The 111,784-nt window shown below is 69.1% G+C and carries 112 protein-coding genes, 3 tRNA genes and 2 pseudogenes (1 of these 117 running past the window's edge); 58 read left to right on the forward strand and 59 right to left on the reverse strand.

Annotated elements, in window-relative coordinates; all coding sequences use genetic code 11:
- From ACIRRY_RS16540 to rpmH, 9 genes are all read right to left on the reverse strand, one after another.
- Positions 1-618, reverse strand: a complete 618-nt coding sequence (locus ACIRRY_RS16540; protein WP_329253695.1) for a GNAT family N-acetyltransferase — start codon at positions 616-618, stop codon at positions 1-3.
- Positions 619-945: 327 nt separating this feature from the next.
- Complete coding sequence (locus tag ACIRRY_RS16545; protein ID WP_403972825.1) at positions 946-2,037, reverse strand: ParB/RepB/Spo0J family partition protein; 1,092 nt, start codon at positions 2,035-2,037, stop codon at positions 946-948.
- Complete coding sequence (locus ACIRRY_RS16550; RefSeq protein ID WP_078532690.1) at positions 2,034-3,107, reverse strand: ParA family protein; 1,074 nt, start codon at positions 3,105-3,107, stop codon at positions 2,034-2,036. The genes ACIRRY_RS16545 and ACIRRY_RS16550 overlap by 4 nt, the downstream gene beginning before the upstream one ends.
- A 340-nt stretch (positions 3,108-3,447) precedes the next feature.
- Entirely contained in the window at positions 3,448-4,164 is a 717-nt protein-coding gene (rsmG, locus tag ACIRRY_RS16555) for a 16S rRNA (guanine(527)-N(7))-methyltransferase RsmG (protein ID WP_403972828.1), read from the reverse strand.
- 135 nt (positions 4,165-4,299) lie between these two features.
- Positions 4,300-4,809: a protein jag gene (locus ACIRRY_RS16560; protein ID WP_403972831.1), complete on the reverse strand. Its 510-nt coding sequence runs from the start codon at positions 4,807-4,809 to the stop codon at positions 4,300-4,302.
- 15 nt (positions 4,810-4,824) lie between these two features.
- Positions 4,825-6,120: a membrane protein insertase YidC gene (gene yidC, locus ACIRRY_RS16565; protein WP_403972833.1), complete on the reverse strand. Its 1,296-nt coding sequence runs from the start codon at positions 6,118-6,120 to the stop codon at positions 4,825-4,827.
- Between the two features lie 3 nt (positions 6,121-6,123).
- Positions 6,124-6,477: a membrane protein insertion efficiency factor YidD gene (gene yidD, locus ACIRRY_RS16570; protein ID WP_262060789.1), complete on the reverse strand. Its 354-nt coding sequence runs from the start codon at positions 6,475-6,477 to the stop codon at positions 6,124-6,126.
- On the reverse strand, positions 6,474-6,845 hold the full coding sequence (gene rnpA, locus ACIRRY_RS16575; protein WP_200676827.1) for a ribonuclease P protein component: 372 nt from the start codon (positions 6,843-6,845) through the stop codon (positions 6,474-6,476). Before rnpA ends, yidD begins: the two co-directional genes overlap by 4 nt.
- 21 nt (positions 6,846-6,866) lie before the next feature.
- Positions 6,867-7,004 carry a 50S ribosomal protein L34 gene (gene rpmH / locus ACIRRY_RS16580; protein WP_006381191.1) on the reverse strand — a complete coding sequence of 46 codons (138 nt, stop codon included), beginning with the start codon at positions 7,002-7,004 and terminating at the stop codon, positions 6,867-6,869.
- A gap of 399 nt (positions 7,005-7,403) precedes the next feature.
- Here rpmH and dnaA point away from each other — a divergent pair, with 399 nt between their 5' ends.
- The 9 genes from dnaA to ACIRRY_RS16625 all read left to right on the forward strand — a co-directional run bounded on the left by dnaA (position 7,404) and on the right by ACIRRY_RS16625 (position 20,760).
- Complete coding sequence (dnaA, locus tag ACIRRY_RS16585; RefSeq protein ID WP_403972836.1) at positions 7,404-9,338, forward strand: chromosomal replication initiator protein DnaA; 1,935 nt, start codon at positions 7,404-7,406, stop codon at positions 9,336-9,338.
- 1,415 nt (positions 9,339-10,753) lie between these two features.
- A complete protein-coding gene (dnaN, locus tag ACIRRY_RS16590) occupies positions 10,754-11,884 on the forward strand; it encodes a DNA polymerase III subunit beta (protein ID WP_200676830.1) in 1,131 nt (376 codons plus the stop codon).
- A 150-nt stretch (positions 11,885-12,034) separates the two neighbouring features.
- Entirely contained in the window at positions 12,035-12,910 is an 876-nt protein-coding gene (gnd, locus tag ACIRRY_RS16595) for a phosphogluconate dehydrogenase (NAD(+)-dependent, decarboxylating) (RefSeq protein ID WP_403972840.1), read from the forward strand.
- Between the two features lie 62 nt (positions 12,911-12,972).
- A complete protein-coding gene (recF, locus tag ACIRRY_RS16600) occupies positions 12,973-14,094 on the forward strand; it encodes a DNA replication/repair protein RecF (RefSeq protein ID WP_403972842.1) in 1,122 nt (373 codons plus the stop codon).
- Positions 14,091-14,660: a DUF721 domain-containing protein gene (locus ACIRRY_RS16605; protein ID WP_403972845.1), complete on the forward strand. Its 570-nt coding sequence runs from the start codon at positions 14,091-14,093 to the stop codon at positions 14,658-14,660. The genes recF and ACIRRY_RS16605 overlap by 4 nt, the downstream gene beginning before the upstream one ends.
- 352 nt (positions 14,661-15,012) lie before the next feature.
- A complete protein-coding gene (gene gyrB, locus ACIRRY_RS16610; RefSeq protein WP_403972847.1) occupies positions 15,013-17,073 on the forward strand; it encodes a DNA topoisomerase (ATP-hydrolyzing) subunit B in 2,061 nt (686 codons plus the stop codon).
- Positions 17,074-17,115: 42 nt separating this feature from the next.
- Positions 17,116-19,707: a DNA gyrase subunit A gene (gene gyrA, locus ACIRRY_RS16615; protein WP_403972849.1), complete on the forward strand. Its 2,592-nt coding sequence runs from the start codon at positions 17,116-17,118 to the stop codon at positions 19,705-19,707.
- Positions 19,708-19,725: 18 nt separating this feature from the next.
- Positions 19,726-20,547, forward strand: coding sequence for a DUF3566 domain-containing protein (locus ACIRRY_RS16620; RefSeq protein WP_403972851.1), 822 nt, complete (start codon positions 19,726-19,728; stop codon positions 20,545-20,547).
- A 136-nt stretch (positions 20,548-20,683) separates the two neighbouring features.
- Positions 20,684-20,760, forward strand: a tRNA-Ile gene (locus ACIRRY_RS16625).
- 68 nt (positions 20,761-20,828) lie between these two features.
- On the opposite strand, the gene ACIRRY_RS16630 is transcribed toward ACIRRY_RS16625, so the two are convergent.
- The 11 genes from ACIRRY_RS16630 to ACIRRY_RS16680 form a co-directional block, all read right to left on the reverse strand.
- Positions 20,829-21,926, reverse strand: a complete 1,098-nt coding sequence (locus ACIRRY_RS16630; RefSeq protein ID WP_403972853.1) for a tyrosine-type recombinase/integrase — start codon at positions 21,924-21,926, stop codon at positions 20,829-20,831.
- A 59-nt stretch (positions 21,927-21,985) separates the two neighbouring features.
- Positions 21,986-22,174, reverse strand: coding sequence for a helix-turn-helix domain-containing protein (locus ACIRRY_RS16635; protein ID WP_403972855.1), 189 nt, complete (start codon positions 22,172-22,174; stop codon positions 21,986-21,988).
- A complete protein-coding gene (gene repSA / locus ACIRRY_RS16640) occupies positions 22,171-23,565 on the reverse strand; it encodes a replication initiator protein RepSA (RefSeq protein WP_403972857.1) in 1,395 nt (464 codons plus the stop codon). The genes ACIRRY_RS16635 and repSA overlap by 4 nt, the downstream gene beginning before the upstream one ends.
- Complete coding sequence (locus ACIRRY_RS16645) at positions 23,562-23,807, reverse strand: hypothetical protein (protein WP_403972859.1); 246 nt, start codon at positions 23,805-23,807, stop codon at positions 23,562-23,564. Before ACIRRY_RS16645 ends, repSA begins: the two co-directional genes overlap by 4 nt.
- Before the next feature lie 5 nt (positions 23,808-23,812).
- Positions 23,813-23,998 (reverse strand): hypothetical protein, encoded by a 186-nt coding sequence (locus ACIRRY_RS16650; RefSeq protein WP_403972861.1) that lies wholly within the window; start codon positions 23,996-23,998, stop codon positions 23,813-23,815.
- A 93-nt stretch (positions 23,999-24,091) separates the two neighbouring features.
- Positions 24,092-24,373, reverse strand: coding sequence for a hypothetical protein (locus ACIRRY_RS16655; RefSeq protein ID WP_403972863.1), 282 nt, complete (start codon positions 24,371-24,373; stop codon positions 24,092-24,094).
- Positions 24,374-24,391: 18 nt separating this feature from the next.
- Positions 24,392-24,577 carry a mobile element transfer protein gene (locus ACIRRY_RS16660; protein ID WP_403972866.1) on the reverse strand — a complete coding sequence of 62 codons (186 nt, stop codon included), beginning with the start codon at positions 24,575-24,577 and terminating at the stop codon, positions 24,392-24,394.
- A gap of 19 nt (positions 24,578-24,596) precedes the next feature.
- Positions 24,597-25,232 carry a DUF2637 domain-containing protein gene (locus ACIRRY_RS16665; protein WP_403972868.1) on the reverse strand — a complete coding sequence of 212 codons (636 nt, stop codon included), beginning with the start codon at positions 25,230-25,232 and terminating at the stop codon, positions 24,597-24,599.
- 77 nt (positions 25,233-25,309) lie between these two features.
- Positions 25,310-25,480 carry a hypothetical protein gene (locus tag ACIRRY_RS16670; protein WP_403972871.1) on the reverse strand — a complete coding sequence of 57 codons (171 nt, stop codon included), beginning with the start codon at positions 25,478-25,480 and terminating at the stop codon, positions 25,310-25,312.
- Positions 25,481-25,552: 72 nt separating this feature from the next.
- Positions 25,553-26,890: an FtsK/SpoIIIE domain-containing protein gene (locus ACIRRY_RS16675; protein ID WP_403972873.1), complete on the reverse strand. Its 1,338-nt coding sequence runs from the start codon at positions 26,888-26,890 to the stop codon at positions 25,553-25,555.
- A 2-nt stretch (positions 26,891-26,892) separates the two neighbouring features.
- Positions 26,893-27,222 (reverse strand): hypothetical protein, encoded by a 330-nt coding sequence (locus ACIRRY_RS16680; protein ID WP_403972875.1) that lies wholly within the window; start codon positions 27,220-27,222, stop codon positions 26,893-26,895.
- A 131-nt stretch (positions 27,223-27,353) separates the two neighbouring features.
- Here ACIRRY_RS16680 and ACIRRY_RS16685 point away from each other — a divergent pair, with 131 nt between their 5' ends.
- The 3 genes from ACIRRY_RS16685 (at position 27,354) to ACIRRY_RS16695 (ending at position 29,486) form a co-directional block, all read left to right on the forward strand.
- Positions 27,354-28,130, forward strand: a complete 777-nt coding sequence (locus ACIRRY_RS16685) for a GntR family transcriptional regulator (protein ID WP_403972878.1) — start codon at positions 27,354-27,356, stop codon at positions 28,128-28,130.
- A 63-nt stretch (positions 28,131-28,193) separates the two neighbouring features.
- Positions 28,194-28,652: a GNAT family N-acetyltransferase gene (locus ACIRRY_RS16690; RefSeq protein WP_403972881.1), complete on the forward strand. Its 459-nt coding sequence runs from the start codon at positions 28,194-28,196 to the stop codon at positions 28,650-28,652.
- 534 nt (positions 28,653-29,186) lie between these two features.
- Positions 29,187-29,486, forward strand: coding sequence for a hypothetical protein (locus ACIRRY_RS16695; protein ID WP_403972883.1), 300 nt, complete (start codon positions 29,187-29,189; stop codon positions 29,484-29,486).
- Between the two features lie 603 nt (positions 29,487-30,089).
- Here ACIRRY_RS16695 and ACIRRY_RS16700 read toward each other — a convergent pair.
- Positions 30,090-30,440, reverse strand: coding sequence for a DUF6344 domain-containing protein (locus ACIRRY_RS16700; RefSeq protein ID WP_403972885.1), 351 nt, complete (start codon positions 30,438-30,440; stop codon positions 30,090-30,092).
- Between the two features lie 337 nt (positions 30,441-30,777).
- On the opposite strand from ACIRRY_RS16700, the gene ACIRRY_RS16705 reads away from it, so the two are divergent.
- Together ACIRRY_RS16705 and ACIRRY_RS16710 are read left to right on the forward strand one after the other, a co-directional pair.
- Positions 30,778-30,906 carry a DLW-39 family protein gene (locus ACIRRY_RS16705; RefSeq protein WP_003999697.1) on the forward strand — a complete coding sequence of 43 codons (129 nt, stop codon included), beginning with the start codon at positions 30,778-30,780 and terminating at the stop codon, positions 30,904-30,906.
- A 190-nt stretch (positions 30,907-31,096) separates the two neighbouring features.
- Positions 31,097-32,464 carry a hypothetical protein gene (locus tag ACIRRY_RS16710; protein ID WP_403972888.1) on the forward strand — a complete coding sequence of 456 codons (1,368 nt, stop codon included), beginning with the start codon at positions 31,097-31,099 and terminating at the stop codon, positions 32,462-32,464.
- Positions 32,465-32,526: 62 nt separating this feature from the next.
- Here ACIRRY_RS16710 and ACIRRY_RS16715 read toward each other — a convergent pair whose 3' ends face one another.
- Together ACIRRY_RS16715 and ACIRRY_RS16720 are read right to left on the reverse strand one after the other, a co-directional pair.
- Positions 32,527-34,020 (reverse strand): protein kinase, encoded by a 1,494-nt coding sequence (locus ACIRRY_RS16715; protein WP_403972890.1) that lies wholly within the window; start codon positions 34,018-34,020, stop codon positions 32,527-32,529.
- A gap of 190 nt (positions 34,021-34,210) precedes the next feature.
- Positions 34,211-34,759 (reverse strand): DNA-binding protein, encoded by a 549-nt coding sequence (locus ACIRRY_RS16720; RefSeq protein ID WP_019055167.1) that lies wholly within the window; start codon positions 34,757-34,759, stop codon positions 34,211-34,213.
- A gap of 179 nt (positions 34,760-34,938) precedes the next feature.
- Between ACIRRY_RS16720 and ACIRRY_RS16725 the strand changes: the two genes are divergently transcribed.
- A tRNA-Ala gene (locus tag ACIRRY_RS16725) sits at positions 34,939-35,011 on the forward strand.
- A gap of 435 nt (positions 35,012-35,446) precedes the next feature.
- On the opposite strand, the gene ACIRRY_RS16730 is transcribed toward ACIRRY_RS16725, so the two are convergent.
- Positions 35,447-36,148, reverse strand: coding sequence for a DUF5324 family protein (locus ACIRRY_RS16730; RefSeq protein ID WP_403972893.1), 702 nt, complete (start codon positions 36,146-36,148; stop codon positions 35,447-35,449).
- 317 nt (positions 36,149-36,465) lie between these two features.
- On the opposite strand from ACIRRY_RS16730, the gene ACIRRY_RS16735 reads away from it, so the two are divergent.
- Positions 36,466-36,999 (forward strand): peptidylprolyl isomerase, encoded by a 534-nt coding sequence (locus ACIRRY_RS16735; RefSeq protein WP_403972895.1) that lies wholly within the window; start codon positions 36,466-36,468, stop codon positions 36,997-36,999.
- Positions 37,000-37,097: 98 nt separating this feature from the next.
- Positions 37,098-38,009 carry a rhomboid family intramembrane serine protease gene (locus ACIRRY_RS16740; protein WP_403972897.1) on the forward strand — a complete coding sequence of 304 codons (912 nt, stop codon included), beginning with the start codon at positions 37,098-37,100 and terminating at the stop codon, positions 38,007-38,009.
- 295 nt (positions 38,010-38,304) lie between these two features.
- Here the strand turns inward: ACIRRY_RS16740 and crgA are convergent, their stop codons facing one another.
- Positions 38,305-38,559, reverse strand: coding sequence for a cell division protein CrgA (gene crgA / locus ACIRRY_RS16745; protein ID WP_019073554.1), 255 nt, complete (start codon positions 38,557-38,559; stop codon positions 38,305-38,307).
- Positions 38,560-38,713: 154 nt separating this feature from the next.
- Here crgA and ACIRRY_RS16750 point away from each other — a divergent pair, with 154 nt between their 5' ends.
- Genes ACIRRY_RS16750 through ACIRRY_RS16775 form a run of 6 tightly spaced genes read left to right on the forward strand, consistent with a single transcriptional unit; the run spans position 38,714 to position 42,900 of the window.
- Positions 38,714-39,493 carry a DUF881 domain-containing protein gene (locus ACIRRY_RS16750; RefSeq protein ID WP_403972900.1) on the forward strand — a complete coding sequence of 260 codons (780 nt, stop codon included), beginning with the start codon at positions 38,714-38,716 and terminating at the stop codon, positions 39,491-39,493.
- A gap of 21 nt (positions 39,494-39,514) precedes the next feature.
- Entirely contained in the window at positions 39,515-40,210 is a 696-nt protein-coding gene (locus ACIRRY_RS16755; protein ID WP_403972902.1) for a class E sortase, read from the forward strand.
- 4 nt (positions 40,211-40,214) lie between these two features.
- A complete protein-coding gene (locus ACIRRY_RS16760) occupies positions 40,215-40,424 on the forward strand; it encodes a hypothetical protein (RefSeq protein ID WP_329253767.1) in 210 nt (69 codons plus the stop codon).
- On the forward strand, positions 40,421-41,059 hold the full coding sequence (locus ACIRRY_RS16765; RefSeq protein WP_403972905.1) for an aminodeoxychorismate/anthranilate synthase component II: 639 nt from the start codon (positions 40,421-40,423) through the stop codon (positions 41,057-41,059). The genes ACIRRY_RS16760 and ACIRRY_RS16765 overlap by 4 nt, the downstream gene beginning before the upstream one ends.
- On the forward strand, positions 41,056-42,138 hold the full coding sequence (locus tag ACIRRY_RS16770) for a class E sortase (protein WP_403972907.1): 1,083 nt from the start codon (positions 41,056-41,058) through the stop codon (positions 42,136-42,138). The genes ACIRRY_RS16765 and ACIRRY_RS16770 overlap by 4 nt, the downstream gene beginning before the upstream one ends.
- 6 nt (positions 42,139-42,144) lie before the next feature.
- The gene (locus ACIRRY_RS16775) at positions 42,145-42,900 is read left to right on the forward strand and encodes a class E sortase (RefSeq protein ID WP_403972909.1); all 756 of its coding nucleotides are present in this window, start codon (positions 42,145-42,147) and stop codon (positions 42,898-42,900) included.
- A gap of 103 nt (positions 42,901-43,003) precedes the next feature.
- Here the strand turns inward: ACIRRY_RS16775 and pknB are convergent, their stop codons facing one another.
- The 6 genes from pknB to ACIRRY_RS16805 form a co-directional block, all read right to left on the reverse strand.
- Complete coding sequence (gene pknB / locus ACIRRY_RS16780; RefSeq protein ID WP_403972912.1) at positions 43,004-44,995, reverse strand: Stk1 family PASTA domain-containing Ser/Thr kinase; 1,992 nt, start codon at positions 44,993-44,995, stop codon at positions 43,004-43,006.
- A 170-nt stretch (positions 44,996-45,165) separates the two neighbouring features.
- Positions 45,166-46,653, reverse strand: coding sequence for a peptidoglycan D,D-transpeptidase FtsI family protein (locus ACIRRY_RS16785; protein ID WP_403972915.1), 1,488 nt, complete (start codon positions 46,651-46,653; stop codon positions 45,166-45,168).
- A complete protein-coding gene (locus ACIRRY_RS16790; protein ID WP_403972917.1) occupies positions 46,650-48,092 on the reverse strand; it encodes an FtsW/RodA/SpoVE family cell cycle protein in 1,443 nt (480 codons plus the stop codon). The genes ACIRRY_RS16785 and ACIRRY_RS16790 overlap by 4 nt, the downstream gene beginning before the upstream one ends.
- Before the next feature lie 30 nt (positions 48,093-48,122).
- Complete coding sequence (locus ACIRRY_RS16795; RefSeq protein ID WP_403973610.1) at positions 48,123-49,667, reverse strand: Stp1/IreP family PP2C-type Ser/Thr phosphatase; 1,545 nt, start codon at positions 49,665-49,667, stop codon at positions 48,123-48,125.
- Positions 49,668-49,757: 90 nt separating this feature from the next.
- The gene (locus ACIRRY_RS16800; protein ID WP_384158059.1) at positions 49,758-50,279 is read right to left on the reverse strand and encodes an FHA domain-containing protein; all 522 of its coding nucleotides are present in this window, start codon (positions 50,277-50,279) and stop codon (positions 49,758-49,760) included.
- Between the two features lie 10 nt (positions 50,280-50,289).
- Positions 50,290-51,135, reverse strand: a complete 846-nt coding sequence (locus tag ACIRRY_RS16805) for an FhaA domain-containing protein (RefSeq protein WP_403972919.1) — start codon at positions 51,133-51,135, stop codon at positions 50,290-50,292.
- Positions 51,136-51,765: 630 nt separating this feature from the next.
- On the opposite strand from ACIRRY_RS16805, the gene ACIRRY_RS16810 reads away from it, so the two are divergent.
- Positions 51,766-51,849, forward strand: a tRNA-Leu gene (locus ACIRRY_RS16810).
- 336 nt (positions 51,850-52,185) lie between these two features.
- Here the strand turns inward: ACIRRY_RS16810 and ACIRRY_RS16815 are convergent.
- The 3 genes and pseudogenes from ACIRRY_RS16815 to ACIRRY_RS16825 all read right to left on the reverse strand — a co-directional run.
- Positions 52,186-52,791: pseudogene (locus ACIRRY_RS16815) on the reverse strand (transposase); the annotation flags it as partial.
- A gap of 226 nt (positions 52,792-53,017) precedes the next feature.
- The gene (locus ACIRRY_RS16820) at positions 53,018-53,173 is read right to left on the reverse strand and encodes a hypothetical protein (protein WP_403972921.1); all 156 of its coding nucleotides are present in this window, start codon (positions 53,171-53,173) and stop codon (positions 53,018-53,020) included.
- A 340-nt stretch (positions 53,174-53,513) separates the two neighbouring features.
- Positions 53,514-54,776 (reverse strand): phosphatidylserine/phosphatidylglycerophosphate/cardiolipin synthase family protein, encoded by a 1,263-nt coding sequence (locus ACIRRY_RS16825; RefSeq protein ID WP_403972923.1) that lies wholly within the window; start codon positions 54,774-54,776, stop codon positions 53,514-53,516.
- 86 nt (positions 54,777-54,862) lie between these two features.
- Between ACIRRY_RS16825 and ACIRRY_RS16830 the strand changes: the two genes are divergently transcribed.
- The 3 genes from ACIRRY_RS16830 (at position 54,863) to ACIRRY_RS16840 (ending at position 56,948) form a co-directional block, all read left to right on the forward strand.
- Positions 54,863-55,702 carry a DUF1206 domain-containing protein gene (locus tag ACIRRY_RS16830; RefSeq protein WP_403972925.1) on the forward strand — a complete coding sequence of 280 codons (840 nt, stop codon included), beginning with the start codon at positions 54,863-54,865 and terminating at the stop codon, positions 55,700-55,702.
- Positions 55,703-55,926: 224 nt separating this feature from the next.
- The gene (locus ACIRRY_RS16835; protein ID WP_403972927.1) at positions 55,927-56,433 is read left to right on the forward strand and encodes an ATP-binding protein; all 507 of its coding nucleotides are present in this window, start codon (positions 55,927-55,929) and stop codon (positions 56,431-56,433) included.
- 161 nt (positions 56,434-56,594) lie between these two features.
- Entirely contained in the window at positions 56,595-56,948 is a 354-nt protein-coding gene (locus ACIRRY_RS16840; protein WP_403972929.1) for a PRC-barrel domain containing protein, read from the forward strand.
- Positions 56,949-57,072: 124 nt separating this feature from the next.
- Here the strand turns inward: ACIRRY_RS16840 and ACIRRY_RS16845 are convergent, their stop codons facing one another.
- The 4 genes from ACIRRY_RS16845 to ACIRRY_RS16860 are packed head-to-tail and all read right to left on the reverse strand — an operon-like array spanning position 57,073 to position 60,713.
- On the reverse strand, positions 57,073-57,564 hold the full coding sequence (locus ACIRRY_RS16845; protein WP_403972931.1) for a MarR family winged helix-turn-helix transcriptional regulator: 492 nt from the start codon (positions 57,562-57,564) through the stop codon (positions 57,073-57,075).
- A 55-nt stretch (positions 57,565-57,619) separates the two neighbouring features.
- Positions 57,620-58,051 carry an STAS domain-containing protein gene (locus tag ACIRRY_RS16850; protein ID WP_403972932.1) on the reverse strand — a complete coding sequence of 144 codons (432 nt, stop codon included), beginning with the start codon at positions 58,049-58,051 and terminating at the stop codon, positions 57,620-57,622.
- Entirely contained in the window at positions 58,048-59,142 is a 1,095-nt protein-coding gene (locus tag ACIRRY_RS16855; RefSeq protein ID WP_403972934.1) for a B12-binding domain-containing protein, read from the reverse strand. Before ACIRRY_RS16855 ends, ACIRRY_RS16850 begins: the two co-directional genes overlap by 4 nt.
- Positions 59,139-60,713 (reverse strand): PP2C family protein-serine/threonine phosphatase, encoded by a 1,575-nt coding sequence (locus tag ACIRRY_RS16860; RefSeq protein WP_403973612.1) that lies wholly within the window; start codon positions 60,711-60,713, stop codon positions 59,139-59,141. Before ACIRRY_RS16860 ends, ACIRRY_RS16855 begins: the two co-directional genes overlap by 4 nt.
- A gap of 342 nt (positions 60,714-61,055) precedes the next feature.
- Here ACIRRY_RS16860 and ACIRRY_RS16865 point away from each other — a divergent pair, with 342 nt between their 5' ends.
- Together ACIRRY_RS16865 and ACIRRY_RS16870 are read left to right on the forward strand one after the other, a co-directional pair.
- On the forward strand, positions 61,056-61,937 hold the full coding sequence (locus ACIRRY_RS16865; protein WP_403972935.1) for a SigB/SigF/SigG family RNA polymerase sigma factor: 882 nt from the start codon (positions 61,056-61,058) through the stop codon (positions 61,935-61,937).
- Positions 61,938-62,129: 192 nt separating this feature from the next.
- The gene (locus ACIRRY_RS16870) at positions 62,130-62,483 is read left to right on the forward strand and encodes a hypothetical protein (RefSeq protein ID WP_403972936.1); all 354 of its coding nucleotides are present in this window, start codon (positions 62,130-62,132) and stop codon (positions 62,481-62,483) included.
- 143 nt (positions 62,484-62,626) lie between these two features.
- Here ACIRRY_RS16870 and ACIRRY_RS16875 read toward each other — a convergent pair whose 3' ends face one another.
- Entirely contained in the window at positions 62,627-62,995 is a 369-nt protein-coding gene (locus ACIRRY_RS16875; protein WP_403972937.1) for an aldo/keto reductase, read from the reverse strand.
- Positions 62,996-63,662: 667 nt separating this feature from the next.
- On the opposite strand from ACIRRY_RS16875, the gene ACIRRY_RS16880 reads away from it, so the two are divergent.
- Positions 63,663-64,010: a MerR family transcriptional regulator gene (locus tag ACIRRY_RS16880; protein WP_403972938.1), complete on the forward strand. Its 348-nt coding sequence runs from the start codon at positions 63,663-63,665 to the stop codon at positions 64,008-64,010.
- 886 nt (positions 64,011-64,896) lie between these two features.
- A complete protein-coding gene (locus ACIRRY_RS16885; RefSeq protein WP_403972939.1) occupies positions 64,897-65,127 on the forward strand; it encodes a hypothetical protein in 231 nt (76 codons plus the stop codon).
- A 181-nt stretch (positions 65,128-65,308) separates the two neighbouring features.
- Here ACIRRY_RS16885 and ACIRRY_RS16890 read toward each other — a convergent pair whose 3' ends face one another.
- Positions 65,309-65,962 (reverse strand): FMN-dependent NADH-azoreductase, encoded by a 654-nt coding sequence (locus tag ACIRRY_RS16890; RefSeq protein WP_403972940.1) that lies wholly within the window; start codon positions 65,960-65,962, stop codon positions 65,309-65,311.
- 141 nt (positions 65,963-66,103) lie between these two features.
- Here ACIRRY_RS16890 and ACIRRY_RS16895 point away from each other — a divergent pair, with 141 nt between their 5' ends.
- The 4 genes from ACIRRY_RS16895 to ACIRRY_RS16910 all read left to right on the forward strand — a co-directional run bounded on the left by ACIRRY_RS16895 (position 66,104) and on the right by ACIRRY_RS16910 (position 69,994).
- On the forward strand, positions 66,104-66,466 hold the full coding sequence (locus tag ACIRRY_RS16895; RefSeq protein ID WP_403972941.1) for a winged helix-turn-helix transcriptional regulator: 363 nt from the start codon (positions 66,104-66,106) through the stop codon (positions 66,464-66,466).
- 314 nt (positions 66,467-66,780) lie between these two features.
- Positions 66,781-68,190: a DUF2252 domain-containing protein gene (locus ACIRRY_RS16900; RefSeq protein WP_403972942.1), complete on the forward strand. Its 1,410-nt coding sequence runs from the start codon at positions 66,781-66,783 to the stop codon at positions 68,188-68,190.
- Between the two features lie 410 nt (positions 68,191-68,600).
- Positions 68,601-69,650: a J domain-containing protein gene (locus ACIRRY_RS16905; protein ID WP_403972944.1), complete on the forward strand. Its 1,050-nt coding sequence runs from the start codon at positions 68,601-68,603 to the stop codon at positions 69,648-69,650.
- A gap of 14 nt (positions 69,651-69,664) precedes the next feature.
- On the forward strand, positions 69,665-69,994 hold the full coding sequence (locus ACIRRY_RS16910; RefSeq protein WP_403973614.1) for a rhodanese-like domain-containing protein: 330 nt from the start codon (positions 69,665-69,667) through the stop codon (positions 69,992-69,994).
- Positions 69,995-70,128: 134 nt separating this feature from the next.
- Here the strand turns inward: ACIRRY_RS16910 and ACIRRY_RS16915 are convergent, their stop codons facing one another.
- Positions 70,129-71,262: an acyl-CoA dehydrogenase family protein gene (locus ACIRRY_RS16915; RefSeq protein ID WP_403972946.1), complete on the reverse strand. Its 1,134-nt coding sequence runs from the start codon at positions 71,260-71,262 to the stop codon at positions 70,129-70,131.
- Positions 71,263-71,546: 284 nt separating this feature from the next.
- On the opposite strand from ACIRRY_RS16915, the gene ACIRRY_RS16920 reads away from it, so the two are divergent.
- From ACIRRY_RS16920 to ACIRRY_RS16930, 3 genes are read left to right on the forward strand one after another with little or no spacing between them, the layout of a single operon-like run.
- On the forward strand, positions 71,547-72,386 hold the full coding sequence (locus ACIRRY_RS16920) for a DUF5819 family protein (protein ID WP_403972948.1): 840 nt from the start codon (positions 71,547-71,549) through the stop codon (positions 72,384-72,386).
- Positions 72,383-73,606: an HTTM domain-containing protein gene (locus ACIRRY_RS16925; RefSeq protein ID WP_403972951.1), complete on the forward strand. Its 1,224-nt coding sequence runs from the start codon at positions 72,383-72,385 to the stop codon at positions 73,604-73,606. Before ACIRRY_RS16920 ends, ACIRRY_RS16925 begins: the two co-directional genes overlap by 4 nt.
- Complete coding sequence (locus ACIRRY_RS16930) at positions 73,603-74,349, forward strand: TrmH family RNA methyltransferase (RefSeq protein WP_403972954.1); 747 nt, start codon at positions 73,603-73,605, stop codon at positions 74,347-74,349. Before ACIRRY_RS16925 ends, ACIRRY_RS16930 begins: the two co-directional genes overlap by 4 nt.
- A gap of 68 nt (positions 74,350-74,417) precedes the next feature.
- Here the strand turns inward: ACIRRY_RS16930 and paaN are convergent, their stop codons facing one another.
- Positions 74,418-76,124 (reverse strand): phenylacetic acid degradation protein PaaN, encoded by a 1,707-nt coding sequence (paaN, locus tag ACIRRY_RS16935; protein ID WP_403972957.1) that lies wholly within the window; start codon positions 76,122-76,124, stop codon positions 74,418-74,420.
- Between the two features lie 172 nt (positions 76,125-76,296).
- Here paaN and ACIRRY_RS16940 point away from each other — a divergent pair, with 172 nt between their 5' ends.
- Together ACIRRY_RS16940 and ACIRRY_RS16945 are read left to right on the forward strand one after the other, a co-directional pair.
- Positions 76,297-77,811 (forward strand): 3-hydroxyacyl-CoA dehydrogenase, encoded by a 1,515-nt coding sequence (locus ACIRRY_RS16940; protein WP_403972959.1) that lies wholly within the window; start codon positions 76,297-76,299, stop codon positions 77,809-77,811.
- The gene (locus ACIRRY_RS16945) at positions 77,808-78,398 is read left to right on the forward strand and encodes a TetR/AcrR family transcriptional regulator (RefSeq protein ID WP_403972961.1); all 591 of its coding nucleotides are present in this window, start codon (positions 77,808-77,810) and stop codon (positions 78,396-78,398) included. The genes ACIRRY_RS16940 and ACIRRY_RS16945 overlap by 4 nt, the downstream gene beginning before the upstream one ends.
- 17 nt (positions 78,399-78,415) lie before the next feature.
- Here the strand turns inward: ACIRRY_RS16945 and ACIRRY_RS16950 are convergent, their stop codons facing one another.
- Positions 78,416-78,901: an Lrp/AsnC family transcriptional regulator gene (locus ACIRRY_RS16950; protein ID WP_403973616.1), complete on the reverse strand. Its 486-nt coding sequence runs from the start codon at positions 78,899-78,901 to the stop codon at positions 78,416-78,418.
- A 189-nt stretch (positions 78,902-79,090) separates the two neighbouring features.
- Between ACIRRY_RS16950 and pdhA (ACIRRY_RS16955) the strand changes: the two genes are divergently transcribed.
- The 7 genes and pseudogenes from pdhA (ACIRRY_RS16955) to ACIRRY_RS16985 all read left to right on the forward strand — a co-directional run bounded on the left by pdhA (ACIRRY_RS16955) (position 79,091) and on the right by ACIRRY_RS16985 (position 87,341).
- Positions 79,091-80,227, forward strand: a complete 1,137-nt coding sequence (pdhA, locus tag ACIRRY_RS16955) for a pyruvate dehydrogenase (acetyl-transferring) E1 component subunit alpha (RefSeq protein WP_403972963.1) — start codon at positions 79,091-79,093, stop codon at positions 80,225-80,227.
- Positions 80,224-81,228: an alpha-ketoacid dehydrogenase subunit beta gene (locus ACIRRY_RS16960; RefSeq protein WP_403972966.1), complete on the forward strand. Its 1,005-nt coding sequence runs from the start codon at positions 80,224-80,226 to the stop codon at positions 81,226-81,228. The genes pdhA (ACIRRY_RS16955) and ACIRRY_RS16960 overlap by 4 nt, the downstream gene beginning before the upstream one ends.
- On the forward strand, positions 81,228-82,553 hold the full coding sequence (locus tag ACIRRY_RS16965) for a dihydrolipoamide acetyltransferase family protein (RefSeq protein ID WP_403972968.1): 1,326 nt from the start codon (positions 81,228-81,230) through the stop codon (positions 82,551-82,553). The genes ACIRRY_RS16960 and ACIRRY_RS16965 overlap by 1 nt, the downstream gene beginning before the upstream one ends.
- A 54-nt stretch (positions 82,554-82,607) precedes the next feature.
- Positions 82,608-83,525 (forward strand): annotated as a pseudogene (locus tag ACIRRY_RS16970) (NTP transferase domain-containing protein); the annotation flags it as partial.
- Positions 83,526-83,782: 257 nt separating this feature from the next.
- Positions 83,783-85,165: a molybdopterin molybdotransferase MoeA gene (locus ACIRRY_RS16975; RefSeq protein WP_403972971.1), complete on the forward strand. Its 1,383-nt coding sequence runs from the start codon at positions 83,783-83,785 to the stop codon at positions 85,163-85,165.
- A complete protein-coding gene (locus tag ACIRRY_RS16980; protein WP_403972974.1) occupies positions 85,162-86,256 on the forward strand; it encodes a potassium channel family protein in 1,095 nt (364 codons plus the stop codon). Before ACIRRY_RS16975 ends, ACIRRY_RS16980 begins: the two co-directional genes overlap by 4 nt.
- 104 nt (positions 86,257-86,360) lie before the next feature.
- On the forward strand, positions 86,361-87,341 hold the full coding sequence (locus ACIRRY_RS16985; RefSeq protein ID WP_403972975.1) for an NAD(P)H-quinone oxidoreductase: 981 nt from the start codon (positions 86,361-86,363) through the stop codon (positions 87,339-87,341).
- 13 nt (positions 87,342-87,354) lie between these two features.
- On the opposite strand, the gene ACIRRY_RS16990 is transcribed toward ACIRRY_RS16985, so the two are convergent.
- The gene (locus ACIRRY_RS16990) at positions 87,355-88,038 is read right to left on the reverse strand and encodes a hypothetical protein (protein ID WP_403972978.1); all 684 of its coding nucleotides are present in this window, start codon (positions 88,036-88,038) and stop codon (positions 87,355-87,357) included.
- A gap of 162 nt (positions 88,039-88,200) precedes the next feature.
- Here ACIRRY_RS16990 and ACIRRY_RS16995 point away from each other — a divergent pair, with 162 nt between their 5' ends.
- Positions 88,201-88,740 (forward strand): bacterial proteasome activator family protein, encoded by a 540-nt coding sequence (locus ACIRRY_RS16995; RefSeq protein ID WP_403972980.1) that lies wholly within the window; start codon positions 88,201-88,203, stop codon positions 88,738-88,740.
- 81 nt (positions 88,741-88,821) lie between these two features.
- Here ACIRRY_RS16995 and ACIRRY_RS17000 read toward each other — a convergent pair whose 3' ends face one another.
- Positions 88,822-90,438, reverse strand: a complete 1,617-nt coding sequence (locus tag ACIRRY_RS17000) for a protein kinase (protein WP_403972982.1) — start codon at positions 90,436-90,438, stop codon at positions 88,822-88,824.
- A gap of 321 nt (positions 90,439-90,759) precedes the next feature.
- Between ACIRRY_RS17000 and ACIRRY_RS17005 the strand changes: the two genes are divergently transcribed.
- Entirely contained in the window at positions 90,760-92,349 is a 1,590-nt protein-coding gene (locus tag ACIRRY_RS17005; RefSeq protein ID WP_403972984.1) for a protein kinase, read from the forward strand.
- A 110-nt stretch (positions 92,350-92,459) separates the two neighbouring features.
- On the opposite strand, the gene ACIRRY_RS17010 is transcribed toward ACIRRY_RS17005, so the two are convergent.
- The 3 genes from ACIRRY_RS17010 to ACIRRY_RS17020 all read right to left on the reverse strand — a co-directional run bounded on the left by ACIRRY_RS17010 (position 92,460) and on the right by ACIRRY_RS17020 (position 94,774).
- Positions 92,460-93,485 (reverse strand): phosphotransferase, encoded by a 1,026-nt coding sequence (locus ACIRRY_RS17010; protein ID WP_403972986.1) that lies wholly within the window; start codon positions 93,483-93,485, stop codon positions 92,460-92,462.
- 113 nt (positions 93,486-93,598) lie between these two features.
- Entirely contained in the window at positions 93,599-94,021 is a 423-nt protein-coding gene (locus tag ACIRRY_RS17015; protein WP_403972988.1) for a pyridoxamine 5'-phosphate oxidase family protein, read from the reverse strand.
- Positions 94,022-94,069: 48 nt separating this feature from the next.
- Positions 94,070-94,774 carry a response regulator gene (locus ACIRRY_RS17020; protein ID WP_403972990.1) on the reverse strand — a complete coding sequence of 235 codons (705 nt, stop codon included), beginning with the start codon at positions 94,772-94,774 and terminating at the stop codon, positions 94,070-94,072.
- Positions 94,775-95,095: 321 nt separating this feature from the next.
- Between ACIRRY_RS17020 and pdhA (ACIRRY_RS17025) the strand changes: the two genes are divergently transcribed.
- The 3 genes from pdhA (ACIRRY_RS17025) to ACIRRY_RS17035 are packed head-to-tail and all read left to right on the forward strand — an operon-like array spanning position 95,096 to position 98,673.
- Positions 95,096-96,253 (forward strand): pyruvate dehydrogenase (acetyl-transferring) E1 component subunit alpha, encoded by a 1,158-nt coding sequence (gene pdhA / locus ACIRRY_RS17025; protein WP_403972992.1) that lies wholly within the window; start codon positions 95,096-95,098, stop codon positions 96,251-96,253.
- 1 nt (position 96,254) lies between these two features.
- Positions 96,255-97,247 (forward strand): alpha-ketoacid dehydrogenase subunit beta, encoded by a 993-nt coding sequence (locus ACIRRY_RS17030; RefSeq protein WP_403972994.1) that lies wholly within the window; start codon positions 96,255-96,257, stop codon positions 97,245-97,247.
- A gap of 10 nt (positions 97,248-97,257) precedes the next feature.
- Positions 97,258-98,673, forward strand: coding sequence for a dihydrolipoamide acetyltransferase family protein (locus ACIRRY_RS17035; RefSeq protein WP_403972996.1), 1,416 nt, complete (start codon positions 97,258-97,260; stop codon positions 98,671-98,673).
- Positions 98,674-98,716: 43 nt separating this feature from the next.
- Here ACIRRY_RS17035 and ACIRRY_RS17040 read toward each other — a convergent pair whose 3' ends face one another.
- The 8 genes from ACIRRY_RS17040 to ACIRRY_RS17075 all read right to left on the reverse strand — a co-directional run bounded on the left by ACIRRY_RS17040 (position 98,717) and on the right by ACIRRY_RS17075 (position 104,237).
- A complete protein-coding gene (locus ACIRRY_RS17040) occupies positions 98,717-99,412 on the reverse strand; it encodes a contact-dependent growth inhibition system immunity protein (RefSeq protein WP_403972998.1) in 696 nt (231 codons plus the stop codon).
- Between the two features lie 49 nt (positions 99,413-99,461).
- Positions 99,462-99,803, reverse strand: a complete 342-nt coding sequence (locus ACIRRY_RS17045) for an RNase A-like domain-containing protein (protein WP_403973000.1) — start codon at positions 99,801-99,803, stop codon at positions 99,462-99,464.
- Between the two features lie 10 nt (positions 99,804-99,813).
- Positions 99,814-100,416 (reverse strand): hypothetical protein, encoded by a 603-nt coding sequence (locus ACIRRY_RS17050; RefSeq protein ID WP_403973002.1) that lies wholly within the window; start codon positions 100,414-100,416, stop codon positions 99,814-99,816.
- Positions 100,417-100,446: 30 nt separating this feature from the next.
- Positions 100,447-101,166: a hypothetical protein gene (locus ACIRRY_RS17055; protein ID WP_403973005.1), complete on the reverse strand. Its 720-nt coding sequence runs from the start codon at positions 101,164-101,166 to the stop codon at positions 100,447-100,449.
- A 16-nt stretch (positions 101,167-101,182) separates the two neighbouring features.
- Complete coding sequence (locus tag ACIRRY_RS17060) at positions 101,183-102,919, reverse strand: RNase A-like domain-containing protein (RefSeq protein ID WP_403973007.1); 1,737 nt, start codon at positions 102,917-102,919, stop codon at positions 101,183-101,185.
- A complete protein-coding gene (locus ACIRRY_RS17065; RefSeq protein ID WP_403973009.1) occupies positions 102,919-103,236 on the reverse strand; it encodes a WXG100 family type VII secretion target in 318 nt (105 codons plus the stop codon). The genes ACIRRY_RS17060 and ACIRRY_RS17065 overlap by 1 nt, the downstream gene beginning before the upstream one ends.
- A 73-nt stretch (positions 103,237-103,309) precedes the next feature.
- Positions 103,310-103,741: a WXG100 family type VII secretion target gene (locus ACIRRY_RS17070; RefSeq protein WP_403973012.1), complete on the reverse strand. Its 432-nt coding sequence runs from the start codon at positions 103,739-103,741 to the stop codon at positions 103,310-103,312.
- A 28-nt stretch (positions 103,742-103,769) separates the two neighbouring features.
- Entirely contained in the window at positions 103,770-104,237 is a 468-nt protein-coding gene (locus ACIRRY_RS17075) for an ATP-binding protein (protein ID WP_403973014.1), read from the reverse strand.
- Between the two features lie 241 nt (positions 104,238-104,478).
- On the opposite strand from ACIRRY_RS17075, the gene ACIRRY_RS17080 reads away from it, so the two are divergent.
- Positions 104,479-105,357 (forward strand): helix-turn-helix domain-containing protein, encoded by an 879-nt coding sequence (locus ACIRRY_RS17080; RefSeq protein WP_403973017.1) that lies wholly within the window; start codon positions 104,479-104,481, stop codon positions 105,355-105,357.
- A 5-nt stretch (positions 105,358-105,362) separates the two neighbouring features.
- Complete coding sequence (locus ACIRRY_RS17085; RefSeq protein ID WP_403973019.1) at positions 105,363-105,536, forward strand: DUF397 domain-containing protein; 174 nt, start codon at positions 105,363-105,365, stop codon at positions 105,534-105,536.
- Between the two features lie 86 nt (positions 105,537-105,622).
- Here the strand turns inward: ACIRRY_RS17085 and ACIRRY_RS17090 are convergent, their stop codons facing one another.
- A complete protein-coding gene (locus tag ACIRRY_RS17090; RefSeq protein WP_403973021.1) occupies positions 105,623-106,531 on the reverse strand; it encodes a D-alanyl-D-alanine carboxypeptidase family protein in 909 nt (302 codons plus the stop codon).
- A gap of 323 nt (positions 106,532-106,854) precedes the next feature.
- Between ACIRRY_RS17090 and ACIRRY_RS17095 the strand changes: the two genes are divergently transcribed.
- Together ACIRRY_RS17095 and ACIRRY_RS17100 are read left to right on the forward strand one after the other, a co-directional pair.
- Complete coding sequence (locus ACIRRY_RS17095; RefSeq protein WP_403973023.1) at positions 106,855-107,550, forward strand: GntR family transcriptional regulator; 696 nt, start codon at positions 106,855-106,857, stop codon at positions 107,548-107,550.
- Entirely contained in the window at positions 107,547-108,869 is a 1,323-nt protein-coding gene (locus tag ACIRRY_RS17100) for a nitrate/nitrite transporter (protein ID WP_403973025.1), read from the forward strand. Before ACIRRY_RS17095 ends, ACIRRY_RS17100 begins: the two co-directional genes overlap by 4 nt.
- Before the next feature lie 68 nt (positions 108,870-108,937).
- Here ACIRRY_RS17100 and ACIRRY_RS17105 read toward each other — a convergent pair whose 3' ends face one another.
- Together ACIRRY_RS17105 and ACIRRY_RS17110 are read right to left on the reverse strand one after the other, a co-directional pair.
- Complete coding sequence (locus ACIRRY_RS17105) at positions 108,938-109,714, reverse strand: SAM-dependent methyltransferase (RefSeq protein ID WP_403973619.1); 777 nt, start codon at positions 109,712-109,714, stop codon at positions 108,938-108,940.
- Between the two features lie 80 nt (positions 109,715-109,794).
- The gene (locus ACIRRY_RS17110) at positions 109,795-110,619 is read right to left on the reverse strand and encodes a maleylpyruvate isomerase family mycothiol-dependent enzyme (protein ID WP_403973028.1); all 825 of its coding nucleotides are present in this window, start codon (positions 110,617-110,619) and stop codon (positions 109,795-109,797) included.
- A gap of 192 nt (positions 110,620-110,811) precedes the next feature.
- Between ACIRRY_RS17110 and ACIRRY_RS17115 the strand changes: the two genes are divergently transcribed.
- On the forward strand, positions 110,812-111,612 hold the full coding sequence (locus tag ACIRRY_RS17115) for a carbon-nitrogen family hydrolase (protein ID WP_403973030.1): 801 nt from the start codon (positions 110,812-110,814) through the stop codon (positions 111,610-111,612).
- A protein-coding gene (locus ACIRRY_RS17120; protein WP_403973033.1) for a hypothetical protein crosses the window boundary here: on the forward strand, positions 111,609-111,784 show its beginning. It continues 343 nt past the right edge of the window; the window shows 176 of its 519 coding nt (coding positions 1-176); the start codon lies at positions 111,609-111,611; its stop codon lies beyond the right edge, outside the window. Before ACIRRY_RS17115 ends, ACIRRY_RS17120 begins: the two co-directional genes overlap by 4 nt.

Below are 111,784 nucleotides of genomic sequence, written 5' to 3' on the forward strand. Positions count from 1 at the left end.
TTAGAGCGGTCGAAGCGCTGGTTCCTTCTGTACGGCTCCCAGAAGCCGGTCCAGTGCCATCTCCACGTCTTCCTTCCAGGAGAGCGTCGTGCGCAGCTCCAGCCGCAGCCGTGGATAGGCAGGATGCTGGCGGACCGTCTTGAAGCCCACGGCGAGCAGATGGTCGGCAGGCAGTACGCAGGCGGCCTCTTTCCCGTGGGCATCGCCGAAGGCCTCGATCGCCTTGAAGCCTCGCCGCAGTAGATCCTTGGCGACCGTCTGCACCATGACCCGGCCCAGTCCCTGCCCCTGATACCCCGGCATGATGAACGACGTCATCAACTGCACGGCGTCGGGTGACACAGGGCTCGTGGGAAACGCGGTCGAGCGGGGGACGTAGGCAGGGGGCGCGTAGAGGACGAAGCCCACTGGCACGTCATCGACGTAGACGACCCGCCCGCAGGAGCCCCAGTCCAGCAGGACGGCGGAGATCCAGGCTTCCTTCTCCGAGGCTGCTGTGCCCGCCTTCAGCGCGGCTTGGCCGCTGACGGGGTCCAACTCCCAGAAGACGCACGACCTACAGCGCTTGGGAATGTCCGGGAGGTTGTCCAGCGTGAGCGGTACGAGCCGACGCCCCATGAAGGCTGATCCTCGCTTCCTTCGCCCGCAGCGTCGCGGGCGGCTGTCAGAGCGCTGCGTTCCCTGAGCAGACTGCCGACGAACCCGCCGACCGCCCCCAGGCCCAGACCCGCGCTCACCAGTCCGGTGCGGCTCACCGTTCGCATGGCCCCTGCCTCCCCTAAGAGGTGCTGCCAGGTGGATGCGCCATACCCGAACGCATCGTATCCAGGATGAGATTCCATCGATACCGCCAGAAAGCAAAGAGCGGGCCGCGTTCCGGTACACACCGGACACGGCCCGCTTTGCTGGTCGGACGAACAGAGACCATGCCGAAGGCGGGACGGCTCAGGCCTCGTCCTCCGAGTCGTCGTCCAGCAGACTCCTCTGCAGGACCGGCCCCTCACCAGGAGCCAGTGAACCGAGGATCCGCTCAAGGTCCTCCATCGAGGCGAACTCGACAGTGATCTTGCCCTTCTTCTGGCCCAGGTCGACCTTCACCCGGGTCTCGAAGCGATCAGAGAGACGCGTGGCGAGATCGGACAGCGCCGGGGAGACCAGGGCGCCGGCCCGCGGTCCCTTGGAGCGCTGAGCCGTCTGGGGACGCGAACCCATCAGGGTCACGATCTCCTCGACGGCCCGCACCGAGAGCCCCTCGGCCACGATCCGGTGAGCCAGCCGGTCCTGCTCCTCCGAGTCGTCGACGGAGAGCAGCGCCCGGGCATGACCGGCGGAGAGGACCCCGGCGGCGACACGACGCTGGACCGACGGCGAGAGCTTCAGCAGACGCAGGGTGTTGGAGACCTGCGGACGCGAACGGCCGATGCGGTCCGCCAACTGGTCATGCGTGCAGTTGAAGTCCTTGAGCAACTGGTCGTAGGCAGCCGCCTCTTCGAGCGGGTTCAGCTGGGCGCGGTGCAGGTTCTCCAGGAGTGCGTCCAGGAGAAGCTTCTCGTCGTCCGTGGCCCGCACGATCGCCGGGATCGCTTCCAGACCCGCCTCACGGCAGGCCCGCCAGCGCCGCTCGCCCATGATGAGCTCGTAGCTCGTCGGAGCGATCTGCCGTACGACGACGGGCTGGAGAAGTCCGACCTCCTTGATGGAGGTGACGAGTTCCTGGAGCGCGTCCTCGTCGAACACCTCACGGGGCTGACGCGAGTTCGGTGTGATGTCGTCGAGCGGCAGCTCGGCGAAGTAGGCACCGACGGGTGGCGCCGGCGTCTGCGCGATGCCGTACGACAGGTCCTCTGTCTCGTAGGAGACCGGCGGTAGCGTGGTGACCTTCGCTGCGGCCACCCCTCGGTCGCCGGTGATGACCGGGACAGCCGTCGGGGACGCGGAACCACCCATCGCGGCCGGAGCCACCGTCTTCTCCCCGGTCGGGGCTGCGGGGATCAGTGCGCCGAGCCCACGGCCCAAACCCCTCCGTCGCTCGCTCACTGGATACCCTCCACCATACTCTGGTCGCTCTGAGCGCCGATGTGCGCATGCGGTGCGTCGTAGCTGACGCCCACACCCTTCAGCGCGATTTCCCTTGCCGCCTCGAAGTAGGAGAGGGCACCGCTCGATCCGGGATCGTAGGTCAGTACCGTCTGCCCATAGCTCGGCGCTTCGGAGATACGGACCGAGCGTGGAATGCTCGTCCGCAGCACCTCGTCGCCGAAGTGACTGCGCACCTCGTCCGCGACCTGGGACGCGAGACGCGTCCGGCCGTCGTACATGGTGAGCAGGATGGTCGACACATGCAGGTTGGGGTTGAGGTGCCCCCGCACCAGGTCGACGTTGCGAAGCAACTGTCCGAGGCCTTCCAGCGCGTAGTACTCGCACTGGATCGGGATGAGGACCTCCGCGCCGGCGACCAACGCGTTGACCGTCAGCAGGCCGAGCGAAGGCGGACAGTCGATGAGGATGTAGTCCAGCGGCTGCTCGTAGGCCTGAATCGCCCGCTGCAGTCTGCTCTCACGGGCCACCAGGGACACCAGCTCGATCTCCGCACCGGCGAGATCGATCGTGGCAGGGGCACAGAAGAGACCCTCGACATCGGGAACCGGCTGCACGACCTCGGAGAGAGGCCGGCTGTCGACCAACACGTCATAGATGGAAGGGACTTCCGCGTGGTGATCGATCCCCAGTGCCGTGGACGCGTTGCCCTGTGGGTCGAGGTCGACCACCAGGACACGGGCACCGTGCAGTGCCAGCGAAGCGGCAAGATTGACGGTCGTCGTCGTCTTGCCCACCCCGCCCTTCTGGTTGGCAACGACCATGATGCGGGTCTGCTCAGGACGTGGCAGGCCCTCGCCTGCACGACCTAGAGCTTCTACCGCCAGTTGGGCAGCACGACCGATGGGAGTGTCGTCCATAGGGGGCGGTGTTTCACGTGAAACATCCTCCCCCATCGACTCGGTACGGGGACCGGGGACCGGATCGGTCATCGGTCCCGCGATGTTGGCGTCGGACCGCAAGGATTCACTCTCCTCGACTTCAGGCTCGCAATGAACAGAGCCTCCCATGTCTTCAGGGTCGTGAACCAGTGAGGCCTGTTGTTCTGTGGAGAATTCCACCTCTGTGGACAACTCCGTGACCTCTCCGAGTGATCCGAGAGGCTTCCGATCGCGGGGTTCGGCCGCGCGGCTGCGGCTGATGATGCCGTGGAGCAGTGAGCGACGTTTCACGTGAAACACGATGCACAGCAGCCGAGGCCCGAACTGTCGCGACACTCCGGCATGGATAGGTTTGACAGCTTGTGTGGAGTAAGTTTCGTCGTCAGGACGGATCAGCGACGCACTTCACACGCCGAGACCGACCTGCCTCGCATCCTGAGGCCGACCCGCCTCAGACGCTGAAACATCGTCAACGACGCCGACGCGTACGCCCCGTACGAGCCGCCTTGGCCCGCTTCGCCGCGAAGCGAACCCCTCCGGGGCTCTCTCCGACCTCCACACGAACCACCGTGGACAGCGGATCGACGATGCCTTCGCCGACTTGCAGGATGGACGTCTCCACGGCTCCGAGCTTGCTCAGTACGGTCGCCGCACTCTTGAGCTCCTCCTCGGCCGTGTCCCCCTTGAGAGCGAGCATCTCGCCGTAGGGACGCAGCAACGGGATGCCCCAGGTGGCCAGTCGCTCCAGCGGAGCCACGGCACGGGCCGTCACCACGTGGACCGGGTGCAGGGTACCCATGACCTCCTCGGCGCGCCCCCGCACCACCGTGACGTGGTCGAGGCCCAGGAGTTCGACGACCTCGGTGAGGAAGTTCGTACGGCGGAGCAGTGGTTCGAGCAGAGTGATCTTGATGTCCTCGCGGACCAGGGCCAGGGGGATGCCCGGGAGGCCGGCGCCGGAGCCGACATCGCAGACCGTCACTCCGTCCGGCACGACCTCCGAGAGGACCGCGCAGTTCAGCAGGTGCCGCTCCCACAGGCGGGGCACCTCACGTGGGCCGATCAGACCGCGCTGCACACCCGCGTCGGCGAGCAGCTCGGCGTATCGGACCGCATCCTCGAAGCGATCGCCGAACACCTCGCGCGCCTGCTCGGGCGCGGGGGGAAGCTCCGCTGCCTCCGTCACGGGGGACCGTCCTTCCGTACCGCAAGAGCGCATTGGGCGCTGACTACCAGGACCACCAGAACTACAGGACTATCAGGCTGACAAAGTTCGGCCCCGTCTGCTCAACAGACGGGGCCGGTGGAACGTCGGGACCGATCAGGCGGGAAGTACGACGACGAAGCGCTGCGGCTCCTCGCCCTCCGACTCGCTGCGCAGTCCCGCGGCCTTGACCGCGTCGTGCACGACCTTGCGCTCGAACGGGGTCATCGGGTTCAGCTTCACCGGCTCGCCGGTGTTCTTCACATCGGCCGCGGTCTTGGCGCCCAGCTCGGAGAGCTCGGTGCGCTTCTTGGCTCGGTAGCCCGCGATGTCCAGCATCAGACGGCTGCGGTCCCCGGTCTCCCGGTGCACGGCCAGGCGGGTGAGCTCCTGGAGTGCTTCCAGCACCTCACCGTCACGGCCGACGAGCTTCTGGAGATCGCGGCCGCTGTCGCTGATGATCGAGACAGCGGCGCGGTCGGCCTCGACATCCATGTCGATGTCGCCGTCGAGATCGGCGATGTCCAGCAGACCCTCGAGGTAGTCCGCCGCGATCTCGCCCTCCTGCTCAAGGCGGGACAGGGTGTCTGCACCCTCGGCAGCGGCGGAGGTGGTGCCTTCCGTCACGGGATGGACTCCTTCTTACTTCTTGGACGGGGACTTGGGCCGCTGCGGACCCTTGCGCTGTCCGGACTGGGCCTTGCTGCGGGTGCCGCCGGCGGGCTTCGGGGCGAGCTTCTTCGCGGCGGTGGCGGGCTTGGCGTCCTCGGGCTCGTCCGACTTGCTCAGCGAGGTCTTCGGCTCGTCGGCGTCGTCGGCCGTGTCCTCGGCACTGTCGTCGGCCGCCTTGGCGGCGGACTGGCGCTGGGCCTTGGTCTGCCGCTTGGGCTGCTGACGCTTGGGGGCGGCCGTGGTCGGGGTACCGTCCTCGGACTCCACAGCCGTGCTCTCGCCCTTCACCACAGTGCCGTCGGCCTGGGCCACGAGGCTCACCTTGGTGAGGCTGTTGATGAACTTGCGCTCGAACTCGTTGCGGTCGCGGCCCTTGGAGACGATCGCCTTGACGATGGCGCGCTCACCCCGGCTGCGGGTCTTCTCGTGGTGCGTGACGTGCTTGGTGAGGCGCTCCAGGTAAGCGGCCTGGGCCTTGGAACCCGGGGTCGGGTTGTTGCGGATGACGTACATCTGCTGGCCCATGGTCCACACGTTGGTGGTCAGCCAGTAGACGAGGACACCGACGGGGAAGTTGATGCCGAAGATGGCGAACATGACCGGGAAGACGTACATCAGCATCTTCTGCTGCTGCATGAACGGCGTCTTCACCGTGGTGTCGACGTTCTTCGTCATCAGCTGGCGCTGCGTGTAGAACTGCGACGCCGACATCATCACGATCATGATCGCGGTGACGACGCGGACGTCGGTCAGCGTGGCACCGAGCGCCTCGACCTTGCTGCTGCCGTCCGTGAACTTGGCGGCGAGCGGGGCGCCGAAGATGTGCGCCTTACGCGCGCTGGCGAGCAGCGAGTCGTTGATGACGCCGATCGTCGAGCCCGTCGCGATGCCGTTGAGCACGTGGTACAGAGCGAAGAAGAACGGGGACTGCGCCAGGATGGGAAGGCACGAGGAGAGCGGGTTGGTACCCGACTCCTTGTACAGCTTCATCATCTCTTCGGACTGACGCTGCTTGTCGTTCTTGTAGCGTTCCTGGATCTTCTTCATCTCGGGCTGCAGGGTCTGCATGGCCCGGGTCGCCTTGATCTGCTTCACGAAGAGCGGGATCAGACAGATGCGGATCAGGATCACCAGGGACACGATGGACAGGCCCCAGGCCCAGCCCGTGTCGGGACCGAAAACCTTCCCGTACACCGAGTGGAACTGGACGATGACCCAAGAAACGGGTGTCGTGATGAAGCTGAAAAGACTGGCAATCGTGTCCACTAATCATGCTCCTTGGGCATGGGACGGTGTCTCTGCGGCCGGGCTCGAAGGACTCAGCCCTTCAGTGGCCGTTTCGGCGGCGGAGGTCCCGCCCTTGTCTGCGCGCCGTACGCCCCGCAGCATCTCGTGCCACCTAGGACGCTTGCGCGGCGGGACATGGTCCACACCGCCGAGCGACCACGGATTGCACCGCAGGATGCGCCAGGCCGTGAGCGCTGTGCCCTTGATCGCGCCGTGCCGGTCTATGGCCGTATAGCCGTAGTGGGAGCACGACGGGTAGTACTTGCAGACCGGCCCTAGCAAGGGACTGATCGTCCACTGGTACAGCTTGATCAGCGCCAGTAGCGGGTACTTCATCGCGCGCCCCCTCCCAGCAGCCGCTGAACGGCGGCATCCAGGTCTTGGGCCAGCTGTGCATGGTCGGCGTCGCCCGCTCCGGGCAGCGCTCGTACGACTACCAGGCTACCGGGGGGAAACAGGGCGACTCGCTCGCGCATCAGATGGCGAAGTCTGCGCTTCACCTTGTTGCGCACCACGGCGCCGCCGACAGCCTTGCTGACGACGAAACCCGCACGCGTCGGGGGAGCGCTCTCCCCTGGCGCGTGCGGGTCCGTGGCACCGCTACGAAAGTGGACGACGAGAAGCGGGCGGCCGGCCCGGCGACCCCGTCGTACCGCGGTCGCGAACTCTTCGCGCCGCCTCAGCCGATGCTCGGTAGGCAGCACGACGTCATGACCTGATCGGGATCAGGCGGACAGGCTGGCGCGACCCTTGCCACGACGGTTCGCGAGAATCGCGCGACCGGCACGGGTACGCATCCGCAGGCGGAAGCCGTGGGTCTTGGCCCGGCGACGGTTGTTCGGCTGGAAGGTGCGCTTGCTCACGAGGGGGCTCCAGAAATCAATCGGTGGTGGCGGGTGCCGTCCTGGCTGTCACCGTGCGCCCACGAGTAGCTCGCAGTTACGCCCGAGTGCACCGCTGACCGATCACCCACATGCGATCTGTGCCCATCGGAGGCAGGCGGCAGCAGCCATCGACAACTCGACCTGGTCACGGTACGCGGGGCTACGCCATCCGGTCAAACCAGGGGTCACGAGGAGACACTATCCACAGGCTGGGGACAACAACTTGAACCGCACCCGTCGCCCTGACTACCGTGGCTGGACTCCGATTCGTTCCTTTGTCCCCCGCCCCCACACCTTTTTCCCGAGCGCCCCACCCGATGTACATCCCGTCCCGTCCGCGAACCACACGTTCGTGGGACCCGTGAGAGAGCGTGCCCTGTGGCTGACGTACCTGCCGATCTTGCCGCAGTGTGGCCACGAGTGCTGGAGCAACTTCTCGGTGAGGGGCGTGGGCAGGGTGTCGAGACCAAGGACGAGCACTGGATCCGGCGCTGCCAGCCCCTGGCACTCGTCGCCGACACTGCCTTGCTCGCCGTACCGAACGAATTTGCGAAGGGCGTGCTCGAAGGCCGCCTCGCGCCGATCGTCAGCGAGACGCTGAGCCGCGAGTGCGGCCGGCCGATCCGTATCGCGATCACCGTCGACGACTCCGCCGGTGAGCCCCCCGGCCCGCCGGCACCCTCTGCCCAGCCCCAGCGGCGCTACGAAGAGCCCGAGCCGAGCCGCGACCCCTACGAGGGCGGCTACGGCCGGCACCGCGCCGAGCCGCTCCCCGGCGGCCCGGGCGACCAACTGCCCACCGCCCGCCCCGCCTACCCGTCGGAGTACCAGCGCCCCGAGCCGGGCGCCTGGCCTCGGCCGACGCAGGACGACTACGGGTGGCAGCAGCAGCGACTCGGCTTCCCGGAGCGCGACCCGTACGCCTCGCCGTCGCAGGACCAGTACGGACCGCCGTCCCCGGATCAGTACGGGGCACCGGCGAAGGACAAGTACGGCCCGCCCCAGGACTCGTACCAGTCGCAGCAGGACCAGTACGCGCCGACGCAGGACTACCGCCCGCAGTCGATGGAACGTCCGTCGTACGAACAGCAGCGCGCCGAGTACGAACAGTCGCGGGCCGAGTACGAGCAGTCCCGCGCGGAGTACAACCAGCGCGACGCGCGCCGCGACCTGTCCGACTCGCGCTCGTCCTCGAACTCCGGTCATCTGCACCGCGGCGGTCCGGGGTCGCCGGGGCCGCTGGGCTCGAAGCCCGCGCCCGCGGCCGGCCCGGGTGAACCGACCGCGCGCCTGAACCCGAAGTACCTCTTCGACACGTTCGTCATCGGCGCCTCCAACCGCTTCGCGCACGCGGCCGCGGTCGCTGTCGCCGAGGCGCCCGCGAAGGCGTACAACCCCCTTTTCATCTATGGGGAGTCGGGGCTCGGCAAGACGCACCTGCTGCACGCGATCGGGCACTACGCGCGGAGCCTGTACCCCGGCACGCGCGTGCGGTACGTCAGCTCGGAGGAGTTCACCAACGAGTTCATCAACTCCATCCGCGACGGCAAGGGCGACAGCTTCCGCAAGCGGTACCGGGAGATGGACATCCTTCTTGTCGACGACATCCAGTTCCTCGCGGACAAGGAGTCGACGCAGGAGGAGTTCTTCCACACCTTCAACACGCTCCACAACGCGAACAAGCAGATCGTGCTCTCCAGCGACCGGCCGCCCAAGCAGCTGGTCACCCTGGAGGACCGGCTGCGGAACCGTTTCGAGTGGGGACTGATCACCGACGTCCAGCCGCCCGAGCTGGAGACCCGTATCGCCATCCTTCGTAAGAAGGCGGTGCAGGAGCAGCTCAACGCCCCGCCGGAGGTCCTGGAGTTCATCGCCTCCCGTATCTCGCGCAACATCCGCGAGCTGGAGGGGGCGCTGATCCGGGTGACGGCGTTCGCGTCGCTCAACCGGCAGCCGGTGGACCTCGGTCTCACCGAGATCGTCCTCAAGGACCTCATCCCGGGCGGCGAGGACTCGACACCGGAGATCACCGCGACGGCGATCATGGGAGCGACCGCCGACTACTTCGGCATCACGGTCGAGGACCTGTGCGGCAGTTCACGCGGCCGCCAGTTGGTCACGGCCCGGCAGATCGCCATGTACGTGTGCCGCGAACTGACCGACCTCTCCCTGCCGAAGATCGGCGCGCAGTTCGGCGGTCGCGACCACACCACGGTCATGCACGCCGACCGCAAGATCCGCGCGCTGATGGCCGAGCGCCGCTCGATCTACAACCAGGTCACCGAACTGACCAACCGCATCAAGAACGGCTGACAGCCGCGGAGTTACGACGCCGAAGGGCGCCCCGGGATTTCTCCAGGGGCGCCCTTCGGCTTGGCGGGGCCGGCCGGGACGGCCTTCGGAGGGGACGGGAAGTTCTTCGGCGGGCGCCGGAGAGAGGGGCCCGGAGGGTGTCCGGGAGGAGTTCCAGAAGTCGGCCGGGGACGAGCCGCAGCGGACTCCCAGGTGGCGTCCCGTCGAGTGGCGCAGCCAGTCAGCCTTCGCGGTCTCGCAGGTCGCGGCGGGGTGCGGCCAGGCACCTCGAGGCCGGGCAGCAACCCGCGCCGCCGGTGACCGGCTCGCGCGGCAAGGCAGACGACGGCGGAGCTTCAGCCGGGTCGGCCGGTCACAGATCCTCCGGACCGGCGCGATCCGGGTGGCCACACCACAGGGCGGGACGCCACCGATTCCCGGCCGGTCCGGCGCCGCTCAGAGCCGAGACAGAGCCGCTCTCCAGTCTCTCCGGATCGGATCCGGAGACGCTTTGAAGCGGTCCGAGGCACGTCCAGGACCCCTCCGATGCCGATCCCAGCGCCTCCGCAGCCCTGACAGAACCGGTTCGGAGCCCCTTCACAGCCGCTCCGGAGGACGCTCGCCGCTCTCGCGCACCCACCTCTCCGACACCCGCTGTTCGAATACCCGCCGGGTTACGGCCGCCCTCCACAGATTTGGTGACTTTCTTCCGTCCACACCCTGGGGACTGTGAAGTTGTCCAGAACGTGTCCACAGGCCCCGCAGGTGAGGGACCATCAGACCAGGTCAGGTGCTTGTGGATTCGTGGACAAAAGATCTCCACAGGCTGTGGACAAATCCGTGATCCACAGGCTGGGGACGAAGTTGTCCACCGACAACCCACAGGCCGGGGGCAGTTGTCCCCAGCGATCTCCAGCTTCTCCACACCGCTGTCCACTGTTCGGCAACGCAACGCGCCACCTCACCGTGTCGAGTGAAAGGCGTCACACGAAGGTGCCGGGTTGGGCTGTGGGAAAGGCGGGTAAAGCTGGGGACGGCGCTGGGGAGAAGTGGCCCTCGGCTGTGCATGGGGTGTGCAGAACTTTCCGTTCTCCACAGAAACCCGAGGTTGTCCACCGCCGTCGCCCACAGGGTCGGTGGACAAAATTCCCGCTCTGAGCTGGGAAAACGGGGTTATCCACGGTATCCACAGCCCCTACTACTACTAGCAACTAGAGAGAGCTGGGAAACCGTTTCGAAGCGGGGCCTGTGCACAACTCGCGCTTCGTCGCCCGACAGCCCCTCGTCACGACTTGACCCCGATAGGCACCTACTGTCAGTGCCGTGCGTCAGACTGTTCCCCGGATGTCCTTCCCCTCACAGGGACCGACGACACCGAGACAGACGACGAAGCCAGGCAGGCCGAGAAGCGCCGGCAACAGCAGGAGGCGGCAACAGTGAAGATCCGGGTGGAACGCGACGTACTCGCGGAGGCAGTGGCCTGGGCGGCACGCAGCCTCCCGGCCCGTCCGCCGGCGCCGGTCCTCGCCGGCCTCCTGCTGAAGTCCGAGGAGGGGCAGCTGAGCCTGTCCAGCTTCGACTACGAGGTCTCCGCGCGGGTGTCGGTCGACGCGGAGGTCGAGGAGGAGGGCACGGTCCTCGTCTCCGGCCGACTGCTCGCCGACATCTGCCGCGCCCTCCCCAACCGGCCGGTCGAGATTTCCACAGACGGTGTACGGGCGACGGTGGTCTGCGGGTCCTCCCGCTTCACCCTGCACACACTGCCTGTGGAGGAGTACCCGGCGCTGCCGCAGATGCCGGGCGCGACCGGCACCGTCCCCGGTGAGGTGTTCGCCTCGGCCGCCGCCCAGGTGGCCATCGCCGCCGGGCGCGACGACACGCTGCCCGTCCTCACCGGTGTGCGCATCGAGATCGAGGGCGACACGGTGACGCTGGCGTCCACCGACCGCTACCGCTTCGCGGTCCGCGAGTTCCTGTGGAAGCCGGAGGACCCGGAGGCGTCCGCGGTCGCCCTGGTGCCCGCCAAGACGCTCCTGGACACCGCCAAGGCCCTCACGAGCGGCGACAGCGTGATCCTGGCGCTGTCCGGCTCGGGCGCGGGAGAAGGCCTCATCGGCTTCGAGGGTGCCGGGCGTCGTACGACGACCCGTCTCCTGGAGGGCGACCTCCCGAAGTACCGCTCGCTGTTCCCGACGGAGTTCAACTCCATCGCGGTGATCGAGACCGCCCCCTTCGTGGAGGCCGTCAAGCGCGTGGCCCTGGTCGCCGAGCGCAACACCCCGGTGCGGCTGAGCTTCGAGCAGGGCGTGCTCATCCTGGAGGCCGGTTCCAGCGACGACGCACAGGCTGTGGAGCGGGTCGACGCGCAGTTGGAGGGCGACGACGTGTCGATCGCCTTCAACCCGACGTTCCTGCTGGACGGCCTGAGCGCGATCGACTCCCCGGTGGCCCAGCTGTCCTTCACGACCTCCACCAAGCCCGCGCTGCTCAGCGGCAAGCCCGCCCTGGACGCCGAGGCGGACGAGGCCTACAAGTACCTGATCATGCCGGTCCGCCTCAGCGGCTGATCCGTACCCGACGAGAACACCGCAGGTCGGGGCATACCGCTCGGTACTTCTGAGCGCGTATGCCCACAGGTGTGCATGACCGTCCGGGTTTAGGCTCGGACACAGGTACGCAAGTGCCTTCATGCCACGTCGCACCGTAAGGAACAACTGATGGAGCTCGGTCTCGTCGGCCTCGGCAAGATGGGCGGCAACATGCGCGAGCGCATCCGCCGCGCAGGCCACACCGTCATCGGATACGACCGCAACCCGGACCTCGCCGATGTCCACAGCCTGGGAGAGCTTGTGGGCAAGCTCAAGGGCCCGCGGGTGGTGTGGGTGATGGTCCCGGCTGGCGCCCCGACCCAGGCGACCGTCGACGAGCTGGCCGAGCTCCTGGAGCCCGGCGACGTCGTCGTGGACGGCGGCAACTCCCGCTGGACGGACGACGAGAAGCACGCCGAGGAGCTGGGCGCCAAGGGCATCGGCTTCGTCGACGCGGGCGTCTCCGGCGGCGTCTGGGGCCTCAAGAACGGCTACGCCCTGATGGTCGGCGGCGACCCCGAGAACATCGCCAAGGTCCAGCCCGTCTTCGACGCGCTCAAGCCCGAGGGCGAGTTCGGGTTCGTGCACGCCGGCAAGGTGGGCGCCGGGCACTTCTCGAAGATGGTCCACAACGGCATCGAGTACGCCATGATGCAGGCCTATGCCGAGGGCTGGGAGCTGCTGGAGAAGGTCGACTCGGTGACGGACGTCCGCGAGGTCTTCCGGTCCTGGCAGGAGGGCACGGTCATCCGTTCCTGGCTGCTGGACTTGGCCGTCAACGCCCTGGACGGCGACGAGCACCTCGACAAGCTCAAGGGCTTCGCGGAGGACTCCGGCGAGGGCCGCTGGACCGTCGAGGCCGCCATCGACAACGCCGTACCGCTGCCCGCGATCACGGCCTCCCTCTTCGCGCGGTTCGCCTCGCGTCAGGAGGACTCGCCGCAGATGAAGATGATCGCGGCGTTGCGCAACCAGTTCGGCGGCCACGCCGTCGAGTCGAAGTAATCCACAGATCCACAGGCCCCGGGCCCGTGGATCCACAAGCTGGGGGAGGTCGGCGAACGACCATGCACGTCACGCATCTGTCGCTGGCCGACTTCCGCTCGTACGCCGGGGTCGACGTCCCGCTCGACCCCGGCGTCACCGCGTTCGTGGGCCCGAACGGGCAGGGCAAGACCAACCTCGTCGAGGCCATCGGCTATCTCGCCACCCTGGGCAGCCACCGCGTCTCCTCCGACGCCCCGCTGGTCCGTATGGGCGCCGACCGCGCGATCATCCGGGCCCAGGTCAGACAGGGCGAGCGGCAGCAACTGGTCGAGCTGGAGCTGAACCCCGGCCGCGCCAACCGCGCCCGCATCAACCGGTCCTCGCAGGTCAGACCCCGCGACGTGCTGGGCATCGTACGGACCGTGCTGTTCGCGCCCGAGGATCTCGCCCTGGTGAAGGGGGATCCCGGGGAGCGGCGGCGTTTTCTCGACGAGCTGATCACCGCGCGGTCGCCGCGCATGGCCGGCGTCCGGTCCGACTACGAGCGGGTGCTCAAGCAGCGCAACACCCTGCTGAAATCGGCGGCGTTGGCGCGGCGGCACGGCGGGCGCTCGATGGACCTGTCCACGCTCGACGTCTGGGATCAGCATCTCGCGCGCGTGGGGGCCGAGTTGCTCGCCCAGCGGCTCGATCTGATCGCCGCGGTGCAGCCCCTCGCCGACAAGGCGTACGAGCAACTGGCGCCCGGCGGTGGGCCGTTGGCCCTGGAGTACAAGCCGTCGGCGCCCGGTGAGGCGCACACGCGGGAGGACCTCTACGAGCAGTTGATGGCGGCGATCGCGGAGGCCCGCAAGCAGGAGATCGAGCGGGGCGTCACCCTGGTAGGACCCCATCGGGACGATTTGATTCTCAAACTCGGTCAGCTGCCCGCCAAGGGATACGCCTCGCACGGGGAGTCCTGGTCGTACGCGCTGGCGCTGCGGCTCGCGTCGTACGACCTGCTTCGGGGCGAGGGCAATGAACCGGTGCTCGTGCTCGACGACGTGTTCGCCGAGCTGGACACGCGGCGCCGGGAGCGGCTGGCCGAGCTGGTGGCGCCCGGCGAGCAGGTGCTGGTGACGGCCGCGGTCGACGACGACGTACCGCACGTACTGGCGGGGACGCGGTACAGCGTGGCGGAGGGGGTGGTGGAGCGCGTATGAGCACGGACGAGCCTTCCCGGCGCCCCGAGAGCCCCGCGGCCGGGGAACCCGCGCCCAAGAAGAGTGCCGAGCCCTCCGGCGTCGACCTCGCGCGCGTGGCGTTGCGCGCGGCGAAGGAACAGGCACGCGCGCGTGGGGACGCGGCGCAGCAGAAGAAGCAGGCGCGGCGCGGGGGCCTGCGCTCCGGCGCGCGCGCCGACGGCCGTGACCCGATGGCGCTCGGCGCCGCGATCAACCGGCTGCTGAACGAGCGCGGCTGGGAGACGCCGGCCGCGGTGGGCGGTGTGATGGGCCGCTGGCCGCAGATCGTCGGCGAGGACCTGGCCAACCACTGCGTACCGGAGAAGTACGACGAGGACGAGCGGGTGCTGGTCGTGCAGTGCGACTCCACGGCCTGGGCGACCCAGCTGCGGCACCTCACGCCCACGCTGGTGGCCAGGCTCAACGAGGATCTGGGGCACGGCACCGTACGGATGATCAAGGTGCTCAACCCCGGTGGCCCGCCCCGTCGCTACGGTCCTCTGCGCGCTCCCGGGAGCATGGGCCCCGGCGACACCTATGGGTGACTGACATCACAGCGCGGACCTCGGCGGGTGAACGGACGCGGTTGCGAACAGCGACCTGACCCTTGAGTAGCAAAGGGTTGACACCCGGAAGCGCTGAGTGCCTCCGTGAGCCTCTTCGAGCCCCGTTCCGCATATGGGGAGTCGGGAGAGACCGGTTGAGGGCGGCACATGAGGACTCAGGTACCGGCAAACCCCCATCCATGTCGGCGCTACCGGTAGACTGGAAGCAATCCCGCCCCACTGTGGGACACACACCGAGCAACGCTGACTAAGGCTTACCAACGCAACACGCCGCAGCCGCTCCGGCCAACCGCCGGGAGCCTGGCTTGTGCTGTGCCAGAAAGGGCGCTTCGTGGCCGATTCCGGCAACCCCAACGAGAACATCCCGTCCACCGACGCCGGCGCCAACGGCGGGGCTCACACCTCGAACGGCGAGGTCACCGCCTCGTACGACGCCAGCGCCATCACCGTCCTCGAGGGTCTGGACGCGGTTCGCAAGCGACCCGGTATGTACATCGGCTCGACCGGCGAGCGCGGCCTGCACCACCTCGTGCAGGAGGTCGTCGACAACTCCGTCGACGAGGCGCTGGCCGGCCACGCGGACACGATCGACGTCACGATCCTTCACGACGGCGGCGTGCGCGTCATCGACAACGGCCGCGGCATCCCGGTGGGCATCGTCCCGTCCGAGGGCAAGCCCGCCGTCGAGGTCGTGCTGACGGTGCTGCACGCGGGCGGCAAGTTCGGGGGCGGCGGTTACGCGGTCTCCGGCGGTCTGCACGGCGTGGGCGTCTCCGTGGTGAACGCGCTGTCCAGCAGGGTCGCCGTCGAGGTCAGGACCGACGGATACCGCTGGACGCAGGACTACAAGCTGGGCGTCCCCACGGCCCCGCTCGCGCAGCACGAGGCCACGGCCGAGACCGGCACGACGGTCACCTTCTGGGCCGACCCGGACATCTTCGAGACCACCGAGTACTCCTTCGAGACGCTGTCGCGGCGCTTCCAGGAGATGGCGTTCCTCAACAAGGGTTTGACGATCAAACTCACTGACGAGCGCGAGGTGGCGAAGGCCACGGCCGGTGCCGACGAGGCGGGTGCGGACCAGAAGGACGAGGTCAAGACGGTCACGTACCACTACGAGGGCGGCATCGTCGACTACGTGACGTACCTCAACTCCCGCAAGGGAGAAGCGGTGCACCCGACGGTCATCGACCTGGAGGCGGAGGACAAGGACAAGAGCCTGTCCCTCGAGGTCGCGATGCAGTGGAACAGTGGCTACACGGAGGGTGTGTACTCCTTCGCCAACATCATCCACACGCACGAGGGCGGCACGCACGAAGAGGGCTTCCGGGCCGCGCTGACGTCGCTGATCAACAAGTACGCGCGCGACAAGAAGCTGCTCCGGGAGAAGGACGACAACCTCACGGGCGACGACATCCGCGAGGGTCTGACCGCGATCATCTCGGTGAAGCTGGCCGAGCCGCAGTTCGAGGGCCAGACCAAGACCAAGCTCGGCAACACCGAGGCGAAGACCTTCGTACAGAAGGCGGTCTACGAGCACCTCAACGACTGGCTGGACCGGAACCCGAACGAGGCCTCGGACATCATCCGCAAGGGCATCCAGGCGGCCACCGCGCGCGTGGCGGCCCGCAAGGCCCGTGACCTCACCCGTCGCAAGGGCCTCCTGGAGACCGCGTCCCTGCCGGGCAAGCTGTCCGACTGCCAGTCGAACGACCCCACCAAGTGCGAGATCTTCATCGTCGAGGGTGACTCCGCCGGCGGCTCGGCCAAGTCCGGCCGGAACCCGCAGTACCAGGCGATCCTCCCGATCCGGGGAAAGATCCTCAACGTCGAGAAGGCCAGGATCGACAAGATCCTGCAGAACCAGGAGATCCAGGCGCTGATCTCCGCCTTCGGCACCGGGGTCCACGAGGACTTCGACATCGCCCGGCTGCGCTATCACAAGATCATCCTGATGGCGGACGCCGACGTCGACGGCCAGCACATCAGCACCCTGCTGCTGACCTTCCTGTTCCGCTTCATGCGGCCGCTGGTCGAGGCCGGGCACGTGTTCCTGTCCCGTCCCCCGCTCTACAAGATCAAGTGGGGCCGTGACGACTTCGAGTACGCGTACTCGGACCGTGAGCGCGACGCGCTGATCGAGCTGGGCCGGCAGAACGGCAAGCGCATCAAGGAAGACTCGATCCAGCGCTTCAAGGGTCTCGGCGAGATGAACGCCGAAGAGCTGCGCATCACCACGATGGACCAGGAGCACCGCGTCCTCGGCCAGGTCACCCTGGACGACGCCGCGCAGGCCGACGACCTGTTCTCGGTCCTCATGGGCGAGGACGTCGAGGCGCGCCGCCAGTTCATCCAGCGCAACGCCAAGGACGTCCGCTTCCTCGACATCTGAGTCGGTCTCAGCTGACCGCATCAGGAAGGATCTGCACCAGCAATGGCCGACGAGAACACTCCCGTTACGCCTGAAGAGGGCGTCATCACCCAGCGCGTCGAGCCCGTCGGGCTCGAGACGGAGATGCAGCGCTCGTACCTCGACTACGCGATGTCCGTCATCGTGTCGCGAGCCCTGCCCGACGTCCGGGACGGCCTCAAGCCCGTCCACCGCCGCGTCCTGTACGCCATGTACGACGGCGGCTACCGGCCCGAGAAGGGCTTCTACAAGTGCGCCCGTGTCGTCGGCGACGTCATGGGCAACTACCACCCGCACGGCGACTCCTCGATCTACGACGCGCTGGTCCGCCTCGCGCAGCCGTGGTCGATGCGGATGCCGCTGGTGGACTCGAACGGCAACTTCGGCTCCCCGGGCAACGACCCCGCCGCCGCCATGCGCTACACCGAGTGCAAGCTGGCGCCGCTGTCCATGGAGATGGTCCGTGACATCGACGAGGAGACCGTCGACTTCACGGACAACTACGACGGCCGCTCCCAGGAGCCGACCGTCCTGCCGGCCCGCTTCCCGAACCTGCTGATCAACGGCTCGGCGGGCATCGCGGTCGGCATGGCCACCAACATCCCGCCGCACAACCTCCGTGAGGTCGCGGCGGGCGCCCAGTGGTGCCTGGAGAACCCCGAGGCCTCCCACGAGGAGCTGCTCGACGCGCTGATCGAGCGCATCAAGGGCCCCGACTTCCCGACCGGCGCGCTCGTCGTCGGCCGCAAGGGCATCGAAGAGGCGTACCGCACCGGCCGTGGCTCGATCACCATGCGCGCGGTCGTCGAGGTCGAGGAGATCCAGAACCGCCAGTGCCTGGTGGTCACGGAACTGCCGTACCAGACCAACCCCGACAACCTCGCGCAGAAGATCGCCGACCTGGTGAAGGACGGCAAGGTCGGCGGCATCGCGGACGTCCGCGACGAGACGTCGTCCCGTACCGGCCAGCGCCTCGTCATCGTCCTGAAGCGGGACGCGGTCGCCAAGGTCGTACTGAACAACCTCTACAAGCACACGGATCTGCAGTCGAACTTCAGCGCCAACATGCTGGCCCTGGTCGACGGTGTGCCGAGGACCCTCTCCCTGGACGCGTTCATCCGGCACTGGGTGGCGCACCAGATCGAGGTCATCGTCCGCCGTACGAAGTTCCGGCTGCGCAAGGCCGAGGAGCGGGCGCACATCCTCCGTGGCCTCCTGAAGGCCCTGGACGCCATCGACGAGGTCATCGCGCTGATCCGGCGCAGCGACACCGTCGACATCGCGCGCACGGGCCTGATGGGCCTCCTGGAGATCGACGAGATCCAGGCGAACGCCATCCTGGAGATGCAGCTCCGCCGACTGGCCGCCCTGGAGCGCCAGAAGATCATCCAGGAGCACGACGAACTCCAGGCGAAGATCGCCGAGTACAACGCGATCCTGGCCTCCCCGGTCCGTCAGCGCGGCATCGTCAGCGAGGAACTCGCCGCGATCGTCGAGAAGTTCGGCGACGACCGCAAGACGATGCTGGTGCCCTTCGACGGCGACATGTCCATTGAGGACCTCATCGCCGAAGAGGACATCGTCGTCACCATCTCGCGCGGCGGCTACGTCAAGCGCACCAAGGCGGACGACTACCGCTCCCAGAAGCGTGGCGGCAAGGGCGTACGCGGCACGAAGCTCAAGGAAGACGACATCGTCGACCACTTCTTCGTGTCGACGACCCACCACTGGCTGCTGTTCTTCACCAACAAGGGCCGCGTCTACCGCGCGAAGGCGTACGAACTCCCCGACGCCGGCCGGGACGCGCGCGGGCAGCACGTCGCGAACCTGCTCGCCTTCCAGCCGGACGAGGCGATCGCGGAGATCCTCGCGATCCGTGACTACGAAGCGGCGCCCTACCTGGTCCTCGCGACCAAGGGAGGGTTGGTGAAGAAGACGCCTCTGAAGGATTACGATTCGCCCCGCTCCGGCGGCGTCATCGCGATCAACCTCCGTGAGACGGAGGACGGTTCCGACGACGAACTGATCGGCGCCGAACTCGTCTCGTCCGAGGACGATCTGCTGCTGATCAGCAAGAAGGCACAGTCGATCAGGTTCACGGCGACGGACGACGCGCTGCGCCCCATGGGGCGTGCGACCTCCGGTGTCAAGGGCATGAGTTTCCGCGAGGGCGACCAGCTTCTCTCGATGAATGTTGTTCGACCCGGTACGTTCGTGTTCACTGCCACAGACGGCGGGTACGCGAAGCGCACCGCCGTCGACGAGTACCGCGTCCAGGGTCGCGGCGGCCTGGGTATCAAGGCCGCCAAGATCGTCGAGGACCGCGGTTCTCTCGTCGGCGCGCTGGTGGTCGAGGAGACCGACGAGATCCTCGCCATCACGCTGTCCGGCGGTGTGATTCGTACGCGAGTCAACGAGGTCAGGGAGACGGGCCGTGACACCATGGGCGTCCAACTGATCAACCTGGGCAAGCGCGATGCCGTCGTCGGTATCGCTCGTAACGCCGAGGCGGGATCCGAGGCGGAGGAAGTCGTCGGCGACGAAGCCGTCGACGAGACCGCCGAGGATGCCGCGACCACCGGCACGGACGAGGGTGACGCACCCTCGGTCGAGTAGCACGAGGAGAGAGTCATCGTGAGCGGAGCCACGGGCGCCGGATCGACCGGTACGGACACGGACGGCGGCGGCCGTGGCTCCGCCGCTAACGCGACAGATCCGCACACGACCCAACTGCGGGCGATCGACGTGAAGAAGGCCGACACGCGCTCGCCCGACACGCATGGATCCCAGGGGGGAACTGTGACGGACACCCGAGGCCCGGGGACCCAGCAGCAGTCGGCTGGGCCGGGTCCGGCCGCGCCCGGCGCCAAGGCCCCGTCCCAGGGCCAGCAGGCGCCCCAGCCGGCCCCACCGGCCGCGCCGCCGACGGCGCCCCCGCTCCAGGGTTCCCCGCTGCCGGGTGAGCGTCAGCAGCAGCAGGCGGCGGGGCCGTACCACCCGCCGCAGGCCTATCCCACGCAGGCGCCCGCCGCCGCCCAGAGCGGTGCCGTACGGCGTCCGCGTACGGGAGCGCGGACCGCGCCGCGCACCCGTAAGGCGCGGCTGCGGGTGGCCAAGGCCGACCCGTGGTCGGTGATGAAGGTCAGCTTCCTGCTCTCCATCGCGCTGGGCATCTGCACGGTCGTGGCGTCCGCGGTGCTGTGGATGGTCATGGACGCGATGGGGGTCTTCTCGACGGTCGGCGGCACGATCTCGGAGGCGACCGGCTCGAACGAGTCGAACGGTTTCGACCTGCAGTCCTTCCTGTCCCTCCCGCACGTCCTGACGTTCTCCGGGATCATCGCGGTCATCGACGTCGTCCTGGCCACGGCCCTCGCGACGCTCGCCGCGTTCATCTACAACCTCTCCGCGGGCTTCGTCGGCGGCATCGAGCTGACGCTCGCCGAGGACGAGTGAGAAGTCCGGTGAGAACTCGGGTGTACGGGAGTTGAAACCTCCCCCGGCGGCCCTGTGACTATCGATTTTGGGACTGCCCATGTCGTGCGCTAATCTTCAGGAGTCAGCGCGCGGGACACACTCCGCAGAGCGCGGCGGGGCTATAGCTCAGTTGGTTAGAGCGCATCCCTGATAAGGATGAGGCCACAGGTTCAAATCCTGTTAGCCCCACCAGCCAGAAGACCCCCAGCCGATCAGGCTGGGGGTCTTTTGACACCACCGGTTGACACCAACGGCGGCGGTCAGCCGATGAGCGGATCTTCCAGCAGCTCGGCGAGCATCGCGGCGGCGTCCCGTTGGTCGGAGCCCACCACGTGCGTGTAGACGTCCATGGTCATGCTGATCTGGCTGTGCCGGAGGATCGTCTGAGCGACCTTGGGGTGCACCTTCAGGAAGGCGAGCAGGGTCCCGCAGGTGTGCCGGGCGAGCCGGACCGTGATCCGACGCACGCCGGCCCGCTTCACGAGGGCGTTGAAGGCTCGCGAGAAGCTCACGGGGTCGGTCAGCCCGCCGCGTTCCGACGAGAAGATCACGTCATGGTCCGGCTCTTGCTGCCACGCATCCCCGACGATCTGCCGCTCTAGATCTTGCAGTTCCCGGCGCTCTTCCAGGGCACGCGCGCAGAACTCCGGAAGCGGCAGCACGGCCGTTGACGACTCCGTCTTGAGATCCTTCAGGATCAGGCCCTTCCCCTTCTCGCGCTGCACCTGCTTGACCGGCGTGAACTGACGGCCCTCGAAGTCGATGTCCTGCCAGCGCAGGCCCAGCACCTCGCTTCGGCGGAGCCCGAGCACGAGGACCAGGACGCACGCCGCGTAGAAGCGGTGAGCACGGGTGGTCCGCAGGAAGGTGATCGCCTCACGAGCACTCCAGGCCCTTCCCTTGTCCTTGCTGACCTTGGGCATGTCGACCAGGAGCGCGACGTTGCGCGTCAGCAGCTCCTCGCGGATCGCCCGGTTGAGGGCGTTCCGGAGCACGCGGAGCACCTCGAAGCGCGTGGGCGCCGGCACCTTGTCCCGCTTCAACGCGGCCATGAAGGCGCGCAGTTGGGCAGGAGTCAGCTTGATCAGCGACTTCTTGCCGAGGTGCGGCACCAGGTACAGCCTGACCTTGGACTCGTACTTGACGTACGTGTTGTGCTCCGAATCCGGCTCAACGATGTGCTCAAGCCAGTAGGCCAGCCACTCGCCGAGCGACCAGGCGCGGGAAGGCACGGGGACGCCGTTGCGCTCCTGGTCCTGGAGCTTGCCGAGCTTCTCGTTGGCGTCGTCCCACGTGGCGCCGTAGACGGTTTTGCGGACGCGGTTGCCGTCCGTGTCGGTGACGTACGCACGGCCCATGTAGCGACCGTTCGCCCGCCTTGAGATCGTGCCCCCGCCGTTGGGGCGCCTCTTGGACATCAGGCAGCCTCGCCGAGACGACCGTTGATGAAGTCCCGCACGGCGTCAGCCGGAATCCGTCGGCATCCGTCGATCTTGATCGAGACCAGGCGATGCGTGCGGATCAGGTCGTAGACCTTGGAGCGACCGATCTTGAGCTGTGCCATGACCTCAGGCACCTTGAGCAGTTCCGGCGCTGCGGTGGTCATGCGGCATCCCCCTCCAAGGCGAGTTGGGCGGGTAGTTCCTCGCGTGCGGTCTCGCGGTTGAGCTGAATGTCCCGGCGGATGTTCGCGGCGAGCCAGGATTCGCCAGGGGTGTAGCCGTGGCCGGCGTAGGTCCAGTGCGCGAGCGTGAGCGTGGTTGCCTCCGGGTTGTCGTCGGGGTCGGGTAGGCCGAGGGCTTCGCGGTGTTGGGCTGCGCGGTAGTCGGCGCGGACCTGTCGCAGGGCGCCCAACGTGGTCGAGTAGCTGCGGGACTTCGTGGAGAAGTGGCCCCGGAAGCCGAGCATGTGGGCCCAGTCGCGGAGCTTGCGGTCCGGGTAGAGGGCGTGCAGGTCGAGGCAGGCCGCGATGAGCCGGGCGGGGTGGTCGGGCACGTCGAGCAGCACGAGCGCTTCTTTGTTGCCGATCCGGCGGTCAACGGTGCCCGTGGTCTCCGCCGCCTTGGTGGCGTACTTGGCGACGTAGGAGGCCACGGCCGCTTCCGTGATCTCCTCGCCGTGACCGAAGGCGCCGATCGGTTGCACGTCGAGCTGCGTGCCCCAACGCAGCGTGCGGGCCGGCTCGTCTCCGGCGGGGTCGACCTCGACCGCGACGCGGGCGGCGGCGGCACGGATCGAAGCGTCGAGCAGGTCGAGGGTGGCCCAGGCCGGGGGTGGGCTGTTGGGTCCGTCCGGTCCGTCGAAGCGGATCACGGCGTGGAAGTGGACGGCACCGCGCTTCTGGTATTCGGCGACCTTGCCGAAGGCCACGCGGGACTGTTCGCGGGCTTCCTTCTGGGTGAGGCCGGCGTGCTTGGCGATCTCGCGGCGGAGGTAGATCGTGAAGTAGCGCCACAGGTCGGAGGCGTGGTTGTTCCACAGCACCGCGCCCGTGTAGTCGTAGGTGTCCGGGTCGAGCGGGGTGCCGAGTTCGGGCGCGTCCTCGCCGTGACGCTGGCCGCAGCGGCAGGGCCGATTGCTGGGGCGGTTGTGGACGGGGCCGAACGAGGGTGCGGTGAGGGTGGCGAAGACGCGGGGGTGATCGCGGATCGTGTGCGGGGTGCCCTTGGCGGGATCTCCGACGAGTCCGGCGCGGATGAGGTGGTAGGTGTCGCCGCCGTAGGTCCAGGCGCAGGCCGGGCAGCGGGAGGCACGGCGGTTGCCGCAGGCGATGCGGAGCATGCCGCCCGGCTCGTTCTCGGTCGTGTAGGCGTACAGCACGGTCTTGGTAGTCGGGTCGATGGTCTTCGTGGCGCCGGCGAGACGGATCGGGTCGGAGCAGCCTCCGGTACGGCGAATCTGGTCTTGCCAGCGGTCGAAGTCAGCCGAACCGGCCACCCTCAGCACGTCGCCGAGGGTGGCCGAGTCGAGACCCGCCGCGGTGGCGGTGTCAGTCATCGAGCACCGTCCTTGCGGCTCTTGCGCGGCGGGTCGGAGTGGAAGCGCTGGGAGCCCAGGTCACGGCCGTCCTGCTGGTGGCGGGGCGAGTTGGGGTTGTTGTCGTTCCAGTCCTCGGCGCACACCTTGTGGACCGGTTCACCGGAGTGGGAGCGCAGCGGGGTGGGCTTGCCGCACTGGGTGCAGGGGCAGTCACCCCCGTGGTCGTAGTGCTGGGACGATCCCCAGTTCAGGAGACTCACCGCGATCACCTCCCGGCCGGCGCGAGCGCGGCGGGCAGCGGCAGAGCGCGGCCGGTGCCGTCGCACGCGGAGCAGACGACGCGGAGCAGGACGCGGGAGCCGTCGCGGTGGCGGGTACCGGTGGTGACGGAGACGACGGGGAAGCCGTCGCAGTGGTGGCAGACCGGACGGATCGGGAGACGAACAGGCATGATGAGCGGAGCCCTTTCGGATCGGAAGATCGGGAAGTGGTCGAGCCGTCCGGGGCGGCACTGACTTGGCGGTTGAGGCCGCCCCGGAGGGTGCTACTTGCGCTTGCTGCTGCGGTTGATCGTGTAGCTGATGCCACCCGACGCGGAGATGACCGCGACCGCAGCGGCGGCGATGACCTGGACGACGAAGGCGATCACCAGAAGCACGGCGATCGAGCCGCCGATGATGACCAGCGCGAGGACGATCGGGCCTTTGTAGGAGCGCGGGGCTTCCTGCACGATGACGACCTTGCGCAGGTCGGTGCCGGGCGGGATCTGCCGGTAGATGTCGGCGGGGATGTGACCGGCGCGGAACTGGTCTTCGGGCAACTGCATCGGACCGTCCCTCTCCGGTCAGGCGCACCTGTGGGTGCGGGCGGCGAGTTCAGCGGCGCTGCGGTCGCCGTGCTCGGTTGAGAAACCGCAGTCCGGGGCCGTGCACGCGGCGGTGTGCTTGGTCTGGCCCCGGCCGTTGTTGAAGGAGCCGACCTTGACGGGGCCGATACGGATCACGTTGAAGAAGCGGTTCGGGCGGGACATGGCTGAACCTCCTTATGGACTAGGCGAGTTGGGTGACGATCGCGCCGGCGAGGTCCTCGGGGATGCCGAGCCGGGCGCGCAGGGTGGCGGTGTCGATCGCGGTACCGGTGCGGGTGCGGTGCTCGGTCGCGATCTTCCGGGCGTGGTCGACCAGGGCCGGGGGCACGGCCGGGGCCGCCTTCGGCAGGGCCGGTGCGGGCTCCGGTGAAGCGATCTCCGGGGCCGATGCCGGGTCGGGGGTTTCGGGGCGGTCGATCACCGGTGCGGGCTGTGGCTCCGGTGCCGGGGCGGTGACCGAGGGTGCGTGGGCGAGCAGGGTCCCGCCGAGGAAGGCGAGGGCGGGCCAGCCGGCGACGAGGATGCGCAGCCAGGCCGGAACGTGGTGGAGGTCGAGGAGTCCAGCGGTCGCGACGTTGGCGCCGAGCGAGGCGGTCAGGGCGATCACGAACCAGGTCCAGGCCGCGCGGTCGCGGCGTGCGGTGCGCAGGCGACGCCAGGCGGCGACCATCAGCAGGTCGACCGAGACCGGGTAAGCCCAGGCCTTCCACCCGGACTGATGGGCGGCTTCGGCGAGGTCGTGCAGGTGCGCGAACGAGAGGGCGCCGGCGATGACGGCTTGGATCAGGACTGCGTCCAGACGGACCGAGCGGACCATGAACGGCACCTCCCTTCAGGTGAGTTGGGCCAGGGGGCGGGCGGGGAGCGGTGTCCGGCCGCCCGGCCCCGGCGGGTTCAGTCGTCGGCGGGGATCTCGCCGGCGCCCAGGCAGCCCAGGCAGATGCCCGTCTGCTGTCCGGCCGCCCGGCGCTTGCGGCCGACCAGGACCGTGCGGGAAACCTCACCGGTGCCCTTGCAGGGCGGGCACGGCTTGGTGGCCGGGGGCTTGGTGGTCTTGCGTGCCATGAGCGATCTCCGATCGGTTTTCGGCATGGCTCGGGTAGGGACGTGGCACACGTGCGTTGGATGGAGCGGGGATCAGGGGATCTGCTGCGGCACCGCAGGCGGTACGGCCGGCATCGGCGGCACGATCTGCCCGACCGGCCGGAACGGCGCCAAGAAGGGCAGTTTCGGGGTGAGGTGGGCGAACTGGCGGCACACGGCCGCTGTCTCGCCGGGGGTGGTCTCGGGGGTGCGGATGCGGGACCAGCCACCGGAGGTGTCACCGGCCACCGCGACCCCGGGACGGTCCGGGGCGATCGCGGTTACGGCCACCACGGCATCCGGGGCGATGTCGCCGAGCCCCATTTCGGCGGTCTGCTTGTCGTTGACGCGGTGCACGACCCGGCCGGTGAGCTGAGCACGCAGCGCGGTCGCGCCCTTGCCCAGGTCGGAGCCGAAGCGCTGCCCGCACACCTCCAGATAGACGCCGATCGCACGGGCCATCTGACCCAGCCGCACCAGGTTCATGACCGTGTGATCGCGGGCCGCCTCATCCTTCTTCGAGGTCACGAAGAACAATTCCGCGATCTCGTCGACCAGCACGACCAGCGGCACCGGCCGGACCTCATCCGGCAGTTCCCACAGGTCCGAGACCCCGTACAGGGCCAGCAGGTCGAAGCGCTCTTCCATCTCAGCAACCAGTGCGTCAATCAGGTCACCGGCCGACTGAGGATCGGTGACCAGCGCCGACAGACGCGACGCGTAGCGGCCGAGTTCGACACCGCGCTTGCAGTCGATGCCGATCAGACCGACCGGCAACTGAGCCAGCCCCTTGATCAGGTTGCGCTGATACATCGACTTCCCGGACTGGTTCGCACCCAGCGTCAGGGCGTGCGGCACCTTGCGGTAGTCCCGCACGAACACGGTGCCGTCCTCCCGCAGCGCGACAGGAACGACCAGGTCACGCGGCTGGGCCTTGCGCGGCAGCGTGACCCGGGCGAGCACGTCCCAGCCGGTCATCCGCAACTCGACATAGCCGGGCTTGGTCTCCCGCACGATCACCGACCGCACGCCCCACGCGTGACGCAGTCGCTCGGAGGACGCGGCGAGATCGGCGGGCTCCAGGCCGGCCGGGAGCCGGAGAGTGACCCGCAGACCGGTCGAGGTACCCCGCACCCGGCGGACCTTCGGCGGCACCGGCCGCACCTCGCTGCGGGCCAGGTTGCGCTTGACGAAGGCGCGAAAGCCGGACGGCTGCACCGTCAGCCCGCACACCTCCATCGTGTCGCGGTAGGTCCAGGTGAACCGGCCCCACGTGAGGGGCAGGCCCACCATCGACCAGTACACGCGCGGGGCCTTGTACTTGGCGTAGCCGAGGCCACCGGCGCCAGCCGCTATGGTCCCGGCCTCCAGCCAGGTCGCCAGGTCCGTCATGGTCAGGCCCCCGCCGTTACCGCGACCGCGCGGAACGAGATTCCGTGCCGCTTCTGCCCGTTGAACTCGTTCTCCCAGTCACGGGCCTTGAGCCCGACCACACGCACCGGCGTACCCGGCGTGAGCCCCTCGGGGAGACCGGTCTCGGGAATGGTGACCTGGTAGAGGTTGCCCTCCCCCTCGTCGGAGATCAGCAGGCCCACGGTCGACAGGCCCGCGCCGGTCTCCCGGTCCATGGCCCGCTCCCCGGTCTGCTTGTTGGCGAGCTTCGGCGCCGGCGCGGTCGCCACGAAGACGACAGCGGTCGAAACATCGATCTTGAAGGACGGCACACGTCACTCCCTGCTCGTGGCACGTTCTTGCTGTGCCAACTGGCTTGAGCCACTTACTGGCTTAAGCCAGTTGAGCACACGTCATCGCCAGGGTCAAGCAGGTGGCTTGAGCCAGTTGCTAGAGTGTGGCCATGACGTCCACCCGTCCCTCGACTCCGCAACAGCCCAGCCGCCGCATCGCCGAAGATCTCCGCCGTCAGATCGAGAGCGGAGGCCTACGTAGCGGCGACAAGCTGCCGTCAGAACGGGCGTTGGCCGAGCAGTACGGTTCGGCTCGCAACACCGCACGCGAGGCGATCCGGCTGCTTGCTGAGCAGGGACTCGTCACGGCGAAGCACGGAAGTGGCGTGTTCGTGCGCGAGCCGCAGCGACTGTTCCGTTTCGGGAGTGATCGCTACTCGCTCAAGAACCGGGAAACGGGACTGACGCCGTTCCGGCTCGAAGCGAAGCGCCAAGGCAAGGTCGCGCGGATCGACGTCCCCTCGATCACTCGTGAGCAGCCGCCGGCAGACGTCGCGGAGCGCTTGAAGGTCCCTGTGGGCGAGGAGAGCGTCGTACACCGTGAGAACCACTACTTCGCCGATGACGAACCGGTGCAGATCGTTTCGACGTACGTGCGATGGGACGAGGCTCAAGGCACTCTGCTGATGGAGGCCAAGACCGGTAAGGACGGCATCTACGGCCGCCTTGAAGATCTTGGCCACGTCATGACGCGCGTGCGAGACGAGATCAGCGCGAGGATGCCGACGCCCGAAGAGGCCGCCATCCTGAGTCTCCTGCCGGGCGTGCCAGTCCTCGAAGTGCTGCACACGAGCCTTGATCAAGACGGAGTGCCATTCGAGGTTTCGCGCTACGTGCACCGAGCGGACCAAACCGGGTTGCTCTATGAACTGCCCGTCGAGAGCTAGGAGTTGATGGTGAATCCTGCGGTCGTGCGCCCCTTCGAGAGCGATGACCTACCCGGAGCCGCAGTGGCACTCATCAAGGTTCACGAGACCGATGGGTACCCGGTCGAAGGAGTAGAGGACCCTGAGGCATGGGTCAGCTCCGACGATGTCCTTGCGGCATGGGTGGCCGAGATGGACGGGGAAGTCGTTGGGCACGTAGCCGTCATGCGTCCGCACGGCGAAGCCGCCGTCTCACTGTGGATCGAGCAGAGCGGCGACGATGAATTGCACGTAGCCGTTCTCGGTCGGCTATTCGTCGTCCAAGCAGCACGGAAGCACGCCACCGGCAGACGCCTGACAGATGCCGCGATGCATTACGGCCGTCAGCATGATCTCCGCTTGGTGCTCGATGTGATGGCCAAGGACGCTCCCGCGAGGCGCCTCTACGAACGGCTCGGCTGGCGCAAGATCGGCGAGACTACCCACCACTTTGGCGACGGAGAGAGCATCCCCGCCATCTGCTACGTCGCCCCGGACGCCTGAGCTGTTACAGGTTTCTCTACCTCATCAAGCCCCGGCTACGCTCCGCTCCGCCGGGCGCGCTTCCCGGCTCTGGCTGCGCCCGCGCTCCTGCCTTCGGCCCGCTCGGCGCTGCCGCCGCCGACGCGCGCCCACATGTGGAAAGGGCCGGTGGCCATGAGTCGATCACTGCATAGAGCGGCCTACGGTCAAGACAATGCCTCCGGCGGGGGATCGGCCGGCACCGGGATGGAGGGGGCGCCGTTGCCGACCGCAGGCCCGTAGTGGCGTGCGCGCGGTGCTCCCATCCCGACCACCATCGACCCAGGCAGAGCCGAGCAGACGCGGCCCATGGCGTCCAGGTCGTTCGTACAGTGGCGCGCTCCACCTGGACGCCATGAACCACGCCCGCTCCACGGTGTGTGGGTCGACGGCGGACGGGATGGGAGCTGAGGAAGGTTGTGGTTTCTGCCGGAAACGGACGTTCAGGGCGGTGTCGATGCGTGCTCTGTGAATCCACGGCCGCGATACCGTGCAACTTCCATGAAGGGGGCCGTGATGGAAGACCAGGTCTGGCGCTTGTGCCGAGGTCATGAGGTCGTCGGCGTACTCACACTCGAAGCCATCGATATGTTCTGGACCGACTGCCGGTTCGAGCCCTCAACTGGCTGGCCGGCCCTCAAGCCGTTCATTGACGCGTCTCGTGCTGCCTGGGAGCGCAAGGACCAGGACGCGGCCATCAAGGCTGACGAGGCGATCTATGCGCTTGGCCTTGAATTGGTGCCCGAGAGTGGGGGCGAGGTCATCAGAGACTTCCTGTTGCGGATCGACGGCGATACCGCGCGCTTCCGGTACTGAGTCGTCGGGTCGGCCGAGGCTTGGCGGCAAGTGGAAGGCTTTGGCAGGGCAATATGAGGTGGGCCATGCTCTTGGCGGTGGGTGCTGGTCAAGACCACGTGCGGCGGCTGACACCAGTGGCTGACACCAACAAGCACGAACAGCAGCGTTCGGCGCCGCACCTCAGTGGACGATTGGTGGAGGCGAAGGGGCCGTTGGTCGATGTCGACAGACCCCCTGATCGACCTGATAAGGATGAGGCCACAGGTTCAAATCCTGTTAGCCCCACCAGCACGAGGACCCCCAACCGGTTGTGGTTGGGGGTCTTTGGCGTTTCCAGTGGTGCGTGTTCGCGGATGCGGTGCGGTGCCGTGCCGTGCCGCGCCGTGCACCCGGGGAAGGCCGAGCCAGGGGCGGACGACAAGAACCCCGGCCACGACGGGCCGGGGTTCTTGGGGTCCTCGGTGTCTTCTCTGAAGCGTTGTACGCAAGTTCGCCGCTGTGTCAGAGGGGGCGGGTGGTCGGGCAGGTTGAGCAAGGCCGGTTGACATGTCGGCCAAGGCCGGTGACAGGTCGGGCAAGGACGGTGAGACGTCGCGTGCCGGGGTGCGGGTGGCGCCAGGATCAGCGCTGGAGAGGCGACCCGGGCTCGGCGTGGTCCGACCGCTCGGCCTGGTCCACGGCCTCTGTGGCCTCGTCCGTGTCCGTCGGCGGGCGGTGGCGGCAGCTCGGGGACTTGCCGTGGGCCTCGGCGCGGATGCGTTGCTTCATCGTGGGGGGCAGGGACCTGGTGAAGGTCCAGGGGGAGACCGCCGGTGTCGTCGCCTGGGCGACCGCGCTCGTGCTCGTCGCCTCGGACCGCGGAGTCGCGGCGGCGGCCGCCGCGGTGACCGTGATGAGTCCGAGCGCCGTGCACAGCGCGAGGAAGCCGGTGACGAAGGCGTTCCACAACTTCATGACCTTGATCTGGGCCATGGCCCCTCACTTTCAGGTTGGGCGATTTGCGTACTTTCCTCATGATGTGTATGGGCATCGCGAAGTGGTGGACCGACGCCCGTGGCGCGTCGATGTTCTGATGAACACCACTCGGATGGGTGCAAGAGGCCCGAAAATGCCCGAAGATGCGCGAAAGGCGGGCGAAGTAACCGTCCGTGGAGGTGTGATCACCCTCCGATCGGAGCGGTCACGTCCGCTTCTACTGCGCTGTCCCGGGCGGGAGTTGGCCCCGGACGCAGGTCACCGATCGGTCTCGGTCGGTGTGTATAGTCGGGCGACAGAGGTCCCCTACGTCAAGGAAAGACGAGGTCGCGCGGTGAAGAAGCTTCTCCTGGTCGCACTGGCCGCCATCGGCGGGCTCCTTGTGTACCGCCAGATCCAGGCGGATCGCGCCGAGCAGGATCTGTGGACGGAGGCGACCGACTCCGTGCCCACGGGTTCGTGAGTACCGAGATCCAGTTCTGAGCACGCCCCGGCCGCCTTGCGGTCGGGGCTTTGTGTTGCGCCCCCGCCGCCGTGCGGGTACGGCCGCCACGACCCGGGAGTTTCGGACGCTCGCACGATTGCCCGGATGCCACGCGCGTGTGCGGGGCAGGATGGGCCACGTCCGGAGCAACGACGAGGGGTGGCGTGTGATGGGGCGGCGTACGGCGTGGTGGCGGACGCGGGCACAGGACGGTCGTACGCCCGTCTCCGGGGCCGTACGACGTGTCGTGGTCCTCGCTGCGGTGCTGTGCGCGACGGTCGCCCTCACGGGCCGGCCCGCCCTCGCGGCCGGATCCCCCGGTTCCTACGGCTACGACCAGGACGACCGGGTCGTCGACGCGGCGACCGGCACCGCCGACGCGGAAGAACTGAAGGCCGGTGGGACGTACCGGAGTTCCCTCCCCAAAGGCGCCGGCGTCTACTACGGCCTCGATCTCGACGCCACATCGAACACCTACGTGTCCGTGACCGCCGTGCCTCCGGCGGGCACCACGGTCGCCGCCACCGACGGCATCAAGGTGTCGATGCAGAACGCCCAGGGCACCGCCTGCACCCACCGGAGCGCCACCTTCGGCGCGGGCAGGAGCCCCCACCCCGTGGCCGCCTGGGCCGTGCGGGAGGCCGGCAGGATCCTGTGCAAGGGCAGCGGCAAGTACTACGTGTTCGTCCAGCGCGTCGACGCGTCGGACTCATCGCCGGACACCTGGGGCCTGGAGCTCACCGCGGTGTCGGAACCCCCGCTGACCCAGGCCGGCACGACCGGCCCGCCCCAGGACTGGAACTCCGCTTCGCCCGAGGCCGTCACGGGGGAGACCCGGCGCCGTGCGGGCGGTTCGGGGTTCGCCGGGGCGGTCGCCGTCGGACAGGGCGTGTGGCGGGACGACATAGGGCCCGGCCGGACCCTCTTCTACAAGGTGCCGGTCGACTGGGGCCAACAGCTGTCCGTCACCGCCGAGTTGGGCGCCACGGACGGCGGCAGCGGCTATGTGACCCGCGCCCTGGACCTGGCCCTCTACAACCCCGTGCGCGGCTCCGTCGACCAGGCGGGCATCAGTTACCAGGGGAGCGAAAGGTCCGTGGCACTGGACCCCCTGCCGCCCGTCGAGTACCGCAACCGCTTCTCCGTCGTCGACCACGTGAACGGGATGCGCTTCGCCGGGTCGTACTACCTCGTCGTGCACCTCGACGCTCAGGTGGCCGACGATTTCGGCCAGGGACCGTTCCCGGTGACGCTGCGCGTGCGCCTCGCCGGTACGGCGCACACGGGTCCCGGGTACGCGGCGGAGCCCGATCCCCGGAACGTCTTCGAGGTCACCGCACAGGACCGCGCGGCGGCCGCCGCGGGGAGCGCGGGGAGCATCGGGAGTGCGGGGAGCGCGGGGAGTGCCGGGGGAGACGGCGACACCGCGATGAAGGTGCTCGCGGTGGCCGGGATCGGCGCGGGCAGCCTGCTGCTGGCGACGCTCGGCGTGTGGACGGTGTCGGCCCGGCGCCGGGCTTCGACGACCGCCCTCTGATCACTCCCCCATGCCGCTCCACACCGCCGTGCACGGGTCCGCGCCGCGCCGCCCCGCACTGTTCAGATGCGGGTCAGTGCCCAGAACCCCACCGCGTAGCAGGCCAGCGCGAGCAGCAGGACCGGGATCGCCACCTTCGCGGGCGGCCCGGGACGGCGCCGGGCCCGCCTGCCGCGGTGCTGCGCAACCGGCGGCGCCGAGGGTGGAACCTGCGGGACCTGAGCGGTGTATGAAGCAGTAGAGGGATCAGGACGCGGCTGGGGGGAGGACAGGGCATGCGTGAGGTCATGGGGGGAGGCGTACACGGGCGGCTCGTACCGGCCGACCTGGTACGCCTGGCCTATCTGCTGTGCCTCGTCCGCATGCTCCACCTGTTGTCCGTACGGGGCCTGCGGGGGCGGCAGATGGAAGCTGCCGGTGTCCGACATCGGCGACAGTGGCGGGGAAAGGGGCGGGGAAGGCAGGGAAGGGGGATCAACGGGCGGTGCCGGAATCGGGGTCGGCTCGGCGGCGACGCCCTGTCGTGGATCCACGGGCACGGAGTCCGTGCCGGGCCAGGCCGAGTTCGTGCCGCTGCCGCTGCCGCCGGTGCCGACACCGAGGTCGTTCTCGGGTTCGGGGGACCCGGCCGGCGTGGCGGACGTCGTCGCCCCCGTGTCCACCCCGGAGGCCCGCTTCAGCGGTCCCTCGGGCGCGAACCCCGAAGGAAGCGGCCCCACTTGGTCGAAGATCTCGACCAGCTCGTCGTCGGGTCCCGGCTCCGGCAGAAGTTCCGCCGCCGCGGCGAGCGCCTTGCGCGCCCCCGTGGCCGTGCGGAAGCGGGCCTGCGGATCGGGCTGCAGCAGCATCGCCACGACCTGCCACAGCGCCTCGGGAATCCCTTTGGGCGCCCCCGGGGTCCCATGCTCGGCGAAGTACTGCACCAGCGCCTTGGAGTCCGGCTTGGCCCCCTCCAGCAGATACAGCGCCACCAGTCCTACGGCGAACAGGTCGGCGGGGAAGTCCGGTTCCGCGCCCATCATCTGCTCGGGCGCGAGGTAACCCGGCGTCCCCACCACGAGGTTGGTCTCCGTCAGACGCGCTTCGCCCAGCCGCATCGCGATGCCGAAGTCGGACAGGCGCAGCCGGGGACGGGCCGTGCCGGTGGCTTCGAGGAGCAGGTTCGCGGGCTTGATGTCACGGTGCACGACACCTTCCGCATGCACCGCGGCGAGACCGGAGAGGAGCTGGTCGAGCAGCGTGCAGACGAAGGCGGGGGGCAGGGGACCGTAGTCCCCGATGAGATGGACGAGCGAACCGCCGGCCACCAGATCCATGGTGAACAGGACCTTGTCGTCGTCGGCGGCCCAACTGGCCGGTGCGAGCACATGGGGGTGGTCGATCCGCAGCGCCTGTTCCCTTACGAAGCGCAGCAGGGAGTGCGCGTCGCTCTGCTGCAGGACCTTGGCGGCCACATAGCGACGGCGCCGGTGGTCCCAGGCGCGCCAGACCGCGCCGACACCACCGCGCCCGATCGGGTCGACCAGTTCGTACCGGCCGGCGAAGACCTCACCCATGGCTGTGCGTCGCTCCTCCCCCTTCGGCTACCCCCGTTGCTTCCCCCGAGACGAGCGATACGACTCCCCCTCATGGCACTTCCTCGCGGCTGTTGCGCACGTGCTTCCGGTGAGCGGCACGACCCCCTCGTGCCCTCGCCGACCGCGTGCCCGGCTGCCGAACCCCCGATCGGCGGCCGGGCCGTGGGGCTCAGCTCTGGTGGGACTGGTAGTGCGCGACCGCGTCGGAGGTGCGGCCTGCGCCGTACACCCGGAGGAACTCTGCCAGTTCGGGGTGGGTCGGGGCGAGGGTGTCGGCCGCGTCGATGATGTCGCCCGCGGCGGCCACCGAGCGCAGCAGTGACTGGATCTCGCGGACCACCCGTTTGACCGTGGGCGCTCCCGAACTGCTCGTCGTGGTCGTGGTGTTGCTCAGCACCGAGCCCCCCTGGGACTTCTTGATCTCGTCCATGCGCTCGGTCGCCTCGGCCGCGCTCACGCTGCCGTCCGCGACCTGCCCCGCCAGGTCCTGCAGCAACTGCACCCGCTGCACCACCGCGGGATTGCCGATCTTCGCCCGCTGACCGCTCATCAGCTGGGACAACATCGGTGCGGACAGTCCCAACACCCCCGCGAGACGAGCCTGGTTGAGCCCAAGATCGTCGATGAGCTTACGGAAGAGCGCCCCCAAAGGCTCCCCGTACCAATTCCGCTGCAGCTCCCGCGCTCTGGCGGTGGCTTCCTGCTGTGCGGCGTCCATTGCGTCTCCCCATCGCTTCCCCAAAACCGCGGTTCGCTCTAGCGAACCACGACGAGCATCTTACGGAGAGTGGTCGTTCACCGGGACCCCCAAATTTTTGCGAGATACCCGGGGTGACCCGGTACGCTGGTCCACGAAGCTCATCGGTGTGTGGTTCTACCGGTAGGGGCTTCTCTAGCGGGGCCTTAGCTCAGTTGGTAGAGCGCTGTCTTTGCATGGCAGATGTCAGGGGTTCGACTCCCCTAGGCTCCACATCCCGCACCGGCCGGTCGCCCTCAGTGGCGTCCGGCCGGTGTTTCTTTGTGCCCAAGAGGTGACGTGCGTCACGCAAAGGGCGACTCTTCGTTGCAGTTGTTTGCGCAAATATCGGCGTCGGGTGGAGTTCGAGGGGTGTCGCGTCGGTGATCGGCGCGATGTGGCGATGATGTGCCCGCGTGTGCGGGAGGTGTGTGAGCTGGTGTGAATACGGACGCGTAATCAGGGGTGTGCGGTCCGTTAAGGGAGTCTGTGCGCCGCTTGTACACCTGGGTCGTTGCAAACGTCATCGCAGGCAACTCGCGTACGTCAGGAAATCGACGCCGTCCGCGTACGGCCGCGATGCTCCGGATGTTCCACGTGAAACATCGCCGCGGGGCGGGAGACTCTCAAGTCTCCCGCCCCGCGGCGATGTTGGAAGAGTGTCGGCCGTCAGCGGTGGTCGTCGTTCTCCGCGGCCTCGTCCTCGGCCTGCTTGGCCTCGACCTCGGGGTCGAGCACGGCCTGGGCGCTGCCGTCCACCGAGGTGAGATGCCCCGGCTCGGGCACCTCGGTCGCGGCGGGCGGTTCGACCAGCCAGTCCGGGTTGGCCTGCTTGTCCCACCACTTCCAGGCGGCGAAAGCGCCGCCCGCCAGGATGCCCAGCACCGCCAGCCCCTTCGCTAGGCGGCCGGCCCTCGCCCGCCGCTCGTGCTTGCGGACCAGCTTCTGGATGTCCTTGGACGAGACCTGGCCGCGCAGTGCGGCGAGCGCGGCCGCACCGCGTGCGGCGGCCTCGTCCTTGACCGGGCCCGCGGCGGCGACCGCCTGCTCGATCCTGGGCCGTGAGTACTCGGCGGCCTGCTGGGCGGCCTTGCGGGTACGGACGGCGGCCTCCTGGGCGGCCTGGTCGACCTTCGGCGGTACATGGGTGCGGGCCTGTTCCAGGCGCGGCACGACATGGGCGCCGTACTGGACGCGGGCCTGGTCCGCGGCCAGCGACACCTTGGGCGCGAGTCGTACGCGTGCCTCATGGGCGTAGTACGAGGCCCTGTCCTTGGCCGTGTCGGCGTAGGGCGCCACCACTTCCGCGGCGTGCAGCACGCTGTCCTTCGCCGATCCGGTCGCGGAGCGCACGCTGTCGATGCGGGTCACGGGTTCCTCCTCCTCGGTGGCGTACGGTTCTTCGTCTATCCACCCAATTACGGATCATGCCTGTCGGCGGGCTACCGGGCATGTGAGGGCGGGCATCCGGGTCACGATCACGTGCAATACGGATGAATCCGGGGGAACGGGAGCTTGTCGTCGACAATGCCACGGATCCCCGGCCGGTGCCCCTGTCCCGGACTCACTCGGCCGGTTTTCTGCCAGTGGATCCTGTGGAAAGGCCCCGGGAGAAGGTCGTCGGACGACGCGGCGCGGTGAGCGTGCGAGGATCTGTGAGGTCACCGGAAGACAACGGAAGGCAGCCCGTGGCTGAGCAGCTTTACGCCACCCTGAAGACGAACCTTGGCGACATCGAAGTCCGGCTGCTGCCGAACCACGCGCCCAAGACGGTCAAGAACTTTGTCGAGCTCGCCACAGGTGAGCGCGAGTGGACCAACCCCAAGACCGGTGTGAAGTCCGCGGAGAAGCTCTATGACGGCACGGTCTTCCACCGGGTGATCAGCGGCTTCATGATTCAGGGCGGGGACCCGCTGGGCAACGGCACGGGCGGCCCCGGCTACCAGTTCGATGACGAGTTCCACCCGGACCTCCGCTTCGACAAGCCCTATCTGCTGGCCATGGCCAACGCCGGGCCGGGCACCAACGGCTCGCAGTTCTTCGTCACCGTCTCCCCGACGGCCTGGCTGACCCGCAAGCACACGATCTTCGGTGAGGTCACCGACGCGGCGAGTCAGAAGGTCGTGGACACCATCGCGGGCACGAAGACCAACCCGCGCACCGACCGCCCGGTCGAGGACGTCGTCATCGAGTCGGTCGTCGTCGAGACCCGCAAGATCTGAGGGTCGGCACCGGTACTTACCGACGGGAACCAAACGCCCCGTTCATCCGTAAGGATGGGCGGGGCGGTGCATTGCGTACGAAGGATTGAGGGGACCCCATGGAACAGGCGCCAGGCAGCCCGCAGGGCCCGGAGGAACAGCGGCCCCAGGATGCCCAGAGCCTGCCGGGCTGTTATCGCCACCCGGACCGGGAGACCGGCGTCCGCTGCACCCGCTGCGAGCGCCCGATCTGCCCCGAGTGCATGGTCAGCGCCTCCGTCGGTTTCCAGTGCCCCGAGTGCGTGCGCGACGGCTCCGGCACGGGTCACACCCCGACCGCCGCCCAGCCCCGCACGATCGCCGGCGGCACGGTGGCGGCGGATCCACGGCTCGCCACCAAGATCCTGATCGGTCTCTGCGTCGCCTTCTACCTGGTCCAGCAGGTGGTGGGCGACAGCTTCACCGAGCGCCTCGAACTCCTCGGCCAGGCGTACGTCCCGCAGTTCGGCTCCGTCGAGGGCATCGCCGAGGGCCAGCCGTACCGGCTGCTGACCGCGATGTTCCTGCACGCCAGCGTGATCCACATCCTCTTCAACATGATGAGCCTGTGGTGGATCGGCGGTCCGCTGGAGGCGGCACTCGGCCGAGCCCGCTATCTGGCGCTCTACTTCGTCTCGGGCCTCGCGGGCAGCGCGCTCACCTACCTGATCGCCGCCCCGAACCAGCCCTCGCTCGGTGCCTCCGGTGCCATCTTCGGGCTCTTCGGCGCGACCGCCGTCCTGATGCGCCGGCTCCGGTACGACATGCGGCCGGTCATCGCCTTGCTGGTGATCAACCTCATCTTCACCTTCGGCTGGGCCAACATCGCCTGGCAGGCCCACATCGGCGGCCTGGTGGCCGGTGTGATCACCGGGTACGCGATGGTCCACGCCCCGCGCGAGCGGCGGGCCCTGATCCAGTACGGCACCTGTGCGGTCGTCCTGGTCGTCGTCGTGGTGTTGACGCTGATCAGGACGGCTCAGCTCAGCTGATATCAAACCGTTGTCCACAGCGTGTGCCGGATCTTGTGCATATCGTGGGGGAACAGCTGTGCCCCCTGTCGCTGACCCGTGTTTGTGCAGGTCAGGCAGGGGGCGAACAGGCTTGCGGTGGCCGGTGTGTCAGTCACACCAGCGTCAACACCCGGTGGGTTATCCACAGATCTTCGTTCTTTTTCCCCAGGCCTGCTGTGGATACTTCTCTGGCCTGTGGATAACTCAGCGGAAAGCCGTGGGCAGAGCTGCGTTCACCGAGCGGTGGCCGCAGCTTCGACCGCTGGTCAGGCCGCTACTTCCACTGTGTGGAGACGCCGAACCCGGCGGCGATGAAGCCGAAGCCCACCACGATGTTCCAGTTGTCCAGGCTGTCGATGGGCATGGAGCCGTCGGTGACGTAGAAGACGACGATCCAGGCCAGTCCGATCACGAACATGGCCAGCATGACCGGAGCGACCCAGGCACGGCTGTTCAACTTGATGGCGGTCGCCGTCTTCGCCGGCGGCGGCGTGTAGTCGGCCTTCTTGCGGATACGTGACTTCGGCACGAGGGTCTCTCCTGTCGATGCGCTGCGTGGCCGCGCAGGGAACTGGGGCGGGCTCCGGGGCAGTGTCCACGGGGCCGTGGAAAGGGGGCCAGCGTGCTCCCCCGGGCGTCCGTTAGCGTAGTGCTTCCGCGGCGCCGAAGGAGATAAGGGTACGTTGAGCAATTCTGCCGACTCCCCCGGGACGGGTACCAGTCCCGCCCGTATCCGCCGTTTCCGTCCCGTGCGGATTCTCACGGTGGCCGTCTTCGCCCTCGCGGGGCTCATCTTCTTCACCAGTTTCAACACGGCCAAGGGCACCAACATCCGCACGGACGCCTCCTTGCTGAAGCTGTCCGACCTCATCCAGACCCGCAGCCAGAAGAACGGCCGGCTGAACGACGCCAACGGGGTCCTGCGCGACGAGGTCGACTCCCTCCGAAAGGAGGACGACGCCGGCACGGGCGCCGACGACAAGAAGCTCACGGCACTGGAGAAGACCGCGGGCGCGCAGCGGCTCAAGGGCAAGGCCGTCACCGTCACCCTCAACGACGCCCCACCCAACGCCACGGCCAAGCTTCCCGGCTACCCCGAGCCGCAGCCCGACTACCTGGTCATCCACCAGCAGGACCTCCAGGCGGTCGTGAACGCCCTGTGGCAGGGCGGCGCCAAGGGCATCAAGGTCATGGACCAGCGGCTGATCTCGACCAGCGCCGTGCGCTGCGTGGGCAACACCCTGATCCTCCAGGGCCGGGTCTACTCACCGCCGTACAAGATCACGGCCGTAGGGGATCCGGGGAAGCTCCAGCAGGCGCTGACGGCGTCCAAGGCGATTCAGAACTACATGGTGTACGTCGACGTCTACGGGCTCGGGTGGAAAGTGACCGACGACGGGACGGTGACTCTTCCCGGGTACTCGGGCACAGTGGATCTGCACTACGCGAAGCCAGTGGAGTAGGCGTCCGTACGGGAGCTGCCGGTGCGCGTGATCGTCAGAAGCGTCAGCGAACTCTGCATCACCGTAGGCACCCTGATCGTCCTCTTCGTGGTCTACGTCCTCTTCTGGACCGGCGTGAAGGCCGACCACACGATGAGCGACCAGATCCACCAGTTGCAGGACCAGTGGTCGCGGCAGACCGCGCGCCCGAAGGCGGCCCCCACCCCCACCCCCACCCCCTCCGCGCCGCCGAAACCGGCCGCCTACAAGGACGGCAGGCCCTTCGCGATCATGTACATCCCGCGGCTTGGTTTCACGTGGAACAAGCCGGTTCTCGAAGACACCGACGTGAGCACCCTCAAGAAGGGGCTGGGGCACTACGCCGGCACCGCGCGGCTCGGGCAGGTCGGGAACTTCGCGGTGGCCGGGCACCGGCGGACGTACGGCAACCCCTTCGTGAACTTTCCGAAGCTGCGCGAGGGTGACGCGGTGGTGCTGACGGACGGGACCACCTGGTTCACGTATCGGATCGACAAAGGGCCTTACAAAACAGTGCCCACCGACATTGAGGTGATCGATCCTGTGCCACGTAAGTCCGGGTACACGGCTTCGGGCCGCTATCTCACGCTGACCACGTGCGATCCGGAGTGGGGGCACAGCCACCGGCTGATCGTCTGGGCCCATCTCGACTCCACACAGCCCGTGGAGGCCGGGAGACCAGCCGCGCTGCGCCGTTAGTCTGGTGACGTACGGCGTGAGTCTGGTGCCGTGGCGCGACGGAAGGGACGGCATGTACGGCTGGATCTGGCGGCATCTGCCGGGGAACGCGTGGGTGAGGGCGCTGATTTCGCTTGTCCTGGCCCTGGCCGTCGTCTACATCCTCTTCCAGTACGTCTTCCCGTGGGCCGAACCGCTGCTGCCCTTCAACGATGTGACGGTGGACAACCAGTGAGCGCACGGATTCTCGTCGTCGACAACTACGACAGCTTCGTCTTCAACCTGGTCCAGTACCTGTACCAGCTGGGCGCCGAGTGCGAGGTGCTGCGCAACGACGAGGTGTCGACCGCGCACGCCCAGGACGGCTTCGACGGCGTCCTCCTCTCGCCCGGCCCCGGAACCCCCGAGGAGGCCGGAATCTGCATCGAGATGGTGCGGCACTGCGCCTCGACCGGGGTCCCCGTCTTCGGCGTCTGCCTCGGCATGCAGTCGATGCAGGTGGCCTACGGCGGAGTCGTGGACCGCGCCCCCGAACTGCTGCACGGCAAGACCTCGCTCGTCGAGCACGCGGGCAAGGGCGTCTTCGCCGGACTGCCCTCGCCCTTCACGGCGACCCGCTACCACTCGCTGGCGGCCGAGCCGGGCACGGTCCCGGCCGAGCTCGAAGTCACCGCCCGGACGCACGACGGCATCATCATGGGCCTGCGCCACCGCGAACTGCCCGTCGAGGGCGTCCAGTTCCACCCGGAGTCGGTGCTCACCGAGCACGGGCACCGGATGCTGGCGAACTGGCTGGTGGAGTGCGGCGACCAGGGTGCCGTGGCGAGGTCGGTGGGGCTCGCCCCGGTGGTGGGCAGGGCCACGGCGTGACCGCGCTGCGCCCCGAGCGCGAGTCCGAGGCCCCGTACGGGGAGCAGGCGTACGGGGAGCAGGGCGGGTTCGACCAGTGGCACGGCGCACAGGCACAGAGCGCGCCCGGGGTGCCGTACGGTCCGATCGACGAAGAGACCGTCGCGCTGCGGATAGCCGACCTCTCGCCGGAGCGGACGGGCCACGGCAGGTCCATATCGGCGTCTGACGCCTCATCTGCCTCCTCCGCCACAGCAACCCCCGCCGGTGGCCGTGCGGCCCGCAGAAAGGCCGCCAAGGGGCGGCACGGGCGTCATGGGGCCGGTGGGGCGGCCGAGGAGTCCGCGGAGAGTGCCGAGAACGCCCCGCCGGGTGCGGGCGCGCCCCTCTCGCGCGTCGAGGCGCGGCGGCGGCAGCGGGCGAACAAGCCGGGGCCCGCCGTTGTCGCGAGCCGGGCCATCGGCGAGGTGTTCATCACCACCGGTGTGCTGATGCTGCTGTTCGTCACCTACCAGTTGTGGTGGACGAACGTACGGGCGCACGCGCAGGCCGGCAGCGAGGCGAGCCAGCTCCAGAACGACTGGGCGAGCGGGAAGCGCGCCCCGGGGGAGTTCTCGCCGGGGCAGGGCTTCGCCATCCTGCACATCCCCAAGCTGGACGTGGTCGCGCCGATCGCCGAGGGCGTCAGCAACAAGAAGGTGCTCGACAAGGGGATGGTCGGGCACTACAGCGAGGGCACCCTCAAGACCGCGATGCCGGACGCGAAGACCGGCAACTTCGCGCTCGCCGCGCACCGCAACACCCATGGCGAACCGTTCCGGTACATCAACCAGCTCAAGCCGGGCGACGAGGTCGTGGTGGAGACCCAGGACACCTACTACGTCTACAAGATGACGAAGACGCTGCCTGTGACGGCGCCGAGCAACACCACTGTCATCGACCCCATCCCCAAGGGCTCGGGTTTCACCAAACCCGGCCGCTACATCACGCTGACGACCTGTACGCCGGAGTTCACGAGCAAGTACCGGCTGATCGTCTGGGGCAAGATGGTCGAGGAACGGCCGCGCAGCAAGGGCAAGCCGGATGCGCTCATCGAGTAGGGGCAGATGAACGTGGCAGCGACCACCGACGACACCGCAGAGCAGACCGACACGCCCGCCTCCCCGCCGGACCGCCCGCGCGGCGCCGGCCCGGTCGCGACGGCGGTCAGCGTCTTCGGTGAACTCCTCATCACGGCGGGCCTGATCCTCGGGTTGTTCGTCGTCTACTCCCTGTGGTGGACCAACGTCGTCGCCGACCGCACGGCCGACAAGCAGGGCGACAAGGTCAGGAACAACTGGTCCAAGGACAAGGACAGCGGTCCGGGCGCGCTCGACACCAAGGACGGCATCGGCTTCCTGCACGTGCCCGCCATGAAGAACGGCGAGGTGCTGGTCGAGAAGGGCACCGAGACGAGCGTCCTGAACGACGGCGTCGCCGGCTACTACACCGACCCCGTCAAGGCCGCCCTCCCCACCACCGGCAAGAACGGCAACTTCACCCTCGCCGCCCACCGCGACGGCCACGGCGCCAAGTTCCACAACATCGACAAGCTCGAGAAGGGCGACCCGATCGTCTTCGAGACGAAGGACGAGTGGTACGTCTACAAGGTCTACGACATCCTTCCCGAGACCTCGAAGTACAACGTCAAGACCCTCGCCCAGATCCCCGTGGAGTCCGGCAGGAAGAAGGCCGGCCACTACATCACGCTGACGACCTGCACGCCGGTGTACACGTCCCGGTACCGGTACGTGGTGTGGGGCGAGCTGGTCCGCGTCGACAAGGTGGACAGCGCGCGCACACCGCCGAAGGAGCTCCGCTGACGGCGGGGTCGTAGCGCATCGTCCGTGACGCACCGCACGTACGAAAGAGCCCCGGCACCCTCCACAGGGTGCCGGGGCTCTGTCATGCCGTGCGGTGCGCCGCCTATCCGGAGTTGCCCCCGAAGAAGCCGCCGCCGCCGTTGTTGTTGCCGTTGCCGGTGCCCACGCTGGTGAGGGTGATCTGCGTGTTGCCGGGGTCGTTCACCTGGTTGCCCGAGCCCGGGTCCTGCTGGGTGACGATCGCGTTGTCGCCCTGATCGCTGTTGTCGGCGAACTGGATGTTGGTGAAGCCGTTCTGCTGGAGGATCGTCTTGGCGTTCGCCACCGTCTGGCCGACGACGTTCGGGACCTGGGTCTGGGAGACCTTGCCGATCTGGATGTTGACCGACGAGTTCTTGTCGACCTGTGTCCCGGCGGTGGGCGAGGTCGCGACGACCTTGCCGTTCAGGTTCGTGTCGGTGGTCGCCACCTCGGTGCAGTTGCCGACGAGGTTGTTCTGCTGCATCTGCGCCTTGGCGTCGTCACAGCTCTTGCCGCTGACGTCCGGGACCGTGGACTTCTCCTCGGCCTTCGCGACGGTCAGGGTGATGACGGTGCCCTTCTGGACCTCAGCGCCGAGGGCGGGGTCCTGCTCCAGGACCGTGCCGGGGTCCTCGCCGGACACCTTCTCCTTCTTCTCCACCTTGAACTGGTACTTGTCGCCGGTGAGCGTCTCGGAGGCGTCGTCGAAGCTCTGGCCGACGACACTCGGTACGACGACCTTCGGGGCGCCGGTCGAGACGACCAGGTTGATGGTGTCGCCCTTGTTGACGTCGGTGTTCGGCTTCGGGTCCTGGGAGCAGACGCTGCCCTTCGGCGCGTTCCCGCAGGCCTTGCGAGTGGGCTCGGCCAGCTTCAGGCCGGAGTTGACCGCCATCGTCTTGGCGGTGTCGTAGGTCTGGCCGACGAAGTTCGGCGCCGCGAACGGCTTGTCCGTGTTCCCGCTGAACGCCCACTTCCCGATCAGGATCGCGCCCACCAGGACCAGCACCGCCGCCACGACCAGCAGGATCGTCGAGGTGTTCGACTTCTTCTTCTGCTGCTGGCGTCGGCGGTCGGGGCGGTCGTCGTAGCCGAAGCCGCCGTCGTCCGGGTTCATGGGGGGCAGCATCGTCGTGGCGCCGGCACCCGCGTCCGAGCGCAGGGCCGTGGTCGCCTGGTCGTCGCCGTAACCGCCGTAGCCGACCGAACCCAGCGCCGCCGTCGCCGCGACCGGCTGACCGTCGAGGCAGGCCTCGATGTCGATGCGCATGTCGTCGGCGGACTGGTAGCGGTAGTTGGGGTCCTTGACCAGGGCCCGCAGGACGATCGCGTCCATCTCGGGCGTGATCTCGGGGTCGAAGACCGACGGCGGCTGCGGTTCCTCCCGTACGTGCTGGTACGCGACCGCGACCGGGGAGTCGCCCACGAACGGCGGCCGCACGGTCAGGAGTTCGTAGAGGAGGCAGCCCGTCGAGTAGAGGTCCGAGCGGGCGTCGACCTGCTCGCCCTTGGCCTGCTCCGGGGAGAGATACTGGGCGGTGCCGATGACCGCGGACGTCTGCGTCATCGTCATCCCGGAGTCGCCCATCGCACGGGCGATGCCGAAGTCCATCACCTTGACCTGGCCGGTGCGCGTCAGCATGACGTTGGCCGGCTTGATGTCGCGGTGCACGATGCCGGCCCGGTGTGAGTACTCCAGGGCCTGGAGGATGCCGATGGTCATCTCCAGCGTGCGCTCCGGCAGCAGCTTGCGGCCGCTGTGGAGGAGCTCACGGAGGGTGGAACCGTCGACGTACTCCATGACGATGTACGGGATCGAGACCCCGTCGACGTAGTCCTCGCCCGTGTCGTAGACCGCGACGATCGCGGGATGGTTGAGCGAGGCGGCCGACTGGGCCTCCCGGCGGAACCGGGCCTGGAAGGAAGGGTCGCGCGCAAGGTCGACGCGCAGCGTCTTCACCGCCACCGTGCGGCCGAGGCGTGTGTCATGGGCGAGGTAGACCTCCGCCATGCCACCACGGCCGAGCACGTGGCCCAGCTCGTACCGGCCGCCGAGGCGACGCGGCTCTTCCATAGCTTCCTACCAGCCCTCTCCGTCGGTCCCGACCCGCACGGACGTGCGGTCGGAGGCTAGCCGTCCGGGCCTACCGTACCCGGCTGGCTCTGTGTGACCTGGCCAAGCCCGTCACCCGATACAGGACCGGTATCCCAACGTGCACCGATGTGAAGGGGACGTGAGCGGGGTCACTTCTTGCTGTCGATGACCGCCTCCATCACGCTCTTCGCGATGGGGGCCGCGAGACCGCCGCCGGAGATGTCGTCACGGTTGGCGCCGGAGTCCTCGATGACCACGGCCACGGCCACCGGCGAACTGCCGTCGGCGAGCTTGGCGTAGGAGAGGAACCAGGCGTACGGGTTCTCGCTGTTGTCGACACCGTGCTGGGCGGTACCGGTCTTGCCGCCGACGGTGACGCCCTGGATCTTCGCGTTGGTGCCGGTGCCCTTCTCGACGACCGTCTCCATCATCGACTGCAGGATCTGCGCGTTCTTCGAGGAGAGCGGCTGGCTCAGCTCCTGCGGCTCGGTCTGCGCGATGGTGTCGACGTTCGAGGACTGGAGCTTGTCGACCATGTACGGCTTCATCAGCTTGCCGTCGTTGGCGACCGCGGAAGCGACCATGGCCATCTGCAGCGGGGTCGCCGCGGTGTTGAACTGGCCGATCGAGGAGAGCGCGGTCTGCGAGGAGTTCATGTCGTCGGAGAAGACCGAGGCGCTGGAGCGGATCGGGGTGAACTGCTCGGAGTCGAAGCCGAACTTCTTGGCCTCGTCCAGCATCTTGTCGTTGCCGAGGTCCGAGCCGATCTTGCCGAAGACGGTGTTGCAGGAGTACTGCAGCGCGACGCGCATGGTCGCGTTCTTGCAGGGGATGTTGCCCTCGTTCTTCAGCTCGGTCGTGGTGCCCTTCATGATGTAGGGCAGCGGCGAGTCGGTCGCCGTGTCGGCGGACGAGTACAGGTTGTTCTCCAGCGCCGCGGCCGCGGTGACCACCTTGAAGGTGGAGCCCGGCGGGTAGGTCTCGCGCAGCGCCCGGTTGAGCATCGGGTCGTTCGGGTCGACCTTCTTCTGGAGCTTCTGCCAGGCCTTGGAGTCCGTGGAGGTGGAGTTCCCGGCGAACGACGAGGGGTCGTACGACGGGTAGGAGGCCAGCGCCAGGATCTTGCCGGTGGACGGGTCGAGCGCGACGACCGCGCCCTTGCCGCCCTGCTTCGTCAGACCGCTCCACGCGGCCTTCTGCGCGGCCGCGTTGAGGGTGGTGACGACATCGCCGCCCGACTTCTGCTTGCCGGTGATCATGTCGAGGGTGTTGCGGAAGAAGAGCCGGTCGTCGGTGCCGGAGAGGATGCCGTCCTCGATGGACTCCAGCTGGTTGGCGCCGAAGGCCTGCGAGGCGTATCCCGTGACCGGCGCCCACATCGCGCCGTTCTTGTACGTGCGCTTGTACTTCAGGTCGTTCAGCCCGGAGGTGCTGGTCTGGGTGGAGCCGGTGATCGGACTGCCGTCGACGATGATGTCGCCGCGCGGGGTGGAGTAGCGCGCGATGGTGACCCGGCGGTTCTTCGGGTCGTCCTTGAGGCTGTCGGTCTTGACGTACTGGAGCCAGTTGTCGCGCAACAGCAGGGTGAGGACCAGGAGGCCGCAGAAGAGCGCGATCCGGCGCAGGGGCTTGTTCATGACGGGCGGACCACCTGGGTCATCTCGGCGTCGGGACTGGGTGCGGGCGCGGGGGCCGGCCGGCGGGCGGTGTCGCTGATGCGGATCAGGATGCCGATGAGGGCCCAGTTGGCCAGCACGGAGGAACCGCCATAGGCCATGAACGGCATGGTCATACCGGTCAGCGGGATGAGGCCCATGACACCGCCGGCCACCACGAAGACCTGGAGCGCGAAGGCGCCGGAGAGGCCGACGGCGAGCAGCTTGCCGAACGGGTCGCGGGCCGCCAGCGCGGTGCGTACGCCGCGCTCCACGATCAGGCCGTAGATCAGCAGGATCGCCATGATGCCGGCCAGGCCCAGCTCCTCGCCGAAGGTGGCGAGGATGAAGTCGGAGTTGGCGGCGAACCGGATCAGGTCGGAGTGGCCCTGGCCGAGTCCGCTGCCGAGGGTGCCGCCGGAGCCGAAGGCCCACAGCGCCTGCATCGACTGCTCGGAGTGGCCGGCCGCGCCCGCCTGGCTGAGCTTGTACTCCTTCATCGGGTCCAGCCAGGCCTGGACACGCTGCTGGACGTGCGGTTCGAACGTGGCCACACCGACCGCGCCGGCCGCGGACATCAGCAGACCGAAGACGATCCAGCTGGTCCGCTCGGTGGCGACGTACAGCATGATGATGAACATTCCGAAGAACAGCAGCGAGGTGCCGAGGTCCGTCTCGAAGACCAGGATCAGGATCGAGATGAACCAGACGACCAGGATCGGGCCGAGGTCGCGGCCGCGCGGCAGGTACAGGCCCATGAAGCGGCGGCTGGCCAGGGCGAGCGCGTCGCGCTTCACCATCAGGTAGCCGGCGAAGAAGACGGCGAGGGCGATCTTCGCGAACTCACCGGGCTGCAGCGAGCCGAGACCGGGGATCTTGATCCAGATCTTGGCGCCGTAGATGTTGGCCCCGAGGCCGGGCACCAGCGGCAGCAGGAGCAGCACCAGGGCCGCGAACATCGAGATGTACGTGTAGCGCTGCAGGACGCGGTGGTCCTTGAGGAAGATCAGCACGACGACGAAGAACGCGATGCCCAGCGCGGTGTACAGCAGTTGCCGCGGGGCCGCGTTGCCCGCCTGGTTGATGGACTGAAGCAGCTTCGACTGGTCCAGCCGCCAGATGACGACGAGTCCCAGGCCGTTGAGCAGCGTGGCCAGCGGCAGCAGCAGCGGGTCCGCGTAGGGCGCGAACTTGCGCACGCCCAGATGCGCGACGCCGGCCAGCAGGCCGAGGCCCAGGCCGTAACTCAGCAGCCCGGTCGGCACCTTGTCGTCGATGGCCAGGCCCACGTTGGCGTAGGCGAAGACCGGGATGACGACCGCGAACAGCAGCAGCGCCAGCTCGGTGTTGCGCCGGCTCGGTGCGCCGATGGAGCCGATCGTGGACGTGTGGTGCGACGGCGTGTTGGTAGAACTGCTCATCGTGTGACGGGGCCTCTCACGGCTTGCCTGTTACTTGCTGCACTGCGAGACGACCTGCTGCTCTTCCTCCGAAAGGCTGGGACCGGGGCTGGGAGTCGCAGACGGGGTCGGGGTCGGTGACGGTGACGTCGAGGTCGAAGCCGAGGAAGACGGCTTCGGCGTGGCCTTGGACGTGAGGGAGGTGCTCGTGGTTCCCGTGGTGCCACCGGGCTTGGCGGCCGCGGTCTCGCGCTGGGACTCCTTCTTGCACGCGGAGGCCTGCACCCCCAGATCGGCGATCTTCTTCTGGGCGTCCTGGAGACCGCCCTCGGCGATCGTCGCCTTGACCTGCTTCTGCTGGTACGGCGGCAGGTACTTGAGTTCGATGTCGGGGTGGTCCTTCTCCACCTTCGACAGCGAGACCCAGGCGAGGTCCTGGCTGATGCCCCGGTACAGCGCCACGTGCTCGCCGTTGGCGCCGACGAAGTACTGCGTCTGCGTCCAGCGCCAACCGCCGTACAGGCCACCGCCGATGACGGCGAGCGCGAGCACGCTGTAGAAGGATCTCTTGAACCACTTGCGGCCCTTGGAGGGCTTCACGAAGTCGTCGTCGGAGTAGTCCCCGAAGCTGTCCGAGGGGACGTAACCGGTGGTGTCGCCGGAGCCGGGCGGGCCGAACTCGCCACCGCCGCCGCCCTGTCCGGGCACCTGGCGGCCGAGCCCGGAGGCGCGTCCCGCCGGGGTCTGCATGATGTTGGTGTCGTGCTGGTGGAGCTGGTTCTCGGCGACCGCGCCGACGATCACCGGGGTGTCCGAGAGCTGCGCGGCGAGGGTGTCGCCGGTGTCGAGGTCCAGGACGTCGGCGATGATCACCGTGATGTTGTCGGGGCCGCCGCCGCGCAGCGCGAGCTGGATCAGCTCCTGCACGGTCTCCTGGGGGCCCTGGTAGCTGGCGAGGGTGTCCTCCATCGTCTGGTGGGAGACGACTCCGGACAGCCCGTCGGAACAGATCAAGTACCGGTCGCCTGCCCGGACTTCACGGATCGACAGGTCCGGCTCGACATGGTCGCCGCTGCCGAGCGCGCGCATGAGGAGGGCACGCTGCGGGTGCGTGGTGGCCTCTTCCTCGGTGATCCGGCCCTCGTCGACCAGCCGCTGCACCCATGTGTGGTCCTGGGTGATCTGGGTCAGCACGCCGTCGCGCAGCAGGTAGGCGCGGGAGTCGCCGACATGGACGAGGCCGAGCCGCTGCCCGGTCCACAGCAGGGCGGTGAGCGTGGTGCCCATGCCCTCCAGCTGTGGATCCTCCTCGACCATCATCCGCAACTGGTCGTTGGCCCGCTGCACGGCGGTGCCGAGCGAGGTGAGGATGTCGGAGCCCGGCACGTCGTCGTCGAGCGAGACGATGGTCGAGATCACCTCGGAGGAGGCGACCTCGCCCGCGGCCTGGCCGCCCATCCCGTCGGCGATCGCGAGGAGACGTGGACCGGCGTAGCCGGAGTCCTCGTTGCCCTCGCGGATCATGCCTTTGTGCGATCCGGCGGCGAAGCGCAGTGACAGACTCATGCGCACCTCGCCCGTCGGCTCCGGGTACATCCGCACGGTGCCCACCCTCCGGTCGGGAGCGCGCCGGGGTCCGCCAGACGGTCCGCCGCTGCGTGCTCGCTCCGCTCGCTCATTTTCGTACTACTTCCGCAGCTCGATGACGGTCTTGCCGATGCGGATCGGCGCGCCCAGCGGAATCGGTGTGGGGGTCGTCAGCCGGGACCGGTCCAGGTACGTGCCGTTCGTGGATCCGAGGTCCTCGACGATCCACTGGCCGTCGCGGTCCGGGTAGATCCTGGCATGGCGGCTGGAGGCGTAGTCGTCGTCCAGCACGATCGTCGAATCGTGCGCCCGGCCCAGAGTGATGGTCTGGCCCTGGAGCGCGACGGTGGTGCCGGTGAGAATTCCCTCACTGACGACGAGTTTGGTGGGGGCGTTACGGCGCTGCCGGCCGCCCCCGCTCGGCTGTTGCTGGCGCTGCTGCGGAGGCGCCGCCTGCCGGGCGGCCTGCTGCTGCGGTCGTCCGGCTTCCCGTCGCGAGCCGCGCTGTGTGACACGCGTTCCGAACAGGTCGCTGCGGATGACCTGCACGGCCACGATCACGAACAGCCACAGTACGGCCAGAAAACCCAGCCGCATGACCGTGAGGGTCAGCTCTGACATTGCCCCCGCTTCACCCTTCGGCTTGCCGGTAAATGATGGTGGTGCTGCCCACGACGATCCGCGAGCCGTCGCGGAGCGTAGCGCGGGTGGTGTGCTGCCCGTCCACCACGATGCCGTTGGTGGACCCGAGATCCTGGATCACCGAGGGCGTTCCGGTCCGGATCTCACAGTGCCGGCGGGATACGCCGGGGTCGTCGATCCGCACGTCGGCCTCGGTGCTGCGGCCCATCACCAGCGTCGAGCGGGAGATCTGATGGCGGGCGCCGTTGATCTCCACCCAGTACCGCATCCGCGCGCCTGCCGCCGGGGCGGCGGGCGCGGGCTGGAGGTACGGCGCCGAGCCGCGGCCGCCGGGCGGCGGTGCGGCCGGCATGGGCGGGGCGCTCGCGGGGGCGGCGGCGGGCGGATAGCCGTACCCGCCGGCCCGTCCCGCGGCCGGCGGTGCCGCCGGAGCGGGGGTGCCGGGAGCCTGCTGGTTGGTGGAGGAGGCGAGCGTACGGCTGCGCACCCGGTACAGACCGGTGTCGAGGTCGTCCGCCTTCTCCAGGTGGACCTTGATGGGTCCCATGAAGGTGTAGCGCTGCTGCTTGGCGTAGTCGCGCACCATCCCGGCGAGTTCGTCACCGAGCTGGCCGGAGTAGGGGCTGAGCCGCTCGAAGTCCGGCGTGCTCAGCTCCACGATGAAGTCGTTGGGTACGACGGTCCGGTCGCGGTTCCAGATCGTCGCGTTGTTGTCGCACTCCCGCTGGAGCGCGCCGGCGATCTCGACGGGCTGGACCTCGGACTTGAACACCTTGGCGAAGGTGCCGTTGACCAGACCTTCGAGGCGTTGCTCGAACTTCTTCAGGACTCCCATGGGGCACCTCCTCCGTCGTCGCCGCACTGGCTGTCGTACCGACCGCCGTGCCGGCTGTCGTGGTGATTGTCGTGCTGACTGCCTTGGTACTGCTTACTGATCGTATCCACGCGCCGGTAAATCGGCTGGTTCCCCCTTGTCGGCCCGTCGAACTCCTTCGGCACTACTTCCTGTCGCTACTCCTGCCCAGGATCGTAGAGGGGGCCGCAGGCAAGTGTCCCGCACCTGACTGTGGACCTTGCCCCCCTCCTGGGGAGATGGCGGTTACCGGTACGAGGTTGATACGTGAACCGGTCCACGTTGATACGTGGTGAGGGGGGTGGGGTGTTCGGTGGGGGTGGCGTGGAGGTGGCGTGGGGTGGGGCGGGGCGCTGCTGGGAGGGGGTGGGTGGGGCTGCGTGGGGGTCGGTGGGGTGGTGGCGTGGGCTGGTGGGGGTGGCGGGGAGGTGGCGGGCGGCGCCGGACGCGGAGTGAGGGCCTGATGGGGGCCTCGTGCGGGGCGTTCCGCTCGGGGAACGGGGGGTCCTGCCCAGGGGGAAGGGATGTGAATCCACCCCGTGCACCGTGCTAATCTTCTGCATGTCGGAAGGCGCCAGCCCCCTGGGGGAAGGGCCTGAGGACACACCCAATGCGCGGGTGGCGGAATAGGCAGACGCGCTGGATTCAGGTTCCAGTGCCCGAAAGGGCGTGGGGGTTCAACTCCCCCCTCGCGCACAGAGAAACCGACGAAACGGGCTCTCACCAGTGATGGAAGTCACGGTGAGAGTCCGTTTCTCGTTGGTGTGCCGGGCTACTGCCCAGGCGAGGACGTGGCAGGGCCCCGACGGTGAGGTATCTCACGGTCGGGGCCCTGCTGTCATCCACTCCTGCGCAGGTGGCCCGAGGCAAGGGATGCCGTCCGGCTGAGCTGGCGGACACGTACAGGGGCAGCCGGTAAGGGAGACAGACGTGGTGCAGGGACTGGTCCATGAGGGCTTGCAGGTGGGCTGGTGGTCCACCCACACCCTTGAGCAGGATTTTCTCTCACGCCGCTCGGCCCTGCGACGCCTATCCGGTCCGCTCTTCGGCGCCGCCTTTGCGCGCGATCCGGACTCCGATGCGCTTGCCGCGCAGACATTTCCGCAGGCCGGCGTGGTCGTAGGCTTTGTCTGCGTGGAGGCGCTGGAGCTTGAAGCGGCGGCCTCGGTAGAGGCTTGTCTCGTTTGGTGACCCTCGATGCGTGGGCTGCGGCCCTTCGCTGTCGTGGGTTTCACCAGCTGAGATGCCGACGAGGAAGGGCAGTCCGTTCGCGTCCGACAGGGCGTGCGCCTTGGAGCCCGGCCTGCCTCGGTCCACGGGGCTCGGACCTGTGTGTTCGCCCCTTTTGGCCCTGCCATCGGCGGCGTCGAGGACGGTGCGGGTGACGTCGATGAGGCCGGCGTCGTCGAGGCGGTGCAGCACGGCTTCGTGCAGGGCCCCAGACGCCGGCTCTCGACCAGATCAGAACCGGCGGTGTGCGGTCGACTTGGACATAGCGAAACATGGCGGCAGAGCTCGCCAGGCGCGGTCGCCGAACAGGACGTAGACGATGGCGGCGAGCGGCGTCTCATCAGACGTGTTCGGCGTTTCGTCGCCCTGCGGCCGCACTCTCGACGGCGGGACCAGAGGCTTCGCGATCTCTCACAGTCCGTCCGGAACAATCCAACTCCACGTACCTCACCCCATGACCAGTCCACGAATGATCACCACGTAAGGCACCGTCTTATGGGTGGAGTCGGCCGGAAAGGATCTCCATGAAGAGTTCGACCCGTGAGCCGTGGCCCGTGCGTGAGAACAGTGGCGACAGTCGGCCCTCGATGCTCTTCTCGCTGGTCCGGGGGACCATGGCAATCAGGCAGCGGGCTTAGAAATAGTGCCTGCGGCCACCGATCTTGCGACCGCTCGCCCCGAGGATCCAGAGGACCGCGCCGACCACGACGAGTACACCGCCCACGGTGGTCAACAGCGATATACCGACCAGCAGGCCGATGATGAGCAGGATGGCGCCAAGGACAATCATTTCGGTTCCGATCTTCAGGTTCTTCGGTTTGGGTGAGAGCCCGGTCGACCGCGTTGTCGGCGGCTGCCGGATCTCTCTCGTGTCACCTCCGAGTGCCCCGGTTTCCGCCGCCCACGCCCACCCAGGTCGCCACCCCCACCTCGCATCCAGAACGGAGGGGAACCGACGTCGCCTGCCGGCCGCCCGGTTCGGCACCTTCTCTCGTTCAACCTCTCGTTCAACGCCGGCCGCGCACCTGGAGCCCGACCGATGTCCGCTGTGCACGGTGACGACGACGCAGGTCAGGAGCCGATCCATCAGGTCCGTCAGGTTCATCGACGCCACGGCCTGGGACCGCAGGTCAGAGGAAGCGTCGGATCGGCACGACGGCCGTCTCCTTGGCGCGCTGGAGCAGTGCGCGCCGCTTCCACCGTCCGGGGCTGATGAGTTCGCTGTGTTCGAGGTCTTCCGTGAAGTGACGGTCCAGCGTCGCGGTGAACGCGGGATCCAGTACGGCGAGCATGACCTCTTCGTCGTGATCGAGGGAGCGGCGGTTGAAGTTCGTCGAGCCGATGAGCGCCGTGGCTCCGTCGACGGTGACGACCTTGGTGTGGAGCATGGTCGGCTGGTACTGGAAGATCTTCACCCCGCACGCGGTGAGGTCCTCGTAGTAGCGCTGGCCCGCGAGTTGGCAGACCCGCTTGTCGGTGTGCGGGCCCGGCAGCAGGATCTGCACGTCGACCCCGCGGCGGGCCGCCGCGCACAACAGCTCGATGAAGTAGGCGTCGGGGGCGAAGTAGGCGGTGGCCAGCCGGAGTCTCTCCTCCGCCGTCTCGATCACCACGCGGAACAGGGTCTGCATGTCCTGCCAGCCGAAACTGGCCGAGCCCCGCACAACCTGCACCACGGCATCGCCCTGCGGGGTGTGGTCGGTGAACCGGTCGCGGTCGTCGAAGAGTTCGTCATGGCACTCGGCCCAGTTCTGGGCGAAGGCGGCGGCCAGCCCGTCCACGGCGGGCCCGCGTACCTCGACATGCGTGTCGCGCCACTCGTCCGGGTTGCGGGCGTCGCCGCACCATTCCTGGGCGATTCCGACACCGCCGGTGAAGGCCGTCTCCTCGTCGACGACGAGGACCTTGCGGTGACAGCGGTGGTTCTGCTTCAGCGGAGACAGATACAGCGGCTTGCGGAACCAGGCCACCTGCACACCGGCCCGCTCCATCGCCTCCAGCTGGTCCTTCTCGATGAGCCGGCTCCCGAAGCCGTCCAACAGCAGCCGTACGCGCACTCCTTCACGCGCGCGCTCCGCCAGCGCGTCGGCGAACCGCTGGGCGATCTCCCCCGTCCAGTACACGAACGTCATCATGTCGACGGTGTGCCGTGCGGACCGGATCCGGCCCAGCATGGCGCCGAAGATCTCGTCCCCGTTGCGCAACGGGAGCAGCGCGTTGCCTTCCGTCGCAGCGATCCCTATCAGCCGCTCCAACTTGCGTCTCGTACGGCGGGCCCGTTCGTCGAGGACCCCGCTGCGGTCCTCCGCGCCACCGGACCCGGGCAAACCGAATGAACCGGCGGTCCCGGTCGTCCCGTTGGATGCTTCGGGTGCGTTCTGCGTGTGTGCCATGGCTGCACCTTCCTGGACAGCGGGTCGGAAGACAAAGCAGAGCCGGTGTCGGGATGGCCCCGTCCTTCGGGGGCATTCGGTACGGCATGGCTACTGGATCGGCAACGGCACGCGGACGCGGCCAGGCCCAACGTGCGGCAAACAGCAAAGCGGTCGCGGCGGCGGCCCGTGCGGGCTTCGTCGCCCGCGGGGTCATCTACGTACTGATCGGTGTCCTCTCCCTGCGGATCGCCTTCTCCGGAGGGGGCGAGCAGGCCGACCGGGGCGGTGCGATCGCGGAGATCGCCCAAAAGCCCTTCGGAACCGTCCTGTTGTGGCTGCTCGGGATCGCCCTGGCCGGGATGGCCCTGTGGCGGCTGTCCGAGGCCGCCTTCGGACAGGCGGGCCCCGACGGCGACAAGCCGGGCAAGAGGGCGATGGCCGCGGGCCGTTCCGTCTTCTACGGCTTCGTCGCGTACTCCGTGCTCTCCTACGCGGCCGGGGACAAGAGCAGCGGCAGCGGCAGCTCCGACAAGAACTCCCAGGACGTCACGGCGAAGGCGCTGGACTGGCCCGGTGGGCAGTGGATCGTAGGCATCGCCGGTGCCGCGGTGACCGGGGCCGGCGTATGGATCGCCGTCCGGGCCATCATGCGCAAGTTCGAGAAGCACCTCAAGATGGCGGAGATGTCCCAGAGGACGCGTCAAGTCGTCGCCTTCTTCGGTGTGTTCGGCGGTACGGCCCGCGGCGTCGTCTTCGCCACGGCGGGCGGCTTCGCCATCGCGGCGGCCGTCCAGCACAAGCCCGGCAAGGCCAAGGGCATGGACAACACCCTGCGGACGTTCGCCGACACCCCCGCGGGCCCCTGGCTGCTGGCGCTGATAGCCGTCGGCCTCATCGCCTTCGGAATCTTCTCCTGGGCCAACGCGCGCTGGCGCGACGTCTGACCGAGGGAAGAACGCGGCACACCCACCACAGCAGGACGACTGCACTGGACGCCTTGTCGAAAACCCGGGCGCTTCCGCTTTCCCACCTCACCCCGACCGGGCGCTCGCCACACCGGTCCGCGGACAGCATCGGACGAGGAGCACACCCTGATCGCGCACGCTGTGCGGCTCCCCAGCCGCGTGGAGTGTGTGGGCGAAGGCTCGGAGGGCAGACGGTCAAAGCGATGGATATCAAACGCGAGGTATCTGGCCAGGGCGCCCGTCCGGAAATCGCTCCGGACGAGGCCGAGACGGTCGCTGCACCGGTCGACGGGGCGGTGGCTCGATCCGTGTCACCCGTGTCACCCGTGTCACCCGTGCCGCCCAACGCGGCCGCGGCACGTGATGTGATCGCCGAGCTGCTGACATCACGCTGCTGCGGTCCGGAGGGACAGAGACCGGCGGACACAGCGGTGACCGACGCCCTGCTGGTGACTTCCGAGCTGGTGACCAACGCGATTCGCCACGGCGGTGGCATCACCGAATTCGCAGCTGAAATCACTGACGAGGGACTGTACATCGCCGTCGGTGACGCGAGCACGCGCCCACCAGTGATCCCTGACAAAGAAGAAACACAAACGATGCGGGTGGGCGGCTACGGCTGGCGCCTGGTGCGCCGCCTTGCCTCGAAGGTCTCCGTGGCTTTCCACTCCAGGGGCAAACACATTACCGCGCTGGTCCCCCTCGCGTGAGCCGACCGACTGTCGAATTCCCTTCCTGTGTTGATGTGTGGGATTTCGGATGACGGGCACACGCCTTTCCGAGAGACCGTATACGAATGTTAATGGGCGCCAATTCCCTGCGCAGTCGCAGCTGTTGAGCGTGAAATATATCTCTATGAAGGAGCAGTTTTATGAGTGACAACATCTGGGGCTACCAGCCGACCTCCGGTCACACCGCGGGGGCCGATCTGACCGGCTACAAGGTTGAGGCCACGGACGGCGGCATCGGCAAGGTCGACAAGCACTCGGACGACGTCGACTCCTCGTATCTGGTGGTCGACACCGGCGTCTGGATCTTCGGCAAGCACGTTCTGCTGCCGGCCGGCACCGTGAGCTCCATCGATCAGGCCGAACAGAAGATCTACGTCAGCCTCACCAAGGACCAGATCAAGAACTCCCCGGAGTTCGACAAGGACAAGCATGTCGGTGACGCGGGCTACCACGAGCAGGTGGGTGGCTACTACACCGACCACCGCGGCATCTGACACCTCAGCCCGAACCCGCACGAGTGGGGGCCGACCGCAGAACATCGCGGTCGGCCCCCACCTGTGCGCGAGGCCGCAGCCTTGGAACGGCCCGAATTACCGAGTCCCCGGATACCGCGATATCTCAGGCCGCGGGGCTTCGCCCGAGTCCGCTTCGGCCTGCCGGGGTCAGGACGTTGTGCAGTCCGGCAAGCCCGGTGACCAGCGCCAGGCGGTCGTCCTGGGGCATTGCCTCGATGGCCGAGGTCAGCATCGCTTCGCGCTCGGTGCGAATCTGTTCCAGGTGGTGCTTGCCGGCTGTGGTCAGACGCAGAGTGACTTCGCGCCCGCTGTCGGGGCTGGGCAGGCGCTCGATGAATCCGGCGGCCTGAAGGCGGTCGCAGAGCCGGCTGACGGAGGGCGGGGCGGCACGCAGGAGTTTGCCGAGCGCCCGCATGCGTATGCCGTCGTCGCGGTCCACGAGGTACATCAGGCGCAGCTGAGATGTGGACACCGAGGTCGTGGTGACGGTGCCGCGTGCGTGTTCCCACAGCAGGTCGAGCAGTTCGGCGACGTCACTCGCCGAGGGCGTCGCGTCCCCTGCGAGCCGCTGGGTGTCGAAGTCTCGTGGTGGCATGGCCTCCCCGTCGGCGTGCCCCGCCCCTGTTCCGCGATGGTGAGCGCGGTCCGGGTCAGGCGCTGCTGTCCGGTCCGGTGGGGCGGGCCGGTATGGCTTCCTCCGTGTCCGCCCGCGAGTCTCCCGAGCCGGAGGTCTCACGCTCGGCCCTGTCGGGGAAGGCCGTGAGGTATTCCAAGCTACCCGTGATCGTGAGGAGCCGGTTCAACTCCGGGGTGCGCTCTTCGAGGTGGAGGAGCACCCCCGCTTCGTCGGTACGGCGCCGGATCATCAGCAGGGTCGAGAGCCCCATCGAGTCGACGCAGCCCAGTCCCGCACAGCCCAGGTGCAGGTCACGCAGGCCCGGACGGGCGGCCAACCTACCGGTGACGGTCTCAAGGAAGGCGTCGGCGTTGTCGTAGTCGAGGTCGCCGTGCAGGTCTATGCGCACCGTGGTCTCGGTGTCGACGGCCGTCAGGCGCAGGTGACTTGAGGGGAGATTGTTCACGGGTGGTTCCTGGCGGAGGCGGAGGGGACGGAGTTTGTGGCGGCGAGCCGGCTGGTGGCGTCGTGGAGCATGCGGGTGGCCCGCGCGAAGTCCTTGAGCTCGCCGGCCAGGAGGTGCAATGCGGGCGGCAGGCTGTTCGCGGGCACGCCGCGTGCGGTGAGGATGGAGGCGGTCCAGGTGATGAACCCGGTGAACAGGTCGACGTCGTCGAGGTAGAGGGCGGTGGCGAGGAAGTCCACGATGTGCGCCAGGTCCTCGGCGGTGTGTTCGCGCTCCGGGTCGCTGTACTGCCGCATCGCGGGGAAAGCCGCTTCCAGCCCGTGCAGCACCGATCGCACGAGACGGGTGCCCGTGCGGGTGACCATCGTGTATTCCTGGTCGTCCAGGTGCGGCAGGTCGTCGATCGTCTGGTGGCCGCTCCCCGGCCGCGGCAGCGGGTCGTTCTGGATCCGGTCGGCCGCCGAGCGCGCGTCGGCGCCCCAGGCATCCGCGCCCAGCAGCCGGGCGTAGCGGCCGTCGGGTCCGAAGGCGGCACCGCCGACCAGGACGGGCACTCCCACGGCCTGACAGGCGGTGATCGTGGCGTGCGCGGTGGGCAGCCTGGTCGCGATGGAGCTGGAGAGCGCGACCAGTTCGGGTCCGGTGCGGTGCAGATGCGCGATGAGGTGCGGTGTGGGGACCTGGGCACCCAGGTAGTCGACCTGCCAGCCGCGCAGTTTCAGCACCTCGGCCAGCAGACGAGCGGGCAGCGCGTGCCATTCCCCGTCCACACAGGCCACCGTGATCCGCCCGCGGCCGGTGGTCGTGCGCGCGGCCGGGTGGACGGAGAGCGCCGCGACGGCACGGTCGTTGATGGCGGTCGCCGCGTGCTCCTGCGCGACGCTCATCCGGTTGGCGGCCCATTCCTCACCGACCCTGGCCTGGACCGGGGCGATCACGTCGAGCAGCACGCTCTCCGGCGCGAGCCCGTCGTCAACAGCCCGCAGGACAAGCCCGGTTGCCGTGTACTCGTCCCCGGCGAAGACGGCTTCCCACAGTCCCGTCACCAGACACGTCATGTCCGAGGGCGTGGTGAGGAAATCGGTGCTCATGCGGTGAACCTGCCCCGAGTACGGCCGTTCACCGCACTGAGATGGTGGCTGCGCGGCGCGGAGACCACCACGACGGCCATGTCGTCGTGCTGCCCCCTGCCGACCCACTGCGCGGCGAGCATCTGGATGTGGTCGACGATGCTCTCGGCGGGCATGCCTGCGCACCCGGCAAGGGCGCGCCGCAGACGTTCCTCGCTGAACATGGTGTCGCCCAGCGGGCCGCCGCGGGCCTCGGTGATCCCGTCCGTGTACAGCACGCACGTCTCGCCCGGCGCGAGGACGAGATCGGCGGTCTCGGCATGGACGTCGGGAATGGCCCCCACCAGGGTGCCCCTGGTGTCGGCCTCCTCCACCGTGCCGTCGCTGCGGACGATCAGCGGAGGCGGGTGGCCCGCGCTCGTCACCCGCATCCGCACCGAACGGCCCTCCCGTACGGCGGAGGCCAGAACCATGGTGGCGAAGCGGGTGTGGTGGGAGTTCAGCAGCGCCATGTTCAGCAGTCTGAGCATGCGCTGGTGGTCGTCGGCGAGGGGAAGCAGAGCGTGCAGGGTGTTGCGGATCTTTCCGGTCAGCACGGCGGCTTCCAGCCCCTTGCCGCACACGTCTCCCAGCACGACAAGTGACGGGTCGCCCTCGGTGATCGCCGGGTGGACGTCGTAGAAGTCCCCGCCGATTCTCTGGTGGTCCTCCGAGGGACGGTAGCCGCCCGCGAAGTCCACCCCGGACACCTGGTGGAGCGGGGGTGGGAGCAACTCGCGCATCAGGACATCGGCGATGGCCGACTGGTCCGCGTACAGCCGGGCCGCCGACATCGCGGCCCCGGCCCGTGCGGCGAACAGCCGGGCGAAGATCTCCTCCTCCTCGGTGAACACGGCGCTGCTCGAACGGCGCAGGAGAATCAGCGCTCCGGCCGGTACACCGTGCCCGGGCAAGGGTGTGATCACCATCGAACCGACGAGTCCGAAGTTCTCCGGCACGACCCAGTCCGGCGCCGCGGACGGGTCGACCCAGCGGGTGGGGACGGGAGGGAAACCCTGTAACGCCTCTCCGAGGCCCGGCACGTCGTTCGGATCGACGCTCTGGTACGAGGCGGCCGGACTCTCACCGCGCAGGCAGGTCACGACCGGCAACCGGGTTCCGCGGAGCGGGGCGACGACGAGGGCCGCGTCGGCGAGGTGTTCGGCCGCCAACTGCGCGGCGACGTCCATGCACCGGTCCAGGTTCAGGGAGGAGAGCAACAGGTTGGACGCCCTGCCCAGGAACGCGGTCCGCTCACGCTCCACCCGCAGGGCTTCCTGGACCAGGCGGTGATCGGTGGCATCGACCAGCCACCACAGCACCGTGCCGCCGTCCTGAACCGTGGGACACGCCTCGAAGACCCGCTCGTCCACCTCGCCCGACACCGCGAGGGACCGGTCCCCGCCGGCCTGGCGGGGAACACGCAAGGCCGCGTGCGCCGACGACAGCCATGCCGGGACGGCATCCGCCATCACGGCCCCGGGCCGCGCCCGGGGCAGAAGCGCCCCGGCCGCCTCGTTGACCAGGACGAGCGTGCCCTGGAGATCAGCCACCAGTACCGGATAGGGGGCCTTGCTCCACAGGGATCCGGACTGTTCGCCGATGTCGCTTTCCGCGTTGGTGGGAGTCACCAAATGTCGAGGATCCGCTGGGCGAACCCCTCACCTCATACCCTCATAGGAAACGTTGCCGTCCGGCAACCATCTCCCATCCCCTACCCCCTGGCAACCAGCCCATTCCGAAATCACCGGCCGCCGGGCCGTGTTCACTCCGGCTTCGCAGCGTCAGAGTGAAACAAGCCACAAGAGACCTGCCCAAGAACTTTGCATGATCTGCGCAACCCGGGGAATGCGCTGCTCGCACCGCATCTGAATACGGCGGAAGGGGAGATCGCAATGACGGAGACGGTGGAACTGGCGGGTTCGCCGACAGCCACGGAAGCGGAGGAACTGCCGTGGATCGAGGACGCCGGAGATGTCGCGCCGCGTGACGCTCGGGCTCTCTCCAAGGTGTTCTTCGACCAGTTGCAGGTTCTGGAGGAGGGGACGCGGGAGTACCAGTACGCGCGCAACACCCTGATCGAGATGAACCTCTCCCTGGTGAAGTTCGCAGCACGCCGCTTCCGCAACCGGGGCAACGGTGACATGGAGGACATCGTCCAGGTCGGCACCATAGGGCTGATCAAGGCGATCGACCGGTTCGACCTGTCCCGCGAGGTCGAGTTCACCTCCTTCGCCATCCCGTACATCGTCGGCGAGATCAAGCGCTTCTTCCGCGACACCAGCTGGGCCGTCCACGTCCCGCGCCGACTGCAGGAACTGCGTACCGAGATAGCCAGGTGCAAGGAGACGTTCGCCCTCGACGCGGACCGCGAACCCACGGTGAAGGAACTCGCCGAGCGACTGGAACTGAGCGAGGAAGAGGTTGTCGAGGGGCTGATCGCGTCCAACGGCTACACCGCGGGCTCACTCGACACACCCACCAACACGGCCGAAAACACCGGGAGTTCGGAGAGCGCCGGCCTCGCCGACTTCCTCGGCTCCGAGGACCCTGAGCTCGAGAAGGTCGAGAACCTGCACGCGCTCGCACCGCTGATGCGCACCCTGGACGAGCGCGAGCGCCTCATCATCGACATGCGCTTCGGCCTGGAGATGACCCAGGCCCAGATCGGCGCCGAACTCGACGTCTCCCAGATGCACGTCTCCCGGCTCCTGTCGAAAATCCTGCGCAAGCTCCGCGCCGGCATGGCCGACGAAGACAGCGCAACCGCTCCGTAAACGCTCTGAACGACATGAAGCGGGGCCATCCATAGGCGTGGAGGGCCCCGCTTCGCGGACCGCGAAGTCGAGTACGCCCTGCCCGTGGCCGCGCCGACGAAGAACAGCGGCTTCAGCGGGGCAGGGGTGGTCCAGAGGGTGGGGGGGCGCGACCGACGGGGCCCGAGCCGATGACGAGGCGAATCCCCAATCGTGTCGGTCGCGCTCCCTGAATCCGAGGCTCCGGTGTGCGATCTCCTGGATCAGAGGCTCGACCAGTGCCGTGATCGCACGCTGTCCGTCGACGTCAACGCCTGCGCCCGCCGGCTCGTCTTCGGACGCGCCGCGCGCTTCTACCCCGAGGTGGAAGCCGCCTTCCAGCCGTACGGACTGCGCTACCACCAGCAGACCGGCCTGGCCGAACAAAGAGCTCCACTCTCGGCGTCCCTCACCCGGCACGCCGATGGCAGCCGACCGTGGGGCATCGCGCTGCTGCGTGCCGAGGGCGACCACGAACTGAGCCGCGAACAGGTGCAGCGGTATATCCAGGGCGAGTCGCGAGGGTGAGGCGTCGTACTGCTTGGCGAGTTCGGTGAGCGGGCTGCCTCGTCGGTGAGCCGGCCGGTGGCGAGCGGCAACCAGGGGATGAAGCTGATGCCCTGCTCGGTCGATCAGTCGAGCAGCTCTTCCGCCGCCGAGCCGGCAGAGGCTCAGTTCGGCCTGCTGACGGAGGTAGGGCGGGGCGGCCGACGGGTGTCCAGAGGTCGGGGCCCTGGCGGGTGAGGCCGGCCTTCGTCGCGATGACGATGTCGTCGCCGTGTGTGTGGGGGCAGGGCCTCGTGCAGGAGGTTCTCGGCGACCTCGGGGCCGTAACTGTCGGCGGTGTCGAAGAAGTTCACGCCGAGTTCGACGGAACGCTTCAGCACGCGGACGGCTTCGTCACGGTCCTTCGGATCGCCCCAGACGCCCTTGCCGGTCAGCTGCATCGTCCCGTAGCCGAGGCGGTTGATCTCCAGGTCGTCGCCGAGGCGGAAGGTGCCGGAAGCGGCCGCGGGGCGGGTGTCGGTTGTCTTGCTCATGGAGGGTGGTCATACGTGTCAGGGTCGGGCCGGATCGGGGTGACCTCTGGCCCCGGCGCCCTTGGAGGTGGATTGCCTCGTCGTCGAACGCGCGAAAATCTATGTTTGTTGAAGTAGACATTGGGGTTGGGTCGTGGTTATGGTTCTCTCGTAGCCCAGAGAAACAGCAGGGCCTGGCAGACACGAACTGCCGGGCGGAGCAGTACCCGCAGGTGCAGTGCGCAGGACGGTGCGGTGGTGGAGTTCCGAAGCCAGAGCGGTTGCAGGACGGCGACGGGGCTGACGGCCGGACCGGGTGGCCCGCAGTGATGAGGGGCCGCCGTGAGCAGGACCGCAAGGGCAGTTCGCATCACCGGAAGTACGTAGCACGAGCAGTACGCAGTACCCCACGTGTAAGCAGTTGATCCCAGAGGGAAGAACGGAGGAGCCGAGCGCCATCAGGATCGCCCGGGCCGACATCTTGAACCCGGGTACCGCAGGACATCGATAGTGAGGTGGTCTCCGGTCAAGCAACCGCGATCCCAGCATCCCCGACGGCATTCAGGCCGGGGCTGCGGAAACAGAAGGCCGGCGCGGTAACGGGGCCGGCAGATGGTGTAGGAGTTCCTTCGGGGCCCTGGTGCGATGAGCACCAGGGCCCCTCGACGCGTTCCACAGAGAGGTGCAGATGACAGCAGACGACTCGTTCGGCCGTATCGACGACGACGACTACCCCGCCTACACGATGGGCGGAGCCGCCGAACTTCTCGGCACCACCCAGGGCTTCCTGCGCGCCATCGGCGAAGCGCGCCTCATCACCCCGCTCCGCTCCGAGGGCGGGCACCGCCGCTACTCCCGCTACCAGCTGCGCATCGCCGCCCGCGCCCGCGAACTCGTCGACCACGGCACATCTGTCGAGGCTGCCTGCCGCATCATCATCCTCGAAGACCAGCTCGAAGAAGCCCAGCGCATCAACGCCGAATACCGCCGCACCGCCGAAGCAGCGAACCCGACGACCACCGCCGTGGACGGCTGAGCCCGGCGGGCTCCATGGGAGCTTCGCCGCTGCCGCCCACGCAGACTGCCCGGAACGCACAGCGCTCCGGGCACCTTCGTGCTCCCGTGCTCTCGTGTCCCTTGCTCCCGGTGAGCGGGAAGGCGCTCCGGTGTCCGGTGATCTTGATGATGAGCGAGGCGACGAGAAGCGCCAGGGTTCCCCGGGCCGGTCAGGAGATCCCGAAACCGCCGAGCAGCAGTCCGCCCGCGACGCCTCCGCAGGCGATCCCCGGTTTCGCAGGCGGCGCGGGTCGCGTCGAGGAAACGAATCACCAGGTCAGCGCACTACCTCTTGATCACTCAAGTCGGTGAACCATCCCATCGGCCAGAAACATGATCGCGCCGGTGGAGTCCTTTTCGGTCGGAAGAGATGCTCCGCTGGAAGGGGATGTTCATGGCTGCGCTGTATTGATCCAGGCTCGTTGCGGCTCTTGCTGCCGCCTGCGCTCTCGTGCTGACGAGTTCCTCGGTGGCTCAGGCCGGTGCAGTCGGGTCGACTCCTGTCCGGACCTTCGAGTACAGCGTCGGCGGTATGACGGTGAAGATTCCGACCGGCTGCCCGTTCACGCACATCGTCCGAGGTGGCGGGAGGAAGATCACCTATCGGAACGCGGGCGTCGACTGTGCCTTTGTCGGCGCGCTGAGCAGCGGGTTCTGCAACTGGCGCATCGACTTCACGTGTGCCGACACCAGCAACAGGACCTATCGGACGTCCCGAGGGCGAACGCACCCCGAGTGCAAGATCGATCCGATGAGGAACAACTCTCCCCAGACGTTGCCTCGTTATGGAAAGGCGTGCGCGCATCTCTACGTGAACGGGGTGCGGCGGGTTAGTCAGTGCCATCACGTCACGAAGTGAGTCGTTCATGATCGATCAGCAGCAGGGGCGGGAGCAGTCCGGGGAGGCGCGACGGCGGTCGGTCGGGGTTGCCGCATTCGTGGTGGGACTGGTGGGGACGCTCGCCTTCTTCGCCTCCTTTCCCGGGTTGCCGCATGTCATCGACTGGGGGGCGATCGTCGTCGCCGTTCTGGTGGGGGCGCTCGCCCGATGGATCTGCCAGTCCTGGATGGGGAAGCGGAGCGGAGAGGGCGAGTGAGTTCGGGCACCGTGTTGCGGCAGCGGCAGCGGCAGCGGTAGCGGCGGTGCGGGAAGTGGTCTGGGCGTTGGCTCAGCTGATGCGTCGGTGATCCCGTCTCAGGTGAGGACAATCACGCGCTGTTCTCACCTGAGACGGAGGCCGGGTGCGGGGCGCCGGGTATCGGGTGCCCGGTGCGGGGTCAGGCCACGAGGCGTTCCGCAAGGGCCTTGGCCTTCGTTGCCGCGTCGCCGAGGGCGCGCTCGCGGGAGGCCTCGTAGAGCGGGACCAGGTCGGACATCGCCGGGTTCTGCGGGGCCATGGTGAGCTCCGGGACGATGAACTCGAGGTCCGTACCGAGGGCGTCGGCGAACACCGCGCTCAGATAGTTCTGCACGTACTCGAACCCCTCGCGCGGCGTACCGGGCCCGTAGGCGCCGCCGCGGCTGGCGATCACGGTGACCGGGGTGCCCTTGACCTTCGAGTTCTCGGTGCCCGCGGTCCGGCCCATCAGGATCACGTTGTCCAGCCAGGCCTTCAGGGTCGAGGGGATGGCGAAGTTGTACATCGGGGCGCCGATCAGCACCGCGTCCGCCCGCTCCAGCTCCTCTATGAGCTTCACGCGCTCGGCGAAGGCCGCCGCCTGCGCGGGCGTGTGCGTGGCCGGGTCGGCGAAGCCGGCGGTGTGGGCGTCGGCGGTGATGTGCGGGACGGGGTTCGAGGCGAGGTCGCGGTGGATCACCGTGCCCTCCGGGTGCTGCTCCTCCCAGGACGTGCGGAAGGCGTCCGCCACGGCGCGGGACGCGGAGGCGCCGGAGGGGAACACGGAGGAGTCGATGTGCAGGAGCGTGGCCATGGGGGTCTCCGGGGGTTGAGCGCGCACTGGGAGGCGCGCACTGAGCAGAAATCTCAGTAGCTGAAGTTTCGTACTCGACTATGGATAACACAGGTACTTACTTTTTTTCACCCCTATACGGGAGGGCAGTACCCTGAAGCCATGACGGTCGAGCAGGAACACGGCGCGGACCTGTGCAAGCAGGTCGACAAGGGCATCACCCGTGTCTTCCTGCTGTTCGGAAAGCGCTGGACCGGGCCGATCGTGGCCGTCCTGATGGCGCAGCCCATGCACTTCTCCGACCTGCGCCGCGCGATCCCGGGCATCAGCGAGCGCATGCTCTCCGACCGGCTCACGGAGCTCGGCGCGGCGGGGCTGCTCGTCCGCGAGGTCGACGAGGGGCCGCCCCTGCGGGTCTCCTACCGGCTGACGGACGCGGGCAAGGCCCTGGCCCCGGCCCTTCGCGAACTCGGCGAGTGGGCCAAGGTGCATCTGCCCGAGGGGTGGCAGTCGGGCGCGTGCTGAGGCCTGTCCGGCGCGAGGCCCGGTGCATGCGGGGTTGTCGGGGGCGAGGCTCTGTGGGTGTGCCTCTGTTCGGTGCCAGGCCCGACGGGCTGGTGCGGGTCTGTCCGGTGCGAGGCACGGTGGGCGGATGCGGGTCTGTCCGGTGCGAAGCCTGACGGGTGGGGTCCGGGTCTGCGGTGCGTCCCGGGTTTTCCACAGCTGTGGAGTTGTCCACAGGGTCTGACGTGTTTTCGCCACCGGCTGTACGGTCGTCGCGAGTTGATGTTCGGGCGAGCGCAGGTGAGCGCGATGGGTGTACGGGGGAGGCGGTCGGTATGACCGAGGCCGGTATCGGTGTGGGGCGCAGGCTGCCCGGGGTGCGGGGCTTCGCCACGTGGCCCGTGGAGGGGTCGCCCAAGGAAGAGGGGAAGGCGCTGCGGGAGAGCGTCCCGCACAGCGCGCACGCCGCTCTCGACCTGGACGGTTCCCGCCCCGACGCGGTGACCGCCGTCGAGGAGTCCGGTCGCGGCCGTATCCCCGGGCTCACGCCGATACGGGTGGGCAGGATGGCGGCCACGCCCTTCGCGTTCCTGCGCGGTTCGGCCGGCCTCATGGCCTACGACCTCGCCCGCACCCCCATGACCCGGATCGGCGCCCAGATCTGCGGTGACGCCCACGCGGCCAATTTCGGCCTGTACGGCGACGCCCGCGGCGGCCTGGTCATCGACCTCAACGACTTCGACGAGACCGTGCACGGCCCCTGGGAGTGGGACCTCAAGCGACTCGCCGCCTCACTGGTGCTCGCGGGCCGGGAGGCGGGCGCGGACGAGGACACCTGCCGTACGGCGGCGCACGGCGCGGTGGGTTCCTACCGCCGCACCATGCGGCTGCTGGCGAAGCTCCCGGTCCTGGACGCGTGGAACGCCATCGCGGACGAGGAGTTGGTCTCCCACGCCGACGCCCGTGACCTGCTCGGCACGCTGGAGCGGGTCTCCGAGAAGGCGCGGGGCAACACCAGTGGACGGTTCGCGGCCAGGTCGACCGAGGCCGCCGAGGACGGCGGGCGCCGTTTCGTCGACGCCTCGCCGGTACTGCGCCGGATCCCGGACGCGGAGGCCGCGGCGGTGGCGGCGTCCCTGGAGGACTATCTGGACACGCTCTCCGAGGACCGCCTCCCGCTGCTCGCCCGGCACACGGTGCACGACGTCGCCTTCCGCGTCGTCGGCACGGGCAGCGTGGGCACGCGGTCGTACGTCGTGCTGCTCCTGGACCACCGCGGCGAACCGCTCGTCCTCCAGGTGAAGGAGACCCGCCCCTCGGCGCTGGTGCCGCATCTGCTGACCGCCGGGTTCGAGGCGCCGCCCGTCGCGCACGAGGGCCGGCGCGTGGTGCTCGGGCAGAAGCGGATGCAGGTCGTCAGCGACATCCTGCTGGGCTGGACGACGGTCGACGGACTGCCGTTCCAGGTACGGCAGTTCCGCAACCGCAAGGGCAGCGTCGACCCGGCCGCCCTCGCCGCCGACCAGATCGACGACTACGGCCGGATGACCGGCGCCCTCCTGGCCCGCGCCCACGCCCACAGCGCCGACCCGCGCCTGGTCGCCGGCTACTGCGGCAAGAAGGACGAACTGGACGAGGCGATAGCGACGTTCGCCGTGACCTACGCCGACCGGACCGAGGCGGACCACGCGGAGTTGGTGGGGGCGGTGCGGGCGGGGCGGATCGCGGCGGAGATGGGGGTGTAGGTGGTGTCCGTGGGGGTGGAAGGGCAAGCGGTCGGTCGGGCGGTCAGTCGGGCGGTCGGTCGGTCGGGCAGTCGGGCGGGCGGTTGGGAGAGGGGCGGGGAGACGGGCGTGAGGCCGACCGCGATCGAGGTCGGGGGGAGCTGATCGCGACGACGGGAGCTGGACCCGCCAGTCCCCGGCGCTTAACCCGCCAGTCCCTGGGCGGACCTCCCCCCGAGTCGGACCTCGCCCCGAGCGGGCCCTTGCCCCAAGCCGGACCCCGTTCCCAAGCCGGACCTCGCCCCAAGTCGGACCCCGCCCCCCGCCAGACCCCACCCCGCGGCAGCAAGTCCCCTCCACCAGCTCCCCTCCACCAGCCCCCCCACCCCCGATCCCCCATAGCCCATCGCCCCGTGGCCTACGCTGGTCGGGTGACGACCCCGGAAGCTGAGCAGTCCCAGTCCGCGCCCGTTGGTGAACCGGTGCCGGAGCAGGCGGGTGCCGAGGTGCCGTCTGCCGCCGGAGCCGTGGAAGGTGACGGTTCCGCGAGCGAGGGCACCGGAGCCGGTGCGGACGCCACGGTGCCGGTGCCCGAGGGCACGGCGAGCGGTGCGGCCGATGCCGTCCCGGCGGAGAGCACGGCGCCCCGGCCCGAGGAGCGGTTGGAGCGGGCGGTACGCGCCGCCGAGCAGGCGTTGATCGAGTACGAGATCGCGGTGGACACCTTCCGCATCGAGGTCGAGAACTTCTCCCGGCTGCACCACCAGAAACTCGGCCCTATGTACTCCCGGCTCGACGAACTCGACGCGCAGATCGCCGAGGCCGTCGCCGCCCGCACCGGCGACCCCGAGGACATCCGCAAGGCGGACGAGGCCCGCGCCCGGGTGATGCCGATGCCCGCGGTCGAGGAGCTGTTCCACGGCTGGATGGACGGCGACGGCCTGTTCCCGGAGGCCGCCGCCATGCTCACGGACCAGCCGGTACGCCCCCCGCAGCGGGTGCGCCCCAGCGAGGAGGCCCGCAAGCTCTACCGCGAGCTGGCCCGCAAGGCCCACCCCGACCTGGCGCAGGACGACGACGAGCGCAAGCGGCGCGAGGAGTTCATCACCCGGGTCAACGCCGCCTACAGCCGCGGCGACGCGCCCCTGCTGCGCGAGTTGGGCGAGGAGTGGGCGGCGGGACCGGCCCCGGTGGAGCGCGGCCCGAGCCCCAGCGAGGAGCTCTACGCCCGCCTCGAGTGGCTCGCCCACCGCAAGGAACTCCTCACGCTCGTCGCCCGGGAGCTGGAGGAGGGCGCCATCGGCTCCATGCTCCGGATCGCCCCGGACGACCCCGACCGACTGCTCGACGAGATCGCCGAGCAGTTGCTCACTCAAGTCGCCGAGCGGGAAGCGGAGTTGGCGTCGCTGCTCGGGCAGCAGAATGCGTCCGAAGATCCGGCGGGCAGTTCCGAAGGTCCGTCGGGTAGCGTCGAGGCATGAGTTTCGGAGCTGGTGTGCCCACGGTCGAGGTCGGCGACCTCAAGGACGGCGACTTCCTGTTGGACGTCCGCGAGGACGACGAGTGGCAGGCGGGTCACGCCACGGGGGCGCTGCACATCCCCATCAGTGAATTCGTGGCCCGGTACGGCGAGTTGACCGAGGCGGCGCCGCAGGACGGGCGGGTCCACGTGATCTGCCGCTCCGGCGGACGTTCGGCCCAGGTCACGACGTATCTGACCCAGCAGGGTATCGACGCCGTGAACGTCGACGGCGGCATGCAGGTGTGGGCCGCCACCGGCCGACCCGTCGTCACGAACGAGGGCCAACCGGGCTTCGTGCTCTAGGAGTTCGGGGCTTCGAGGGCCGGGAGTCCGGGGCTTCGCGAGCGTGGGAGTTCGGAGCTTCGGGGTCTGTCCGAGGGCGTAGCCCACCGGATGGGTCGTAGCCGTCGGATGGGTCCTAGCCCACCCGACGGGTCTTAGCCCAACGGATGCGTCGCCAGCAGATCCCCCAACGCCTCCTCGTGTGCCGCCGCCGGGCCGAGCGACAGCTCCAGGTGCTTGGCCCAGGCGTGGTACCGGTGCAGGGGGTACTCGGTGTCGGCGCCGAACCCTCCGTGCAGATGCTGCGCGGTCTGCACGACCCGTCGTACCCCCTCCGCCGCCCAGATCTTGGCCACGGCCAGGTCCCCGGCGGCGGGCAGCGCGCCCTGTGCCCCCGAGGCGATCCGCCACGCGGCCTGCCACAGCGTGGCCTCCATCGCGCGCAGGTCGATGTAGCGGTCGGCGGCCTGCACGGCGACGGCCTGGAAGGTCGCGACGGGGAACCCGAACTGCTCGCGCTTGCCGGTGTATTCGGCGGTCATGCGCAGGACGGCGGTGCCGAGTCCGAGAGCCAGCGCGCAGGTGCCGGCGGTCAGCAGATCGCGCAGCCACTCCCAGGCGCCGTCGGCGTCGATGACGTCGACCCGCGCTATCGGCACGGATTCCAGGCGCAGTTCGGCGAGCCGCTCACCCGTGGTGGAGATCTGCTCGGCGAGGACGACGCCCTCGCGGTCCGGGGCGACCAGCGCGAGGACGGTCCGGCCGGCGTCCGTGTGCGCCGGTACGACGACCAGGTCCGCGTTGTGCGCCCACGGCACCGCCGTCTGCACCCCGTCCAGCACCCACCGGTCGCCGTCCCGCCGTGCCGTCACGGCGAGTTCGGCCGGGTCGTGGCCGGTGCGGCCGTGCGCGGCGACGGTCAGCACGAGGTCGCCGCGGCCGGCCCGGGTGAGCAGGGCGGACCTCAACTCCTCGCCGCCGTAGGCCTGTACGGTCGCCGCCGCCGCGCTGCTCTCCAGGAGCGGCACCCTGGCCAGCACCTTCGCCGACTCCCGCAGCACCAGGCACAGGGCGATCGCGTCCAGGCCCGCGCCGCCGTACGCCTCGTCGAGCAGCAGGCTCAGCAGGTCCGCCTCGGCGAGCCTGGCCCACAGCGCACGGTCGAAGTCGTCGGCCACGGCGCCCGTCGTGTCGGCCGGACTGGGCACACCGTCCGGCGCGACATCGGCGAACACCCCCGCCGCCGCCTCGGCCGCCGCCTGCTGCTCCTCGCTGAAGGTGAAGTCCACGGTTCCCGTCCTTCCGCAAGACCTGATCTGACGGAGCGTCAAGATAGAACACGTTCTACAAGAAGGGAACGGCCCGGCCGGTCGCCCCCTGTCTGCCGATCGTTCGGTTTGTCCGTTCCATGGTCGAATGCGCCGGGGTGGGGCGTCAACGGCTGTGGATAACCTGTGGGCGGCCGCTGTGGACAACATGACAAGGTGCATGGCCCGTGGGCATCAGGACTGTGCCCGGAGCGTGCGTCTGAGTACCGTTCCGTGCGACGGACAGGAATCGGAAACGGGGCGGAATGGACGCGAACGACGGAGGCTCGAACGCCCCCGAGGGGGAGCGGGCGTCTGCCTCCTCCGCCGAGGGCCCGCGCATACCCGCCGCCCCCGAAGGGCCGCACGTGCCCGCCCAGCAGCCCCCGCACCCACCTCCGCCCGAGCCACAGGCGCAACCGCGCCCACAACCACCCCACGATCCCGCGGACGCCCGCGTCGGAGTCGCCGCGCTGTCCCTGCCCTATCAGATCGGTGCCGCGCTGGCGGTCGCGGTCGTCGCGGTGGCCGCGCTCGTCCACCTCGGGATGGTGTTCCTGCACGTCGCGCCGTCGAACACGGTGACGAAGCAGCACGGCAAGGCGATCGACGAGTGGATCTACCCCGAGTTCGAGCAGAACTGGAAGCTCTTCGCGCCGAACCCCTTGCAGCAGAACATCGAGGTCCAGGTGCGCGCGGATGTCCGTACCGCGGACGGCGCGACCCGTACGACCGGCTGGTACGACCTGTCGGCCGAGGACGGCGCCGCCATCGACGGCAATCTGCTGCCGAGCCACACCGAGCAGAACGAGCTGCGCCGCGCCTGGGACTTCCTCACCGCCACGCACGACGGCGCCAACCGCCCGGTGGGCCTGCGCGGCACTCTCGCGGAGACGTATCTGCGGCGCATCGTCGTGCTGCGCCTGGACCGGGACGGCGCGGCCGGCGGTCAGGGCGGTGTCGTCGAGCGCGTCCAGGTCCGCTCCCGCACCACCAACGTGCCCCCGCCCGAGTGGAGTGACGAGCAGGTGTCGACCACCCCCCAGTACCGCCTGCTGCCCTGGTGGGCGGTCCCGGCGGACGAGGCCGCGGGAGGCGTCCGGTGAGCGATCTCGCCCCCGCGGTCTCCCGAGGCATCGCCCGCGTCACCGAGTCGGCCCTCGGCCCGTACCAGAGCGCCGTGATCCGCATCGGCTTCGCCGGGACGTGGCTGCTGTTCCTGCTCCGCGAACTGCCCCACCGCCAGGAGCTCTACGGCCCCGACGGACCGTGGAGCTGGGACCTCGCCCGCCAACTGATCGCGGACAACGGCGCGTTCACGGCCCTGATGTGGTCGGACGGGCAGTTCTGGTTCGAGACGGTGTACGCGCTGGCCGTACTGGCGAGCGTCCTGCTGCTGCTGGGCTGGCGCACCCGCACGATGTCCGTGCTCTTCATGGTCGGCGTCCTCTCGCTCCAGAACCGCAGCGTCTTCATGGGCGACGGCGGCGACAACGTCCTGCACCTGATGTCCCTGTACCTGGTGTTCACCCGCTGCGGCCAGGTCTGGTCCCTCGACGCGCGCCGGGCCCTGCGCACGCGGGACGCACGCACGCGTGGGGAACGGATTCCCGACCGGGTCGGTCCCGTCCTGTGGATCGTGCTCGGCGCGGCGCTCGTCGCGGTGACCGCTTCCGGCCGCTTCGACAGCGGCTGGTTCGTGCCCGCGCTCCTCTGGGGCGTCTGGCTGGCGCAGGCCCTGTGGTGGGTGATCGGACGGTACGCGAAGTCCTACGAGCCCCGGGTGCTGCTCGACGTCGTCGCGAACGTGATCCACAACGGCGCCCTGTTCGTGATCGCGTGCGAGGCCTGTCTGATCTACGCGACGGCCGGCTGGTACAAGATCCAGGGTTCCCGCTGGCAGGACGGCACCGCCGTCTACTACCCGCTCCACCTCGACTACTTCTCGCCCTGGCCCGCCCTCGCCGACCTGCTGGCGGGCAGCGGCACGATGGTCATGCTCGTGACCTACGGGACCGTGATCGTGCAGGTCGCCTTCCCGTTCACGCTCTTCAACCGACGCGTCAAGAACGTCCTGCTGGCCCTGATGATGACCGAGCACGCCGTGATCGCCGTGCTCCTGGGACTGCCGTTCTTCTCCCTGGCGATGATCGCGACGGACGCGGTCTTCCTGCCGACGCCGTTCCTGCGCAGGCTCGGTGGCTGGGCGGCAGGCGCGCGTGGACGGTGGTTCGCGCGGGGCGGCCCTACGGTGCCGGACGGGGATCAGGGGGAGCCGCGTGCCCCGGAGAACCCCGAGCCCAGCCACGTAGGCTTCCCCGCATGACCGACCCCGCAGCGACCGTCTGGCACCGGCTCGCCGACACCTCCGTACTGCTCGACGGTTTCCACGTCCTCAAGCACGCGCTGCGCTTCGGGGCCGAGGTCCCGGTGGCGGTCACCACGGACCGGCAGGCGGCCCTCGCCCTCGCCGCCGACCTCGCCCCCGACGTACGGGACACCCTGGACGCCCTGCTGACGGAGGTCCCCGAGGACACGTACCGGTCCTTCGTCCCGCGCCCCCACCCCACGGCGGTGGCCGCCCTGGCCGTACGCCCCGCGCGCGACGTCAACCTCCAGAAGCTGGGGCATACACCCCGCAGCACACCCGTCGTGGTCCTCGACAACCCACGCAACCTGGGCAACGCCGGCGCCGTGATCCGACTCGCCGCCGGCTTCGGAGCGACCGGCGTGGTCACCACCGGAACACTCGACCCCTGGCACCCCACGGTCGTACGCGCCGGAGCGGGCCTGCACTACGCGACCGCCGTGGAGCGCTTGACCGTCGAAGAGCTTCCTCCCGGCCCGGTGTTCGCCCTGGACCCGGAGGGCGACGACATCCGGACCCTGAAACTCCCGGACGACGCAGTCCTGGCCTTCGGCTCCGAACGAAGCGGCCTCTCGACCGAACTACGCGCCCGCACCGACCACTTGGTGTCCTTGCCGATGCGCCCCCAGGTCTCCAGCTACAACCTGGCGACAAGCGTGGCGATGACCTTGTTCCACTGGTCCACTGGAGCGCCCCTTTAGGGGCGCGGGGAACTGCGCGACAAGCCACAACGAACCGTCAGCCGCGCAGAAACCGCACCCCCGAGCTCTCAGGCGTCCCGACGAACCTCAACAACCCGGAACCGGTTAGCGACAAACGCCCCATCACACAGCGCAGCGTTCGCCGCCGGGTTGCCACCAGACCCGTGGAAGTCAGAGAACGCGGCAGTCTGGTTCACGAACACCCCACCGGTCAGGTTCAACGACAACTGGGCGGCCTCCTCCAGGCAGACCTCCTCAACCGCAGCCTCGACCCCGGCGTCGGTCGTGTACGCCCCCACAGTCATCGCCCCCTTCTCCCGCACCGTCCGCCGCAGCAACTCCACCGCGTCCCCGACGGAGTCGACCGCGACGGCGAAGGAGACGGGCCCGAAGCACTCGCTCATGTACGCGGCTTCGTCATCCGCCCCCTCCCAATATTTCCGCGCCCCGTCCAGCTTCACGATCACCGGCGTCCGGACGACCGCGTCAGGGAACTCCGGGTTGCTGATCTCCCGTGAGGCGAGGGCGACTTCACCGAGCCCGGCGGCTGCCTCCAGGCGGGCCTTCACGTCCGGGTTGACGAGCGCGCCGAGCAGACCGTTCGCGCGCGCGTCGTCACCCAGGAGGCCGCCCACGGACCGCGCGAGGTCGGCGACGACCTCGTCGTAGGACTTGGGCCCCTGGTCGGTGGTGATGCCGTCCCGGGGGATCAGCAGGTTCTGCGGGGTCGTGCACATCTGGCCGCTGTAGAGGGACAGCGAGAACGCCAGGTTGGACAGCATCCCCTTGTAGTCGTCGGTCGACTCCACGACCACCGTGTTGACGCCGGCCTTCTCCGTGTAGACCTGCGCCTGGCGGGCGTTGGCCTCCAGCCAGTCGCCGAAGCCGGTCGACCCGGTGTAGTCGATGATCCGGATCTCGGGGCGGGTGGCCAGCGTCTTGGCGATGCCCTCACCGGGACGCTCGGCGGCCAGCGCCACCAGGTTCGGGTCGAAGCCGGCCTCGGTGAGCACCTCGCGCGCGACCCGCACCGTGAGCGCGAGCGGCAGTACCGCGCGCGGGTGGGGCTTCACCAGGACCGCGTTGCCGGTGGCGAGGGAGGCGAACAGGCCCGGATAGCCGTTCCACGTAGGGAAGGTGTTGCAGCCGATGACCAGGGCGGTGCCGCGCGGGACCGGCGTGAACTCCTTGTTCATCACGAGCGGGTCGCGCTTGCCCTGGGGCTTGGTCCACTCCGCGACGGCGGGCGTGCGGACCTGCTCCGCGTACGCGTACGCCACCGCCTCCAGACCGCGGTCCTGCGCGTGCGGGCCGCCCGCCTGGAACGCCATCATGAAGGCCTGGCCGCTGGTGTGCATGACCGCGTGCGCGAACTCGTGGGTCCGGTCGCTGATCCGCTTGAGGATCTCGATGGAGACCACGGCACGCGTCTCCGGGCCCGCGTCCCGCCAGGCCCGCTGTCCGGCGCGCATGGCCGGCAGCAGGACGTCGAGATCCGCGTGGGGGTACGTCACGCCCAACTCGATCCCGTACGGCGACACTTCGCCGCCCACCCAGTCGTCCGTACCGGGCTGGCCGAGGTCGAGGCGGGTGCCCAGGAGGGCGTCGAAGGCGGCCTTGCCCGCCGCCGCGTCCAGGCTGCCGTGCTCGCCGTAGGCCTTCGGGTGTTCGGGGTGAGGGGACCAGTACGCGCGCGTACTGATCGCTTCCAGCGCCTGGTCGAGTGTCGGCCGGTGCCGGGCGATCAGCTCGTGCGTGGACGGTTCGGCGGCCATGCGGGACCAACTCCTCGTTTCAAGAACTCGTCTGCGAGCTCATGACCTGGGCGGGAACAGGGAAGGGATCAGGGGCGGGAACAGGCGGTCAGAGTTAGAGTAACCGAACGATCGGTCGGGACAAGGGGGTCCGCCGCATCTGTGGAAAACCCCGTGCGGGAGGATCGCGCACATGACAGCACTCGACCTCAGCAGCCCCGTGGCCGTCGTCGGCACCGGCACCATGGGCCAGGGCATCGCCCAGGTCGCGCTGACCGCGGGCCACGTCGTACGGCTGTACGACGCCGTACCGGGACGGGCCAGGGAGGCGACCGCCGCCATCGGCGCCCGGCTCGACCGGCTCGTCGAGAAGGACCGGCTCACCGCCGCCGACCGGGACGCCGCGCACGCCCGGCTGCTGCCCGCCGAGGCGCTCGCCGACCTCGCGGACTGCACCCTGGTCGTCGAGGCCGTACTGGAGCGGCTGGACGTCAAACAGCAGCTGATGCGGGACCTGGAGGACATCGTCGGCGAGGACTGTCTGCTCGCCACCAACACCTCGTCGCTGTCGGTGACGGCCATCGGCGGCGCACTGCGCAACCCCGGCCGCTTCGTCGGGCTGCACTTCTTCAACCCGGCGCCCGTGATGCCGCTCGTCGAGGTCGTCTCCGGGTTCGCCACCGACGTCACGTCGGCCACGCGCGCGTACGAGATGTCCCGCGCCTGGGGCAAGACCCCCGTCGCCTGCGCCGACACCCCCGGATTCATCGTCAACCGCATCGCCCGGCCTTTCTACGCCGAGGCCTTCGCGGTCTACGAGGCTCAGGCCGCCGACCCGGCCACCATCGACGCGGTCCTGCGCGAGGCCGGCGGCTTCAAGATGGGCGCCTTCGAACTGACCGACCTCATCGGGCAGGACGTCAACGAGTCCGTCACGCACTCCGTGTGGCAGGCCTTCTTCCAGGACGTGCGCTTCACGCCCTCGCTCGCGCAGCGCCGGCTGATCGAGTCCGGCCGCCTCGGCCGCAAGACCGGGCACGGTTGGTACGACCACGGTGACGACGCCGAGCAGCCCGAGCCGCACACCGCGGAACCGGCCCAGGCGCCCGCGTACGTCGTCGTGGAGGGCGACCTGGGCCCCGCGGCCGACCTGGTCGCGCTGATCCGCGAGGCGGGCATCGTCGTCCGCGAGGAGGAAGAGGACCACGGCACCCGGATGGTGCTGCCCGGCGGCGGTCAACTGGCGCTCGCGGACGGGCAGACCTCCGTCGAGTTCCGTGACGTCGTCTACTTCGACCTCGCCCTCGACTACCGCAGGGCCGGCCGTATCGCCCTGTCCGCCTCCCAGGACACCGCCTCCCAGACCCTCACCGAGGCGACCGGCCTCTTCCAGGCGCTCGGCAAGAACGTCAGCGTCGTAGGGGACGCCCCCGGGATGATCGTCGCCCGCACGGTGGCCCGGATCGTCGACCTCGCGCACGACGCCGTGGCCAAGGGCGTCGCCACCGAGGAGGACATCGACACCGCGATGCGGCTGGGTGTCAACTACCCTCTGGGTCCGTTCGAATGGAGCCGCAGGCTCGGCCGGAGCTGGGCCTACGACCTCCTGGACGACCTGCACCTGCGTGACCCGTCGGGACGGTACGCGCCGTCCCTCGCGCTCTACCGCCACGCGTACGCCACCGAGAAGCGGGAGGGCACCCCATGACCACCGCCAAGCGCGACACGTACACCCCGGAGACGCTGCTCTCCGTAGCCGTGCAGGTCTTCATCGAGCGCGGCTACGACGGCACCTCCATGGAGCACCTCGCCAAGGCGGCCGGTATCTCCAAGTCGTCGATCTACCACCACGTCACCGGCAAGGAGGAACTGCTGCGCCGCGCCGTCAGCCGCGCCCTGGACGGTCTCTTCGGGATCCTCGACGAGGAGCACGCACGCGTGGGACGCGCCGTCGAGCGGCTGGAGTACGTCGTACGGCGGATGGTCGAGGTGCTGACCTCCGAGCTGCCGTACGTGACGCTGCTGCTGCGGGTGCGGGGCAACACCGACGCCGAGCGGTGGGCCCTGGAGCGGCGCCGGGACTTCGACCACCGGGTGGCCGATCTGCTGAAGGCCGCGGCGGCCGACGGCGATGTGCGCGGTGACGTGGAGGTACGGCTCGCGACCCGGCTCGTCTTCGGGATGATCAACTCCATCGTGGAGTGGTACCGGCCCGACGGGCGGGGCATGGGCGAGCGCGAAGTGACCGACGCGGTGGCCGAGTTGGTGTTCTCCGGGCTGCGCGCGCAGAACTGAGCCCCTAGGGGTGCGGGTCAGCCCTGGGGCTCCAGGTCCTCCTCCTCGAACACCAGCAGCGTGCGCGTGCTGAGCACCTCGGGGATCGCCTGGAGCCGGTTGAGGACCAGGTCGCGCAGCGCCCGGTTGTCCAGGGTGTGCACCAGGAGCAGCACGTCGAAGTCGCCGCCCACCTGCGCGATGTGCGAGGCGCCCGGCAGGAGTCTGAGCTGTTCGCGGACCGTGCGCCAGGAGTTCTGCACGATCTTCAGGGTGATGTACGCCGAGGTGCCCTGCCCCGCGCGTTCATGGTCGACCCGGGCGCCGAAGCCGCGGATGACGCCGTCCTCGATGAGCCGGTTGATCCGCGCGTAGGCGTTGGCGCGCGAGACGTGCACCCGTTCGGCGACCGACCTTATCGACGCGCGGCCGTCCGCCTGGAGCATCTTCAGGATGTCCTGGTCGATGGCGTCCAGCGGACGCGGGGGCGGCAGGGCACTGCTGTCGTCCGGGCCTTCGGCCATTTGTTCAGGTGCCATGTCCCCCCGCCTCCCTACCATGGACGTACTGCGTTCATTTCAGGTTGTGGAGAACCGTTTGTCCACAGCCTGGAGGTGCCTGTAGCCAAAATGTGCCGACGACCGAACAATCGGTAGGGAGGCGCGGCACGTCCGACGCGCCTCTCCGAGCCACTCCCCCGAGGAGGTGCCGTCATGACGGTCATGGAGCAGCGGGGCGCGTACCGGCCCACACCGCCGCCCGCCTGGCAGCCGCGCACGGACCCCGCGCCGCTGCTGCCCGACGCCGCGCCCTACCGCGTCCTCGGCACCGGGGCCGCCGCGCAGGCCGACCCCGGGCTGCTGCGCCGGCTCTACGCCGAGCTGGTGCGTGGCCGCCGGTACAACGCGCAGGCCACCGCCCTCACCAAGCAGGGCCGGCTCGCCGTGTACCCCTCCACCACCGGGCAGGAGGCCTGCGAGGTCGCCGCCGCGCTGGTCCTCCAGGAGCAGGACTGGCTCTTCCCCAGCTATCGCGACACCCTCGCGGCCGTCGCCCGCGGCCTCGACCCCGTGCAGGCCCTCACCCTGCTGCGCGGCGACTGGCACACCGGCTACGACCCGCGCGAGCACCGCATCGCCCCGCTGAGCACCCCCCTCGCCACCCAGCTCCCGCACGCGGTGGGCCTCGCCCACGCGGCCCGCCTCAAGGGCGACGACGTGGTCGCGCTCGCCATGGTCGGCGACGGCGGCACCAGTGAGGGCGACTTCCACGAGGCGCTGAACTTCGCCGCCGTCTGGCAGGCCCCGGTCGTCTTCCTGGTCCAGAACAACGGCTTCGCGATCTCCGTCCCCCTCGCCAAGCAGACCGCGGCCCCCTCCCTGGCCCACAAGGCCGTCGGCTACGGCATGCCCGGCCGCCTGGTCGACGGCAACGACGCGGTCGCCGTGCACGAGGTGCTGAGCGACGCCGTACGGCACGCGCGCGAGGGCGGCGGTCCCACGCTCGTCGAGGCGATCACGTACCGCATCGAGGCCCACACCAACGCCGACGACGCGACCCGATACCGGGGCGACGCCGAGGTCGAGGCCTGGCGGGCACACGACCCGATCGCCCTCCTGGAGCACGAGCTGACCGAGCGCGGGCTCATCGACGAGGCCGGCATCCAGGCCGCGCGCGACGCTGCCGAGACCATGGCGGCCGAGCTGCGCGCGCACATGAACCAGGACCCGGTGCTCGACCCCATGGACCTGTTCGCCGACGTGTATGCCGAGCCCACCCCCCAACTGCGCGAACAGCGCGAACAGTTGGCGGCCGAGCTCGCGGCCGAGCGGGAGGGGACGCACTCATGACCACCGTCGCCCTCAAGCCCGCCACCATGGCGCAGGCCCTCACGCGCGCGTTGCGTGACGCCATGGCCGCCGACCCCACCGTGCACGTCATGGGCGAGGACGTCGGCACCCTCGGCGGCGTCTTCCGCGTCACCGACGGCCTCGCCAAGGAGTTCGGCGAGGACCGCTGCACGGACACCCCCCTCGCCGAGGCCGGCATCCTCGGCACGGCCGTCGGCATGGCGATGTACGGCCTGCGCCCGGTCGTCGAGATGCAGTTCGACGCCTTCGCCTACCCGGCGTTCGAGCAACTGATCAGCCACGTCTCCCGCATGCGCAACCGCACCCGCGGCGCCATGCCCCTCCCGATCACTGTCCGCGTCCCCTACGGCGGCGGCATCGGCGGCGTCGAGCACCACAGCGACTCCTCCGAGGCCTACTACATGGCCACCCCGGGCCTGCACGTCGTCACCCCCGCCACGGTCGCCGACGCCTACGGCCTGCTGCGCGCCGCCATCGCCTCCGACGACCCGGTCGTCTTCCTGGAGCCCAAGCGCCTCTACTGGTCGAAGGACACCTGGAACCCCGACGAGCCGACCCCCGTCGACCCGATCGGCCGCGCGGTCGTCCGCCGCCCCGGCCGCAGCGCCACCCTCATCACCTACGGCCCCTCCCTGCCCGTCTGCCTCGAAGCCGCCGAGGCGGCCCGGGCCGAGGGCTGGGACCTCGAAGTCGTCGACCTGCGCTCCCTGGTGCCCTTCGACGACGAGACGGTCTGCGCGTCCGTACGGCGCACCGGCCGCGCCCTCGTCGTGCACGAGTCGGGCGGCTACGGCGGCCCGGGCGGCGAGATCGCGGCCCGCGTCACCGAGCGCTGCTTCCACCACCTGGAGGCGCCGGTGCTGCGCGTCGCGGGGTTCGACATCCCGTACCCGCCGCCGATGCTGGAGCGGCACCACCTGCCCGGCGTCGACCGGATCCTGGACGCCGTGGGCCGCTTGCAGTGGGAGGCGGAGAACTGATGGCACAGGTACTGGAGTTCAAGCTCCCCGACCTCGGCGAGGGCCTCACCGAGGCGGAGATCGTGCGCTGGCTGGTCCAGGTCGGCGACGTCGTCGCCATCGACCAACCGGTCGTCGAGGTCGAGACGGCCAAGGCGATGGTCGAGGTCCCCTGCCCCTACGGCGGCGTCGTCACGGCCCGCTTCGGCGAGGAGGGTGCCGAACTGCCCGTGGGCGCCCCGCTGTTGACGGTCGCGGTGGGTTCGCCGACGGGCGAAACCGGCGCCGAGACCGAGGGCTCGGGGAACGTGCTGGTGGGCTACGGCACGGGGGCGCCTCCGGCGCGGCGGCGACGGGTACGGCGGATGGGGCCCGGTGTCGTCACCTCGGTCGAGGACGCGCCCGCCGCTCCGGACGACGGGCCCGTACCCGTGATCTCGCCCCTCGTACGACGGCTCGCGCGCGAGAACGGCCTGGAACTGCGGGAGTTGACGGGTTCCGGACGGGACGGGCTGATCCTGCGGGCGGACGTCGAGAAGGCGCTCCGCGCGGCGGCGGCCCAGGAGGCGACAGCGCAGGAAGCGACGCTCCTCCCCCCGGCCACACCTCCCACCGCCCCGGCCACACTCCCCACTCCCACCCCCACGACGACCGACGGAGTCACCCGCACCCCCCTCCGCGGCATCCGGGGCGTCGTGGCCGACAAGCTCTCCCGCAGCCGCCGGGAGATCCCCGACGCGACCTGCTGGGTGGACGCCGACGCGACGGAGCTGATGCGTGCCCGCGCGGCCATGAACGCCGGCGCCGGGCCCAAGATCTCCGTACTGGCGCTCCTCGCCCGGATCTGCACGGCCGCGCTGGCCCGGTTCCCTGAGCTCAACTCCAGTGTGGACACGGCCGCGAGGGAGGTCGTCCGGTTCGACCGGATCCACCTCGGCTTCGCCGCGCAGACCGAACGCGGGCTCGTCGTGCCCGTCGTACGGGACGCGCACACGCGGGACGCGGAGGCACTGAGCACGGAGTTCGCCCGGCTCACCGACGCTGCCCGGACCGGGACGCTGACGCCCGGGGACCTCACCGGCGGCACCTTCACGCTCAACAACTACGGGGTGTTCGGCGTCGACGGTTCCACGCCGATCATCAACCACCCCGAGGCGGCCATGCTCGGCGTCGGCCGTATCGTCCCCAAACCCTGGGTGCACGAGGGCGAGTTGGCGGTCCGGCAGGTCGTCCAGCTCTCGCTCACCTTCGACCACCGGGTGTGCGACGGCGGCACGGCGGGCGGTTTCCTGCGGTATGTGGCGGACTGTGTGGAACAGCCGGCTGTGCTGTTGCGCACCCTGTGATCACGGCGGCGCGGACACGTTCCCTGTGATCAGGGCGGCACGCATACTCGGGGGGTGACCGCGTACGAGCCATCCGACGCCCTCGGCCCCGCGCCGAGCACCGCCGATGCCGTGCCCGACACCCCCCACGACGCGATCGTGCTCGCCGGTGGTGCCGCCCGGCGGCTCGGTGGTGCCGACAAGCCCGGGCTGCGGGTCGGTGGCCGGGCGCTGCTCGACCGGGTGCTCGGCGCCTGTGCCGACGCCGTGACCACGGTCGTCGTGGCCGATCCGAGGCCCACTCTCCGGCCGGTGCGCTGGGCGCGCGAGGACCCGCCCGGCGCGGGCCCGGTCGCCGCGCTCGACGCCGGTCTGCGCCACACCACCGTTGACGCCGTCGTGGTCCTCTCGGCCGATCTGCCGTTCCTCGAAGTGGCCACCGTACGGCGGCTGTTGACCACGTTGCTGAGCAGCGGTGCCGAAGGGGCGCTGCTCACCGACGCCGACGGGCGTGATCAGCCGCTCGTGGCCGCGTACAGGGCGGCGCCGCTCCGCCGAGAGCTGACCGCACTCACAGAAGCGCACGGCGGCCTCACCGGGCTGCCCCTGCGCAGGCTGACCGCCGCGCTCGATCTCACCCGCGTCCCCGACCCCGTCGCGTCCTTCGATTGCGACACCTGGGACGACCTCGTCACCGCCAGGGCACGCATCAGGGAGCATGGGCACGTGTTGGATGAATGGATTTCCGCAGTCAAGGACGAACTGGGCATCGACCTGGAAGTCGACACCGGCATTCTGCTCGACCTCGCCCGCGACGCGGCCCACGGAGTGGCCAGGCCCGCCGCCCCGCTGACCACCTTCCTGGTCGGTTATGCGGCGGCGCAGGGCAAGGGCGGACCCGAAGCGGTCGCCGAGGCCGCCCGCAAGGCCGTCGCCCTCGCGCTGCGCTGGGCGGACGAGGGGGCTTCCGGGGCCACGCCCGTCGCCCCATCCGAAGCAGTCCCGGAGACGAAGGAGCCCGCCCCCGGCCCCGACACGACGTCCGATCCCACGCCCGAGGCCGCCTACAAGTCCGCGCCCGGAGCGAAGCCCGGCGCCGACTCCGAGCTCCGTGCAAAGCCCGGTGCCGCGCCCGGCGCGACCGACGCCACCCCCGACTCCGAGCACCCGACAAAGCCCGGCGCCGCGCAGCAGGCCGCATCCGAGTCGAACCCCGACGCCCCGTCCACCCCGCACCCGGACTCCACCGCATGACCGCGCGCGGCACGCACACGCACACCGGCGGGCACACCCAGGACGTCGAGGATCTCGACGTCGAGGAGGTCCTCGCCCTCGTGAACGCAGGCAGTAGCGGAGACGCCGCCGAGCCTCCGCCCCCACCGCGGGACACGCCCCAACCTCCCGGCGCACCCCACACACCGGAGTCCCGGCACCGAGCCACCCCCTGGCCCGAGGCCCGCAGGATCGCGGCCCGCGCCGCCCGTCCTGGTACCCGCCGTGCCCCCGTCTCCGTGGCCCTCGACTCCGCTCTCGGCCTGGTCCTGGCCGCGCCGCTCGTCGCGCTGAGCGACCTGCCGTCGTTCGACACCTCCGCGATGGACGGCTGGGCGGTCGCGGGCCCCGGCCCCTGGGCCGTACGCGAGGACGGGGTGCTCGCCGGGCACGCGCAGCCCGAGCCGTTGAGCGACGGCGAGGCCGTGCGGATCGCGACCGGCGCCCGGGTCCCCGCCGACGCCACCGGCGTCATCCGCAGCGAACACGGCCGCACCGACGACAAGGGCCGCCTGCACGCGGCCCGGGACGTCGGACACGGCCAGGACATCCGCCCGCGCGGCCAGGAGTGCCGTAGCGGCGACCATCTGCTGCCCGGCGGCACCCTGGTGACCCCGGCGGTGCTCGGTCTCGCCGCGGCCGCCGGCTACGACACGCTCACCGCCGTACCCCGCCCCAGGGTCGAAGTGCTCATCCTGGGCGACGAGTTGCTCACGGCTGGACTGCCCCACGACGGGTTCATCCGGGACGCTCTCGGCCCGATGCTGCCGTCCTGGCTGCGCGCACTCGGCGCCGAGGTGACCGCGGTCCGTCGGCTCGGCGACGACGCGAAGGCGCTGCACAAGGCCGTCACGGGCAGCACCGCCGACCTTGTCGTCACCACAGGCGGCACCGCCTCCGGCCCGGTCGACCACGTCCACGCCACCCTGCATCGCATCGGCGCCGAACTCCTCGTGGACGGCGTGAAGGTACGCCCCGGCCACCCCATGCTGCTGGCCCGCATCAAGGACGACCAGCACCTCGTCGGCCTGCCCGGCAACCCGCTGGCCGCGATCTCCGGCCTGCTCACCCTCGCCGAACCGCTGCTGCGGACCCTGTCGGCACACCCCGCCCCGGAGCCCTACGCGCTGCCCCTCCAGGACGCGGTGCACGGGCACCCGTACGACACCCGGCTCGTCCCCGCCGTACTGCGCGGCGACCGGGCCGTTCCGCTGCACTTCAACGGCCCGGCCATGCTGCGCGGGATCGCGGCGGCCGACGCGCTCGCGGTCGTACCGCCCGGTGGCGCGCGGCAGGGGCAGCAGGCGGAACTCATCGATCTGCCCTGGGCGGCCGCCGGGATCGGGGTGTGTTTCACGTGAAACAATCGGGCCATGATGCGATCGCCCGCCAGGCGGACGAGCATCTCGTGACCCATCGGGTGGAACTCCCGAAGAAAGTGGTCGAGCACCCCTTCCAGCAGGTCGCCAAACGGCTGTCCATCGCGCTGTTGCTGCTGGTCGCGACCGCGTTGATCGTCTATGTCGATCACGAGGGCTACAACGACAACTCGGACGGCTCGGTCGATCTCCTCGATGCCTTCTACTACGCCACGGTCACGCTCTCGACCACCGGCTACGGAGACATCACCCCGGTCAGCGACGGCGCCCGGCTCACCAACATCCTCGTCGTCACGCCGCTGCGGGTGCTGTTCCTGATCGTCCTGGTCGGCACCACCCTCGAAGTCCTCACCGAACGCACCCGGGAGGAATGGCGCCTCAACCGCTGGAGGTCCACCTTGCGGGATCACACCGTCGTCATCGGCTTCGGTACGAAGGGGCGGTCGGCGATCCAGACCGTGTGCGCGACGGGGCTGAAGAAGGAACAGGTCGTCGTGGTCGACCCCAGCGGGAAGGCGATCGAGGCGGCGAGCAGCGAGGGATACGTCGGGGTCGTCGGGGACGCCACCCGCAGCGAGGTCCTGAAGCGGGCCGAGGTGCACAAGGCACGGCAGATCATCATCGCGACACAGCGCGACGACACGGCCGTGCTGGTGACCCTCACGGCCCGGCAGCTCAACCGCGGCGCGAAGATCGTGGCCGCCGTCCGCGAGGAGGAGAACGCGCCGCTGCTCAAGCAGTCCGGCGCCGACGCCGTCATCACCAGCGCCAGCGCGGCCGGCCGGCTGCTCGGCCTGTCCGTGCTCAGCCCCGCCGCCGGCATGGTCATGGAGGACCTCATCCAGCAGGGCAGCGGGCTCGACATGACCGAACGCCCGGTCATAAAGGCCGAGGTGGGCAAGTTGCCGCGCGACACGGACGACCTGGTGGTGAGCGTCGTACGGGGACATCGGGTGCTCGGCTACGACGACCCGGCCATCGGGACGTTGCAACTCACCGACCGGCTCATCACCATCGTGCGGGTCTCGCCGGGTTCACAGGTCGCGCCGGACACCCGGCCGTTGCCGCAATGATCCACTCTCGGCCGCTGCCGCCGTGACCCGCCACCTGCGGCTGTTGTCGCACCGACGACCCACCTTCGGCGGTCGGCCGTACGACGAGGAGTAGCGTCGGGCTCATGCATGCGATCACGATTTCCGAACCTGGTGGGCCCGAGGCGCTGGTGTGGGACGAGGTCCCGGATCCGGTGGCCAGCGAGGGCGAGGTACTGGTCGAGGTGGTGGCCAGCGCGGTCAACCGGGCCGACATCATGCAACGCCAGGGCTTCTACAACCCGCCGCCCGGCGCGTCCCCCTACCCCGGCCTCGAATGCTCCGGCCGGATCACCGAGATCGGTCCCGGCGTCTCCGGATGGTCGGTCGGCGACGAGGTGTGCGCGCTGCTCGCGGGCGGGGGTTACGCCGAGAAGGTCGCCGTTCCGGCCGGGCAGTTGCTGCCCGTGCCCGCGGGCATCGACCTGAAGCAGGCCGCGGCGCTGCCCGAGGTGGTCTGCACGGTCTGGTCCAACGTCTTCATGGTCGCCCACCTCCGCCCCACCGAGACGCTCCTCGTGCACGGCGGTTCCAGCGGCATCGGCACCATGGCGATCCAGCTCGCCAAGGCCGTCGGCGCGAAGGTCGCCGTCACCGCCGGTACCAAGGAGAAGCTCGACTACTGCGCCGAGCTGGGCGCCGACATCCTGATCAACTACCGCGAGCAGGACTTCGTCGCCGAGATCGCGCAGGCCACCGGCGGTGCGGGCGCCGACGTCATCCTCGACAACATGGGCGCCAAGTACCTGGACCGCAACGTCCAGGCCCTCGCGGTCAACGGGCGGCTCGCGATCATCGGATTGCAGGGCGGCATCAAGGCCGAACTCAACATCGCCGCCCTCCTCGGCAAGCGGGCCGCGATCAGCGCGACCTCGCTGCGGGCCCGCCCGCTCGGCGAGAAGGCGGCCATCGTCGCCGCCGTGCGCGAGCATGTGTGGCCGCTGATCGAGTCCGGTCAGATCCGACCGGTCGTCGACCGGGAGCTGGCGATGAGCGAGGCCCCGGCCGCGCACCAGGTGCTGGAGGACAGCGGGCACATCGGGAAGGTGCTGCTCGTCGCGCCGTAGATCCGCGCAGACCCTAGCTCCGGCGTACCCGCAGGCCGATGAAGGCGAGTCCCAGGCCGAGTCCGATGAGGATCAGACCGCTGCCCAGCGGCAGGATCCGCAGCACGGACCCGGCGGGGTCCTCGGCGTGGGTGACCGTCTGGTGCAGGGGCTGAAGCGGCGACGAGGAGGGCACGGGTGCCGCCTCCTGAGACGCGGAGTCGGCGGGCGCGGGACTGTCCTCGTCCACTTTCGGCGCGCTCGTGTCATCGCCGTCACCCTCGCCCCCATCTCCTCCGCCGCTCTCGTCCTCGTCCTCCTCGGCGGTCGGCTCGGCGGTACGGCCCGGCCGTTGCCGTCCTTCGCCCGCCCGGCTTCCGGCCCTGGAGGGATCCGGGGAGGCAGGGGCGAGGGCATCGCCTGGGCCCGGTGCATGGGTCGCGGAATGCGGATGGGGCTGCTCATGGGCGGAGAGGTGGCTGGCATCGGAGCCGGGACGGGCACTGGGGCCGGGGTGCGAGCCGGGCTCGGACGCGGCGGCAGCCGTAGCCCCGTCGCTCCGGACGGCAACCACACCCGGACCACCCCTCACCGCACCCCCCACCTCCCTGCCGTACGCCAGAGCACCCCCGTACGGACCGACCACCGGCCCCGCGCTCAGGGCGAGCAGGAGTCCGGTCGCGCGGAGCAAGGGCGGTGTGCGCAGTGATGGAGTCACGTGCGTGACCCCCTCCCGAAGCCGAGGCGGCAAGATCGACGGAATCAGCGTCACATCGGGTGGGCGCTCCGGCACTCCGGGTTCGGCCATGCGGAGACGGTGGATCACCCTTCGAGGGGGGCACCAGGGTGGTGAGGTGTACGAGTGCGAGAGAATGGCTGCATGGAGATGCCGAGGAACGAAAGGTCACCGGAGAAGCCTCAGATCCTGGTCGTGGGACAGGACGGAATGGCGCTCGGTGGCACCGGGGACGAGGACTCCCGCGAGATCCCGGTGACGGAGATGGTGGAACAGCCTGCCAAGGTCATGCGGATCGGCAGCATGATCAAGCAGCTTCTCGAGGAGGTGCGTGCGGCTCCCCTCGACGAAGCCAGCCGGGTCCGGCTCAAGGAGATCCATCGCAGCTCCGTGAAGGAGCTGGAGGACGGTCTGGCGCCCGAGCTGGTGGACGAGCTGGAGCGGCTGTCGCTGCCGTTCACGGACGACGTGACGCCGAGCGACGCGGAACTGCGCATCTCGCAGGCCCAGTTGGTGGGCTGGCTGGAGGGGCTGTTCCATGGGATCCAGACCACGCTGTTCGCCCAGCAGATGGCCGCGCGGGCGCAGTTGGAGCAGATGCGCCGGGCGCTGCCGCCGGGTGTCGGCGACGGTGCCGAGGAGGGGCAGCCGGGCGCCGGGCGCGTGAGCGGCCCGTACCTGTAAACACCCTCACTTGCCCAAAGGGCCCGGCAGCACTCGCTGCCGGGCCCTTCCACATCACGGGGTCAGGACGGGATCACCGGGTCAGGACGGGTTGCCCGTCGACACACCCAGCTGGATCTGGGGCATGTCCTTGGGGTCCACGTCCGTGCCGGCCGCCGGGAACTGTTCCATGACCGTGCCCTGGCCGTAGGTGTTCTCGTCCTGGGACTTGACCTTCACCTTCCAGCCCGCGGCCTGGAGGCAGGTCTTGACCGAGTCGATGTACTTGAACTGGAAGTCCGGGACCTGGATCTTGCCGGGGTCGTTGTACGACTCCTCGGGCTCCGTGCACGCGGTCGTCTCGACGGTCTTGGACGTGTCGCCGTCGCGGTGGCCCTCGACCGCCGTCACCGAGGTGCTCGCACTCGCGCTGCTGTCGCCGCCCTTCGCGTCGTCATCGCCGCCGCCGTTCAGCGACAGGGCGACGATCAGGGCGCCGATCGCGAGGACGGCGACAACGGCGGAGCCGATGATCACCGGTCTGTTGCTCCTGCCGCCATCCCCCGGCTGGGGTGCCAGGTTGTACGGCGGCGGGGTCGCGATGCCCTGCTGCCCGAACCCGGCCGAGGGCGGCGTCTGATAGCCGGCCGGCTGCGGATAGCCGTAGGCCGGTGCGGGCGCGTGCGCGGGTGCGCCGCCGTAGGGACCCGGCTGGTACGGCGTCTGTACGGGGCCGGAGGGCGCCGGGGCCGCCTGGTCGACCGGCGGGAACACCGCGGCGCCGACGCCGGCGCCGCTCTGCGCGGGCGTGCCCGGGACGATGCTCGGGGCAGCCGTGTGCAGCGAGTTCGCGACCCGCAGACACTCGTCGCGCATGGTCTCGGCGCTGGGGAAGCGCTCGTTCGGGTTCTTCTTCAGCGCGCGGGCGACGAGCGCGTCCACGGCCGGCGGCAGGGAACGGTTGATCGAGGAGGGCGCGACCGGCTCCTCCTGAACATGCGCGTACGCGATGGCCAGCGGCGAGTCCGCGTCGAACGGCAGTCGCCCGGTGACCAGTTGGAACAGCATGATGCCGACCGAGTACAGGTCGCTGCGCGCGTCCACGCCCCGGCCGAGCGCCTGCTCCGGCGAGAGGTACTGCGGGGTGCCGACGACCATGCCGGTCTGGGTCATCGACGTGACCCCGGACTGCATGGCGCGGGCGATGCCGAAGTCCATGACCTTGACGACCCCGCGCTTGGTCATCATCACGTTGCCCGGCTTGATGTCCCGGTGCACCAGGCCCATCTCGTGACTGATGTCGAGCGCGGCCAGCACGTCCGCGGTGATCCGCAGCGCCTTGTCGGCGGGCATCGCGCCCACCTGCCGTACGTCCTCGTCGAGCACGGAGCCGAGCGGGCGGCCCTCGACGTACTCCATGACGATGTACGGCATCGTCGTGCCGTCGAGGGCGTCCTCGCCGGTGTCGAAGACCGAGACGATGTTGGTGTGGGTGAGCTTGGCCACGGCCTGGGCCTCGCGGCGGAAACGCTCGCGGAAGGCCTGTTCCCGGCCGAGTTCGGTATGCAGTGTCTTGATCGCGACCTGGCGGTCGAGCACCGAGTCGTAGGCCAGGTGCACCGAGGCCATGCCGCCCTCGCCGAGCAGATCACGCAGTTGATACCGGCCACCTGCCAGCGCGCGCCCCGCGTACCGGCCCTGTGCGCCGTCCTGACTCATCTTCCGTGTCCCCCATCGGCGCCGGCTCAGTGATCGAACGTGCGATTCCCGGCCAAGTCTGCCGGAGGGCACTGACACGTCAAGCGCGGTGCCCGATCCGTGACCGTACGCGAAAGAAGAGCCGCGGAAGCGTTACAGGTGCTGTACAGGCGGTACACGGAACTTGCACGACGGCACGTGATACCGATTTGATGACCGGTCCGTCTCCGGACGATTCCGGCACTGATCCCGGACCGACGGCTTGCGCCGAGCCTGTAGCGTGGCCGACGGAGACCGTAACAACACCGCGCGCACCGCGGGCAGAAACGACGGCGAGGACTGATGGCACAGCAGCACGCTCAGGGCCCGTCCGACCCCGAGGCGGCTGGCGGCGGAATGTCGGACGCACCGGAGCTGTGGGGCAACGGCGGACTGGTCGGCGACGGCCGGTACCGGTTGACCCACCGGCTGGGTCGCGGCGGTATGGCCGAGGTCTTCGCGGCCGAGGACGTACGGCTCGGGCGCACGGTGGCGGTCAAGCTGCTCCGCTCGGACCTGGCCGAGGACCCGACCTCGAAGGCCCGCTTCACGCGCGAGGCCCAGTCGGTGGCCGGACTCAACCACCACGCGATCGTCGCCGTGTACGACTCCGGCGAGGACGCGGTGGCCACCAGCGGCTACTCCGCGGGCCTGTCGGTCCCGTACATCGTGATGGAGATCGTCGAGGGCCGCACGATCCGCGACCTGCTCCTGAACGCCGAGGCGCCCGGGCCCGAGCAGGCCCTGATCATCGTCTCCGGTGTCCTGGAGGCGCTCGCCTACTCGCACCAGCACGGCATCGTGCACCGCGACATCAAGCCCGCGAACGTGATCATCACGCACAACGGCGCGGTCAAGGTCATGGACTTCGGCATCGCGCGCGCCCTGCACGGCGCGTCCACGACGATGACGCAGACCGGCATGGTCATGGGCACGCCCCAGTACCTCTCCCCGGAGCAGGCGCTCGGCAAGGCCGTCGACCACCGCTCCGACCTGTACGCGACGGGCTGCCTCCTCTACGAACTCCTCGCGCTGCGGCCCCCGTTCACCGGCGAGACGCCCCTGTCGGTGGTCTACCAGCACGTCCAGGACATCCCGGTCCCGCCGTCCCAGACCTCGAACGGCGTCTGCCCGCCGGAGCTCGACGGCCTCGTCATGCGCTCCCTCGCCAAGGACCCGGACGACCGCTTCCAGACGGCCGAGGAGATGCGCGGGCTCGTCCAGTACGGCCTCCAGATGCTCTACGACCAGGGCGGCCACACCGGCACCTGGAACACCGGCCCGGTGACCGTGGCGAACGGTCAGCAGACCCCGCCCGGGGGCTTCGGCGGGACGACCGCGATGCCCCAGGGCGACGCCTCCGGGACCACGCAGATCCCGCAGCCGATCCTGCCGGGCGGTTACGGCAACGGCGACGACGGCGGTTTCGAGGGGCACGGCAACCACGGCAGCGGCCGGGGCAAGCTGTGGATCCTGGCCGTGCTCGCGGTGATCGCCATCGCGGCGGGTGTGGCGTTGGCGGTGAACAACACTGGTAACGGCACCGGAGGTTCGGGCACCTCGCAGTCGCCGACCACCTCGCAGTCGGCGACCGACGACCAGTCCAGCGAGACGCCGAGCGACGACACGACCGCTTCGCCGACGGAATCGGACACGGACGACAGCGGTACGAGTTCCGGTTCGCAGTACACGCAGTCGGCCACGCCCTCGTACACCCAGTCGGAGACGGCCACCGAGAAGCCGTCGAGCTCGCCGACCCCGACGGTCTCCAGGGAGCCCTCGAACAGCCCGTCCCCGACCGTCTCGTCGGACCCGTCGGACACGAGCGGCACCGGTGACGACGGCGGCGACGACGGTGGCAACACTGTCGCCGGTGCCCTCGGCGGCGGCTGACCGGGCCGGCCGAACAGCACTTCACGCGCGCGTGCACCCCTGAAAAAGGGCCCCTGTAGAGGGGCTCTCGAAATGGGGGTCCGCGCGCGCGTGCCGTTTGAGCAGTGCCTCTAGGGAGCTTCAGCAGTGCCCCTGGGGAGCGCATCCGCGAACGACTCGCGCACCGCGTCGTACTCCCGCGTCCACCACACGGCGAGTGCCGAGGCGGCCGGGAACTGGGGGTCCGCGCGGGTGTCGCCGCGTTCGTAGTGCCAGCGCAGCATCCAGAAGTCGTTGAGCCGCTCCCACCACACCCGGTGCACGGCGGCGGCGAGTTCGGAGGGCGTGGCACGCGCCGAACGCCGGTACGCGTGTGCGTACGCCCGCACCTTCGGCAGGTCCAGGGTCCCGTCGGGCCGTACGAAGAAGATCGCGGCGGCGCGTACGGCCTCCTCGGCGCGGGGCTGTACGCCGAGCCGGTCCCAGTCGACGATCGCGGCGGGGGCGTCGCCCTTGTAGAGCAGGTTGAACGGGTGGAAGTCGCCGTGCACCCACCCCACGGAGGCCCCGCGCGGCGGCCGTCGGTCCGCGTGCCGTTCCAGCAACTCGCGCCGCTCCAGCAGCCGGTGGCGGGCCAGTTCGTCGAAGGCGTCGGCGGGCCGGTGCCTGCGGACGTGCCCGAGCAGGTCGTCGATGAGGGCGAAGGTGTCGGCGGGGTCGGCCCCCGGCGCGCACTCCTCCCGCCGCCCCGGCATGACCCGCTCCAGGCTCGCGTGGACGACCCCCAGCAGCGCGCCGAGGCGTCCGCACTGGGCGGTGGTCAACTGGCCGCCGTGGCGGTGCCGGCCGTCGATCCAGGGGTGCAGGGCGTAGGCGTGCCCACCCACGACGGCGACCGTACGGCCGTCGCGGGCCGGAAGCGGGGGTGCCACGGGCACGCCGAGGTCGGCCAGGCGCCGGGTCGCGGTGTGCTGGCGGGCGATCGCCGCCGGGTCCGCGGTCTCGGGGTCGAAGTGGTGCTTGAGGAAGTAGCGTCCGCGGGTCGTGCGGAGCCGGTAGCCGCGGTTCAGCAGGCCCTGTTCGACAGGTTCGCAGGTGACGGCGGACCCGGCGGCGTACTGGCGGAGGAGGGCGCCCAGCGGGGGCGCGTGGGGCACGGGGGGTGGTACACGTAAGGGCGGCACGCGGCCGATGCTAGGGCACGGGACGGGCCCGTGAGCTGCGATTTGTCACAGAAAGTCACCGCTCGGTCGCCGATGGTCGCTTTCGGTCACAGGGTGCGCCCGAAGTGCCTTTCGAGGCCGCCGTCCGTCGAGTGCACGGTGCCCAGTCGCGGCTCGACGCACAGATAGACCGGCTCGTACGACTCGCCGTCCACCGTGTCCGGAGCGGCGCCGAAACGTTCGACCTGGTCGGCCGTCGGCTCGTACGTCTCGCACGCGCCCACGACCTGCGCGGACCACAGGCCCTCGCCCGGCCCGGCCGAGCCCAGGTTGTCGGCCCCGTAGGCGACGACGCTGCCCACGCACGCGTGGTGGTAGCCGTGGCTCCGGGGCATGCGCAGCAGCAGCCGGCCGTCCTGCACGATGTGGCTGGCGAAGGCCAGGAAGGGCAGCGCCCGCAGGGTGGTGGCCACCCTGCCGTGGTCGGTACGTGCGAGCAGGTCGACGGCGAGCTGTGCGTCCTCGGGCATGTGACCACTGTCCGTGTCCACGGCCTCCTGGAGGAGGGTCTTTGGTCCCTAATGCCGCTGCTGCTCGACCTGACTCCGTGCCTGACTCTGTGCCTGTCCCTGTGCCTGTCCCTGTCTCCGTGCCACATAGGCAGCCGCCTGCGAACGCCGCTCCATACCGAGTTTGGAAAGCAGACTCGACACGTAGTTCTTGATGGTCTTCTCCGCGAGGTGCAGCCGCTCGCCGATCGCCCTGTTGGTGAGCCCCTCCCCGATCAGGTCGAGGATCCGGCGCTCCTGGTCGGTGAGCCCGTCGAACTTGTCGTCCGGCTTGGCGCCGCCGTTGCGCAGCCGCTCCAGCACCCGGGCGGTCGCCACCGGGTCGAGCAGCGACTTGCCGGCCGCGACATCCCTAACGGCGCTCAGCAGTTCGGTCCCCCGGATGGCCTTGAGGACGTACCCGGAGGCACCCGCCATGATCGCGTCGAAGAGGGCCTCGTCGTCCGCGTAGGAGGTGAGCATCAGGCACTTCACGGAGTCGTCCCGGGCGCGGATCTCCCGGCACACCTCGACCCCGCTGCCGTCCGGGAGCCGTACGTCGAGGATCGCGACATCGGGGCGCACGGCCGGGATCCGCACCAGCGCGTCGGCCGCCGTACCGGCCTCGCCGACCACCTCGATGTCGTCCTCGAAGGAGAGCAGGTCGTGGACGCCACGCCGGACGACTTCATGGTCATCGAGGAGAAAAACGCTGATTTTTCCGTTTTCGCTCACGCGGGAAGTCTCACATACAGCCTCTTCCCGTGCCCGAGGTGAGCGGGATAACGTGCCGTTGTTCCGGCCCCCTGCAAGGCTGTGACCAGGACTTGTTCCCGACTTTGCCGATTTACTTGGAAATCCAAGCAAAATCGCAGGTCAGGAGGGGTTTCACAGAATTGTGGAGCACTGGGTAACGTGCCTGTTGCAGGGCGCTCGCCGGGGCACCTGTCACGCCTGCTCCCGACGAACCGCACCCACCCTGTGCGTCCGTGGGGCGCAGGTGAGCCGCACTGGCACCCGGCGAACCCGGGGAGCCGGACCGACGGAGGAGCACACGTGACCGTGGAGAGCACTGCCCCGCGCAAGCCGCGACGCAGCGCCGGAAGCAAGGCCAAGGGCGCCGACCCGGACCTCGTCCAGCTGCTGACGCCCGAGGGCAAGCGAGTCAAGAACGCGAAGACCGCCCCGTACGACAAGTACGTCGCCGGCATCACCCCCGATGAGCTCCGCGGCCTGTACCGCGACATGGTGCTCACCCGCCGCTTCGACGCCGAGGCCACCGCCCTGCAACGCCAGGGCGAGCTGGGCCTGTGGGCGTCGCTGCTCGGCCAGGAGGCCGCCCAGATCGGCTCCGGGCGGGCCACCCGCGAGGACGACTACGTCTTCCCGACCTACCGCGAGCACGGCGTCGCCTGGTGCCGCGGGGTCGACCCGACCAACCTGCTCGGCATGTTCCGGGGCGTCAACCACGGCGGCTGGGACCCGAACACGAACAACTTCCACCTGTACACGATCGTCATCGGCTCGCAGACGCTGCACGCCACGGGCTACGCGATGGGCGTGACCATGGACGGCGCCGACAGCGCCGTCATCGCGTACTTCGGGGACGGCGCCTCCAGCCAGGGCGACGTGGCCGAGTCGTTCACCTTCTCGGCCGTCTACAACGCCCCGGTCGTGTTCTTCTGCCAGAACAACCAGTGGGCCATCTCCGAGCCCACCGAGAAGCAGACCCGCGTCCCGCTCTACCAGCGCGCACAGGGCTACGGCTTCCCGGGCGTCCGCGTCGACGGCAACGACGTCCTGGCCTGTCTCGCCGTCACCAAGTGGGCGCTGGAGCGGGCCCGCAACGGCGAGGGTCCGACGCTCGTCGAGGCGTACACGTACCGCATGGGCGCGCACACCACCTCCGACGACCCGACCAAGTACCGCGCCGACGAGGAGCGCGAGGCCTGGGAGGCGAAGGACCCGATCCTGCGCCTGCACCGGTATCTCGAAGCCGCAAACCACGCGAATGAGGGATTTTTCGCGGAACTCGAAGCGGAGAGCGAGGCGTTGGGCAGGCGAGTGCGCGAAGCGGTCCGTGCCATGCCGGACCCGGACCGGTTCGCACTCTTCGAGCACGTGTACGCGGACGGGCACGCGCTCGTCGACGAGGAGAGGGCCCAGTTCGCCGCCTACCAGGCGTCGTTCGCGGACGAAGAGGGGGGTAAGTGACATGGCGGAGACCACGACGTTCAAGAACCTGCCGCTGGCCAAGGCGATCAACGAATCGCTGCGCGCCGCCCTGGAGTCCGACCCCAAGGTCCTCATCATGGGCGAGGACGTCGGCAAACTCGGCGGCGTCTTCCGCGTCACGGACGGCCTCCAGAAGGACTTCGGCGAACGCAGGGTGGTCGACACCCCCCTCGCCGAATCCGGGATCGTCGGCACCGCCATCGGCCTCGCCCTCCGCGGCTACCGCCCGGTCGTGGAGATCCAGTTCGACGGCTTCGTCTTCCCGGCCTACGACCAGATCGTCACCCAGCTCGCCAAGATGCACGCCCGCTCCCTGGGCAAGGTGAAGATGCCGGTCGTCGTACGCATCCCCTACGGCGGCGGCATCGGCGCGGTCGAACACCACTCGGAGTCCCCCGAGGCGCTGTTCGCCCACGTCCCGGGCCTGAAGATCGTCAGCCCGTCGAACTCGTCGGACGCCTACTGGATGATGCAGCAGGCCATCCAGAGCGACGACCCGGTGATCTTCTTCGAGCCGAAGCGGCGCTACTGGGACAAGGGCGAGGTCAACACGGAGGCCATCCCCGACCCCCTCCACAAGGCCCGCGTGGTCCGCGAGGGCACGGACCTCACTCTCGCCGCCTACGGCCCGATGGTGAAGCTCTGCCAGGAGGTCGCCGACGCGGCCGCCGAGGAGGGCAGGTCCTTGGAGATTCTCGACCTGCGCTCGGTGTCCCCGCTGGACTTCGACGCGATCCAGACCTCGGTCGAGAAGACCCGCCGCCTGGTCGTGGTCCACGAGGCACCGGTGTTCTTCGGCTCCGGCGGCGAGATCGCGGCCCGCATCACGGAGCGCTGCTTCTACCACCTGGAGGCCCCGGTGCTCAGGGTCGGCGGCTATCACGCCCCGTACCCGCCGGCCCGCCTGGAGGAGGAGTACCTGCCGAGCCTGGACCGGGTGCTCGACGCCGTCGACCGCGCTCTGGCGTACTGAGGAGAGGGTCGTGACGACGATGACTGAAGCTGAAGCGTCCGTACGCGAGTTCAAGATGCCGGACGTGGGCGAGGGCCTCACCGAGGCCGAGATCCTCAAGTGGTACGTCCAGCCCGGCGACACCGTCACCGACGGCCAGATCGTCTGCGAGGTGGAGACGGCGAAGGCGGCGGTGGAACTCCCCATCCCGTACGACGGTGTGGTCCACGAACTCCGCTTCCCCGAGGGGACGACGGTGGCGGTGGGCATGTCCATCATCGCGGTGGCGGTGGCGGGTTCGGCCACCGAGGCTCCGGCCGAGGCGGCCACTGAGACGCCGGTAACCCCGGTGGCTCCGGTGACTCCGGTGGAGGAGGCGAAGCCGGTTGCCCGGACGCCGGTGCTGGTGGGCTACGGAGTCTCCACGTCCGTGACGAAGCGCCGGCCCCGCAAGGGTGCGGAGATCCCGGCCCAGGAGGCGTCGACGGAGAAGGCGGCGGTCCAGGCGGAGCTGAACGGCCATGTGGCTGGGGCAGTTGTGGCATCCCGCCCGCTGGCCAAGCCGCCGGTGCGCAAGCTGGCGAAGGACCTGGGGGTCGACCTGGCGACGGTGACCCCGTCGGGCCCGGACGGGGTCATCACGCGCGAGGATGTGCACGCGGCGGTGGCACCGGTGGCGGTTCAGGCCCCCGAGCCGGTCGCGCCTTTGGTTGCTCCGGTGCCTTCCGCGACGTACGACACCGCGGCCCGGGAGACCCGTGTCCCGGTGAAGGGTGTCCGCAAGGCGACGGCGGCGGCGATGGTCGGCTCTGCGTTCACGGCACCGCATGTCACGGAGTTCGTGACGGTGGACGTGACGCGGACGATGAAGCTGGTAGAGGAACTGAAGGAGGACAAGGACCTTCAGGGCCTACGGGTGAACCCGTTGCTCCTGATCGCCAAGGCATTGCTGGTGGCCATCAAGCGCAACCCGGACATCAACGCGTCCTGGGACGAGGCCGCCCAGGAGATCGTCCTCAAGCACTACGTCAACCTCGGCATCGCGGCGGCGACCCCGCGCGGCCTGATCGTCCCGAACATCAAGGACGCCCACGCGAAGACGCTGCCGCAACTGGCGGATTCCTTGGGCGAGTTGGTATCCACGGCGAGGGACGGCAAGACGTCCCCGGCGGCGATGCAGGGCGGCACGGTCACCATCACCAACGTCGGCGTCTTCGGCATCGACACCGGCACACCGATCCTGAACCCCGGCGAGTCCGCGATCCTCGCGATCGGCACGATCAAACTCCAACCGTGGGTCCACAAGGGCAAGGTGAAGCCCCGTCAGGTGACGACCCTGGCGTTGTCCTTCGATCACCGGTTGGTGGACGGGGAGTTGGGGTCGAAGGTGCTGGCGGATGTGGCGGCGATTCTGGAGCAGCCGAAGCGGTTGATCACCTGGGGGTAGCGGTAGCGGTCAGGGCCGCGCATCTCCGTGAGGGGTGCGCGGCTCAGTCCTCTTGCGCCGGGGTCGGGGTCCCGTAGTCGGCGCGCGGCACGGTCAACCGGTCGGCGACCAGCGCGAGCCAACCGCTCGGTGAGTACGGCGCCGGCGGATCGACCTCCATGCCCAACTCGGCGACGGCGAGGGCGTAGTCGGACTCGTCGAGGTCCAGGGCGAGCAGTTCGTGCAGTTCGCCGCTGAAGCGGGCGATGAGCTGTGGGTCGGTGGCGCTCCGGTAGTCGTCGACCGCCGAGTCGTGGTCGTCGAACTCGTCCGGCATGTCCTGCGAGAACCAGCCGCCGAGGAACTGGCCGAGTTCCGGGAAGCGGGCGTGCCATTCCCAGTGGGTGGCGGGGCCGGCCGGTGGCGGGACCTCGCCTTCCTCGACGCTGTGCTTGATGTGATCGGCGAGGCAGTACAGCCACCGCTGGATCTCGCCCTCGGGGAGCCCCACGTCCGGGATGGCGTAGAACTCGCCGAGGTGCAGGCGGAGTCGGCCCGGCGGGTTGTCGGCGTACTCCCGGAGTTGCCGTTCGGCGGTGGCGAGGGCCCACGGCCGGCTGTGCCAGGTGTGGCGGAGGTAGGCGGTCAGGGCCTGGCTCGGCTTGTCCGGGGTGTCGTCGGCCGGCTGACCGGCGTAGGCACGGACCACCTGGTCCAACTCGCCGTAGCGGCGGTCGTGTTCGAGGGGGCTCAGGGGCACGGGGATCAGCCTCTACGGATCGGGTCGCTACGGGTGGATCGTTATGGGGTTACAGGTAGACGGGGAACGTGGCGTGGACGGCGAAGCCGTGCGGCCGGGACGCGTCCCGCTTCAGGATCACCCGGGCCGCGCGGACGTCCACCGGGTCCCGTCCGGCCAGCATCATCGCTTGGAGGAGGACCCGTCCGACCGGTTCGGGGCGGGAGGGCCAGGAGGCTTCGATGGTCAGGCGGGGGCGGGTGGACTGGGCGAGCCAGCGGTGGATTGACTGCTCGTTGGTGGTGACGACCTGTTGGGTGGCCCATTGGGCGGTTTCGTGGTCGGGGTAGGTGGCGGAGCGGGTCCGGACCGCGGCGGACGTGGTGAGCCCTGTGTCGTCCCGGTCGGTCATGAAAGTCCCCTCAGGTTGCGTCGAAGGACCAGAAGATACCGACTTCGTGCTCGGACACCGCGATCATTCCGAGATCCCAGTCGTAGCGGGAGAAAGGAGTGCAGCCGGTGGTCGCGTCGTAGAAGTCCGGGGCGTCGGCCGGGCGCTCGCCGTGCGAGCCCGGGTAACCGCTGTTCGTGTAAAAGGATGCCTCTTCCGGGAAGTGGGCGAGGATCGTCCGGGCGTTGTGTTCGAGTTTCGGTCGGCGGGTCTCGAAGTGATTGCGGGCGCGTTCGCTGGGAACATCCAGCCAGGTGGTGGCCAGCATGACGAGCAGCCGCTCCACCGACATCCGGGGCACCGTCGACAGGGCGACCTGCCAAGCCGCGACGCCTTGCGGGTCGGAAGGCGGCAGGACGAAGGGGAAGAACGGGTCCTCCAGGCGTTCCTCGGCGCCTTCATCGGCGTCGATCCACTTCCAGGACCGGGGATCCGTCGGCTCCCGCCGCATGACCGCCGCCACGTCCTGCACCCAGTGCTGGTGTGTCCGAGGTCCCACCAGGACGTACGAGTACCGTCGCTCGTACATGGTGAGCGCCGCGGCCCAGGCCTCGGCATCCGGCGCTGTTGTCATCGGCTCTTCCGGGATCGGTGCATGGGTGACCTACGCGGAAACCCAGTGAAGCGGGTGCTCTTCGCGCATGTGGGTGGTGAAAGTCTCGACGATGAGCGGTAGCCAGTCCGACCAGTCAAGGGTTCCTGATCCCAGGCCGTGTTCGACCTCGAAGAACCGGTGCAGTGATTCCTCGCTGTGGAAGATGGTCAGTGCTTCCGTGCACTCTGCCACGAGAGGGGGGAGATACCACAGGCAGATGGGATGGCGGTGGCATTCCTCCATGAAGAGGTGGAGTCCCTCGGACTCGGTCATGTCGTCCTCGGTGGCGATTCCGTCCTGACCGTAGTAGTTCGACAGGAATTCGGTCAATTGAGGGAAACGGAAGGCGAGTTCCTGGCTTGTGGGGACGGCTCGGGAAAGCTTGGTGACGAAGCCCGACTTCCAGGACTCGGTGTGCATGGCGATGTCCCGCAGTACCGTCCATGGTTCGTCCGTCTCCCACCCCGCCGTCATCTCTCTCAGGTCGTCGGGTACCACCGCGGTGCCTGCGAAGCTCGGCTCCAAGGCATCGGCCATCAGGCGTACCTCGGCGGCGACCTCGTAGAGGTTTCTTCCGCCTCTCTTGGCCGCGAGCCACAGGGACCGCAGCGTCGGCTCCAGTGCGGCCGTGTGTTCCTCGACCGGATCGGGGGTGCGATAACGGAACACCGACAGCAGCGTCCTCGCTCCCGCGAAGCGGAAGTGGTTGATCGTCTCTTCCTCAAGCATGCTGTTCTGTCGTTCCTCAGGTGTCAGTGGGCGTGGAGGTGATGAGCGTGAACGGAGGGTCCATACCTGGGGCGGGTTTCACTCGGATCTGCACGCCGTGCGACTGGACCACGTTCGGTTCCCGGTGCGCAGCGAGTGCTTGTTGGTACTCGTTCTTGGTAATGCTGCTACCGGTCAACGGGCCCTGAGGATCAAGATAGGTGAAGGTCTTGTTCGGCGGCTGATATGGAGGCCCGTCGTCCAGGTAGTCGCTGATCGCGTCCTGGTTCTTGTCGATGGCCAGCTGGGTGAACTTCTGGGCATCAGTCAGATTCTTGAAGGTGGATGCCGCGGGGATATTGCTCTGGTCGCGCAACCGCTGCACGAGCTGTGCGTCGGATTTCCCGATGTGCTTGTCAACGCCGTGCGAGTTCTCGATGTATTCCTGGTTCGCCAGATCGAGGGGGTACCTGTGGTTTCCCGCCGAGTCGTTCGGCACGGTCCACTTGTGTTCGTTCTTGAAATCGTTGAGGGCCCGTGCGCCGAAGGCCTCGGCCCTGGCCTCCTCCGCGTCGAACGTGGGCGCGCTCCTGAGCGCCTCGTCCAACTCCCAGTCCAGTTGGAGGAGTTTGGCAGCGGCGTCGCTGAAAGCCTGCTGGTAGATCTCGACGGCCTTGTCCGCGGCCTGCCGGTCCATGTGCCTGCGGAACGCCATCACCAACTCGCCGAACATGTCGGTGGCCGCGAGTTTGAACAGTTCCAGCGGGTCGAGTCCGGTCGTCAGATCCACGACCATCCCCTTGGCCGCCGTCTTGGCGAGGTTCTCGGTGGTCGTCCGGCAGGCACGCACGACCTGGGCCAGGTCGTCGCAGGTCTTTTGGATGGTGTCGGCGGTGTGGTGCAGCACCTCCAGGATCGGTCGGCGTTGCGTGGGTGCCACCGTTCCCGATGTCTTCCAACTTCGGCCACCCTGCTGCGCGATGTTGCCCTGCGCGTCACGGTTGCGGCCCCAGGCGGTGGTCCCCCAGAGCGACTGGCAGAACGACTTCATCGCGCCTTGCCATTCGCTGTTGCCCTGTGGGGAGGTCAAGTAGTCGATCGTGGCGGTGAAGTTGTCGCCCGCCTTCAGCGCGGTACCCGCCGCCTCCCGCCATGCGGTGGCCATCCCCTTGAGGTCGTCGTCGCGTGCGCCCGGGGTGATCTCGTGGGTCTTGCCGAGGTTGAGCCCGTACTCGATAGCCGGCCGTGCGATGTCCGCGAGGAAGTCCGGGATCTCACCGAGCGCGCCGGAGATCGCCCAGGAGTCGGCGTCCTCGCCGGTACCGCTCCACTTGATGTCGTTGATCTTCCCGTAGTCGGGCTCTTTGTCGATGACGGCGGGTGGAGTGCGGCGGGGCGACGGGCCGTACATGCCGCGCGAGGACCAGTCCGCCTGCTGGTAGTTGTTGGCCGTCATGGTCAGACCGACCGCGACGCCACCGACGCTCACCACGCTCGCCGCCCAGACCTTGACGAATTTCTCGGCGATCTGCATGTAGAGCTTGGCGAAGGAGTCCGGGCCCCATCCGGTGCCCGCCGACTGGCTGTAGGCATTGAGGGCGCCGACGAGTGTGGTCGCGCCCTTGTCGTAGTCGAACTGCCCGTCTCGTACGACCGTCGACGTGTAGTACAGGTGCGCGGGCTGCACATCGAAACCACCACCCGCGTCGGGGGCAGCCGTTCTCAACTGGTCCCGTTCCGCCTGGCGTTCGGCGTCACTCGGCCGGTCTGCCATCAGGCCGCCCCCCAGCCGCGCAGCACCGCCCGATGCGCCGCCGAGTAGTTCGCGTGACCGGTGGTGACGTACGCGTGCAGCCACTTCTGCGCGGCCTGCAGATCCTCTGCCGAGCGGTCCCACTCGTCCAGCTTCTCGACGAAGACCTCGCGGGCCTCGCCCTTCCACGACAGGACGACCGGCTCGGCGCGGTCGTAGAGGTCGTCGAGTTTGGTGTTGAGCTGCTTGAGGATGTCCTCCAACTCGGTGGCGAGGTCGTGGAGGGTGGCGAAGGAGACGGCTATGTGGTCGTCGTCGGCTGAAGCCCCGGTCGACATGATCCCCCTGGATATCGGTCGGTTGGCAACTACGGCTGGGCGATGGGTACTTGGCGGTTCGAGTGCAGAACGATCAGAAGGAGTCGAGGCTGCTGCGGGGCGGAGTCGGCGTATCGCCGCCCGTCGCCTCCGCGTTCGGCGTGGACAGCTTGTCGACCTCGCTGGTGACGTTCACCTGGATCTTCCGCATCTGCTCCAGCACCTCGATGTCGTGCGCGGAGAAACCGTCCCGGCTCATCCGCACGGCCTGCTCCAGCAGCTTCATCACTTCGCGGATGCGTACGGCGTCCTCGGTCGCCGCGCGGTGGAACTCGCGGTACGCCGTCGCCGCGGGGCCGCGCCAGCCGGCCTCGATGCGGTCGACGATCGCGTCCATCCGTCTGACCTGCTTGTCGAGGTGGTCCTGCATGTCGTCGAGGTCACCGGCGAGCTTGGTGAGGCCAGAGGACGTCACGCGCAGGTCGGGGCCGCCGCCCTGGCCCGCACCGGTTCCGGGCACTGCCATGCCGTATCCCCGCCCCATCGCGTCTGCCTCACACGTCACTTGCTGTTGCAATAATCCTACGGTTCGCAGTGATGTCCAGCTCGGCCCACACGGTCTTGCCGACGGTGAGCTTCTCCACGTTCCAACGGGCGGCGAGCGCACGGACGATGAGCAGGCCGCGACCGAACTGGTCGTCGGGGGTGGAGGTTTGGGGGTACGGGAGCCGTTCGCCCCTCGGGTCCGTCACCGCGACGCGCAGGGCGTTGCCGGTGAGGGACGTCTCCACGCGGAACAGACGGTCCCGTAGGCACCCGTGGAGTAGGGCGTTCGTGCACAACTCGCTTGCCAGCAGGGCCGCGTCGGCGGCGGAGCGGGGGTGGCCCCAGGCGGTGGTGAGGTGGGCGACGTGTCTGCGGGCGCGGGGGATGCTGCTCGGGTACGGGGTGTAGGTGACGGCGTCGTAGTGGTCGTAGGGGCCGTTGGGCTTGGGGAGTCCGGGAGGACAGGAGTCGGTCACCGGGACGCACCTCCGTGAGCGATGTGGGGACGGGGGCCAGGTGGGGTGGCGTTGCCGTGCCGGGTGTGGGCAGCACGGTGCACTTCCGCCAACCGGTTTCACTGGGTGGCTTGTTGTGCACTGACGGTAGCGCTCCACGGCATTCGGCAGCAACTACTATCAGGCAGAAAATTTCCTGCCTTGGTTGTGAGTTGCTTCCGGAGGGCTACAGACTGGGGCGACTCATGGGGAGGAACGCTTTATGGGCAACAACCCTGACCGCGGGCGGACGGTGACCACGGTGTTGGGCCGCAGGCTCGGTGGCGAGCTGCTTCGGATGCGGGAGGCGCGTGACCTGCGTCAGTCGCATGCCGCCGAAGCGTTGACGGCCTCAGTGACCAAGGTCGCGAAGATCGAGCGTGGGCAGGTGCCGATGCGCGACCCCGACGTCAGGGCGCTGTGTCACTTGTATGGCGAGAGCGACGAGGTCGTGATCGGCAAGCTGTTTGCCCTCGCGAAGGCGGACCGTGAGCGGCGCAAAGCGCACGGCTGGTGGAACCAGTACCCGCAACTGGAGGCGATGGTCGAGTACGTGGCGTTGGAGGACATCGCCACCAACATCCGCACATGGCAACTGGCCGTTGTCCCTGGGTTGTTGCAGACACCGGACTATGCACGGGCACTCGCGGTCGGCAACGGCCACTGGGAGGATCCGGACGAGATCGAGCCGTTTGTCGAGTCCAGGATGGCGCGACAGGCTCGGCTGCACGGAGATGCCCCGCTGGAACTGTGGGCGGTTGTGCACGAGGCCGCACTGCGTCAACTCGTGGGCGGGCGTGAGGTCATGCGGGCCCAGCTGGGGCATCTGCTGGACATGGCACGCCGACCGAACGTGAAGCTCCAGGTGCTGCCCTACCTGGCAGGTGCGCATCCGGGGATGACGAGCGCCTTCACCATCGTGTCGTTCGCCGAGCCGGGTGCACTGGACGTGGTCCACGTGGATACCACCTCGTCGACCGTCTGGCTGGAGAGCGATACTGATGCCGACCACCACAACGGGCTCTTCGACCGGATCACGCGGTTGGGCCTCGCGGGGCAGAACTCGGTCAGACTGATCGACGCGATCCTGAAGGAGACGTAGCCGGCGTGCCCGCATTCGAGTTCGTCAAGTCCAGCTACAGCGGCGGGAACGCCGGTCAGGAATGCGTCGAAGTCGCCCGCAACAACCCCACCACCATCGCCGTCCGCGACTCCAAGTCACCCGACGGCCCCATACTCCGGCTCACCCCCGCCACCTGGGCCGCGTTCATAAAACACTGAACGCACTGAACTCACTGAACGCACCGAGGGGCCCGCCGCTGGCATGCGGCAGGCCCCTCTGTACTGACAAGCAGGCTGAACGAACGTCAGATCGTCGCGAAGCCGTAGTTCAGGAGCTTCGTCGCGTCCGTCGCGCGCTGGGTGACGGAGGACGACGCGAGGACCGTGCCGATGACCGTCTTGCCGTTGCGGGTGGCGGCGAAGACGAGGCAGTACTTGGCCTCGGGGCCGGAGCCGGTCTTCACGCCGATGGTGCCGCTGTAGCTGCTGAGCAGGGTGTTCGTGTTGGTCCAGGCAGCCATCGTGCGGGTGCTGCCGGTCTTCGTGATCGTCTTGGCCTTGTACGACTTCGTCTTGACGACCGTCTTGAACGTGGCGTTCTTCATCACGTTGCTGGCGAGCTTCGTCAGGTCGCGCGGCGTCGAGTAGTTGTTGCCGTTGCCGATGCCGTCGAACGAGTCGAACTTCGTGTTCGTCAGGCCGAGCGTCTTGGCCGTCGAGTTCATCTTCGCGATGAACGACTTCACGCGCGCGGCCCGCGTCGTGCCCGTGCCGAACTTGTCGGCCAGGGCGTACGCCGCGTCGCAGCCCGACGGCAGCATCAGGCCGTAGAGGAGCTGACGGACGGTGACCTTGTCGCCGACGATCAGGTGGGCGGAGGAGGCGGTGTTGGCGACGATGTAGTCGCTGTACGCCTTGGCGATGGTGACCTTGGCGTCGAGGTTGAGGTTCGACTGGGAGAGAACGACCTTCGCGGTCATGATCTTCGTCGTGGAGCCCGTCGACCGCTTGGTGTCCGCGGCCTTCGTGTAGAGCGCCTTGCCGGTCGCGTTGTTCATCACGAAACCGCCCGCGGCCACGATCGTCGGCTTCGTGACGGCCTGCGCGGGTGCCGCGGTCAGGGCGCCGGTCGCGAGCACGGCGCCCGCGGTCACGGTGACCGCGGCGGCTCTGCGGAAGCGGCTGCCCTTGATGCCGGTAATGGCAGTAATCAACTGAGGTACCCCGAATACGTTGAATGCCCCTGAGGAACGGCCCAGTTGGAGGGGGGAAAGAAGAGGGCCGCACGTGTGTGACACGTAAGTAGCACAGAAGGTTGTGCGGTTGCTGGGCCGGGTTCCCCGAATGTGTGAAACGCCCCCGAGAACCGGCCGCGCTCCGCCCGGGTTCCGGCCGACTTCCGTCCGGGTCCCGGCCGCGGAAACGCACACCCATAGACGCAACCCCGGCCGTCCCCGGTTCCAGCCGGTCCCCCTTGGTTCCGTCCGCATCCTGGACGACCGTCCTCATGCGTACGTGTTGTATCTATGCTGTCCTCATGCCGTACCCGTCCCCCTCCCCGTCCCTCGCCGCACCCGGTCCGTCCGCACTCGCCGTCAAGCAACCGCCCGCCGCCGACCGCGTCTACACCCACGTCAAACAGGGTGTCCTGGACCGGCGTTACGAGGGCGGCACCCTCCTCACCGAGGGCGAGCTGGCCGAGGCCGTCGGAGTGTCACGGACACCCGTGCGCGAGGCGCTGCTGCGCCTGGAGGTCGAGGGGCTGATCCGGCTCTACCCGAAGAAGGGCGCTCTCGTCCTGCCTGTCTCCTCGCAGGAGATCGCGGACGTGGTGGAGACCCGGATGCTGGTCGAGCAGCACGCGGTCCGCAAGGTCGTGCCGGCGTCACCGACCCTCATCGCGCGGCTCGAGGAACTCCTGGAGCGGCAGCGGGAGCAGGCCGCCGCGGGCGACCTGGCCGGCGCCGCCGTCACCGACCGCTGCTTCCACGCCGAGATCGTCCGCAGCGGCGGCAACGAGATCCTCTCCCGCCTCTACGACCAACTCCGCGACCGGCAACTGCGGATGGGCGTCGCCATCATGCACTCCCACCCCGACCGCATCGCCAAGACGCTCACCGAGCACGCGGCGATCCTCGACGCGCTGCGCACCGGGGACGCCGAGGCGGCCGTGGAGATCGTCCATCAGCACGTCGACTGGTTCTCCCACCTGGCCCGGGGCGAGGTCCGATGAGCGGCAGCAGCGGCAGCAGTTCCAGTGCGTCCCTCTCCCTCCCCGGCGATCCGCCCGGCGGCCGCCGCGCCCTCGCCGTGTGGGGCATCGGCGTCTCCGTCTACTTCGTCGCCGTCATCTTCCGTACGTCCCTGGGGGTCGCCGGCCTCGACGCGGCCGAGCGCTTCCACGTCAACGCCTCCGCCCTCTCCACCTTCTCGATCCTCCAACTGCTGGTCTACGCGGGCATGCAGATACCCGTCGGCCTGCTCGTCGACAGCCTCGGCACCAAGAAGGTGCTGACCATCGGGGTGGTGCTGTTCACCGCGGGCCAGTTGGGCTTCGCCTTCTCCCCCTCCTACGGCACCGCCCTCGCCTCCCGCGCGCTGCTCGGCTGCGGCGACGCGATGACGTTCATCAGCGTGCTGCGGCTCGGCACCCGCTGGTTCCCGGCGCGGCGCGGGCCGATGGTCGCGCAGCTCGCGGGCCTCGCGGGAATGGCCGGAAACCTCGTCTCCACCCTGGTGATCGCCCGTCTGCTGCACGGCATCGGCTGGACGGCCGCCTTCGCGGGCAGCGCGCTCGCGGGGGTCGTGGTCCTCGTCCTGCTGCTGCTGTTCCTGAAGGACCACCCCGAGGGCCATGAACCGGAGCCCTTCCCGCACCGCGGCGCGGCCTACGTCCGCCGCCAGATCGCCGCCTCCTGGCGCGAACCGGGCACCCGTCTCGGCCTCTGGGTGCACTTCACCACCCAGTTCCCGGCGATGGTGTTCCTGCTCCTGTGGGGCCTGCCGTTCCTGGTCCAGGCCCAGGGCCTGTCCCGCGCCACCGCCGGCGAACTCCTCACCCTCGTCGTCCTGTCCAACATGATGGTGGGTCTGGTCTACGGCCAGATCGTCGCCCGGCACCACACCGCGCGGCTGCCGCTCGCGCTGGGCACGGTCGGCGCTACGGCGTTCATCTGGGCGGTCGTCCTCGTCTACCCCGGTGAGCACGCGCCGATGTGGCTGCTGATCGCGCTGTGCGCCGTGCTCGGTTCCTGCGGTCCCGCCTCGATGCTCGGCTTCGACTTCGCCCGCCCGGCCAACCCGCCGGAGCGTCAGGGCACCGCCTCCGGAATCACCAACATGGGTGGTTTCACGGCCTCGATGACGACGCTGTTCGCGGTCGGCGTCCTCCTCGACGCGACCCACGACAACTACTCGATCGCCTTCTCGGTGGTCTTCGTGCTCCAGGCGATCGGCGTCAGCCAGATCCTCCGGCTGCGGGGCCGGGCCGCCCGCCGCGAACGCGAGCGCCTGGTGGCGAGCCGGGTGGAGACGGTCCACGTGCCCGTGTGACCCCGCCCCTTCTCACTGACTCTCACGCGGCTCTCACACGGCTCCCACTCAGCTCTCACACGACTTTCTTACGCCGGTACGAGAGTGAGGTAGGCGATCCCCAACACGCCCCGGTAACTCATCCATTGGGCCCGGTGCCGGTCGAGGCGCTCGCGGGTCCCGGCGGCCAGGGGGTGATCGCCGTGCCCGGCGAGCCACACCTCCGCGTCCGCCTGGTACCCCGCCTCGAACTCCTCCCACTCGTCCGCGTTCGCCGTCTCGACCCACTCGGGACGGAACCCGGCCGCCACCGCGAGGTCGACGAGCGTCGCGAGGTCGAGATGGTCGTCGGCGGATGCCTCCGGCCACATGCGCGCCAACTCGGGCGCCGTCGGCGGGCGTTGCCAGAACCCCTCGCCGAGCAGCACCCGTCCCCCGTCGGTGACGAGCCGCCGCAACGCACCCAGTGCCTCGGAGAGTTCGGAGCTGAGGGCCTGGCTCGCACCCACACAGAGCACCAGATCGGCCGGCCCGCGCGCCGTCCCCACGGCCGACTCCTCGACGAACGCGACCCGCTCCGCGAGCCCCCGCGCCCCGGCCCCGCGCCGCCCGCGCTCCAGATCCCGCGCGTTCAGGTCGACTCCGGTACCCCGTGCCTCCGGTACGGCGGTCAGCACCCGGAGCATCAACTCGCCCCAGCCGCAGCCCAGATCGAGCACCGTCCGCGGCCCCGCACCGGCCAGCCGCCGTACGATCCGGGTCGCCCGCTCCTCGGAGAGGGGACCGTGGAAGGTGAGCCGGGTGAGGCGGGGCGGACCGTCGGCGTCGGGTCCGGCCTCGGCTCGGGCTGTGGCTTCGGTGCTCATGTCAGGCATGCGCGAAGGCTAGCGACGCCCGCCCGAACACCGACAACGAATTTCTACGGCTCCGCCCGCCCCCTGCTGTGCTAGCGCGTGACCGCGAAGTTCCGCAGTATCGACGCCGACAGCTCCGGATCGCCGTCCGCCTTGACGCGGTCCGCCACCGCGTCGGGGGTGACGCGCCCGCAGGCCAGCCGGACGTACGTCTCCCAGTCGAGGATCAGCGTCGCGGCGGGGCCGAGCGCGGGGACCGTCTCCAGGGTGCCGCGGCCCTGGATGTCGACGCGGATCGTACGGAGGAACTCGACCGGGCCGTGCACGTCGAAGACGACCGCCGAACTGCGCGGGGCGCCCGAGTCCTCGGCGACCACCTTCGGGAGCGCGGCGAGGAGCACGTCACGGGCGATGTGCGCGCCGGGCGAGTCCAGGTTGCCGGGGCGGCCGAGGGCGGCGCGCAGGTCCTGCTCGTGCACCCAGATGTTGAACGCGTGGGTGCGCATGGACTCTTCGAGCGTGACCTCGGTGCTGACATGGCCGCGTACCGTCCGGCCGGGCTCCCGCGACTCGTTGCGCAGTTGCCGGTTGCGCCGGATGATCGTGTACTCCAGCTCCGACGTCATCTCCGGCGCCGTGTGGTGGCGTCGGACGTCGACCTGCATCTCCATGTACCGCTGGTGTTCGTTGGTGACGTGGTAGAGGTCGCGCGGGAGGGTGTGGATGGGGCGCGGGTCGCCGAGCATCTCGTTGTCCAGCCCGATGACATGGGAGACCACGTCGCGCACCGACCAGCCCGGGCACGGCGTTCGCCGGTTCCACTCTCCCTCCGCGAGCGGGGTCACCAGCTCGGATATCGCTTCGATGGAGTGGGTCCAGGCGTCGGCGTAGGGCTGGAGAGTGGGATGCAGACTCACGGAACGGGACCCCTCGGCGGTCGGTACTGGTCAGGCGGTACAGGTCTGGTGATGGCGGCGTTGCCAGCGGGAGGTGGCTGTCGGCGGGTGTCTCGAAACGCTAAGTTACGCTGCTGTGAGGCACCCCGGCAGTGCTTTCGTGTGACGATCGTAGGCCCGTGTGAACGGGTCGAATGCCAGGACGGTGGTAGTGTGCGCGCCTCTCTCCTTCAGATCGCCGTAGAAGAGGACGAATCGGTCGAATCCCGTCGGGGCCGAGTGGCCTCGCTCGTCCGCGAGCAGGCCGGGGCCGACCTGGTCGTCCTGCCGGAGCTGTGGACCACGGGTGCGTTCGCCTACGAGCGGTTCGCCGAGGAGGCCGAGCCGCTCGAAGGGCCGACCTACGAGGCGATGGCCAAGGCGGCGAGCGACGCGGGGGTATGGCTGCACGCGGGCTCGATCCCCGAACGAGACCCAGAGGGCCCCCTCTACAACACGTCTCTCGTCTTCTCCCCCTCCGGTGAACTGGCCGCCGCCTACCGCAAGATCCACCGCTTCGGCTTCGACAAGGGCGAGGCCGTGCTGATGGGCGCGGGTGGCGAACTGGTGACGGTCCGTCTGCCCGGGACGACCCTCGGTCTTGCCACCTGCTACGACCTCCGTTTCCCCGAACTCTTCCGCGGTCTCGTCGACGCGGGCGCCGAGACCCTCGTCCTCTCCGCGGGTTGGCCCGAGCGCCGCCGCTCCCACTGGACCCTCCTCGCCCAGGCCCGCGCGGTCGAGAACCAGTCGTTCGTCCTCGCATGTGGAACGGCCGGTACGCACGCCGGAGTTCCCCAGGCCGGTCACTCGATCGTGGTCGATCCCTGGGGCGAGGTCCTCGCGGAGGCGGGCGCGGGTGAGGAGATCCTCACGGTGGAGTTCGACCCGGGGAAGGTGGCGGTGACCCGGGATCAGTTCCCGGCGCTGAAGGACCGGGTGCTGGGGCTGGAGCGGCCGGGACGCGCGCGATGACCGGCAGAACCGGGCGCACCCAGGCCGCGCTCGAACGCGCCTTCCTGGCCCTGGACCGCGGCATGGGCGGAGCGAACCCCCCATCCGCACCCCAGGCGTTCGCCGCCCGATACCCGGCGGGCTGCGCCACGGTTCCGGCGCTGCTCGTCGCCCTGCTCGCCGGGGGCTTCTC

It is taken from the genome of Streptomyces sp. NPDC101776 (assembly GCF_044766845.1).
Lineage (GTDB): Bacteria > Actinomycetota > Actinomycetes > Streptomycetales > Streptomycetaceae > Streptomyces.

Coding starts and splice junctions, on each gene's coding strand:
- ACIRRY_RS16880 (WP_403972938.1), top strand. CDS start 63,663: ATGACAGCAGACGACTCGTTCGGCCGTATCGACGACGACGACTACCCC.
- ACIRRY_RS16695 (WP_403972883.1), top strand. CDS start 29,187: ATGGAAGACCAGGTCTGGCGCTTGTGCCGAGGTCATGAGGTCGTCGGC.
- ACIRRY_RS16985 (WP_403972975.1), top strand. CDS start 86,361: ATGCATGCGATCACGATTTCCGAACCTGGTGGGCCCGAGGCGCTGGTG.
- ACIRRY_RS16650 (WP_403972861.1), bottom strand. CDS start 23,998: ATGCCTGTTCGTCTCCCGATCCGTCCGGTCTGCCACCACTGCGACGGC.
- ACIRRY_RS16635 (WP_403972855.1), bottom strand. CDS start 22,174: ATGACCACCGCAGCGCCGGAACTGCTCAAGGTGCCTGAGGTCATGGCA.
- recF (WP_403972842.1), top strand. CDS start 12,973: ATGCACGTCACGCATCTGTCGCTGGCCGACTTCCGCTCGTACGCCGGG.
- ACIRRY_RS16840 (WP_403972929.1), top strand. CDS start 56,595: ATGAGTGACAACATCTGGGGCTACCAGCCGACCTCCGGTCACACCGCG.
- ACIRRY_RS16700 (WP_403972885.1), bottom strand. CDS start 30,440: ATGGCCCAGATCAAGGTCATGAAGTTGTGGAACGCCTTCGTCACCGGC.
- ACIRRY_RS16820 (WP_403972921.1), bottom strand. CDS start 53,173: ATGATTGTCCTTGGCGCCATCCTGCTCATCATCGGCCTGCTGGTCGGT.
- ACIRRY_RS17000 (WP_403972982.1), bottom strand. CDS start 90,438: ATGAGTCAGGACGGCGCACAGGGCCGGTACGCGGGGCGCGCGCTGGCA.
- ACIRRY_RS16875 (WP_403972937.1), bottom strand. CDS start 62,995: ATGAGCAAGACAACCGACACCCGCCCCGCGGCCGCTTCCGGCACCTTC.
- ACIRRY_RS16865 (WP_403972935.1), top strand. CDS start 61,056: ATGACGGAGACGGTGGAACTGGCGGGTTCGCCGACAGCCACGGAAGCG.
- ACIRRY_RS16950 (WP_403973616.1), bottom strand. CDS start 78,901: ATGGCCGAAGGCCCGGACGACAGCAGTGCCCTGCCGCCCCCGCGTCCG.
- ACIRRY_RS16835 (WP_403972927.1), top strand. CDS start 55,927: ATGGATATCAAACGCGAGGTATCTGGCCAGGGCGCCCGTCCGGAAATC.
- ACIRRY_RS16940 (WP_403972959.1), top strand. CDS start 76,297: ATGACAGCACTCGACCTCAGCAGCCCCGTGGCCGTCGTCGGCACCGGC.
- ACIRRY_RS16675 (WP_403972873.1), bottom strand. CDS start 26,890: ATGACGGACCTGGCGACCTGGCTGGAGGCCGGGACCATAGCGGCTGGC.
- ACIRRY_RS17030 (WP_403972994.1), top strand. CDS start 96,255: ATGGCGGAGACCACGACGTTCAAGAACCTGCCGCTGGCCAAGGCGATC.
- ACIRRY_RS16975 (WP_403972971.1), top strand. CDS start 83,783: ATGACCGCGCGCGGCACGCACACGCACACCGGCGGGCACACCCAGGAC.
- ACIRRY_RS16885 (WP_403972939.1), top strand. CDS start 64,897: ATGATCGATCAGCAGCAGGGGCGGGAGCAGTCCGGGGAGGCGCGACGG.
- ACIRRY_RS16710 (WP_403972888.1), top strand. CDS start 31,097: ATGGGGCGGCGTACGGCGTGGTGGCGGACGCGGGCACAGGACGGTCGT.
- ACIRRY_RS16605 (WP_403972845.1), top strand. CDS start 14,091: ATGAGCACGGACGAGCCTTCCCGGCGCCCCGAGAGCCCCGCGGCCGGG.
- ACIRRY_RS16805 (WP_403972919.1), bottom strand. CDS start 51,135: ATGGGAGTCCTGAAGAAGTTCGAGCAACGCCTCGAAGGTCTGGTCAAC.
- ACIRRY_RS16665 (WP_403972868.1), bottom strand. CDS start 25,232: ATGGTCCGCTCGGTCCGTCTGGACGCAGTCCTGATCCAAGCCGTCATC.
- ACIRRY_RS16855 (WP_403972934.1), bottom strand. CDS start 59,142: ATGAGCACCGATTTCCTCACCACGCCCTCGGACATGACGTGTCTGGTG.
- ACIRRY_RS16825 (WP_403972923.1), bottom strand. CDS start 54,776: ATGGCACACACGCAGAACGCACCCGAAGCATCCAACGGGACGACCGGG.
- ACIRRY_RS16540 (WP_329253695.1), bottom strand. CDS start 618: ATGGGGCGTCGGCTCGTACCGCTCACGCTGGACAACCTCCCGGACATT.
- ACIRRY_RS16550 (WP_078532690.1), bottom strand. CDS start 3,107: ATGGGAGGCTCTGTTCATTGCGAGCCTGAAGTCGAGGAGAGTGAATCC.
- ACIRRY_RS16775 (WP_403972909.1), top strand. CDS start 42,145: ATGAACGTGGCAGCGACCACCGACGACACCGCAGAGCAGACCGACACG.
- ACIRRY_RS16685 (WP_403972878.1), top strand. CDS start 27,354: ATGACGTCCACCCGTCCCTCGACTCCGCAACAGCCCAGCCGCCGCATC.
- ACIRRY_RS17070 (WP_403973012.1), bottom strand. CDS start 103,741: ATGGCAGTGCCCGGAACCGGTGCGGGCCAGGGCGGCGGCCCCGACCTG.
- repSA (WP_403972857.1), bottom strand. CDS start 23,565: ATGACTGACACCGCCACCGCGGCGGGTCTCGACTCGGCCACCCTCGGC.
- ACIRRY_RS16845 (WP_403972931.1), bottom strand. CDS start 57,564: ATGCCACCACGAGACTTCGACACCCAGCGGCTCGCAGGGGACGCGACG.
- ACIRRY_RS16785 (WP_403972915.1), bottom strand. CDS start 46,653: ATGAACAAGCCCCTGCGCCGGATCGCGCTCTTCTGCGGCCTCCTGGTC.
- gnd (WP_403972840.1), top strand. CDS start 12,035: ATGGAGCTCGGTCTCGTCGGCCTCGGCAAGATGGGCGGCAACATGCGC.
- ACIRRY_RS16930 (WP_403972954.1), top strand. CDS start 73,603: ATGACCGACCCCGCAGCGACCGTCTGGCACCGGCTCGCCGACACCTCC.
- ACIRRY_RS16960 (WP_403972966.1), top strand. CDS start 80,224: ATGACCACCGTCGCCCTCAAGCCCGCCACCATGGCGCAGGCCCTCACG.
- ACIRRY_RS16900 (WP_403972942.1), top strand. CDS start 66,781: ATGACCGAGGCCGGTATCGGTGTGGGGCGCAGGCTGCCCGGGGTGCGG.
- yidD (WP_262060789.1), bottom strand. CDS start 6,477: ATGAAGTACCCGCTACTGGCGCTGATCAAGCTGTACCAGTGGACGATC.
- paaN (WP_403972957.1), bottom strand. CDS start 76,124: ATGGCCGCCGAACCGTCCACGCACGAGCTGATCGCCCGGCACCGGCCG.
- pdhA (WP_403972963.1), top strand. CDS start 79,091: ATGACGGTCATGGAGCAGCGGGGCGCGTACCGGCCCACACCGCCGCCC.
- ACIRRY_RS17060 (WP_403973007.1), bottom strand. CDS start 102,919: ATGGCAGACCGGCCGAGTGACGCCGAACGCCAGGCGGAACGGGACCAG.
- ACIRRY_RS16965 (WP_403972968.1), top strand. CDS start 81,228: ATGGCACAGGTACTGGAGTTCAAGCTCCCCGACCTCGGCGAGGGCCTC.
- ACIRRY_RS16720 (WP_019055167.1), bottom strand. CDS start 34,759: ATGGACGCCGCACAGCAGGAAGCCACCGCCAGAGCGCGGGAGCTGCAG.
- ACIRRY_RS16715 (WP_403972890.1), bottom strand. CDS start 34,020: ATGGGTGAGGTCTTCGCCGGCCGGTACGAACTGGTCGACCCGATCGGG.
- ACIRRY_RS17050 (WP_403973002.1), bottom strand. CDS start 100,416: ATGACAACAGCGCCGGATGCCGAGGCCTGGGCCGCGGCGCTCACCATG.
- ACIRRY_RS16655 (WP_403972863.1), bottom strand. CDS start 24,373: ATGCAGTTGCCCGAAGACCAGTTCCGCGCCGGTCACATCCCCGCCGAC.
- gyrA (WP_403972849.1), top strand. CDS start 17,116: ATGGCCGACGAGAACACTCCCGTTACGCCTGAAGAGGGCGTCATCACC.
- ACIRRY_RS16920 (WP_403972948.1), top strand. CDS start 71,547: ATGGACGCGAACGACGGAGGCTCGAACGCCCCCGAGGGGGAGCGGGCG.
- ACIRRY_RS17105 (WP_403973619.1), bottom strand. CDS start 109,714: ATGAGCACCGAAGCCACAGCCCGAGCCGAGGCCGGACCCGACGCCGAC.
- ACIRRY_RS17045 (WP_403973000.1), bottom strand. CDS start 99,803: ATGACCGACCGGGACGACACAGGGCTCACCACGTCCGCCGCGGTCCGG.
- ACIRRY_RS16995 (WP_403972980.1), top strand. CDS start 88,201: ATGGAGATGCCGAGGAACGAAAGGTCACCGGAGAAGCCTCAGATCCTG.
- pknB (WP_403972912.1), bottom strand. CDS start 44,995: ATGGAAGAGCCGCGTCGCCTCGGCGGCCGGTACGAGCTGGGCCACGTG.
- ACIRRY_RS17095 (WP_403973023.1), top strand. CDS start 106,855: ATGCCGTACCCGTCCCCCTCCCCGTCCCTCGCCGCACCCGGTCCGTCC.
- ACIRRY_RS17005 (WP_403972984.1), top strand. CDS start 90,760: ATGGCACAGCAGCACGCTCAGGGCCCGTCCGACCCCGAGGCGGCTGGC.
- ACIRRY_RS16800 (WP_384158059.1), bottom strand. CDS start 50,279: ATGTCAGAGCTGACCCTCACGGTCATGCGGCTGGGTTTTCTGGCCGTA.
- ACIRRY_RS16670 (WP_403972871.1), bottom strand. CDS start 25,480: ATGGCACGCAAGACCACCAAGCCCCCGGCCACCAAGCCGTGCCCGCCC.
- ACIRRY_RS17100 (WP_403973025.1), top strand. CDS start 107,547: ATGAGCGGCAGCAGCGGCAGCAGTTCCAGTGCGTCCCTCTCCCTCCCC.
- ACIRRY_RS16895 (WP_403972941.1), top strand. CDS start 66,104: ATGACGGTCGAGCAGGAACACGGCGCGGACCTGTGCAAGCAGGTCGAC.
- ACIRRY_RS17080 (WP_403973017.1), top strand. CDS start 104,479: ATGGGCAACAACCCTGACCGCGGGCGGACGGTGACCACGGTGTTGGGC.
- ACIRRY_RS16945 (WP_403972961.1), top strand. CDS start 77,808: ATGACCACCGCCAAGCGCGACACGTACACCCCGGAGACGCTGCTCTCC.
- ACIRRY_RS17015 (WP_403972988.1), bottom strand. CDS start 94,021: ATGCCCGAGGACGCACAGCTCGCCGTCGACCTGCTCGCACGTACCGAC.
- ACIRRY_RS16790 (WP_403972917.1), bottom strand. CDS start 48,092: ATGAGCAGTTCTACCAACACGCCGTCGCACCACACGTCCACGATCGGC.
- ACIRRY_RS16740 (WP_403972897.1), top strand. CDS start 37,098: ATGGAACAGGCGCCAGGCAGCCCGCAGGGCCCGGAGGAACAGCGGCCC.
- ACIRRY_RS16795 (WP_403973610.1), bottom strand. CDS start 49,667: ATGTACCCGGAGCCGACGGGCGAGGTGCGCATGAGTCTGTCACTGCGC.
- ACIRRY_RS16830 (WP_403972925.1), top strand. CDS start 54,863: ATGGCTACTGGATCGGCAACGGCACGCGGACGCGGCCAGGCCCAACGT.
- ACIRRY_RS16660 (WP_403972866.1), bottom strand. CDS start 24,577: ATGTCCCGCCCGAACCGCTTCTTCAACGTGATCCGTATCGGCCCCGTC.
- ACIRRY_RS16890 (WP_403972940.1), bottom strand. CDS start 65,962: ATGGCCACGCTCCTGCACATCGACTCCTCCGTGTTCCCCTCCGGCGCC.
- ACIRRY_RS17065 (WP_403973009.1), bottom strand. CDS start 103,236: ATGTCGACCGGGGCTTCAGCCGACGACGACCACATAGCCGTCTCCTTC.
- ACIRRY_RS17055 (WP_403973005.1), bottom strand. CDS start 101,166: ATGCTTGAGGAAGAGACGATCAACCACTTCCGCTTCGCGGGAGCGAGG.
- ACIRRY_RS16630 (WP_403972853.1), bottom strand. CDS start 21,926: ATGGGCCGTGCGTACGTCACCGACACGGACGGCAACCGCGTCCGCAAA.